Below are 115,343 nucleotides of genomic sequence, written 5' to 3' on the forward strand. Positions count from 1 at the left end.
TACTGTCAACGACGATGGCACAGTAACCTATACGCCGGATGCTAACTTCTACGGTGAAGATTCATTCACCTATACCGTTCGTGTAGAAGGTTCTACAGATGACGCGGGTGAGCCAGTACTTGGTGACGTTATTGGTGAAGGTACAGTTGCAGTGGCAGTAGCTGGTGTGCAAGATGCACCTGTTATTTCTATCTCTGCTCCTTCAAGCGTAGATGAAGGACAGTCTTACACTGTTACGGCTTCTGCAACAGATGCAGACGGTGATGATGTAACAATTACTGTAAACGGCCTTCAAACTACGTCGATTACTGACACTGCTCCAAGCCATGAACAGGCTTCTAGCATCACTGTAACGGTAACAGCCACAGACGGTATTGATACGGTAACTGAAACTGCGACTATCCAAGTAAATGATAAGAGCGGTGGTTCAATGGGTTGGATAGCTCTGCTATTAGCTCCAGCAATTTACCTACGTCGTCGTGCTAAACGTGCATAATTTGTATTAGATACAATAAATAAAAAGGCCGCATTAGCGGCCTTTTTTATTGCTTTATATCTTAAATACCTTTTTCAACACATATGCAGGCTAGTCTTCTTCTAAACTACTGGTAGCAGAGACTGAATCACTTAAACGTTTGTTTGGCTGGACACCAAGCTCTCTGAACTTCTCGACTTGCTTAACCATATTTCCACGGCCCATTGTTAATTTATTCATAGCTAGGTCAAAACTCCCCTGAGCATTGTCGAGCGATTTACCTATTTTTTCCATGTCACTAATGAAACCCACAAATTTGTCATAGAGCTTTGCAGCTTGGTCTGCAATATGTTGTGCGTTTTGATTTTGATACTCGTATTGCCAAATGTTATTTATCGTACGCAGTGCTACCAATAAGTTGGTAGGACTTACCAGCATAATATTATTGTTAAGCGCCATAGTCACAAGTTCAGGGTCTTCCTCTACGGCTAAAAGAAACGCGGCCTCTATCGGAACAAATAACAACACATAATCAAGGGTCTTAATTCCTTTTAAGGATTGATAGTCTTTAGCGCCTAACCCTTTAATATGCCCTTTTATCGATGTTACATGTTGCGATAGATAGCTGGCTTTTGCCTGTGGCTCATCGCAATTATAATATCGCTCGTAGGCTGAAAGACTCACTTTTGAATCTATAATAACATCCTTGTTATTGGGTAAATGAACAACAACATCGGGTTGAAAGCGCCTTCCCTCGTCAGACGTCGCTGCAACTTGTGTTTCAAATTCATGACCTTCTCGTAACCCTGATTCACTTAAAATGCGCTGTAAAACCACTTCTCCCCAATTTCCTTGTTTCTTATTGTCACCCTTGAGGGCATTGGTCAATGCTGCTGCCTCCTCAGTTATTTTCTGATTGAGGGCTTTTAGACCAAGTATTTCTGTTTTTAGAGATGCACGCTCTTGCCCTTCCCTAATATGTTGTTCAGAAATTTGGCGTTTAAAACCCTCAAGTTCTGTCTTAAATGGGGCTAACACAGACTCGATACTGGTTTTAGTTTGTTGTGAATAACGTTGTTGTTTGTCTTCAAAAATTTTATTGGCGAGGTTTTCGAATTGGGTTTGCAGTCTGTGCTCGGAGGCTGCCATAGTGGCAAGCTTATCCTCATGCGCTTCCATTAAAGCATTTATCCTATTTTGTTGAGCGTCATTTTGTGCCTGTGTTTTTGCCAGCAATACGCGTTCATTGCTCAGCATCTCCTTTAATTCATTATTAGACGCGCTTAATTCTTTAATTTGTTTATTTTGCTCTTCTAGAAAATGCAGCTTTGTCTTAAGCGAGTCATTCTCTAAATGTGCTGTATTGAGTGAAATTTGCACATCTTCAGCGCGTCTACGAAAAATGTGATGACGCCACGCAAGTACACCACACGTAATCAAAAGCAATGAAATGAGAATTAGTATAGAAAGCGGAAGAGGAAGTAGGTTCGATGTCATAGTGCGCACTCGGTACTGTTATTATATACAGCACTATAAACAAAATTTTAAAATAAAAACAGGTACGCGAGGTACCTGTTTTCAATTAAGTGTAATAATAGCTTTTGATTTGATTATTTAGACAGCGATGCGTCCAAATCTTCAATCTTTGCTTTCCAGATAGCCGGGCCGTTTTTATGGGCATTTGCACCGCTGCTATCGACAGCAACAGTAACTGGCATATCTTCAACTTCAAATTCGTAAATGGCTTCCATTCCCAAGTCTTCAAAAGCAACAACACGTGATTTTTTGATCGCTTTAGAAACAAGGTATGCTGCTCCACCCACTGCCATCAAATAAACGGCTTTGTGCTTTGCAATCGAGTCAACTGTTGCAGGACCACGCTCAGCTTTACCAATCATGCCGATAAGGCCAGTCTTTTCAAGCATCATGTCTGTGAACTTATCCATACGAGTTGCAGTTGTTGGACCAGCAGGACCCACCACTTCATCTCCAACAGCGTCTACCGGGCCCACGTAATATATAAAACGATTTGTTAAATCAACACCATCAGGTAAACCTTCGCCATTCTCCATCATGGTTTGAATACGTTTGTGGGCTGCGTCACGGCCTGTCAACATTTTGCCCGACAATAGAACAGTTTCGCCTACTTGCCACTCTTGAATATCTTCTTTTGTCACTTCATCAAGATTAACGCGACGCGTATTTTCACTTACTTCCCATGTAACTTCAGGCCAATCTTCAAGTTTAGGCGGTGTTAACTCAGCAGGGCCTGAACCGTCTAGATAGAAATGAGCATGACGCGTTGCCGCGCAATTTGGGATCATTGCAACAGGTTTTGAAGCGGCGTGTGTTGGTACAGATTTAATTTTAACATCAACAACCGTTGTTAAACCGCCTAATCCTTGAGCGCCTATGCCAAGTTTGTTTACGCGATCAAAAATCTCTAAGCGCAATTTCTCATCGGTAGTTTGAGGGCCGCGTTCAATAAGCTCCTGAATATCGACAGGATCCATCAGACTTTCTTTTGCCAATACAGCAGCTTTTTCTGCAGTACCACCAATACCTATGCCCAACATGCCTGGAGGACACCATCCTGCTCCCATTGTCGGTAATGTTTTTACAACCCAGTCCGCAATATCGTCACTTGGGTTAAGCATTACCATTTTAGATTTGTTTTCAGAGCCACCGCCCTTCGCGGCAATCATCACTTCAATTTTTTCGCCAGCCACCATATCGATGTGCACAACTGACGGCGTATTGTCTTTAGTATTAGTTCGAGCGCCAGCAGGGTCTGCTACAATAGAAGCGCGTAATGGGTTATCTGGGTTAGTGTAAGCTCGGCGAGTTCCCTCATCGACCATTTCTTGAACCGTCATATCGGTCTTGTCCCACGTAACTCCCATACCAACTTTAACAAAACAAGTTACGATACCTGTGTCTTGGCAAAGTGGCCTTTTTCCTTCGGCAGACATTCTTGAATTAATAAGAATTTGCGCCATTGCATCTTTAGCGGCTTGGCTCTGCTCTTTGTTGTAGGCCTCTTCAACAGCCTTCACATAATCAAGTGGGTGATAGTAAGAAATAAACTGTAGGGCATCTTCAATGCTGTCAATGAAGTCTTGTTGACGAATAACGGTCATGACATCCTCTTTTTATTTGGCTTTCGTGGTCTTAGCTAGCTAAAAAAGCGTATACTAGCGCATCTAACGACATCGCACCATGTAAAACACAAGGCATCTATGCAATTGTGAAAATAGCGTGGTGCTATGAACACACTCTCTCTTTCAACTAACCGAGGGCAGAAATTGAGGGTACTTAGTTCTATTAGCACGCCCTCATGCTTTAAATATTAGTAGAAGTACAGTAAAGCTTAGTTTATGCACCACGCTCTCCAACAAGTAACAGTTACCAAATTAACATCAAATGCGCTAATGTCGTTATGCTCGCCAGAAACGAAGCATTCAGACCTGTTTAATGCCCTCTTTGAAAATGTTGCAGACGCGCCATGGTCACTCCTTCTAGATACCTCTGGGTCAAAGCAAAGCGATGGTCGTTATAACATTATGGCCTATTCTCCGGCTCTTGTTATCGAAGCCCTTAACGGTAACGTTACGTTGCACAATACAGCAGAAGGCTCGACGTGCATCATACAAGAAGCACCGTTTGAAGCGGCCGAAAAGTATTTACACGAAAAGATAAAGGGGATTTCTCTTAATAGCGAAGTCGATGTAAGCCATCTACCTTTCATTGTAGGCATTGCGGGTATGGCTGGCTATGATACGGGGCGTTTTTACGAAGCATTACCATCTACCGCACAAAGCGATTACACAAGCCCTGACTTTTCTGTGGGCTTATATTTGTACTCTTTAGTTGAGGACACTCAAACGGGTGAGTTTTATTACTGTGCATGCGATGGTAGCACTTTCCCTTCGTTTACCAGTGAAAACAAAAACAGAAATAACGCATCACCCTTTTGTCTTACCTCCTCTTTTTCGTCTAATTTAACAAAGACGCAATACAAGCAGAGCCTCGATAAAATTAATCGCTACCTAACAGCGGGAGACTGCTATCAGGTAAATATGGCGCAGCGTTTTTCTGCCCATTTTGAGGGAAGTCTTTGGAAGGCCTATCAGGAATTGAGACTACAAAACTGTGCCCCTTTTTCTGCTTACTTCAATTCTTCAAAGGGAAGCATAGCGTCAATATCACCGGAGCGATTTCTTCGCGTAAAAGATGGGATAGTAGAAACGAAACCTATCAAAGGTACACGTCCTCGCTTTGATGACATTCATGAGGACAGACGTAGCGCAGAACATTTAATGAATGCCGAAAAAGACCGTGCCGAAAATCTAATGATTGTTGACCTGTTACGCAATGATATTTCCAAACACTGCAAACCTCACTCTGTGAATGTGCCAGCCTTGTTCGCTTTAGAAAGCTATCAGGCGGTTCACCATCTTGTGAGTACGGTTGTCGGTGAGCTCAATAATACAGATTCACCTTTGACACTGCTTAAATCAGCATTTCCAGGCGGTTCTATCACTGGTGCCCCAAAAATAAGAGCAATGGAAGTGATTGATGAACTAGAGCCCCACAGACGGCATATCTATTGCGGAAGTATTTTTTATATGGGTTTCAGAGAAGACATGGATTCCAGCATTTGCATCCGTACCTTATTGGGTGAAGATAAAACCCTTTATTGTTGGGCCGGAGGTGGTATTGTTTTAGACTCGGTCGCAGATGACGAATATCAAGAAACACTAGATAAAGTATCAAAGATAATTCCCGTTCTAGAACATTTTGGGAAGGCCTAACACACGAAATCGATAGCACGATCATGACAAGAAACGACTTCATAGCGCAATTCCACCATTTTAGGGTACCTCGTGTTGAACCTGACTATCCGCTTCGTAAAGCTGGTAGACCTGCCGCTGTGCTGATCCCCATTGTAGATTACGGAAATACGCTTAATGTGTTGTTAACAGAGCGTGCTTATCACTTAAAACATCACCCTGGGCAAATTAGCTTTCCCGGTGGTGGTGTGGAAGAGCAAGATGCGACTATGTTTGACGCGGCTACTCGTGAAGCACACGAAGAAATAGGATTACCCCCTGAAAATGTAGACGTGATCGGTATGCTTCCGCGCTACCGCACAATAAGCGGTTACGAAATATCGCCTGTAGTAGGCTTTGTTAACCCTAACTTTAATCCCATCATCGATAAAAACGAAGTTGAGAGTGCATTTGAAGTTCCTCTCGCCCATGTACTCGATAGAAAAAACCATCTTATTCATACCACGCATCGAAATAAGCAAGCATTTCCCATTTATTTTATCCCATGGAAAGACAAAATGATTTGGGGGGCCACAGCAGCATTGCTACGAAATCTTTCTCATCACATTCACCCTTAATTTGCTTCGTTTTTACCAAATAGCGTTAACGCAACATATTGCCTATAAATATTTGTTTACAGGTTATTAGCAAAACTAATTACGTTATTAGCATTTCTGTATTGTAGTTAATGTTTTGCAGATGCATGATCTGCACTATTAAAACGTTCTAATGATGACACAGTTATGATCAGTGTATTTGATATGTTCAGTGTGGGTATTGGCCCCTCAAGTTCACATACCGTAGGCCCAATGAAAGCTGGGGCAGAATTTGCGAGCGAACTCGCACAACAACCCTCAGTTTTTGAGAAAATCGATAGTGTTAAAGTAGAACTATTTGGTTCTTTAGGTCAAACAGGAATCGGTCATGGCACTGGAAAAGCTGTCATTCTAGGATTACTGGGCAAGCTTCCAGACACTGTGGATGTAGATAGCATCGATGCCATGCTAGAAGAGGTTCACAACACCGAGACACTTAGTCTCAACGGTACGAAAGCGGTTCGCTTTCCCAATAAAAATGCGATTATCTTTCACCGCCGGAAAACGCTACCTAAACATGCTAATGCACTAACCTTCTACGTTTACTGTAAAGATGAACTACTTGCACAGCAGACCTATTACAGCATCGGCGGTGGCTTCATTATCAAAGACGAAGACTTTGACGCGACAAAAGCACATGCTGCTAGCCTTCAGGCTTCTGTACCATTTCCATTTAAAACCGCCGAAGAGTTGCTGGCATTGTGTAAATCTAATGGCCTGAGTATCAGTTCTCTTATGCTACGCAATGAGTCTACATTCAGACCCAAACACGAAGTTAAACAAGAGCTTCACAGCATTTGGCTTGTAATGAAAGCCTGCATCCAGCGAGGAATAGAGAGCGAAGGCATTCTACCTGGTGGTTTGAAGGTAGTCAGGCGAGCTCCAGGTCTTTACCGAAGGCTTCAAACAGAACACACCAACGACCCCATGCAGACCATGGATTGGGTCAATTTATTCGCATTGGCCGTTAATGAAGAAAATGCCGCTGGCGGAAGAGTAGTCACTGCACCGACAAACGGTGCAGCTGGAATCATTCCCGCCGTCTTACAATATGTCGATAAATTCATACGCCCAGTGGATGAAGAGGTCGCCAGTCGCTTTCTTTTGACAGCAGGCGCTATCGGCATACTTTACAAGGAAAATGCCTCAATTTCTGGCGCAGAAGTGGGATGCCAAGGTGAAGTTGGTGTTGCATGTTCTATGGCAGCAGGTGCCCTTGCTGAGATAATGGGAGGTACTGCAGCGTCAGTAGAAAATGCAGCTGAAATAGGCATGGAACATAATTTAGGCTTAACCTGTGACCCTGTCGGTGGGCTGGTTCAAGTCCCATGTATCGAGCGAAATGCAATGGGCGCTATAAAGGCGATAAACGCTTCTCGACTAGCGCTTCGTGGTACCGGTGAACAAAAAGTGTCACTCGATAAAGTCATTAAGACAATGCGTGACACTGGCAATGACATGAAAACCAAGTACAAAGAGACGGCTCGCGGCGGCCTTGCTGTCAACATCATTGAATGCTAACCAAGCAGTTATCATACATCTCGAACTAAAAAAGGGGCCAAAGCCCCTTTTTTAGTTATCTACCAGTTTGCTGATTTACGAACCTATTTCACAGGCAGGCTCACACCCTTAAACATTTTTTCAACTTCATCATTGTTTTTAAGCATCATGGCCTTCTCAACTTTATCCTTAGTCAAGTGTGGCGCAAAACGTTCAATGAAGTCGTACATGTAACTGCGTAAAAATGACCCTTTTCTAAAGCCAATTTTGGTTGTGCTGTAGTCGAACAAATGACTGGCATCAATTTTAACCAAATCGTCATCGAGTTCTTCACTTACTGCCATAGACGCAATGACACCTATTCCAACACCTAATCGCACATAGGTTTTAATAACATCTGCATCGGTAGCAGTGAAGACAATCTTAGGCGTTAATCCAGCTCTTTCGAAAGCCTGGTCAAGTTCAGAGCGCCCAGTAAAGCCAAAGACGTAGGTAACTAACGGATACTTCGCAATATCACTTATATCAATAGTGCCCTTTTTAGAAAGTGGGTGGTCCTTATTGACGATGACACTTCTATTCCAATGGTAACAAGGCAACATTACTAAATCGTTGTATAGATGCAGTGCTTCTGTAGCAATCGCAAAGTCAGCTTCGCCTTTTGCCGCAAGATCACTAATTTGTGACGGCGTGCCTTGATGCATATGCAAAGAGACTTTTGGGTACTTTGTCATAAACCCTTGAATGACATCGGGTAGCGCGTAACGCGCTTGGGTATGAGTTGTGGCTATATTCAGTTTACCTTGGTCAGGTAAAGTGTGTTCTCGTGCGACGGCTTTAATGCTTTCAACTTTAGCAAGGATCTCTCTCGCGATGTTGATTACATCGTTTCCAGCGTCTGTTACGTGGGTAAGATGTTTGCCGCTACGCCCAAAAATCTGAACCCCAAGTTCGTCTTCAAGCATACGAACCTGTTTACTAATACCGGGCTGTGAGGTGTAAAGACTCTCAGCAGTTGCTGACACATTCAGATTATTATTGAGGACTTCTACGATATAACGTAGTTGCTGTAGTTTCATATTTTACACCATTTACCGCACTTGATTTTCACTATACTCTTACCGTTATAACCAAAACCACCTTTTATTACTAGTTGATATTACAAAACTTGCATAATAAAGTTGAAAAAACACACAGTCATACGAAATAGCACACGATAAATTCACATGTAGTGCAAATCATCTACAGTGTAAAAAGGTTAATCAGGAACGTACATCATTATTATGGGCAGCAAACATGTTACTTCATCAATAGACTTCTCTTCAGTACTTGCCGCCGCAGTTCATGACATGAAGAATTCACTTTTTCTCCTCATACAGTCAATTGAAGCATTAAGTCATGCCCTACCCGTTGAAAACGAAGACGCGCAAGAGCAAGTAGCCAACGTGCATTACGAAGCTTCACGGTTAAACACGAACTTAGTCCAAATTTTGTCTTTGTACCGAGCGGAACTCGAGAGTCTCCCTATCACCGTTGATGAATGCTTCTTATCAGATTTAGTGGAAGATGTTTTGGGGTCTAATACGCTGTATATAAAACAGAAACACATTTCTATCGATGTTGATATAGAGGATGAACTTAGCTGGTATCTTGACGAAGAGCTAATTTACCTTCTACTGAACGACGCTATTATTAATGCAATGCGCTATGGCACGTCGAAAATAAAGGTCTCTGCAAAAGCTTCTGTAAACCAACATTTAGTGATTAAAGTTGAAGACGATGGTCGTGGTTATCCAGACGATATGCTCAGTAAAAGTGACGAACATCTAGCCGATTTTGAGCTTAGTCAGGGCCGAACTGGATTAGGATTATTTTTCGCTAAACTCATAGCTAAAGCACATTCACAAGGCGAAGAAAAAGGTTCTATTAAGTTGAGTAACGGGGGAACATACGGTGGAAGTGTATTTGAAGTAAAAATACCGTAGTATTGACCGATAACAATAAATGAAGACAAAATAACGTTTTAGGCACATACTGCTTTGAACGTTATAATAAAAAGACAAAAAGAGACGGATTACCCGCATGTACGTGATTATCATTATTCTGATTGTTGTTTTGCTAATCGCAGCAATTTTCATTAATGCAATGCAACAGCACAGACAAAAACAAGAAGCGGAACGACGCACCGAGCTCGCCAAACAACGCACTATTGTTGATGAAACAGAGAATGTCATTGCAGCAAGTGTCAACATGCCTATTTCTTCTCGTATTACGGGCATTCTTCACAACCGTATACTCAACTCATTAAAAACAATGAACGAATTGGCGAGTACCGCTGAGTTGAAGCAGCGTATCAACAGTACTGAGCAAGCTGCTTCTGTTGCTTTATCTGACAACACGCCCGCAGCCAGTGATTTTTCACTACCAGACAACGACAAAGTTATTATTCAATACATTCAGGCTGTGAAAAAGCTTCGGGTTATTTTGCGGGCAGAACATAGCAAGGGCCAAATCGATTCAAAGGTCTTTCTCGAAGAAGACAAAAGTTTGGAACGCCTTCAGTTAAAAGTGAACGTAGAGACACTTGTTAAACGCGGGCGCGCAGCGCTTCAAACCAATATGCTGGGCTCTGCTCGCCAATATTTTGAAAAAGCAAAAGCCGCCCTTGAGAATCAGACGCCACAAGATGAATACTCAACCTCGCGCCTTGCTACTATCAAAGAATGGCTTTATGAAATTCAAAGTAATTTGAAAAGCGTTAACGAAAAAGACCGTGCCAAGAAGCAAGAAGAAGAGCGCGACGAACTCGATGAATTGTTTGCACCTAAGAAAAAGTGGTAATTATTCAATGATTTAATTAGGGGGCAAGTATTCTGCTATGTTTAATCAAAAAGATAATATTGCAGCTGCCTCCTTTGCGCTTTTAAGCTGCTTATCTTGTCAGGCATTTGCCAGTGCTTTAAACATTCCAATCTTAACCTCGTATCAGATCACGCTTTCTGTTAATACTGATGATAGCCATGTAAAAGACGTTGCAGCTAGTGAAACTATGGCCTGTAAAGAAGTCATTGTTTCTGCTCATCCCAATTACGCTCCTTTTCATTGGGAAGAAAATGGCGAAATTGTAGGTGCCTCAATCGCCATTACTGGTCAGATCCTTGATGAAATGGGTATCGCGTGGCGTACAGAATATGTAGGCCCATGGAAACGCGTGCTGCAACGCGCCTACTCGGGAAAAGTAGACCTCATACCGGCATTAAAGCGTACCGCCGAAAGAGAAGAGTTTATCAGTTTTACCAATACTTTTTTTACAGCAACCCTGTAGCTGTTTATCGTAAGAACGAAGCCGATGCTATCGCGTTAGATTCGCTTGATGCACTTGATGGTTTAATAGGTTCAGTGAACGCTGGTGACAACCATGGAAAGACAATCGATGCATTTTTATCCGTTCAAGACGTCGCCCAAATAAAAGGGATAGAGGCAAATTTTGAAATGTTGAAGATGGGGAGAACGGACTATTTTGTTATTGGAAAGCATACCGCTCAGTCTTTCCTTAACAGCAATGCTTTGACTGACGAATTCAAAATTGTTTTAGAGCTCAGTAACGCTGTGGTGCATCACGGATTTAGCAAACGCTCGCCCTGCGCGTATTTAATGTCTGAATTCGATAGCCGTATGGCACGAAAAGTTGATAACGGTGACGTACAGTTTGCCATTGAACAATACAAAAGTATTTGGTTAGAGCGTAAATTACTTGATGAGTAAGTTGACCGTGTTGCGCTTTGCACGAAGCTACTCACGATAGTACTTAATCAGTTCATGCCGTCTACCCTGGTGAAATAAAGTCTAGTTATTAACAGACTTCCTGTGACTTTCTATATTTTTTAACCGAAAGCTCCCATAGAGAACGCGCTGAGACCGATAGGCCTTTTCTCGCATTTCGAATTAAACCAATATTTTTCATCAGTGGGTCTTTCTCTATTTTGATAACCGAAAGACCAAGGCCAATCATTTGTGGTGCGCATATGCTCGGCATAACCGAGATACCTAATCCGTGCTGGATTAATTTTCCGAGTGTCGACAACTGACCCGTTTCAGCAACAATATTAGGCTCCCCATATTGTTCAAGCTTATTTTGTGTCCAGTTACGAACTGCGGAGCCTCTATTCATCATAACAAGTGGCTGCGCGATACAGCTGATCCAATGTGGTTCTTGATTGATGACGTTAGCCTGTACGTCGTTTGCTACGACAACAAACTGATCCCTAAACAAGCTTTCGAATATTAATCCATCTTTTCTATCAGGCTCAAAGGAAAACCCCAACTCGCAGCGTCCGCTAGTGACTTCATTGATAACCTGTTCCATGACTATATCGATTACGCGAATATTTATATTAGGTGCGCTTGTGTGAAATTCACTTAACAGTAGCGGTAACTGAGATTCAGCAAAGGAAGGCATAGCACAAACCGTTAGTTGGCCTTTCGCCATAGCAAACAAGTTCTGAGTATCAGAGAAGGTGTTATCCCAGTCACGTATTAACCTTATAGCGTTAGGTAACAAAAGCTCGCCTTCGGGTGTTAAATTGACGTTGCGTGTATTTCTCTCAAATAAACGCCCGCCTAAGTGCTGTTCCATCTTTTTGATAGAACTTGATAATGCTGGCTGTGTTAAGTGCAATTTTGCCGACGCTTCGGCGAACGTAGACGACGTCGCTACTTCAACAAATGCACGGAGTTGGCGATAAGAAATGTCCATATTTTAATAAATTTTATTTATTAATTGAAAGATTAATTCGATTTTACATAACTAGCAACAAAGTTAATACTTGTTATTAACATAATAAGTGGAGAGATGATTAATGGCAGGTTTCAATAAAGTTGTTGCTAGCTATGAAGAGGCAATGGCTGGACTCATTGACGGCATGACAGTGATCGCCGGAGGCTTTGGCTTATGCGGTATTCCAGAAGGACTTATTGCACAGATTAAGGCAATGGGTGTAAAGGATTTGACCGTAGTGTCAAACAACTGTGGCGTTGACGGATTCGGTCTAGGATTACTATTAGAAGACAAGCAGATATCAAAAATGGTGTCATCTTACGTGGGTGAAAATGCACTCTTCGAGCAACAGTTATTAAATGGTGAACTTGAAGTAGAGTTAACACCGCAAGGTACACTTGCTGAAAAAATGCGTGCTGGCGGTGCTTAAGCATCCCCGCTTTCTATACGGCTACGGGTTATGGTACGCCAGTGGGCGAAGGTAAAGAAGTAAAAGAATTCGAAGGCCGCCCCTACATTTTAGAACACGCCATCACAGGCGACTTTGCCATAGTAAAAGCGTGGAAAGCGGATACCTATGGAAACTGCGTGTATCGCCATACAGCACAAAACTTCAACCCGATGGCAGCGACAGCAGGCAAAATAACAATTGTTGAAGCCGAGGAAATCGTCGAACCTGGCGAACTTTCACCAAGTGAAATCCACACGCCTGGCATCTATGTCAACCGCGTAATCAAAGGTTCGTTTGAAAAGCGTATTGAGCGTCGTATTGTAAGCAAGGAGACCGTGTAATGTTAACAAGAGATCAAATTGCAATGCGCGTGGCGCAAGAATTTAAAGATGGAGACTATGTCAATTTGGGAATTGGCATTCCGACACTCGCGGCAAACTACGTGCCAGACGATATCAGCGTTATGCTTCAGTCAGAAAACGGACTCCTTGGGATGGGACGCTACCCTCGAGAAGATGAGGTGGACGCCGATATGATAAATGCTGGCAAGGAGACGGTCACAGCGATAACTGGCGCATCCATTTTTAACAGTGCAGAGAGTTTTGCAATGATCCGCGGTGGTCATGTTGATTTTACTGTACTCGGCGCGTTCGAGGTTGATGTGTCTGGTAACATCGCGTCATGGATGATTCCTGGTAAACTCGTCAAAGGCATGGGTGGCGCTATGGACTTGGTAGCTGGCGCAAAAAACATTATTGTCACCATGACACATACTGACAAACATGGTAATTCAAAGTTACTACCAGCATGCACTTTGCCGCTTACTGGCGTAAACTGTATTACGCGAATTATTACCGATCTTGCAGTATTGAGCGTAGAAGACGGTGCTTTTGTACTTCAGGAGCGCGCTCCCGGCGTCACTGTTGACGAAATCATAGAAAAAACGGCTGGCAAACTTATTGTCTCAGATAACGTGGTAGAAATGTCACTTTAAGTCTTTTTGAGGGCATCTTTATGCCCTCTCCTTTCATTATGTCTATCATTAAGGGATAATATGCCGATTCGATTTATAACGAGGCATCCCTTTGCAAGTTTCCGATTTACCTGTTCATCACAAGATCATTTCAAAGCTAGAAAACAAGAACATTTCGACGCTTACTGAAATTCAAGAACGCACTATGTTACCTGCTATCCAAGGTAAAGATATTATTGCGTCATCTAAAACGGGATCGGGTAAAACCTTTGCTTTTTTGGTACAAGCTATAAACCGCTTAATGTCACAAAAAGCATTAAGCCGACAAGACCCGAGAGCACTTATTTTGGCGCCAACGCGAGAACTTGCTAAGCAGGTATTTATTGAAGCCAAATCTATGTGTACTGGCTTGAACTTAACGTGTTCACTGGTTGTGGGTGGTGAAAACTACAATGACCAGGTCAAAGCGTTGCGTCGTAATCCGCATATTATTGTTGGAACAGCGGGTCGCGTTGCCGATCATCTGTTAGACAAAAGCGTTTATCTAAACGGTCTAGAGCTGTTAATTTTTGATGAAGCAGACCGTATGCTTGACCTAGGTTTCGCTGCACAGCTTAAAATGATTAACTACTATGCAGACCATAGAAAACGCCAAACCATGCTGTTCTCAGCTACCCTCGATAATATCGAACTAAAACACATGACTGGCCAGCTGACAAAGGGTGCAGTGCGCGTCGCTGTGGGTGATTCAACTGCGCAGCATGGCGATATTGAACAGCTTTGTTACTTTGCCGATAACGTAGACAATAAAGACGAGATACTGCAGTTTGAATTAGAACGCCGTTCATACAACCAAGCAATTGTATTTACCGCTACACGTGAAGATACTGACCGCATTGCAGCCTTATTAAACGAGGCTAAACTTGAGGCTATTGCCCTTCGGGGCGATTTACCGCAAAACCAACGCGCAGCTATCATGAGTAGCTTTACACGCGGTCAACACAGTATATTAGTCACGACCGACCTCGCCTCGCGCGGTTTGGATTTGTCAAAAGTAGGCTTAGTCGTTAATTTCGATTTACCTAAAAATGCTGATGAGTATATTCATCGTATTGGACGTACAGGGCGCGCAGGTCAAAAAGGCGAAGCCTTCTCAATGATAGGGCCACGCGATTGGAAAAGCTTTGAGTCGCTAAAAAATCATTTACAATACGCGTTAGAGTGTGCGGCACACCCCGAACTTCCCGCCACGTTTAAAGGCTTTGCTAGTTCTAAGAAAAAAGTGCGTAAGCAAACAGACAAAAATGGTAAGAAACACGTTGCAAGGCCTGTTAAGCCACAGAACAAAAAGCGTGTCGATACTATGGTGGGTAAAGATGTTGGCATGGTGCCAATCAAGCGTAAGCCTAGAAAGTCGCCAAGCGAAGAGAATGAAAGCGACAATGATGGCTAAAAAGGCCATAAACAAAAAAAGCGAGCTCAGGCTCGCTTTTTATTTGGCTTAACGGCGTGTGGTTAGTATTCCCACCAGCACTCCTGCCACCATTCAAGAAACTCTTCAAAGTCAATAAAGCCGTCGTCATTGCTATCGATAAGCTTAAAGCCTTCTTGTACATGACTAGCTTTGGTTTTAGGAGAAATTACCGTAAGAAGTTCAATAAACTCTGGTAAATCAATTTGACCATTTCCGTCGCGGTCAAAGAAACTGAAATCTTTTTTGATTTCTTCAATTTTAGATTCTGAAAGTTGAGTGCTCACTCGCATTCCTTATATCAACTACAATGAATACGAGTGTAACGCCCTTCTATCCTACTGTCTACGCCTGATTTTCTTTTGCTTGAAGCGCGCGTAAACGCTGTGCTTCTGCCTTTTCTTGACGCTTTTGTTCCATAGTCAAACGCGCTTCTGTACCAACGTGTTCCTGGTTGCGTTCTTTGGCAAGATTGACCTGCTTTTCCCTCTCGCGAAAGCGCGCAATTTGATCATCGGTGTGCGTGCCAAAACAATGTGGGCAGCTTACACCCGGTTCATATTTATCGCTTTGCTTATCTTCTTCGGTTATAGGCAAACGACAGGCATAACACTGCTCGTAATGACTTTTCTCCAAGTCGTGGTTCACCGCAACGCGGTTATCAAAGACAAAGCAATCACCTTCCCACATTGATTCTTCTTTTGGCACATCTTCTAAGTATTGAAGAATACCGCCTTCTAAATGATAAACCTCTTCAAAACCTTGCTCTTTTAGATAAGCAGTAGACTTTTCACAACGAATACCGCCAGTACAGAACATAGCCACTTTTTTATTTTTAGCGGGATCAAGTTCTTTTGCGACGTACTCAGGAAATTCTCGGAATGTTTCCGTCTTGGGGTCGACAGCGTTTTTGAAAGTCCCGATTTCGATTTCGTAACCATTGCGTGTGTCAATCACGGTTACGTCTGGGTCGCTAATCAACGCGTTCCATTCTTTTGGTTTAACATAAGTACCAACGGTTTTACGAGGGTCTATACCCTCAACACCCATAGTGACAATTTCTTTTTTAAGTTTTACTTTTGTACGATAAAACGGTTGCTCTTCATGCAACGATTCTTTGAAAGAAATAGGATTTATGCGTTCGTCACTGTTTAGGTAGGCAAGCAAGGCATCAATACCTTCGCGAGTTCCAGAAACCGTACCGTTGATGCCTTCATGGGCAAGTAAAAGCGTACCTTTAATACCGTTGGCTTCCATAGCCTCAAGTAATGGCTGGCGCATTTCTTTGAAGTTTTCAAGCGCAACGAATTTGTACATCGCGCATACAATAAATTTTGACATAGTTTTTAACCTTTGCTGATTGGAGCGTAAGACCAGTGCAAAAATGCGGCGCGCAATATAGCAAAAATCTTTAATTAAATCTATGAAGTGGAAAAATCTAGTGCGTTAACTGTTTTTACACGCAGCAGCACCCTGTCAGACAAACAACGTCTATAGAGCAAATTGGTTGTCAAATGATGAGCTTGCGGATAAGACGTCGTACATTAACGTATTATCTTCTTCTATTTCATTAGAATAGGATGTTGATATGCGCTTCTGTGCTCCCAAACTACAGTTGTTTACAACGTCATCTGATAAGCGCGAAGCATCATTAGTTTGCGTTAGGGGTTGAGGGTTCATCACTTGATACAAGCGAGCAGTAGCTAGATCGCTTGTCATCAATTTAGAAAGTGTCGCCATTTTATCCCAATCATTGTTAGATGCCTCTAGTGACGCCTTGGGATAATGATTGAGTGAAAGTAATTCAGCGTCTAGACTGTTCGTGGAACTTTCACTTTCATTGTTTTTTATACGTAAAGGCTCTGCAATAGCATGTTGATGCATGGCAAGGTATAACGAGAACAACGCGCCTTCAGATGTCGCTTTTGATAGAACACCGCTTGTTTCCCAAAAAATACTAGGATCAATAGTATTTGAGTTGTTTAGCGCTGACGCGTCAGAAGACATTAATTGCTGCCATTACGTGCTTTGATTTTCATACTCTTGTTTTCGGCAAGATAATGTTTTTCTTGAGCTTATTATTGCTCTCTTGTTCGTAATAGATAATCATAAAGCAATAGGCTGTGCCAGCTCATGGATTGGAAATGCAATTTAGTAATAAACAAGTATTGATTGTAGAAGACCAGCGCCCTTTTTTACTGCTACTAAAGGGTCTTATGCATTCAATGGGTGTTTCTGATGTGGTAACAAAGTCTTCTGCTGAACAGGCAGTATCGCTAAGTAAGAAACACAAATTTGATATCATTGTGTGTGATCTGCACTTGGGTGCAGACAACAAAAATGGTTATGAACTGATCGAAGAGTTACGCACACGTCAGCTTATAAATCCAACCGCAGTGTTTATTCTCATCAGCGCAGACAGTGCAAGACCTGTTGTTTTAGGCTCTATCGACAGACGACCAGACGATTTCCTTATAAAGCCGTTCTCTCAGGTTCAATTGAAATCTCGCATTGTCCGCGCATGGCAAAAGCGACAGTTCTTGAAAGACGCCTACCGCCTTATAGAGCAGCGTGAATACTCATCAGCAATCGAACACATAAATAGCTTGTTGGCGTCACCTTCTCACTATAAAGGTCACTGTGAACAACTACTGATTGAATTGTATTGGCAAGTAGATCAGCCCGATAAAGCGTTAGACGTATTAAAAGAATACATCAATGGCAAACCGGTGTTGTGGGCTCAGGTTGCACTCGGCAAAACCTATTTGGCGCTTAATGAGAATGAAAAAGCCATTTCAGTAGCGAAACGAATTATTAAGAAAAACCGATTTAATGCTGATGCTCATGACGTTATAGCGCAGGCAAACCAAGCGCTGAAACGAGGTGAAATCGCCATAGAGGCCATCAAAGAAGCCATTAAACTTTCACCATTCTCGCTAACACGACACTTCAATGCCTGCACTATCGCTAGAGAAAATAATGACCTCGTTTTAGCCGCTGCCTCTAGTCAAGCCATTTGGGATCTTTCAAAACGTACCGTAAATCAAAATAGTCTTCACTGGTGCGGTATTATTCGCTCATTATTAGACGTGGCTGAGTTTTCGGACGACAAAAAACAACGCAATAAGTATCAGCAAGAAGCACTATTAACTCTTCAACGAGGCAAGTTTGACGACCATTTGCAGCGAGTAGACAGAGAATTTGACGTAGAAATTTTTGGAAAAATAGTCAATGCAAGAGTAAGTGCTATTGATGGCAAATTGATTGATGCAAAAAAACACCTATCTGAATCGCAAAGCGCGCTAGAAAACAAATACCCAGAGTTACCTACTGCATTTATCCCTGACAGCATAAATGTTATGTACAAGCTAGGTGAATACGATGACGCATTAGAATTAGCGAAGATTCTTGAAAACAGGCAAAGCAAACTTGATGTAAATAGTACATTGATGCTGGCAGAACAAGCTAAAAAAGCCGAAGAGAATTTGGCCAACTATCAACAGTTCAATCGGGAAGGTATCTCACACTACCAAAAACAAGACTACGAGCGTGCGAAAGCCTCATTTGCGCTTGCTCAAGGGTATGCGCCTGTAAATACCGGTGTTTCGCTAAACTTATTACAGTGTCTTTTGCAAATAGCGAAAACGCAGGACACCGTTGAGATGAAGATAATAAATGAGTGTAAAAGGTTATTTAAACTCATCGATGATATGAACTTAAAGCCACCCTATCAGGAAAAATACATTAACTTAAGGGAGGAGCTGGCTAAATATATTGGGTTTTAGCCAACTGCTTCTCGATGCCTTGTTATATTCGCGCTATCACTTTTCACCCAGTAAAAATACCAAAGGAACTGACAATCGTTCTGCCCAAGCATTTTCAGAATGATTAGTACCAGGGAAGAACTTAACTAATGTATTATCACCACCATATTTTTCGCTGAGCACAACATCAACCTTTTCCTGTAACGGCGGATAGAGCGCGTCTAGCGTTTGGTCGCCGTAATCGAAATACAACTTTTGAGATGACAATTTTCCTAAGTTTTTCGCTAAATAATCCGTAAAATACGCAGGAATGGGATTATTCTTTGCCGTAAAGTCACCCGGCCAATGTGTCGACAAACACGCCGCACCTAAGCAAATACTTCTGGGTACTCTAAAAGACCGTACCAAGAAATAAGGCCACCCATGCTAGACCCCATTAAATATGACCTTTTACTATCTACGGAATACGTCGATTCAATATAAGGCCTTACCTCGTGAACAATGAACTTTAAATAATTATCTGAATTGACACTCCGTGCAAACAAGCCGTGCCCAGCGCCTCTTGACTGTTCATAGAGCGTTTCTTGAAGTGTCTTCGGTAAATTTTCAAAAGGTTTTTGTGGAAAGTATTCATTGTGACGATGTGCATCGCCATTGAAGATACCCACCACGATAAAAGGCGCTACCGCACCTTCATCTATCAATTTTTGCGCGGTTTCATCCACGTGCCATTCTTGACCGTTCCAGGTTTTCGATTCGTCGAAAAGCATCTGACCATCATGCATGTATACTACAGCGTAGTCATTATCTGCACTGTAACCATCTGGCAGCCAAATCTCGACGGTTCTATCTGGTACTAATTCTGATTTAAATTGCTCGACGCGCTCTAAACTTCCTACGCTGACTTCAGCAAACTCTGCTTGCACAAAAAAAGAAAAAACGCTAAACCAAAACCCAATAATTTCACTGTTAAACCCTTCTACTAATCTTTTACAGCAATGTAACCTGACTTAGTTTAGCAACGTAGTAATCTGCACATGAATACGTATGTAGCCGATAAGTTACTATGCGCTAGCGCTGAAACTTTTCGACAGTGTTAATCACCTCATCAAGTTCATCAACAAGACGGGCTTTTTGTTTGTCTGACAATGTCGTCATCACTTCGGCAAACATAGTTGCCATTACTTTAGTATTGTGTGCGCTAGCTTGCAGGTATGCGTCACTGCGGTATTGATCGGGGTTTTGCATGAGTTCAGTGAGGTCATTGGCAAAATTTGTATTTGTACTTCGTGTGACAAAAAGGCGTCTCGCGGCATTTTGAATATTTTTACGATACGTGAGCCATTCATCTGATGTAGAAATATACTGTTCTACATACGTTTTAAGTATTTCTTTTTGCGCTTTTGACAAATCACCAATTCTTTCTGATACGCTTTTTTCCAAGCGTTCCAATCTATCTTCTAGGCGTTCTTGCTGTGTTTTTTCTAACGTCTGTGCCCTTTCCTCTTCTTCCTCTTTATTGTCTTTTTCAAGCGCGGCGAACAGCTGAACTACTTGATCGTCACTGAGTTCTTTAGCCAAAACTGCTAACTGAGGGCTTATTTCATCTCGGACCCGCTCCCAGTGTGCACGTACTTCATCAACGTGACCAGATATCGTTTTGTAATCCATCTCATCGTTAATGACCTGTGACTTAATCTTAAGTAGATGCGCTTTGTACCGTGTCAGTTCACTGCGCTTATGCCAACTCAGCCAGTTATCTAAATAGGCGTCGAACTGATCTTCTTGTTTGTTGTTTAACTCGATATAGTCATCAAGATACCAATAAACCCACCAGTCTAAATTATCGTACGCGAACTTAGAGCTGCATGCTGACAACAGTGACATGAACAGTGCAACAACAATCAATCGCATAGTGCTTTCCTTAAAAATAGATGTAGTGATTTAAGTCAAATTACGTCTTATGAAACCTATTACTATATAGACACCTAAAGAAGGATAAGTGCACATAAGTTTGCGCTTTACCTTCATCAATCTATGGATTACGTTAGATTAGAAGCTTTAACTGCTTTTTAAGAAGGATTTAATTGTGTCAAAACGTGTCGCAATACTAACCTCTGGCGGGGATGCCCCCGGGATGAATGCCTGCCTTCGCGCTGCTATTATAAAATGCCAATGCGCAGGCCATGAACTCGTGGGATACAAACATGGATACAACGGACTGCTTGAACAAGATTTCATTCCGTTAAATTATGAAACAACACATAACCTCATTCAGCAAGGCGGTACCCTTCTTCATAGTGCACGTTGCAAAAGCTTTAAAACTGACGAAGGTGCATTGAGGGGTGCACACAACCTTCAAAAAGCCAAAATTGATACCTTGATAGTAATAGGCGGTGATGGCTCATTTAGAGGCGCTTCTCACCTTAGCCGTTTTTGGAATGGCCAAATCATTGGGATCCCAGGCACCATTGACAATGATATTGCCGGTACTGACGCAACCATTGGATACTATACCGCGATAGATACAGCAATGAGTTCTATAGATAAAGTTAGAGACACTGCTGATGCCTTTGAGCGTATATTTTTGGTAGAAGTTATGGGCCGCCACGCAGGATTTCTCGCGCTTAATGCTGCAATTTCGGCTGCTGCTGACTACGTTATTGTGCCCGAGTTTTTTACGTCTGAAGAAGCCGAATTAAACAAGATAGTTACGCAGATTAAAGCGCGAAGAGCACAGAAAGGTGCCGTTAGCTTTATTATTGTCGTCGCTGAAAATGTATGGCCTAACGGGCTGAACGGTCTTAGCGAGGCGCTAAAGAGTAAAGAAATTGATGATGTAAGACCCGTGACGTTGGGACATGTCCAACGCGGCGGTTCACCGGTAAGTCAAGACAGGCTGTTGGCAACCACGCTAGGTGAATTCGCGGTCAGTTTAGTAGGCACAGAAAATACCAATATCATGGTAGGTGAAGTGAATCAAAAACCGGTAATCGTTCCGTTGCACGAAACCTGGGAATGTACCAAGCCCCTTAACGAGGCTCAAATAAGCACAATGCGAGCGTTAATGAATGACAGATACACGCCGCCTTCATAACGAAGGCTACATTTTCATTGCTGCTTTTACTTTGTCGCGATGACTTCGACTTACCTTAAGTTCAGTGTCATTTTGCAGAATCAAATGATACTCGCCGCTGATATGGCTAACCAACTTTTTAACAAAGCGAATATTTGCGATTGCAGAGCGGTGAACCCGTACAAAAAACTGTGGATTGAGCTCTTGCTCCAACTCTTTCATCGTCTTTCTCATAATATGCATACCATCTAGTGCATGCACGCACATATAATCGCCAGCAGCGTCAATCCATTGAATATCTTGTACATTTACGCGAGTTACTTCTGAACCGTCTTTAATCGCCAAAACATCTGGATAAGGATTGGTTTCGACTGGCTCTCCATTGGCTAGCTTTCTTAAGATTTCTTCGCAATCATCACCAGTTAATTCAGCAACTAGACTCACCAACTTTTGAGACTGTTCATCTTGATGTTGCGTCGTGTAATAGTCCCTAACCTTTTCTAATGCCGCACTCAGGCGTTCGTCATCTGCTTAGCTTTAACAGATAATCAAGAGCATGGATATCAAATGCCTTTATAGCGTAACTGTCGTATGCCGTCACAAAGACAATCATCGGAATGGGCTGTTTAAGCTCGCGGAGTTTGTGAATTACTTGAAATCCGTTCAAGCCGGGCATTTGGATATCTAGAAAAACAAGATCTGGGCGATGTTGAGAGATACTACTTACCGCTTCCAGACCATTTTGACATTCTGCAAGAACCTGTACATCATCATGACGTTCTAGCCTAGCGCGCAAACCTCTGCGTGCCAACGGTTCATCATCAACTACAATGGTCTTTATTACTCGCTTTGTCATGCTATACGTCCTTAACTTCGTAGGGAATTCGAATTCTTACACGAACCCCAGACGGCTGATTATGTTCTATAGAAAATGCAAAATTTCGATGATATAGCGACTGCAAGCGTTCTCTTATGTTCGCCAGCCCCACACCATTTTCTCGGCTTAATTGGCCATCCTTAATATCTGCACCAGGTCCATTGTCAGCAACATCCATAAGTAAATCGTTACCAAAAGTTCTTGCTGTAATAGAAATGCGACCGCCATTTTCCATCTTGGAAATAGCATGCTTAATCGCGTTTTCAATGATGGGCTGCAAAATCATACTAGGCACTAGCGCACAATCACATTGCTCATCAATATCCCACACTACCTCGAGTCGGTCGTCAAAGCGCACTTTTTCAATTTCTAAGTATAGTCTAAGTGCCTTAATTTCCTGCCCCAGAGGTACGCGTTTAATGGGGTCGTTGTCTAATGAATAACGCAAAAAGTCACTCAAGCGAGATACCATGGCTTCTGCGGTATCATTCTCTTTAAGTAGAATTAGTGTCGATATAGCATTTAGCGTATTAAATAAGAAGTGTGGATTAAGCTGATAGCGCAACATTTTTATGTGTGCTTGATGCGCCATCGTGCTTGCTTTCAGTGCGTTCTGTTTTTCTTTTTGCAGCATTTGAAAGTTTTTAATGCCGAAATACACCCCACTCCAACAACCCACCATAATGAGCGAGTTTATGGTATTGGTAAAATACATGTACCATTCGTCAGGGCGGTAGCCATGTTTATAGATTTCCCAATAGTTAATGTTCTTTACAACTGCCCAAAGCAAGGCAATGAGATAACACGACACGATGACAATAATGATCATGTTTAGCGGCGACTGCTTTCTCGCCCAACGATATATGTACCGCAAAGGTATGGTTAGCAACCAACCCGCATAGGCGTTTAGCAGAATGATAAAGACCCAGATTGGCCTCACGTCGTGAAGAAACGACCCGATGTAGTAAATGATCGCGAAACCTGCCCAGCCAGCACTGTGCAAAGTCCAAAATAGGCGTTCATTACTTTCGATTACACGCTGAAAGCGACTCACATTATTACCAAATAGAAAACTGATAACTTCGATTATACGCAAGCAACGGCAAGTCCAAAGAGACTTGGTCGTGCAAGCTGTACGTCTTATCGCAGGTTATCTAACACCAGAGAAGTTAAGCATACTGTTTTGATTAAGAAATGCCTAATATCCTATATTTAAACGCTTTAGCCAATGCACCCACCACCACGCGGGACCAACCAATAGAAAGCGCAAGTCTTCAAAGAATGAGGGCTTTTTTCCTTCAATCTTATGTCCTATAAACTGCAGCACCCACATAACCACAAATAATGATAAGCAGAATTGCCACACCGAGATTTCAAACCATATTAGAAGTTTTACTCCCCCAAAACATGCAATCGTCAACAAGGTCATCGCCGCGCCGATAGGACCAGACAAAGAAAAGTAGTAATACAAGACCGGAATAGCAATGATATGCGCCCACGTAACAGAGAACTGAGCAATGAACTCAGGAACTGGGATACTCCACAACAAGCCAAGCGTTACAAAATAGATACTTGGTACTGCAATGGCGTGTATCATAACGTTGGTTTTGTTTTGATGGCTTTCGCCATATTGCATTAACAGCCTTTCGATGCTTCTCATAAACTCCCCCGCTTTCTGTCTTTTAGTATTATCGGTTTGGGTATGTTGATAGCTAGTTTGATATTTGTATTTAATTAGCTCAGAAGCGTGTGACGTGACAAAAGGCTACTTACCAATTTGTCATCGCAATCAAACGCCAAGCCATAGTAGACGATATCTTTTTCTAGCTTGTGGTTTTTAACCTTAGCTTGTAACGAAACGTCTTTACCATCTAATGCATAAACTAAATGGACTAACGAATCGTCAATCATTATTTCCCAGTTAGGCTTCACCTGTAGTGCCACTTTACAGCCCTTTGGCGAGATATCGACAATAATGCCTGACACATTTTCATCGTCAGGATAGACTTCAGCCTCTAGCGTTACCGAAATACCAAGCTGAACACGCTTTGCACTGCGCAACCCGATGCTCTCAATACGTCTTGGGAAACTTGTAATGAGTATTCCTGAGGGCTTTGATAGCAATTTGAGTACTTTTACTCGAAACGCAATCACTTGACCTGTATCGCCCTCAAGCACTGAACGCACGACCACCTCATTGCCGACGGTAAGTGCATCTCTTGTCGTAATCCATTTTGCAGAGTTGGGAATATGAAACATTAAGCATTCATCTATCAGCATCCCTACGTACTCCGTTTTCACGCGTTTAGGTGCAGCTGGCATGGCGATTTGTAAATCGACAATATCGCCCGGGTCTAAGGTCCTTAGTGAGGCCAAACCTTCTGAATTAATTAGGTTACTTTGAGTCAGTTCCGGCATTTATGGTTATTTTTCTGGGTTTTATGTTCTTAGACCAATGTAACCTGTTTTTATGCAAGAGACAAAAGCTTCCTCACTTGTGATGTCATACCATCACGTTTTAACTCATTTCTCTGACGGGTCATTGGCTGTATAGTAGCGTTATTAAAGTTATCAAAAGGTTATTCTATGGGTACTCAGACTTTGCAATATACGTTAACGCTATCTAACTGGCGTGCCAACGAGTTTTCAGTTTCCCTTTTCATACCGAAACACGATAAAAACGAGCTTTTATTGACGTTACCAAGTTGGATACCAGGTAGCTACATGGTTAGAGACTTTGCCAAAAGCATCATTACCTTAAGTGCCGTCTCTGACGGTGATAACTCAACGCTGCCAATTGAAAAAATAGACAAACAATCTTGGAAAGTAAAAACTTCAGGTAACCCATGTAGTGTGTCTTACACGGTGTACGCTAACGATCTTTCTATTCGTTCGGCATTTATAAACGACGAATATGCGTTTATTAATGGTACTAGCGCATTTCTGAGTGTCGAAGGAATGCGTGATGTCGGCTGTACGCTTGAGGTGCGTGTTCCAACAGATGACCCTCATCTGTCAGCCTGGCAGGCTTATACGTCAATGCCCAAAAGTACCGATACGTCACCACTGGACGATACGGTTTACCGCGTATTTCATAGCTGGCATTATGCTTGTGAATGCTACGGGGATATTATTGACCATCCTATTTATATCGGGTTAGCCGATACACATACCTTCGAAGTCGATGGCGTGACATTTACACTATTGTTCTCGGGCAACAATGATATTGATTATCAACGCATAGCAAACGACCTCATCCCCATCTGTCGACATCATCTGACGCTGTTTCCTTCACCACATCCCATTTCTGATTATTTGTTTATGACGCTTTTAGCGGATAATGGGTTTGGTGGACTTGAGCATAAGTACTCTACTGCACTGCTCTATCCAAGATACGACTTGCCTTTAATTGGAGACCCTGAAGATAAAAGCGATGGATACATCACATTTTTAAGCCTATGCAGTCACGAGTTTTTTCACACCTGGCACGTAAAGCGAATCAAGCCTGATGTCATGGTGGAACCGGATTTGAGCCAAGAAACCTATACCAATCAACTTTGGATATATGAAGGCTTTACCAGTTTTTACGACGATGTGGCACTTGCAAGAAGCGGTGTTATTGACGCTAAGAAATATCTCAACATTGTTTCACAAAATATCAGTCGTCTACTTCAGAATGCGGGTCGGTTTAAACAAAGCGCTGCGCAGAGTAGTTTCGATGCGTGGACAAAGTTCTACAAACAAGACGCCAGTGCGACGAACAACATTGTAAGTTACTACACGAAAGGCGGCATTATTGCTCTTGGCCTTGATTTATTGTTACGAAAGCAGAGTGACAACAAATTTAACCTCGATAGTCTTATGAAACTGCTGTGGACACAGTATGGCAAAGACGAATCTGGCACGCCAGACGATGTTGTTCAATACTTGTGCAAAACGCATTTTGATATTGATGTCTCACAATACCTTGATAGCGTAGTGTATGGAACAGACGACGTCGATTTGTCTTCACTTCTTTCAATGATGGGCGTGGAACTTAAGACGCGCCCTAGGGTAAACGCTGAGGATAAAGGCGGCGTGTCGTCCCACCGACCTATCAAGCATCAGTTAGGTGCTACAACCAAAGCTGCGTCACTTGGATTGACCGTTGTCCAAGTATTTGAAGGCCTTGCCGCTCAACAGGCTGGTGTGCTTATCAACGATCTTATTGTCGCTCTGGACGGTCACGTTGTTAACCCTGCCAAGCTACAGCGACTTTTAGACTGCTGCAAAAAAGAGAGCATAGCGCTCACATTGATAAGGGACGGTAGGCTACTGAATGTCACACTACCAATTCTGCCTGCACGTTGCGATATGGCATATTTTGACGTAGTAGATGATGCAGTGCTTACACAGTGGTTAGCATAAACAAAAAGCGGTGAACCCAATAAGGGACACCGCTTTTTATTCGATGACAGCAATCGATAGGAATTAGGCTACAGGTCGTTAGGTGAACCAGAAACGACCGTTTGCGGGTCTAATCTCACTTTGCCTAAATTAATGCGCCAATCTAGGTGGGGGCCTGTTGAACGACCAGTAGAACCAATGGTGCCAATTTGCTCGCCCTGCTTTACCATATCGCCCACGTTAACGGTCATAGTGTCCATATGCAGGAATGTAGAAAACACTTTCATACCATGATCAAGTATTAGGGTGTTTCCTGAGTAATACAAGTCATCGGCAAGCGTAACCACTCCATCAACAGGTGCATACACTGGTGTTCCCTTTGGCCCGGCAATGTCAACACCGAAGTGAGGCCATTTGGGTACACCGTTCAAAATACGCTGGCTACCGTATACGCCAGAAATTGGCCCTTTTGCAGGCCATTGAAAACGAGTAAATAACGCATCTAAATCAGAGTTTTTACTTCTCGCTTTTGCAACGTTAACGTTGTCCTGCTTGATACGAGCGGTTACCTCTGCGGGAGGGGTTACCATTTTTTGCTCTAATCCGTCTATGCGCTGGATATTATATTTACGCTTTTCAAGCGTTATCTCACGACGTAGTTCTTCGCCTGAGGGCAACACGGCTTTCAGAACGTGTGAGAGTTGAGCTTCACGCTCAAACCCTACAACAAACTTTCCAGACGCGTTCGTCATGACTTCTTCGTCATTAAGGTAAACCGTTGAACCAACCTAACACTTGGCCTCTGACCAACGCACCTTGAGTGAACTTTCCATTGAGGATCAACGATGCGTCATTACTGCCTTGCTCAACAGATTGCGCCATTGCTGGTGAGACAAGACCTACACAGCACCCCGTGACTAACAAAGTAATAGCGCTCGCCCTAACGATATTCTTTATTGTGTATTTACGCATGATTGCCTTTCTTCCCTTAAACAAAAAGAGCATTAGCCCTTGACGGTAGCGCCCTTTCCAACACCTTCATAGGCAATAACTTGGCAAATCCCCTCAGGTGTAAGCTTTTTCTGCTCTTGTAATAAATATTGAGCTAAACACTCTACCGTTGAATCAGTATCAATAACTTCGCAATCTGACTTGGGTATTAACAACTCGAAGTATCCTTGAGAAGACTCGTAGGCAAAACAGTAATAGTCGGATGGTGTTTCCACCGAACCTTGAAGCTTGCGATCAGCATAGCTAATTTCATCTTCGCGCGTAGCAATATAGATATCTTCCCAGCGCTTAGCCCAATAAGCTTGGCTATCAAGACACGATTTACCATCAAAAAGGATATCGATTCGAGAGCGGTGTCCATGTGCGATTCGTTGACAATTTCCGTCGTGTTTCTTTAATCCGTGAGTGTAGTGATAGAAAGGCGTATTAATCACCTCTTCACGTAGCCCCAACGTAATATTATCGACATTCTCTGGCAAGTGCGTTGCGAGCACCTCTTTTAGATAAACACCAACAGAATCCATATCAATCACATCAGAATATACAAATGCATAGGCTTCAGCTGGGCAGTGAAGCATAATGCTTCGCTTGTCGCTACACGTAAACCTTACCTCAACTTGATCATTCTGTTCATCATGAATAACTTCGGCGCCACTGTATTCAGCAGGCACCAACAGTTTATGGTCAACATACTCATCTATTAACCGTTTTAGGTTCTTTTTGACGTGACCAAAGTCTTGAACCATGCTCTCTTCGTTAAGCTCACCGTCCAACACCACATCGACAATCCAGCTTTCACCTACCATACCGCGCTTAGGGCATAGGTAAGAGAAATCCATCACTGTCAGATCATTAACAAATAATTGCATAACACCCTTGTATCGAGTTTATATTCTTTTACTAGTATACGTTTTTTATTAACTGCGCGCAGTTATTAGTCCATTGAAGATTGGCGATTTAGCTGATCTTTTAAATTGGGTGGAATTCCCCGAATAGTTAACGTGTCTGTAGAGGGGTCATAAAAAATACGATCCCCCATAAGTTTACGTTCAAAGCTAAGTGACACACCGCCACCCTGCCCTGTAAATTTCGCCAATTGTTTTAAAGCAGCAGGATCAGGCTGTATTTCTTTTTCCAACGGCACGTCTAAAGATTGTGTAAACGTTGAAAAGTTGTCCGATGTATCTTCATTACTAGGAAGTCGATTAGCTAATTCAGAAACCGATAGACTTTCACCAGCGTCTATTTTTTCCTTAAAGTAGCTTTTTACTTCTTCACGATGCTGATGCTGCTCCTGAGGGTCAAGAGATTCACTGGCAAGGTAAGCATCAACTGTCGAAATAAGCTGCTTATTTTGTTGCTTAACATCAACAAGCTCTTCGCAGCCGACAAACTGCATAAAGAAATCAGAAACCTTACGTCCCATTCTTCCTTTGATAAAACTTACATAGCGCTGTTGTTCAGGTTGAACTTCCCATTGGGTAAGATCAAAGCGCACCGCTAGTTGCATTTTCGCCAAGTCCAAATGCTCACGGGCAGACAAATCAAGAGAATTCGTGACTTCAACGTGCGAGCGGGTGTTAAGCAATGTGATCATTAAGTACTGCGTCGCTAAGTATTCATATTGGCAAAATATGAGAAAGCCTGTTTCTAGCGTTCCCGTATCAGCCAGCGTTTTAACTAGGCGCCTTGTCGCATTAACTGAAAATGCGTGAAAGGCATCTTCAACGTTATCACCTGCTGCTTTTTGGATATCCATGTACTGCTTAAGCTCAAGGGCGAACTCAGAAACGTCCTGCGTGGTTTCTTTTGTTGTTGTTTCCCCTTCATCATTCTCAACTTGCGCTGAGCGAGTTACTTCTGTAACGAAATGACCAACACCTTTTCCAGGTTTGGTATTGAAACTGTGGTTAATTTGGTGAGCCAAAAGTTCAATTTCAGGTGTAACTGCTAAACAGTTGTCTCGAGGAATAGCCTCTATTTTCTCTTCTTTGTTAACGATTAAACGATGAACAACGAAGTGATGAATCAGTGCACTCATAGATTACCGGGTGTCCTGTTGCTTAAAAAGTGTCAGAAATATCCAAAGATTTGCGGGATTTTAGAATGAATGATTGTACTCATTCAAACAACGATTATAATCATTTTACGAGTAAAACCATTCTTTTTATCAAAGAAATCATAAAAAAGAGGCGTAACAATGCCCCAACAAAGCCGTTATACCAATGACGAATTCGAAGCGCTAATGAATAAAGTCATTCTCACTTTAGAAGAAAGTGGTGCAAACCGCGATCTATCACTGATGGTACTAGGTAACGTCATCACGCATATTTTAAACACTCAGGTTAGCCCAGAAAGTCGCGAGGCAATGGCCTCTCAATTTGCAGACGTTTTGAAAAAAGCGTTAAAACAAACTAGGGGTGTCGCATGATACTTGCCGAGTCACCTCGCCGCCAGCGCGTGACAAAACTCGTTAATTGGGGCCACTGGTTTGCGCTAGCAAACATCATCATTGCTATCGTAATTGCGTCAATTTTCGTCTTCTCGTCGCCGATGCCCGGCACAGGTGTTGGCACCTTGTACTTACTTGCCAATTGGTTTGGCCATATTGGCTTTATGACCTTTTTTGGGTTCGTGATCTTTATATTGCCACTGTGTTATGTGGTAAGTAACCAACGGATTATTAAAGCAAGCGCTTCAGTTATTGCAGCAGTTGGATTGGCGCTTCTTGCTTTTGATGCCCTTTTATTTAACCGAACAGGTTTTCATATTAGTTTTCATGCTGCTGATTTGCTAAGAAGCGAAGCACAAGCACAAATAGCGATAGATAATTGGCAACAGTGGGCGTTTCTTTTTCTGCTTTTCGTGGTCTGGCTTGGTTTTCAGTTAGTGCTTGCAAATGCGATATGGAAACGCGTCGAGCGCTTTACTCGGTACAAAATAGGCATTCCAGTAACGACGTTTTTCGTGAGTTGTTTTGTTACCAGTCATGCTATCCATGTTTGGGCTGATGCCAAACTTTATCAGCCTATTATCAAGCAGGATAATATGTTTCCACTGTCTTATCCGGCTACCGCTAAAACCACAATGTCACGCTATGGTTTGTTAGACTTGGCTGCTTATGAAGAACGCAAGCAACTGCAGTTTAACCCTGATATTCACAATATCACTTATCCTGCTGAGCTAGGTTTATTGCTCAATCGAAACCAGCAAAAATTTGACGGTTATCGTGCAAACAGATGACAGCGAAGTAGGAGTATTTGCCGACGAGAGAATGGCGGTAATCAACGACTATTATTCAACAGCAAGTAGCATCGAAGGACTGATGACTACAACCCTGTTTGGCGTACCCGAAATCTACCAAAACGCTCTGTCTAAGAAGCGCCCCGTGCTCTTAGCGCTCCCGCTGGGATCAGGCATGCCCGTCTCTATTCATAGCGAAAGTGACCTGCCCCTTTCACAGTTGTCAGGCTATCAACAACCTTTGTCAAACCAACATCAGGGGTTACATATCGCATTTTTAAAAGGCGATGACATTGCAGAGTATGCCAAAGACGCAATGTCACGTGGTCATAATTTGATGGTAGCAACTGGTTTTGGGAGCGAGTTTGGTAAAGGTAAGTTGATCAGTAATTTACCACTTAAAGCACAGTTGGCGAGTACAGAAGACCTTGCGCCAACTATCCTCAATGCTTTGGGGTGCACTGCGCCAAGTACCTTCTACTCTACTGGGCAAAACTTACTCGCCCCAGCTCGCCCATGGTTGGTCAGCACATCAGGTGAGCGTATTGTTGTGTTCCATGAAAACAAGCGTACTGATGTTTTAAGTAACGGCAGTTACGAAATAAGCGATATTAAAACAGGTAAGCGTAGCAAAGACCCACTGAATGTGGATTTGCTATCCCAGGCGATTAAGCATCTTTCTCGGTTTTCCAAACAAAACTGATAAAAAAGGCGCCATTATGGCGCCTTTCTTCTTTTCAATGTTAGGTAATTGTTTTTATTCAGGTTTTCTTTGCCGAACAGCATTAAAATCCCAGTTACGCGTAACCTATAAAGCATCATTTTCAGAGATTAGTCTTAGGCTATCACTTCAGTTAGCGATGAAACCTGATTAACTTTGTGGCCAGTACTTAGTAACGATGACATTGATTGCGTGACCGACGCATTATTAATGAAAATGCTTTCACGCACTCCTGCAGCGTCTGCAGCAACGATATCGCGCCAACTGTCTCCAATCATAATACTTGCTTGCGTATCTATGTTAAGTTGTTTAGCTGCTAGGTAAAACATACCAGGTTTGGGTTTTCTGCAGTCACATTCAATTGCATACTGAGAAACCTTGCCCTCGATATGATGGGGGCAATGGTATACGGCTATATCATTTGTACCATGTTCCGCGAAGTCATCTTGCACGCGGCGCATAAGCGTAAAAAAATCCGCTTCGGTATATAAGCCCCGGGCAATACCACTTTGGTTGGTCACGATAACGGGCATGAAACCTTTATCTTGAAAGTGACGAACAAGGTCAAAAATACCGTCTATGTATTCAAAATCGGCATATCGGCCCACGTAACCGTGGTCTACGTTAATAACGCCGTCTCTGTCTAGAAAAAGTGCCTTATTCATTATACTTTACGCCAAACTTGTATGTAAAAATCCGCACTTACAGCATCAAGTGACGCCACTATCTCGTTAATTCGTCCTTCTGGTAACTTCCAATAAAAAGGGGTCATTTTTATCAATGCTAAGCGCTGCTCTAGTGTTGGTAGTGCAATGTCGAAAGAAAGCCTTTCACTGCCAGAACGAACAAAACCATCTCTGATGTCATCGCGCATTTCATGTTTTTTCGGATTATCGTAAACACGCGCTTTTACTTCAAAAAGATGCTCTTGCGCTGGGTCAACAGTGATTAGAACGCCCTGTGTTTTCAATACCCTGCGATACTCTTCGGTACTTCCTGGCGCAAACACTTGCATAACGACATCTTGCGTATTATCGGCTAATGGCAACTCATAGCTACTTGCCACAACAAACTGGCTCTTTTTATATGCCTTGGACGCAAGTTCTACAGCAATTTTTGATATGTCACTACCTGCCCCACTGCATGTTAATCCATTATCCTCTAAACCCGAAAGTATGGCATCAAGGTAACTCCCCTCGCCGCACCCTGCATCGTATACTTTTAGCGGTATATTACTTTTTTCATCGTTGTTTAGTGCGCTCAAAAGTAATTCGACCAATTTGTCCTTAAGCGGCTTATAGGCATTAAGTTGGTGAAATTCACGGCGCGCTTTTACCATGGCTTTATCATCACCAGGCGCTTTAGATTTTTTAAATTGAACAGGTAAAAGATTTACATAGCCTGACTTCGCTTTATCAAAGCTATGATTTTTTTCACATTTGATAGCATTAGATGCCAAAGATATTGTTGTTTTGCAAAGTGGGCATTGCCACATATAGGGGTTCGTCTTACTTTAACTAATATTTTGATGAGTTTATCAAAAAGAAAGCCCTTGCAACAGCAAGGGCCAACGTAATGTCGTATAGAATGAAATGATCGCGTTACAACGCGTTCAATGGGTGTGAGCCCGATGCCCACGGCGAACTGAAAAAGTGTTCTATCACATCGCTAGGTACGTCATTGACCGTCGCATACTTCCATTTTGGCTTCATGTCCTTATCTATCAGTAACGCGCGAACGCCTTCTTGAAATTCGCCACTTTCGCCGCAACGGCAGGACAAGTTAGCCTCCATCTTGAAACACTCTGATAGCGAAAGCGTGGCGCCACGTCGGCACTGCTCTACAACGAGATGCATTGTGATTGGCGACCCTTTTGCCAACGTCGACTGAGCGCGAGTAAGCCACTTATCCCCTTGCATGTCAGCATTTAAAATGGCATGTACCACATCCACCGCTGCTTCGCTTTGACACAAGCTATTTATTAACGAGAGGTTTTTCTCGACGTTTCCAACGATGTTTTCAGAAGGTTTATCAAGTTGACTGATCAACTTGCTCACGTCATCTGACGGTGAAGCAGTCTTTTCCCAAGCGTGATCTTGAAGTGCATGCAGTAATGCATCTTTTTGTGTACTTGAAACCATGTGGTCGGCGAGGCCTACGAAACATGCGTCACTAGCATTCATTTGGCCACCTGTTAAGCCTAAGAAAACGCCCGTTTTCCCTGGTAAACGAGGTAAAAAGTAACTACCACCCACATCAGGATACAAACCAATAGTAATTTCTGGCATAGCTAACTTGGACGTCTCAGTGACAATACGGTGGCTTGCACCGCATAACAAGCCCATGCCACCGCCCATCACGATACCACTACCCCATACCAACACTGGTTTAGTGTAGTTATGGATCGTATAGTCTAACGTGTATTCGGTTTTAAAGAAGTCCTCTAAAAAAGGAGGAATGCCGTTGTCGCTTTCTAGCATGGCGTTATACATTGACACAATATCGCCACCCGCACAGAAGGCTTTATCGCCCTCTGCATCTATTACTACGGCAACGATATCATCTCTGCTTTGCCAACACATTAATGCGTCCAGCATGATAGTTGCCATTTCAAGATCAAGCGCGTTAAGTGCCTTTGGCTTATTCAGCGTAAGTCGTCCAATTAAGCGCTCACCGCTGCTCGTCGCTAGCTCATCAACAATGACTACATTTGCCATATCCTTCATCGTCACTCCTTTTTTACAGCACGCTGCACTCGTCTGCGAGTATCCGACGACCAATAATAACGCGCATAATTTCGTTAGTACCTTCTAGAATTTGATGTACACGTACATCTCTGAAATGACGCTCTAACGGGTACTCTTTTATATATCCATAACCACCATGAAGTTGTAGGGCGTCATTACAAACATTAAAGCCCACATCAGTAGCAAATCTTTTCGCCATCGCACAATAAGTGGTTTTGTCAGCGTCGTTATTGTCCAGTTTGCATGCAGCCATTCGAACCATTTGTCGAGCCGCAACTAATTCAGTGGCCATGTCGGCAAGTTTGAACTGCAACGCTTGAAAACCAAGCAATGGGCTTACCAAATTGCTCACGCTCCGTCATGTAATCTCGTGCCGTATTGAGCGCTTGTTGCGCCGTGCCAACTGAACAGGTTGCAATATTGATTCGGCCGCCGTCAAGCCCTTGCATTGCCATTTTGAAACCTTGGCCTTCGTCACCTAGTCGCCAACTTTCTTCTATCTGAACATTATCAAACGTAATCATACGTGTGGGCTGTGCATTCCAGCCCATCTTTTCTTCGGCCTTGCCATATTCAATGCCTTTTAGGTCAGCAGGTACTGCAAAAGCGGAAACACCGCTTGGACCTTCACCGCCAGTTCTCGCCATTACTACAAGAACATCGGTACTTCCTGCGCCTGAGATAAAAACTTTTGCACCATTTAACACATACCCTGCGTCGTTTTTGGTGGCTTTGGTTTTAAGGGATGCAGCATCAGACCCTGCGCCTGGCTCAGTAAGACAGTAAGACGCAAGTTTGTCGCCAGTAACAAGTTGGTCGCACCACATGGATTTAACGGCTTCACTTCCCCACGTCGCTATCATCCACGTTGCCATGTTGTGAATAGTCAACATCGCCGTCGTCGTGGTACACCCCATCGAAAGCTGCTCAAAAATGATTGATGAATCGAGGCGTGATAGTCCTAATCCGCCCGCTTCTTCAGGCGCGTAGAGCCCGCAAAAGCCCAGTTCACCCGCTTTTTTAATGGCTTCAACTGGAAAGTGATGTTCTCTATCCCACATTGCAGCATTGGGCGCCAGTTCTTGTTGGGCAAATTGCCTTGCTGTTTCTTCAAATGCAAGTTGGTCGTCGGTTAACTCAAAGTTCATAAAGCTTACCTATGGTGTATTTCAACAAAAATTTACAAATACATTACCGAATACTTACCCCTTACGTAAACGTAAAGTGCAAAAATTGTTAAGAAAAGACACGTCACGACGTAAATAATTTGTGACGAAATTCTTAGAAAGCTCGTTTTTTACGGCCTATAAGTACAAAAAAATATCACATACTCATACTGTTACATAAAACGTATCGTTTATTTTGTTCAGTTATCAAATTCTATAGTGCAACGACTATATTCGCCTGATAAGCTAATTTGAGTGAAAAAGTAAGGTTAACTATCTGTGGAATTTAGGATCGCCATCGTTGAAGATAATTCGACAGCACGCACGGCACTGCGTGGGCACCTTATGTCTATTGCTAATCTAGCGGTAAGTAGCTTTGCATCTGGCTACGAATTAAAAGGGGCACTAAAAAAGCAACATTTTGAACTTTTAGTCATGGATTATCACCTTGGCCAAGGGAAAAATGGTGTCGAATGGATTCAATCGCTTAGAGAGTCAGGTTATATACGCCCAAGTACTGGTATAATTTTTCTCACATCAGACGGGATCCCACAAACCATTGGCAGAATTATGGATATACAGCCAGACGTTCTGTTGATAAAGCCCTACACTATTGCGTCACTATCTCGCCAAATAAACCAGTATCTGCACTATAGAGACTACGTTAAAAACGTATTACATGCGCTAGACAATAAAGAGGTCGGGCGCGCTATCAGTATTATTCAAGCTAAAATCAAAGAAGGCGTGCCTGCGCGTTTAGTTGCCGATATTAGGCGACTCTATGCCAAATTACTGTTTGAAAGTGGCGATCCCCTTCGAGCGCTTAATATATACGAGGACGTACTTGCGCATTCTGACAAAGTTCTGTGGGCGCAATGGGGTAAGATAAAATGCCAATATGCAGCTGGTCACTGGCCTCACTGCCAATCGCAGCTTAGTGAGATGGTTAATTCAAGTTTGGCCAGAGACAAAGCATTTGAATGGCTAGCGTCGTTATCTTTCGAACAAAATGCGTTCGACGACGCAGAGAAGTACTTAGACCAAATTAAATTCAGTGAACTAAGCTTGCCTGCGGCTAAGCTAAAGAGCCTGACGTTTCAAAAACAAGATAAAGTTATTGATGCCATTGATCTTCTTCAAAAGAAGCGTGCCATGCATCGAAGTGCCAAGGACAGATTCAATGATTTCACTTTCGAACTGGCTGAGTTTTATCTCATGCTTGCAGAGGCATCACCGGAAACCAATCGAACTGAAAGCCTAGCTCAAGCCAGAAAGCTCGTTGGCATTGCGGGACGAAGCCAAGGTGATCACCAAGTGCTTCAGAAGCGTGACTACCTGCTTGCCTATTCCGCAGTTTTAGATAATGACCTAGACAAAGCTACGCATTTTCTCGAGCCTGAATACATAGATAACTACCACCGTACCGAACCTTCGACGTTAGTTATAGCGGCCAAAGTTCACCATGGACTGGGGGATGAGCGAAAAGCAGGTGAACTTCTTTTAATGGCAAAAGAAAAAAATGCGGAGCTTCAAACAATCTCTGAACAAGTAACCAATGAGTCTCTTATTTTTACAGGCGGAAAAACCCTGGGTTTAAATCAAGAGCAAGCTATAGCGATAAATGACACCTAAGCACACAGCTATTTGTAGACGGTCACTACAGTGCGGCAATGAAGCATTTTTACGATGCGTTCCATCTTTCACCCGAAACTGCCGCGTTCGGACTCAACTTGCTGCAGAGCATGATTGAATCCGATACTGGCGTGTACAGAAAGTACGATGTTAACCAACTATTTGATGTATTGAGAAGTGAGTCATTAACGCCGCCGAATAAAGCGCGCCTAGACCAACTTTCAGAACAAGTTCAAGCGCACAGCTAAGTGTGCGCCAATGCTTATTTTAATCTTGTAAGCAAACTTGATGTATCCCAGCGACCGCCACCTAATTTCTGTACGTCAGCATAGTACTGATCGACAAGAGCGGTTAGCGCTAATGTAGAGCCATTTTTTCGTGCCTCGTTCAGAGCAATGTTTAAGTCTTTTCGCATCCAATCAACAGCAAACCCAAAATCGAAACTGTTATCTAACATTGTGCTCGCTCGATTTTCCATTTGCCACGATTGCGCCGCCCCTTTACTGATTACGTCAACAACCGCATTACAGTCCAGCCCTGCTTTTTGGCCAAAGTGCAGGGCTTCTGCTAGCCCCTGTACCACCCCTGCTATGCAAATCTGGTTCATCATCTTGGCCAATTGGCCACTGCCGCACTTTCCAAGTAATTGGCTGTGTCGTGCATAGATGTCTAGTACCGGCTGCGCTCGCTCAAAAATTTTTTCTTCACCACCAACCATAATAGTCAGTTGCCCGTTTTCAGCGCCAGCTTGTCCACCTGATACAGGCGCATCCAAAAAGCTGACTTGTTTGGCTTTGCACAGTTGCTCTAACTCGCGAGCAATATCAGCAGATGCCGTTGTGTGGTCGACTAAAATAGCCCCTGCTTTCATTTTGCTTAACGCGCGCGTTGCAATCTCGCGTACATCGTTGTCATCACCAACGCACATAAGCACGATGTCAGCGTTAGCACTAGCCTCTTCAGGTGAACTTACTGCGTTGCCTTTATATTGCGCTAGCCATTTGTTCGCTTTTTCAGCAGTTCTGTTGTAAACCGTAACTTGCATACCTGCGTTAGCGAGATGCCCTGCCATTGGGTATCCCATTACACCCAACCCGAGAAAACTTACTTTTAAATCCGTCATTGAAAATATACTCTTGTATTGGTAATACAGCATGGTGATATGACACCCACATGGTTGGAATGTAACATAAACCGCGCGCTAAAAACTCTACATAGCCTGTAATAATAAATCTAATGTATATTGGCGTAGGTGTTATTAATAATAACGTTAATCGCACACGCCGTTATACGTGAATAAAATGAATACAAAGGAAACTAACGTGAGCATATACGAGCATGCTATTACGCTAAATACTGGTGAAGAAATCACTCTAGAACAATATAAAGGCAACGTACTATTAATCGTAAACACAGCCAGTAAATGTGGTTTTACTCCGCAGTATGATGGACTAGAGGCGCTTTATAAGAGTTACAAAGATAAAGGGTTGGCGATAATAGGCTTTCCGTGTGATCAGTTTGGCCATCAAGAGCCAGGCAATGATGACGATATTGCCCAATTCTGTGCAATGAATTTTGGCGTGACCTTCCCTTTATCAACAAAAATAGATGTAAATGGTCCTAACACACTACCACTTTATGACGAATTAAAGAATAAAGCACCGGGCTTACTTGGCAGCAAGCGAATCAAATGGAACTTCACGAAATTTCTAGTTGATACAAGTGGAAACGTCGTAAAACGTTATGCACCAACAGCAAAGCCTGGCGATATTGAAAAAGATATTATCGCACTACTCTAAAATGTACCGTCGCTTTTGGTGGTCAATTCGTTCATACATGTAAGTTCAGACCATGGACGAAGCACGAAGGTCCTCAACTATCAGTTGCAACAAAACATAGCGTTAGATGCAATTAACTTCGCAAAGGAAACACCGATATGTTAAGTGAACAAGACAATGAGCGCTGTATCCGTATTGCCTTCTTCAGTACCAGAGAATACGAAAGAAAGGTCTTTTGTGAGACGTTTGATGCCCTAGGTGACCAAAACGCTATGTTTTCTGTCACCTATTTCGATCATGCGTTGAATGAAGATACTGCGCACCTGTGTGATAACATCGACGCCGTTGTTGTCTTTGTTAACGATGATGTTAACGCGGCGACGATTAAAACACTTGAGAATTGTGGCGTGACGCATATAGCATTGCGGTGTGCAGGCTTTAATAACGTAGACATTAATGCTGCTAAGCAATGTCAAATAAGCGTGAGTCGAGTACCTGCTTACAGTCCAGAAACCGTAGCTGAGCACACACTTGCGTTGATTTTAACGTTAAATCGTAAGACCCATAAAGCATACAACCGAGTACGCGAAGGCAATTTTGCCTTAAATGGACTAATGGGATTTACCTTACATAAAAAAACGGTGGGTGTTGTTGGTACTGGCAAGATTGGAAAAGCAGTAGTAAGAATTCTGTTAGGGTTTGGCTGTAATGTGCTGTGCTTTGACCCGACTCAAGATGACGATGTGAATGCATGGGGCGCAACGTATGTAGAGTTATCTACGCTACTGAATAAAAGCGACATTGTCTCTCTTCATTGCCCACTAAACGATTCCAGTTACCACCTTATCAATCAAGAATCTCTAGATAAAATGCCTGATGGCGTCATGCTGATAAACACGTCGAGGGGTGGCCTTATTGACAACAATGCGATTATCAAAGGGCTAAAATCAAAGAAAATTGGTTACTTGGGCCTAGATGTGTACGAAAGAGAGTCCGAATTATTTTTTTCTGATCGTTCTGAAGAAATTATACAAGACGATATCTTTCTGCGCCTTACCACATTCCCAAATGTGCTTATCACTGGCCATCAAGGCTTCTTCACTGAAGAAGCGCTTAATGAAATAGCCCAAGTTACGGTAAGTAATATTCTTCGAAACGAGAATCTAGTAAACCCATGACGTAGGATTATGTGCGAAATATCCTTGAAACCTGGCGCTACTTTTCAAGTAAAAGATGGAAATATTTCCCCAGCCACATATAGGGCTCTTGCCTGCAGTATTGACGTTCCAAACTTAAAAGTTCGTCATATTTGCTGCTCTGGTGGCTTATGTCTCGCATATAATCATGAAAACAGCGTATCCCGGCTTTGTCACGCACGTTAAAGCCAAGTGACTTACAAAAAGCCTCAACTTTGCTTGCACTCAGCGGCTGTTTAGGGTTTAAACGGACTTGTTTCTTTGCTTTCATTCCCTTCGCAATGTACTCAAAGTTTCCATAAATAGCGTTGGCAAACAAGTTGGCGTCTTGGTTAAAAAAACTCAGGCTTAATTTTGCGCCTTTTTGCATTCCCTGATAAAGAAATGCGATTGCATCAAAGGGTGAGTCTAACCACTCTAGAACCGCATGGCACACGACTAAGTCATACTCTTTCAAGTCTGAGATTTCTTGCAGATACTGTTGCCGCAGTATGACGTTTTCAAAAGCCTCAACATTGGTTTTGGCCTGCAGAAGTACGTCTTTTGATGCATCAGTTAACACCACGCTATGACCAAGAGAAGCCAGATGGGCGCTCATTACGCCAGTGCCCCCTCCTATCTCGATAACATGCATTGGTGTTTCTATATATGGCGCTAAGGCATCACATAATAACGTATGACGAATGCGACCTTTTGTTGTGCCATAGATATTTTTTGAAAAGGTTTCAGCAATACCATCAAAAATACGATCGTTATTCATTGAAATATTAAGCTTATGCGGGATTGTCTATGTCGATAAAGTCGACGGTAATTTCAAATTGTTCAGCAAGGTGTTCACCCAAAGACTTTATGCCGTAGCGTTCGGTGGCGTGGTGGCCTGCTGCAAAGAAAACGATCCCCATTTCTCTAGCGGTATGAACCGTTTGCTCAGAAACTTCACCTGTAATGAATGCATCGACACCTAGCTCAGCAGCCTGCTCTATAAAGCTTTGGCCACCACCTGTGCACCAAGCAACGGTTTTGATGGGTTTATCTAACGGCCCTTCGGTTAGTACGGGTCTACCTAGCAGTGTCGTCAACTTGGCGTTTAGCACATTGGGAAGCATGCTACTAGACATTTTACCATGCATAACAACACCAACAGGTTTAACTGAATGAACTGCTGAAATATCTTCGATCCCCAATAAATTTCCTAGTTGGCGATTATTTCCGAACTCGGGGTGAACATCTAGCGGAAGATGATAAGCAAACAAGTTAACGTTATTCGTCAATAGTGTAGTTAGTCGTTGTTTTTTCATGCCTACTACAGCTTGAGCTTCACCCTTCCAAAAATAGCCGTGATGTACAATGATTGCATCTGCATTAGCTTCTATAGCGCTATCGAGCAATGCTTGAGATGCAGTAACACCCGTTACAATTTTGTTGATATGTTCGCCACCTTCTACCTGCATGCCATTAGGGCAATAATCATTAATCTCGCCCACTCGTAGTAATCCATCAAGATATGTTTTTAATTCTAAATTAGTAGCGGACACAAATCCTCCGGTCGAAAGTTAGACAAACTGGTCAAAAAACGTTATAAAAACACGCGAACGTTGACCATTATACCTTGTATTTAATGACACGTGTGTAGCAGTCTTTTTGAAATTCTGTCTACCTAGCTTATCAAGTAGGGTTCAACGCGTAATCAAGGTTTACGCTTTAGCGTACTCTGTTGTACCACGTCAAACGTTCGTCAATTAATTTTAAAAAAAGAGCAAAATAAGCATGGCAAACCTAGACAAAGACCAAGTTATCGCTGATTTCACTCAGGCCTATACACAAGCAAACGGTAAGGCGCCAGCCATTGAAGCAAAAAGTGGTTGGTATAGTGTTGATGGTGGCAAAAATGTTCGTCTGGCACAATTACAGGAAATGACGGAAGCAATTAAAGGCGACGCTAAACCATTAAAAAAAGCCGCCGACAAAGCGCCAACAGCTAAAACTAAAACCGCAAAGGCAACGAAAACGGCTAAAAAGTCAGAATTTTCTGTAAAAGCGTACTACGCAGAGCAACTTAAAAATAAGGCGCCTGGAGCAACATTGCCGAGATAATTCTGGCAGGCACTGCTTTATCAAAAAAAGCACACGTTACGTGTGCCTTTTTGTTATACCGAACTGTTACTCACATCCGATCCTGCAAAACCTTGTGCAACAAACGGCACAAGATGTCGCATGACTTCTTCAATATCAACATGCTTATGAAAATCAGACTCCGCTATTTCCGTAAGCGCTTGACTTGATGCCATCGAGAAAACGAAGCTTCCCATAGCAAAGTGCATGCGCCAAAACAGCTCTTCTTCTGACAACTTCGGTAAGCACTGTCTAATAGCGCTCACTAATGCGCGAATACAGTCTCCGTAGTCATTCATAATAAACCGTCTTAAATGACCTTGAGTTTCGTTGTAGCCTCGTCCCAAAAGCTTAACGAACGTCGCCGTGCCATTATCGGATAAGGTATTCAGCGACAACATGGGGGGAATAAGTGTGTAAAGCAGCTTCTCGATGCCAGCAGCGCCTTGGCCAAGTGTCGTAACCTCAAGACAATTTTGAACATTGGGCATAAGGCGATCGAAATAACGCTTAAATACTGCCTGAATGAGGTTTTTCTTACTGCCAAAATGGTAATTAATTGAGGCTAAATTCACGTCCGCCCTAGCAGTAATTTCGCGCATTGAAGTTTGTGTAAAACCTTGGTGCGAAAATAGAAACTCAGCCGCATCTAGAATGTCAGTCTTGGTATGCCTTGCCATATTCTTCTTATTATCGATGTTGAGATTTATAAAGACGTGCAGAAAGATTCTGCACGTCTTTGATTAAAACCAGTGTCGCGCTTTGCTCCATGACTTCATAAAGGCTTTCTCTACTACATTGGCAGCAGACATACCCAGTTTTTCGGCAACATTTTTCTTCACAGAGTATTTAACACTGAATATCTCTCGTGCAGGGTGATGAGACAATATGTAGTCGTCAGATGTTGATAAATCATCAATTAGACCCAAAGACTTCGCTTTAACCCCTGGCCAATATTCACCAGTCGCAACCTTGTCTATATCCATCGCTGGGCGTTGACTGTGTACAAAGTCTTTAAAGAGCACATGAATTTCTTCGATTTCCTCTTTGAACTTTGCTCGGCCTTCATCATTATTCTCACCAAACACCGTAAGTGTGCGTTTAAATTCACCCGCGGTATGTTGTTCAAATTCAATATCGTTCTTTTTTAATAACTTATTGAAATTAGGCAGCTGTGCGAGAACACCGATACTGCCTATGTATGCAAACTGTGAAGCAATCAGCTTATCGGCCACGCAGGCCATCATATATCCCCCACTTGCCGCAACTTTATCAACGGCAATCGTAAGACTTAAGCCTTTATCTTTTATACGCTGTAGCTGTGACGCGGCTAATCCATAGCCATGCACTACACCGCCACCGCTTTCTAAACGCACGAGAACTTCATCATCTTTCTCAGCCACACATAAAATTGCCGTTATTTCTTCACGTAAATGCTCTACTTCATAAGCATCCATAGAGCCTTTGAAGTCAATAACAAACAATCGAGAGCGGTTCTCGTCTTCTTGCTTTTCTTTTGATTTTGCTTTTTCTTCTTTCTTTTGTGCTTTCGCTAACTTTTTAAGTGCATCCTTACTTAACAGCACTTCTTTAGCATATTGCGTAACATCTTTCAGCTGGTCTGAAATTGAGGTTATTTCAAGATGCCCTTTGCCAGGCTTCTGCTTACTCGCAACGCCAACAATTGTCGAAACAATTACTATAAATGCTAAAACTATGGTTACCGCTTTAGCCACGAACAAACCGTATTCGTACAAAAACTCCAAACTTCACTCCTAGAAAATACGGGCTATTAAATAATGAGCCACTTGCGTAAATATGACCAAGCAGATTTTCTTATCTGCTTGGCCACTAATTTATTCACGCTATGATACCAGCCTGTTACTGCTGTGACGATAGGGTTACTTGCTCTATCGTATTGTCAGTGATTTCTTGCTCTGTGAAGAAAATCTCTCGCAGTGTTGGCTGCTCAGAGTACAAGCGGGTTTGATCTAAGAAATGCTCACTGTCAAACTTGCGAGATTGTGAATAGGTTAGTATCCCCCTTCCCTCTGGGCCTTGATCAGTAAAGTTAATCACCATTGCCCAGCTTGTACCATAGTTAATATGATACCCTTGGCCTTCAGCGCTGAGTATTGTGCTACTGTCTACAGGTGAATAAAGGTGACGTGGCAGTAAGGTCTCGTCGCGGCTTCTAATAGTATCAAAGACATTGAAACCACCCTCAACGTTGTGAGCACCACCCCAAGGTAACTTCTCTCCAGATGGCGTGCCATCTGGCATGCTACGCTCCACAAATTGAACATCACCAAACGCTGCGTCAAATGCAATTCCCGTTTGCTCAATGATTTGAACTGCGCGCGCCAGTTGCTCAAGGGTAGTATCATTTTGCATTAGACCTGACGGCGTTGTTACCGGTGATTCCAGTGAAAACGGAACTTCCCATTGTGGGTTTCGTGCAAACTGAAATGCAAACTCTCTAAACACATGTGCACCCGTGCTTGCGATATTCATTGTGCCGTCCCAGTCAGATAGCGCGTCGCACGCTGCAGCAACTGATACGTCAACGCCGCCTACAGAAACAGGCGTATCTCCCTGAGCCGTGCAAGTTTGTAACAAATCATCTAGAACATCTTCTGCAAGATAGCTTCGGTTGTTCAGCAATAATGTTTCAACTTCCTCTGCGCTGAACGTTCCATCACTCCCCGCTTCCGTTTCGATGAACTTTTGCCCCATTCGAGAACGCAAGGTCTGTTGATAATCGACATTACCGTAGAGTGGATTATCAACTCTAATTGGAGAAGACAGGTTAGTTAGCCAGTAGCTGTCATTAGAATTTTGAACAGAATCCGTTCCTTCGTATTTTGGCGCCTCCTCGTAAGGTACGGGACCATCAAAATCAAATTGCGAAATGTTGCCGGGCAGCACAGTGAAACCGGCTGTGGCCTTAGTTTGAATAAGCAAAGGGTTAGTAGTTAACTGCTCTATCGCTGTCTCTGTCAAGTTCGGCACGGTAGAGTCATCAATGTAGAACACCTCACCGTCGGCTGAAGCAGCCATAGTGTTATTGAAAATAACACCATCATAGTCTTTAAAGGCTTGCTTAAATTCATCCATTGAGCCTGCCATATTCATCGCTAGCCAGTGGTCGACAATATCTAAATTCGGCAAGTTTGCATCTTTTATGGCAAAAGCGTTTGTTCCGTCCCAACCGAAATTGCCAGGCACTTCAATCATTGGACCATAGTTGGTGTAATAGGCCGTTTTATTAAGCTTTATCGTTTGGCCTGGTGCAACCGCCACATCAATTTGAAGCGGCTTTTCAAACATTGTTCTACGATTTCCATCAACAAGATGTGTTAGACCCGATTCATCGCGCTCGTCAAGGGTGAGTTGATAGACAACAAAGTGTTCAGCGGTTGAAAACGTATGCGTCCAAGCGACGTTTTCGTTAAACCCTATGTTTACCGCACCGGGTAAGCCCACTAGCGAACTTCCTGTTACATTCATAAAGCCTGGAACTTTAGCGTGAAAATTCCAAAATCTCAGGTTTCCAGTATGGGGAAAATGAGGATTTCCTAAGACCATACCCTTGCCGTTTGTAGTCTTATCGCTTCCTAAGCCCCAACCGTTAGACCCCATTTCCTGCGGGTTTCGTTCAGGCAAGGTTACATCAGGCGTAAACTTTAACGAAGCTGCTACTGAATCTGGTACTGACTCTGCCACCGTGGGCAAGTAACTTTCTCCTTCAGGTGCAGCTAGAAACATTGGGGCTAAAAAGTTTGAGGCCCCTGGTAACAGGGCTACACCAAGCGAATATGTTAACAAGTCTACGCTGTCTATTTCTGTCACCCAAGGCTGTCCAGCGCACGTTGGGTCCTGCTCTGCAACAGGTGTTTCGTTAAGATAACGGTTGTATCCTGCTGTATAGCCTTGGAACATTGCCCGCGAATTCACAGACATACTAGCAAGGTTAGATTCTGCGATTTCTCTAATACCTAGCGTCAAATATCCAAAATCATTAATGACATGTGCTGAATCACCGCTTCCCGGAACAAGATCTGGACCGAAGTATTTCGCTCTCTCTGAATTGTATTTTACTATCTGATCTGCCAACACACACATGTTGTCTCGAGCAAAGGCAAAACCAACGCCATAAGCCATACTTTCTAAATTATCACCTGTAACATGAGGTACGCCATACGTCGTCCATTTGATATCAGCAGTGAGTTCGCCATCAGTATCAAAAGCAGGAATTGGCGCAGGCGGTGGTGTCACTACCGTCGGGGGTGGCGGCTCAACAGGTGTGACGTTACTAAAGTCATTATCGTTACCACCACATGCGGTAAGAAGTGTCGTTACTGAAAGTGCTACAACCGTGGGAATCGGTGTAAAAATTCTATTTTTTCTCATCAAAAACAATCCCTAAAAGATGAATAATTATCAGCCGTCCCTACTTGTGAATACTGCTTACCATGAGACAAAACACATCGTTTAGGCACAATCAGATCCGACCAATTTACATTACATTAACACCCCTAGATATTCAAACAACATTCTAATTTTAAAAACAAAAAAGCTAAGCTTAAAAGCTAAGCTTATATTAGTGTTTTTTAACTATTGCTTAGTTAGCAACTACTGATTCGTCCGAAATTGGAAGAACCAACGCGTCAGAGGCCAAGTAGCCTGCAACTTGACGCTGCATCTCAGTGGTAACCGCAGCACTTGCCGCTGGGCTTAAACTTGATGCGTGCGCACCACTATTAAACAATACCAATCCGCTGATAGGATCTGCGCCTGGACCTTGTGTTGTGGTTACTTGTTCAAGACCAATAGTCTGAGCAAGCGGCAGTTGGCCAGCGAGCGGTAGCGCTGTGCTTACCGGAATTACTTGGTCAGGAAGATTCTCTTCACTACCATCACCCACAACCGTCAACATATGCACAGGTGTGTTTTCGCCTAATGTTGTTGCGTAATTAGTTGGGTCACCAGCATCCATTACCGTTTGCGCTGCAAACGCAAACTCTGCGAATACAGCGTTAACTGCTGCTGCTTGCTCAGCAGTTAAATTAGCTTCGAATGTTGCTACCGCAGCTGCAAGCTCTGCTTCGCTGACGTCTGTTGTACCATAAAGCTGATTAAGCAGTCCCACAAAATCCTCTGATGCTTGAGACAGCAGTAGCCCTTTAATCAGCGGACCAAATGCTGGTGACTCAAGTAAGAATTGTGCTACACCGCCTCCAGGAGACTCTAGTGAAGCTTGTTTTATTGCAAACATGCCGTCTAGTGCGGCAAGATCGCCACCCATCGACGTGTTGGCAACAGAAGCAAAGTTACCGCCTGTGATAGCACCAAGTGACACACCCATAATAGAAACACGGCTTGTGTCAAACTTCACTGACTGACCTGCTGTAGTATCAACAACAGCATTTAATCCTAAACGCAAACCAAGTAAATCTGAAACACTTTGACGTAAGTTGTCACGTGCTGTTGGTAAGCTCGCTAAATTCATGTAATGCGTTGCGCTTACTGTTGTCGCGTTTAACTCATCAACACCGTCACCGTTTAAATCGAAACCACGACTACCGTGAATGGGTTGGTCAATAGCAACAGAAGCAATACCTGCTAACGAAAGCGTTCCCGTAATAGCCAGCATATCTTCTTTTTGGCTTGTAATACCATGAGCAAGAATTACCACAGGCCATCCAGCTTCAGGCATCGTAATAGGGAAACCAAGCGCTCCCGCTACCGCCGGATTAGGTACAGTGACCTGAACATCAAGTGTCTCATTACCCATGTTGCCACCAGTAGGCTGAGGAAATGGGTTAAACTTAGTAATGTTTCTTGCACTATCTAGCATCTCGCCATTTACGCGAACATCAGCTAAACCCAAGCCTGAGCACAATTGTGCATTAGGCCCTGGTGTCGCAGCCGCAAGTGCTTCTTGAGGCGCACCAGCTAAGACAATGCCGCTATCACAAGCTGCTTGCCAAAACGTGTTTACCGGTGCTAACGGATTTTCTGCACTAGGCACACCTGAGAAATAAGGTAGCGAAATATTACCTTCAAAACGCTGCGCTGCGCAGAATGGACCCGCTTGAGCCAAAATTCCCGTAGAAACGGCCACAGCAAAATCGTTTAACGCACCCCATTGACCCGCTAGCTGGCCAGTCACCGTACCCGTAAGGCCAGCACATGTTTGAAGTGCACTAAAATCTGTTGCATCAATAAGTGGAACAAGCGGTGCCGCCTCTGGTGGCAACCCTTGCTTTCCTAATGCAACCGCCCCTGCTACGACTTCTGCACTAACCAGACCTAGTGCTTCCATTGCAGTTGGTGCGACATCTACATCGCGCACAACAATGGCAGGTAATGCTTGACCCGCTGTTGGGTCGCCCGCTGCAGCACGCATCGCAAATTCACTCACCATGACCTTTTTGATTGTGTCGAGCGAGTTTGGTACCGATTGCGTCGTAAAAGCTGAAACGTACGTAATATCTTCACGTGCATAGCCCGCACCAAGAAGCGGGTTGACTAAAGAATTAACAAGCTCTTGAAGAGATAGCTGTGCATCGCTAGAAAGTGGGTTTGTATTAATGTCCTGGCGCGCTGAATCCCACGTTGTCGAACCCTGTACTGATTTGCCAGAAGAGTCCTTTAGCGCGGTCGTCATTACTAACATGTGCCCTTTTGCTTAGGCTTTAGCGGCTTAAGCGGTACTACGGTGATGGTGTTGCTATCAGCTAAGCTTAATACGTAGTCAACACCGTAGGTTAACTGGTCACCCAATTTACAACCTGCCGATGGCGTTGTTATTTGCGCGCAATCAGGGTCGCTTTGGTCAAGGCCAAGCGTCGCTTCAAATAACAGCACACCTGCTGATAGCGAAGATGCATCAAGTGAGGTGCCAGCTGGCGTCTCTACGTCAATAACGAATGGATGCTGCGTGGACCAACCATCAAGCACGTTAAGTGCATTTTGAGGGTCACCGAAATCTGTTGGATCTGCTACAGGAATATTAAGCGTATAATCGAAGAAACCGTCGTCGCCCGGAAGCATAAGAAGGTCGTTAGGAACGTTTAGGTTACCAGCGGCTGGATCAAAAACGATACGTGAAAATGGCGTTTGGACTTCTGTTTCGGCCTCGATATCAGAAAGGGTTTCATCAGAGCCACCACAGCCTGCTAGACCCAGGGCAAGGGCCACACTGGAACTTAATACGAGTTTTCTCATCTCTACTCCCTACAAGCATTTTTGTTATTCTTTGTCTAAAACTGAGCCTTTGTATTTTGACTCTATCTATGTCGTTCCTGCGAGCATAGAAAAATGCTTTAAACATGTTAGACCAGTTGTATCTTCCTCAATCTTATTGACTTTGTTGCAACTTTGCAAAGTTTTGTTAACCAGTTTGGTTAACTTTTTTTACGTTTCACGAGAATTTTCATTGAATGTTTTACTTGTGACTCAGTCTGAGTATGATCTCGGGTAATACAAATCGTAAAAGATAGTTAATTAATTCAGTCTATTCGAAGGATAATAATGAACGATTATAGTGCACCGCAAGATTTACTTCAGGATAAAATTATACTGATCACAGGTGCGGGTGACGGTATTGGCCGACAGGCAGCACTCACCTATGCAGCTCATGGCGCCACATGCATATTGCTGGGTCGCACAGTGTCGAAATTAGAAGCTGTGTACGATGAAATATGTGCCAATAAAGGCCCAGAACCGAGCGATTGTCCCTCTCGACATAAAAGGTGCTACACCAAGCCATTATCAGCAAATGTCCCAAACTATCATTGATCAATTTGGCCGATTAGACGGTGTGTTGCATAACGCTTCAATTCTAGGCCACCTAAGCGCCTTCAAAGATATAGACGCACAGGAATGGCAAGATGTTATGCAAATAAATTTAAACGGTATGGTATTTATGACGCAAGCGCTCATCCCTGCCCTTGAAAAAGCGGATTCAGCTTCCGTTGTGTTCACAACATCAAGCGTAGGAAGAAAAGGACGCGCGTTTTGGGGAGCTTATGCTGTTTCTAAATTTGCCACAGAGGGCGTCATGCAAACGTTGGCCGATGAATACCAAAACAAGTCGGTACGTTTTAACTGTATAAACCCAGGTGGCACCCGAACCCATATGCGTGCTCAGGCATTTCCTGCAGAAAACCCTGATACACTGAAAACACCAAAAGACATTATTCCTTTGTATTTGTATCTAATGGGCAAAGACAGCGCCACCGTTAATGGCCAATCACTAGATTGCCAACCAAAGTAATTAACGCTCAAAAAAAGCCGCTACAAAGCGGCTTTTTTGTTTTTACTATTTACCAGGCTACTCGCCTACTTTGGCCCACGTGTCCCTTAACCCTACTGTACGGTTGAACACAGGCTTCATATCGGTGCTGTCGTTGTCTACGCAAAAATACCCCGTTCGCTCAAACTGCCAAGCGCCAGCCGAAGGTACATTCTGAGCAAGTCCACTCTCAACCCAGCCTTGTTTGACTTCAAGCGAATCTGGATTGATTGCATCAGTAAAGTTCTCTTCAGCTGCTGGGTTAGGCACGTTAAACAAACGATCGTACAAACGGAACTCTGCAGATTGTGCAGTTGCAGCATCAACCCAATGAATAACGCCTTTCACTTTGCGCCCATCAGCAGGATCCTTTCCTAGAGTCTCAGCATCATATGTACAGTAAACTGTGGTGACATTACCGTCCGCGTCTTTTTCTACACGATTGGCTTTTACCACATACGCATTGCGGAGACGCACTTCTTTGTCCAGCACTAAGCGCTTAAACTTCTTATTAGCTGATTCACGGAAGTCTTCCGCCTCAATGTAAATTTCACGACTAAAACCGATGTTACGCGTACCCATACTTTCATCATTTGGATGATTTGGCGCGATAAGGGTTTCTTGCTTACCTTCTTCGTAGTTTTCAATCACCAATTTGATTGGGTCTAGAACGGCCATGGCACGCGGAGCATTAACATTTAAGTCGTCACGAATACAGGCCTCTAACATCGACATTTCAACTATGTTGTCCATTTTTGTAACGCCGATACGCTTACAAAATTCAACAATAGAGCCTGGTGTATAGCCGCGACGACGCAAACCCGCGATAGTCGGCATACGCGGGTCATCCCACCCACTCACGTGATGCTCGTCAACCAGTTGGATAAGGCGGCGTTTACTCAGTACCGTGTACTCAAGATTAAGACGCGAAAACTCATATTGACGAGGTGTACAATCAATACTGATATTTTCGATAACCCAATCGTATAGACGACGATTATCCTGGAATTCCAGTGTACACAACGAATGCGTTATACCTTCAATCGCATCTGAAATACAGTGCGTGAAGTCGTACATTGGGTAAACACACCATTTGTCACCAGTTTGATGATGATGGGCATGCTTAACGCGGTAAATTACTGGGTCACGCATACACATAAATGGCGACGTCATATCAATTTTTGCACGCAGGCTACACTCGCCTTCTTTATAATCGCCCGCAGTCATCTTGGCAAATTCGCGCTTGTTCGTCTCAATATCAGTATCGCGATAAGGACTATTCTGACCAGGCGCTTTTAATGTTCCGCGCATCTCTCGCATAACGTCTTGCGAAGAAAAATCGACGTATGCTAGGCCCTTGTCTATAAGTTCGTTAGCATAGGCATGAAGTTGATCGAAATAATTAGACGAATAGCGAGCCTCACCGTCCCAATTAAATCCTAACCATTCAACGTCTTCTTTTATCGAGTTAACAAAGGTAATGTCTTCCTTTGCGGGGTTCGTATCGTCAAAACGTAGATTGCAGGTCCCTGTATAATCCTGTGCAATACCAAAATTTAAGCAGATTGATTTTGCATGACCTATATGTAAAAAACCGTTTGGCTCAGGCGGAAAGCGCGTCTTGATGGCGTCGTGTAACCCGCTGGCCAGGTCTTTATCAATAATTTGACGGATAAAATTGGTCGGACGGTGTTCAGTCTCGGCCATTCGCATGTTCCCCTTATGCACTAATAAATCAAAAGAAATTTTCGGCAGTATAACACTGTCACAAATGAATCAACCATGTTTTATTCGCTAAAGCCTGACAACTGGTTGAATATAGAGCATTCGACATTACAAATAAGTCAGATACACCTCAAATGCCTACTACGCGATACCAAAATACAGGTAACCGCCAATTTTTGTGTTAATCTAAATTTCGCGACAACACTGTCGTAGTAGCAAAATATGGTGTTTATGAAAGAAAAAGCAACCTCATTTGATATCGCGCATTTAGCTGGCGTTTCTCAATCTACGGTATCCAGGGCGTTGAATAACAGCCCACTTGTAAACCAAGAAACTCGAGACCGCGTACAGCGCATAGCACGCGAACTCAATTATAAAGTAGACAAGAACGCGAGTAACTTGAGGAAACAGAAAAGCAGTACCATTGCACTGCTATTGTTTGAAGATCCAACCTCAGATGATTCGATGATCAACCCTTTCTTCTTGGCAATGTTAGGAAGTATTACTCGTGCTTGTGCACACGCCAACTACGATTTGTTAGTCTCATTTCAAAATTTAGACGATGATTGGCACGCCGAATATGAAGATTCTAATAAGGCAGACGGCATAATATTATTGGGTTATGGGGATTATACTGACTATCAAAACAAGGTCGCGCAACTAGAGTCACAAGGAACACACTTTGTCCGTTGGGGAGCACCAGATGCAGCACACCCTGGCGTGAGTATTGGTTGTGATAACTATCAAGGCGGACAACGGATCACCGAACACCTCATAGCGCTTGGTAAGAAGACGTTCGCATTTATTGGTGACAACGGTGACCACGCACCAGAGTTCAAGGCAAGGTTTGAAGGCTACTATAAAACCTTAACCGATAATAATTTTCACCAAGATAGTCTACAACGTGATGCCAATTCTACTGAGGACGCGGGCGCCTTAGCGGTAAAATCACTATTAGAAAGCGACACCCTTCCTCAAGCGATAGTTTGCGCATCGGACTTGATTGCAATGGGCGTTGTTAGAGCATTGCGACAAGCAGATATATCAGTACCTGACGAAGTAGCCGTTGTCGGCTATGACAATATAGCTGTATCAGCCTACACAACACCTGCGTTGACGACGGTTCAGCAAAACACAAAACTCGCTTAGTGAATTACTCGTCACAACCTTACTTAAAGCTATCAATAATGAAGAAGTCCAGGATTACTTAATGCCAGCAGACGTTATCATTAGACAATCATGTGGTAGTGAAAAGAGAACATAGCAAGCTTAACAATGGGGTCAGGCACCTCTTTGTCTAAGAGTTGGCTAACTACGAAGTAAACATAGGCTTAAGACAAAAAAAGCGCTTCGTCTAACAACGAAGCGCTTTTATTTTTAAGGCTAGAAATTGAAGAATCGCTTTACTGTCTTGCTAACTGAAACGACACTTGCTCAATTAGCTCACTATTTATCATTTGATCATTTAACAGCCACACTTGAACACCATTTTCAGGCACCTTGGTCTTTAATGCTTCACCCTCGGCTAGCGATAGCGTCTTGCCAGTGATTTGCTCAACCCAAGTTCCACTTTGCATATAATCTGAAACTAAAAAGTCTGCTGGCTGCTCTCCCTTGTTTAACAACACCAATGCAACTTGCGTCTGCCCTTCTGCTTTTAAAACGCGATAGAATGCAGCCTGATGACCTTCCATCTTTATGTTCACTTGTACGCCGCGCTGAAGGGCTGGTGTTTGTTTGCGTACATTTGCAATTGTAGTCAAAGCCTTAGCAATAGCATGGTTTTTCGCCTTATCTAAGACTTCCTGTCCGACATAGTTTCTATTGCCAGCATGCTCAGCAGTGCCACGCATGTAGCCAACTTCTGACCCCATGTATACCACGGGTATACCTCTTACTGTAAATAACCAGTTATGAGCATTTATAAAACCGCTGTCGGTGGCATTCATACGTGCCATGTCGTGGTTATCATAGAACGTGGTTAGTTCGTATACATTTTCATAAGGACCATGCGTCAAATGAAGCACCTTCTCTAGATTAGCAAAGTCTGTCTCTGAAGGTTTTTCAAATACCGACACCATTGCTTTTTGCATTGGGAAATCAAGTACGCTGACACCGCCATTTTTCTTTAATGTGTGTTGCGCTATGTTGTTTGCTTCATAGTCGAAACTTTCACCAAACATGAAAAAGTCAGGATTGTCTTTTCGTATTCGATCCGCTGCCTCGCGCCAAAAAGCATGTGGTACATGACGAATTGTATCTATTCTAAATGCATCGGCGCCTTGGGAAATCCAATACAAATAGCTGTTTATTAGATAATCCCTTACCGCTGGATTTTCATCATCTAGGTTAGATAACTTAACTAAATCGGGATAATCATGAAAAAACGCATGTAGCGGATTATTTTTTGGGTCTAACGCCTCGGGCGCTAGATTTTGATGATCTGCTACTAACTTACCCTGCGCATCATAAAGTTCACCATAGCCGGGTAAATCTTTCTCCATCGTAAAACTTGGGCTTCCATGATTAGCGACAATGTCAAAGACTGACTTAAGGCCATGCTTTTCACGCATTTGTGTTGTGTAATCCTTAACACTAAGGTCTTCGCTTACTAAATGCTCATCGGCTTTATAATAGTTTGTAGCCCAATAGCCGTGATACCCGGTTTTACCGCCATCTTTAAACGCGCCACCATAGGTAATAGGCTCATCCCCATTGAACGCATAATCTGGATTGTCCACAACTGGCGTCATCCAAACCGCTGTAAACCCTAGGTTAGATATATACTCTGCATTATTTAGAATGCCTTTTAGATCCCCTCCCATATAACCTACATAGGCTTTCTTTCCATCGGGGCCTTCTAGTGGAAGCTGCCATGTTGGGTAATCTCCACCTTGCGCCTCGTGGTTATTGCTAGGGTCGCCATCGACAAAACGATCGGTAACTACAAAATAAACCGCTTCGCTAGCAAAAGGCGTCGTCGTTCCGACAATCTGGTTTGCCTTAAACTCTTCGTTGTGGTCTTTGCTATGAAGATTCTCTTGGTTGGTAGCGCTGCACCCCACCGCTAAAATACTCGCCAATGACAATGCTATCGAGGTTGGTTTAAAGAACACTATATTATTCTCCTTTTGCTTCTTGAAGCACTTGTGTATCGGCTTCCTTTACAAAGAATACGGCAACGGCACCAATAAGCATTGAAACGCCAGCAACAACAATGATGTACTTCGCATCATTATCAAAGACACTACTGAGTATCCACCCTGCCGTGAGACCCGACACAATCTGGGGTGCTGCTACGGTAAAATTGAATATCCCCATATAAACACCCGTTTTGTTAGCAGGAAGCGCTCCGGCAAGCATCGCATAAGGCATAGCTAAAATTGCAGCCCACGCGATACCCACACCAATCATAGGAATAAGCAGTTTTACAGCACCGACGGGTACAGTAACTTGCGTAATCAAAAGGTTCACTTCAACCATCGTCAGGTCTTGGAACATCAAGAAACTCACGTAGCTAATTCCGCCTAATGCAAGTGCACCTGCGTAGACGGTTTTTCTACCAAACTTATCTGCTAATCGAGCCAAGAAAACAGAAAAGATAGCGGCAAAAACTGAATAGGCCGCAAATAAAATACCTACCCAATCACCAGCAGCACCTTTCGCCATAGTGATAGTCTCTGGAACGACTGGCGCTGCTGCAATAAACGCAGGGTCAAACCATTGTTTATCTACATTCCAAATGTGCTGGGTAATAGCAGGTGTGGTGTACACCCACATGATAAACAGTGCAAACCAAGAAAAGAATTGTACAACGGCAAGTTGCTTCATCGTTTTTGGCATATCAACAACCAAAGTAAAGAACTCGCGTAAACGCTGCCCTAAAGGCGCTTTTTCTTTGGTCATCTGGGCCACGTCTTCTTCACTGAGGCCTTTGTAGCGCGTGTAGTCTTCAGGCGAATATTCTTTGGTACGAATTACAGTCCAAATCACTGTACCAAGTAGTACTGTTGCACCGATATAAAACGCCCACATGACCGAAGGAGCAACTTCACCCATTTGAGCTGTGTTCTCAAGTCCAATAACGTTCGTTAGTAAAAACGGTAGAATTGAACCGATAACAGCGCCGATATTGATCAAAAGTGACTGAATTGAATATCCCACGTTTCGTTGTGAAGGGGGAACCATATCCGACACTAGCGACCTAAAGGGCTGAAAACAAACGTTAAACGATGCATCCATTAACGCAACCATCAATGCGCCCATTAACATGGGAGCCAAAAACGCAACAAATATAGGAGCATTAGGAAGCAATATCATGCCAACTACCGCAGCAATTGCCCCAGCCAAAATAAACGGTCGGCGTCTACCGAGCCTGTTCCAAGTTCTGTCCGACGCTGAACCTACAATAGGTTGAACAATAAGGCCCATAATGGGCGCAACGAGCCAAAATAATGACAGTGAATGAAGGTCTGCACCTAAATCCGACAGAATTCTGCTGACATTGGCGTTTTGCAGTGCAAAACCAAATTGAACACCCAAAAAGCCAAAGCTGACATTCCATATTTGCCAAAAAGACAGGCGAGGTTGTGTTGTTTGCATAGTTTGCTCTATTTATTGTTGTGTTGAAAACGTGCTATTTACTGCACTATAAAAACAGTTGCCGACATAGGTGCAAGTGTCAAAGTATCTGACGTATTGAACTTAGCACCATCATTTAATCGCGTTACTGACGAGTATCCACTCAAAATTTCATCGTATTGACCAAGCGTAAGTGAGGTTTCTTGTTTGTTTAAAACCACCATTAGCGCATTCTTTTTGTTGTTATTGTCTAATCTAAAGTATGTGTATACGCCATCTTTCGGCGCATAATGCTTCAATTCACCCTCAAACAGATGTGGGTGTGTTTTGCGCAGCGACAGCAATTGCTTAGTTCTCTGTTGTGCAAAACGCTCGTCCGGCGTCAAACCTTTGCCATAAAAAGCATTCTTTGCACCATCGTCTTTCCATCCACCAGGGAAGTCAGTCCGGATAATCCCATGATCCGTCGTCCCCTCGTTTTGCATTAAAATCTCTGTACCGTAGAACACTTGTGGAATGCCGCGTGTTGTCAAAAACAACGTCATCGCCATATTCCATTTTTCAATGTCGTGGCCAACCTGAGTAAAAATACGACTCATATCATGGTTGTCAGGAAAAATAACAAGGTTATTTGGGTCAGCATACAAGAAGTCAGTCGCCAGTGTTTCATAAATGCTTATGAAACCAGAATTCCAGCTTTCGTCTGCGTCTAACGCTTTAACGACAGCTGCCTGCAAAGGAAAATCCATTACTGAAGGCAATGCGCTAACATAGTCGTCGTGCTTATGACTGCCTCTCTGCCAGTAAGCGGTAATAGCAGGATTCACCGACCACTCTTCACCAACAATATTTAAGTGTGGGTATTCCTGCATGATGCGTTGTGTCCATTGACTCAAGAAATCCTTGTCAGGGTAAGAATATGTGTCAACGCGAATACCGCTTAAATTTGCATACTCAACCCACCAAATCGCGTTTTGAATAAGATAATTCGCTAAATGAGGATTGCGCTGGTTAAGATCTGGCATTGTCGGCACAAACCATCCGTCGCTGAACCCTATTTTATCGCTTTCTACTGCATGGGGGTCGTGCAATGCCTCTCGCTTGTGTGTAGTGCCTACAAATTTTCCGTTATTGTTTATCCAATCATCAGACGGTGTATCTTTCATCCAAAGATGATTGCTTCCGATGTGGTTCAACACCATATCCATAATAAGACCAATACCAGCATTGTTTGCTCTGCGACTTAGCGTTACATAGTCTTGATTAGTACCGAAGCGAGGGTCAATGGCATAGTAGTCTGTTGTTGAATAGCCGTGGTAACTGTAGCTATCCATCGCATTTTCAAGCAATGGCATCGTCCAAATTTGGGTAAACCCTAAATTTGAGATGTATCCTAAGTTATCTATAATTCCCTGTATGTCACCACCATGGCGGCCGCCTTTCTTTGAGCGGTCAACTTTATCAACGTAACCTTCAATATTGTCATTAGACGAATCACCATTGGCGAAGCGGTCTGGGGCAATAAGATATATAGCGTCTTTAGGTCCAAAGCCTTGGCGCTTTGCAGCGTCTTTTTGCCTTGCTAGAAGCGAGTAAGCTTTTTCACGCACGCTTCCATCTTCATCGGTAAACTGAAGTACAATTTCACCTGCTTTTGACGATGACACATCAAGTGTTACAAACAGGTAGTTACGGCTATCTAGTGCCTCGCTTTGAACAATAGTGGCATCACCCTTAACCACAGATACCGAATCATTAGCAATATCCTCAGCATATATCATCAATTCAACATGCGGCGCTTCCATTCCTGACCACCAGTTAGGAGGAGAAACAGTAAGTTCATTTGCAGAAACGGATAAAGAAAACGCCAAAGTAGGCGCAATAAGTGATGAAGAAAGACCTCGTTTAAACGACAACGAAGCGAAATTGACTGAAGAGAATTTACCCGAGCTCACAGAAACCTCATGTTAAAAATACGTTAAGTATATGATGGTAACGTGATACTACCCGTCTTCTGACATTAGACCAATGCAATGCATACGTATTCACGCAGCATAACAGAGGCTTCCGTCAATAAATGATTTTTATTTAGCCGTTTTCTAAAAACAAAAAAGCTAGGTTTGAACCTAGCTTTTTTATGGTTAAGCGACAAGAACGTTTTAGAACGCGAATACTTGTGTTTCTAAACCATCCAGTGTTAATGAAGCGGAATAATGTGCGCCGCTTTTTATAATTGACACCGTATCATGATCTAATAAAGCCGGTAGCTCTAATGCCTCGGTGTCTTTGCTAAACAGTGTTGTTGGCAAGGTAAGTACCACATCAGAAATAGGCTCTTCGCTAAAATTCGAAATCACAATAAAACCTTGCCCGTCTTTTACACGCGCAAATGCAAATTGCTGCTCAGAATACGCCGAGTCTTTTGTGTTCAAATTTAGTGAATGCAAATCCACATAGTCGCCATGTACGGCAGCATTGTTTGCTGCAATGCCCATGACATTTTCATAAAACGCACGAAGAGAAAGTTCACTTTTCGATGATTGTCCGCCATCGAATTTGCCTTCATTCATAAAGCGTTGATGGGCCGGAACACCTACATAATCAAAAATAGAAGTTCGCGTAGGGTCTCCAAACCCCGTTTCCTCACTGCCGTCTTCTCCTACATCTTGGCCAAAATAAAGCAATGTGGGTGAGGCACTTATCAAGGCACTTACCGCGAGTGCAGGCTTTCCTTTATTAGCGTCGCTTAAGCAAAGTCAGGGCTCGCAATGCGTTGCTCGTCGTGATTCTCGAGAAAGTGGAGCATATGCGGTGCAATATCCTTCACCTGTTGATGTACATTGACAAGATCGCTCACCTTCCCTTTACCTTGCATGATGGCCTTCAACGTGTCGTAGAACCCGACCTTGTCATATAGATAATCCATCTTACCTTTATGGATATAGTCCCTGTATTTATCTGGCTGATAGACTTCTGCAAGCAAGAACGCATCTTCATTTTTCGACTTAATGCTACTATTGAGGAATGACCAGAATTCTACTGGTACCATTTCTGCCATATCGTAACGAAAGCCATCAACGCCCTTATCTAACCAATAATGCGCAATATCTCTAAATTTGTACCACGAATCAGGAAGGTCTTGATCTTCCCAAAACGCAGAGTGCTCTTGATAGCTTTTACTCTCAAAACCTGCAGGTAAAGTAGGAAAATCGTAGCTGCCATCTGGTCTTACGCCATAGTTCACTTTTACGGTCTCATACCAGTCATTAATGTCTGGCTGTGGCGCCCTTGCTCCGTTTCCAGTCCACTTTGCTGGAAACTCTTCAAACTCGCCATCAGCTTTAGGATGCGCCTCGCCGCCAAGCACGCTGTAGGCATCTGATGTCGGAACTTTAAATGGCTGGCCAACAACATAATAGAAATTGTTGTCTTTTGCGTATGTCACAGAAACATCATCGTTCTCACCAAAATCAGAGACGCCCTGAGGAGCTGACAATGAACGGTAATCTCGCGCGACGTGATTTGGCACAATATCGATAATTACTTTCATGCCCGCTGCATGTGTCCGAGCGATAAGGGCTTCAAACTCTTCGAGTCGTTTTGCTGGGTCTGTGGCGAGATCAGGGTTAACGTTGTAATAATCTTTTACTGCGTAAGGAGACCCTGCTCTACCTTTTATTACGTCTGGGTCATCCAGTGAAATGCCGTAATCAGTGTAATCAGTTACCAGCGCGTGATGTGGTACGCCCGTGTACCAAACATGCGTTGTTCCTAGCGCTTTAATGCTGGCAAGGGCATCAGGTGTAAAATCATTAAACTTCCCAACTCCATTTTCCTCAAGTGTTCCCCACGGTTTATTCGTCGTATTTGTGTTACCAAACAGTCTGGTAAAAACCTGATAAACAACCGGCTTGCCAAGGCGTTCTTCACTAGCAGTTTTGATTGTTGTGCTGCGCGTGTCATCTTGCGCAATTTTAGATTGAGTGTTTGTTGTGTTCACTTTTGGAGGCTCGCTACATGCCATTACTGAAAAAGTCAGCATAGCGAGTGTAAGCGGTTTTATGCGAAATACGTGATTAAGAGAAAGCATTAGTTTATCTTGATTGTTAGCAATTCGTTAATAGTACGCATTAACCCAAGAGTTAAAAACATGCATACGTATTCAAACAAACATTTCTTTTTTCATATCAAACCCTTTCAATTAAATGAGAATTGTTTGCATTATCAAAAATCTCTCACGCTTCCCTCTATTTCGAAATTTTCGTCTTAATTTGTAACACAATGTTACGATTGTTTCTTTTTTGACTAATTCCACTAAATAAAATCTAAAAGTTTGGTAACAAACGAGTATGGAATGTTGATTGTAAAGACTTTGTATGTATAAATTGGCACTCGGGTGTCTGTACCCGACGACATAACAAATATATAAAACAATTAAGGAAGATCCAGGGAGACTTTCGATGTTTAAAAACAACAAATTGGCCTTTTCGGTCAAGGCTGCTTGTGCTTTTGGTTCCGTACTAGCACTTTCAGCTGGCAACTTTGCACTCGCACAGGACTCGGCACAAGACCAAGCCAAAGCAGAGGAAGCGGTTGAAAAGATTTCAGTAACCGGTTCTCGTATCGCTCGTGCAGAGCTTTCTACTCCAGCACCAATCGTTTCTATCGGTGCAGAGCAACTCGCTCGTTTCGACACACCTGACCTAGGTAGTATTCTTGCTGAGCTACCAGCTATCGGTGCAGGTTCAACACTAATCGGTAACAACAACAGCAACGCCAACGCGGGTCTAAGTTCACCTGATTTAAGAAACCTTGGTATTAACCGTACGCTAACGCTAGTTAACGGCAAGCGTCACGTAGCAGGTGCTCCAGGCTCTTCAGCGGTTGATACAGGTACAATTCCAGTGTCTCTAATCGAGAACGTTGAAGTTGTAACTGGTGGCGCGTCAGCGATCTACGGTTCAGACGCAATCGCGGGTGTAATCAACATCGTACTACGCGATGACTATGAAGGCATGGAATTCAACGCTCAAGGTAGTACTGACACTAACGGTATTGGCGCTGAAAGCTTCCGTTACAACTTCCTAGCAGGTGCTAACACTGCAGACGGTCGCGGTAACGTTACCTTCTTCATTGAAAACCAGCGTATTTCAGAAGTACTTGAGCCTGAGCTTCAACAAGCGCAAGCATTTGGTACTGTAATTAACCCAGAAGATACAGCAGAAGACGACGGTATTCCGGATCGTCTAACGCGTCCTTTCGTTGGTTCTGAGATGATCAACGGTTACACTGTACTAAACCCATTCGGTGGCGGTCCTCGTATTACGTTCTTACCAGATGGTACACCAGTTGACCAAGTAAGCCGTGACCTAACAAACAGCTTCGCGTTTGGTAACTTCGACCAGCGTTACGACAGTGTTTTCTTCGGTGAAGATTTCCGTAACTTCACGCCGAAACAAGACCGTATTACTATCGCATCTAGCTTCAAGTATGACCTAAACGATAACGTTCGTGCATACGGTGAGCTTAAGTATGTAGACACTGATATCGAGCAACAGTTCCAACCATCTTTCCGTTTCGGTAACATCAGCATTAATGTTGCAGATAATGCGTTCTTAGATGAAGCAACACGTCAACGTTTGCTTGACGGTGGTCAAACAACTGTAAGCGCAGCGCGTTTCTTTACTGATATTGGTAACCGCTCTGCATCTAACGACCGTTCACTATTCCGTGCAGTTGCTGGTTTCGACGGCTTCTTCGATATTGGCGATACGTCGTTTGACTATGATCTTTCATATAACTATGGTCAAACTGATAACACACGTCGTACATTGAACGACTTAATTCCTAGCAACTTCGTTGCAGCAGTTGACTCTGTTATCGACCCAACTACTGGCCAAGCAGCATGTCGTAGCCAAGTTCCTTCAGCACAGGGCGAAGGTTATAGCGATCCTGCGTTAGTGAACGGTGGTGACTGTGTGGCTTTCAACCCGTTTGGTTTTGGTCAAGCTTCACAAGCAGCACAAGATTTTGTATCGGGTAACGTAGAACGTACTGATATCATTTCACAAGAAGTATTCTTGGCAACTGTAAGTTTCGACACTTCATCATTCTTTGAACTACCAGGCGGTGCTATCGGCGTTGCAATGGGTTACGAGAACAGAACTGAAACGTCTGAAACGCGTACTGATGAATTCACTAAAGCTGGTTTCTTCCTAGGCGCAGCAACGCCAGACGAAGAAGGTGGTTTTGATGTTGACGAATTCTTCGTAGAAGTACGTCTTCCAATTCTAGCGGATATGGAGTTTGCTAAAGAGCTATCTGTTGACGCTGCATTCCGTACTGCGGATTATTCACACGCTGGTTCAGCTGACGCATGGCAAGTTGGCCTACTTTACGCACCAATCGAAGATGTTCGTATTCGTGCGCAGATGGGTGAAGCGGTTCGTGCTCCAAACGTAAGCGAAGCATTCAGCCCGCAATCACCAGGTTTTGCTAACATCAACGACCCGTGTGATGCAGACAACATTAACGAAGATCCAGATCGCGCGGCTAACTGTGCGGCACTTGGTATTCCTGAAGGCTTCCAAGCTAACGATAACGTAAGTATCGACATCATCTCAGGTGGTAACCCTAACCTTATCTCTGAGACGGCGAAGAGCTTAACTTATGGTATCGTTTATACGCCAAGCTTCCTTGAAGACTTCTCACTAACTGTTGACTACTATGATATCGAAGTTGAAGACGCTATTACCTTCATCCAACCTCAAGATATCCTAGATCTTTGTGTTGACGGTGCAGCAGGTCTTGATGACGCGTTCTGTAGCCAAATCACACGTGACCCAACAACGAATGACGTTGACCTAGTTACCTCTGGTTTTGCTAACGCAGGTGCTCGTACTTCACGCGGTATCGATTGGCAGATCCGTTACCTAGCAGACGTTGCTGACCTAGGTCTAGACCTTCCAGGTGAAGTTCGTTTCAACATCTTCGGTACACGTAACCTAGAGCTTAACTTGTTCGCGTTCCAAAACCGTCCAAACGAAGCTAACTTCGAAGCTGGCGAGATTGGCGATGCGCGCGACCAGTTCAGCACAAGCGTTGACTACAACGTAGGTGACTGGAACTTCAACTGGTCTAGCCGTTTCATTGAAAGATCTGCTCGTTTCGACGTAACACCAGAAGCATTCGGTGGTGCGGGTTCTGAGGAAGATTTCGACATCGCTTACGCAGGTTCAATCTGGACGCATGACTTAGGTGTGCGTTACAACTTGAACGATGACACGACTCTTTTCGTGAACATGCGTAACGTGTTCGATAAAGTTCCACCAGCATGGACTTTCAACCCACTATATGACCTAGTTGGTCGTCGTGTTACCGCAAGCGTACGCGTAAACTTCTAATTTAATCCCCTTGCCTTTTCATCTCGGTGTTAAGGCAAGATCTTAAATAGAAACAAAAAAGCCCCTTTATTGGGGCTTTTTTATGTTTGAATTATAGTAAGTTAGCGGAATTTACTAAACGTTAAAACCTTGTGTCAGCCAAGGTAACCTATCGCCTATGCTGCATTAGCAACTTTTCGTGAAATCTTTGAAGGAATTATGCACGCTGCATCTATTGATTGAAGGGTATCAGACAATCTTGCATCAATGTCGCTTTGAAATCGTCTCAGTGGTTTAGACAGTTCTCGAAGCATGGTATCGCGAGAAAGACGATAAGGCTTACGAATGCCGTTGTGCTCGATTTCTCGACCAACAGAGCGAAAGTTAATGCCGAATGTTCTCATCTTTCGCGCTAACTTAGGCTCCATTAATACATAAGCATGATTAATGTCGAGGTGAACACATACACTGGTGACCATTAAATACAATGCGGTTGATAAATAAGGGAAATGCTCTAACGCTGCTGCCCCCTCTCCATTGCTCGCATTGTTAAAGGATGTTCGAATTTTGGTTCGCATTTGACGAAGACGGAAATCCTTGGGAATAGCTAATCTAGAGATTTCACATACTGACGTAGGATGAAGATTTGAGGGAAGTAGACTGCTATTTTCAATTGCATCACCACAAATTTTCTCAAGCGGCAGTGAAAGCCCTCTTTCTGTGGGAAGTACAAGGCGAATTGTGCCCGCGCACTCGCCAGTTGGTAGATGCCGAATAAAACACGTAACAGCGCGCTCGTCGTATTGATCTATCTCGACTGCGTTTTCGTTTTCACGCTCAAACTTCATTTCTTCACAATACACTTTATGACGAGTCTTGTAGCTGATATCACGTTCTTCATTTGTACCAGCAACAACGAGTTCATATCGGCTAAAGAAGAATCGCGTAATAGCATCTTCATTATCGTGAGGCTTATTCAACATTTCTGGTAACTTGTTAGGAAGATGCTTAAGTCTTCTTGTTACTGCATCGTTAAGCGCACGCCCCGCTTTTACTGCTCTTTGTTTCAATGTAAGTTCCCCTAATATGTTTTGTAATAGGCGTTTGGGTAACTTCCTAGTTCTAGTAACACCCTAGCTTGACTTAATTTTCGTTCTGTTATTATTATCACGGCTATCTCTTATAAGAGCGTCGCCCTGCGGGTAATCAGACTTACAAAGCCTGTCATACAACAACACATTGGCTGTTGCTGCCAAATTCATACATGAGTATGTTGGTACGTAGACTACATGGTCACACCACGCGAGTACTTCTTCACTTATGCTGCCATCTTCGGGCCCTAATATATAAAATGCATTATCAGGGTGAGAAAATGCGGGCAATGGTGTGGCGCCTTCTACCAACTCGATAGCGACTACTGATGCTCCTTTCGGCACGACCTCTTTTAAATCCTCTACACCAACGGTTGGAATAGATTTATGGAAAGCTTTGGTGTCAGCATTAAAATCTTTCGCAAATCTATACCGTTGGCCCGTATAAAACACGCTAGCAACACCATAACAACCCGCAGCGCGCAATATTGACGCTACATTTACAGGATTTTTAGGGTTGACCAGACCAATAGAGATTTTTTGATTTACTGCGTGCACGTGACAAGTATGAATAGTTATTATTATATTGTTGATAGTGCCACGTTCTTTTACAGCGATCTACCGCTAGATCGCCCTTTTTTATAATGTTTTTGCAATTTTAGATAATTAGTCTATTTCAAAAGGGTTATTTTCTTTGTATCCCTATTTATACCTAAAAGACACGCTAGCCATCATCGTCTGCAACCTGAATTTATGCTCAGAAGACTTCAGCGTTTATATATTTATCTGTTTACGATTTTTGCACTTCTTTGCAAAGAGTATTTTCAGAGAGTTTTGCAAAGAAGATGCCAACACATGGCGTTTTGGATTGTAGGTTCAGGCAACACTACCCTGGCTATAAAAGTTTAGTAGGTAGAGATGCCCACCTCATCAGAAAAATCACCTATCATCAATAACCTATAAAAAGCACACCGATTGGAATTTGCTATCGTTCCAATAAGCTTTCTTTAGCTAAGATAAATCAAGTATATGCATTCGTTGCATAAATGCGGCATTTACATATGCATTGGAATAGCTAGATTCACAACGAGTCTCTAATGTGTATCAATATGCTCACACATGGCGCAAAACCTCTCAAAATGCAAAGTGGCTGTTCATAAATCAAGCTTGAATTTACGCAGCATGAAAAGCGATGCTTTAGGTGTTGCATAAGTAATACACAAAAAAGCCAGGTTAAAACCTGGCTTTATTAAATGGAATGCGTGGTTGTTTACCGTTTACTGACAGTAAGTACCGGAGCGTTTCCGTCTGGGCCAATGACAGTAAATCGATAAAGCCCCGCTTCTGGAACATCTAATAGTAGGTTATTGTTACTACCACCAAGTACTTTGCCCTCATCTACAGTAACAGTGTTAGATGCAGCGTCATTGGGGTTACCTAAGTTTACAGTAGCCCAATCTTCTGAAGCGACTTTAAACTCGACGCTGCCAGCGCTAAGTTCTAGTTCTGTAACATAGACACCTTCACCTTGATAGCTAAACACGTCAACCGCGCCCCAACCATTCATTGCGCCTCTCACAAATACATCTGTATCTCCCCAATACGCTTCTTTAAAGACACCGATAGTAGGTGAATTCAAATCACTAACATCAAAAACGAAGACGTAACGGTCAGATTCCTCTACGGTTAACACAAGGTTATCATTGGTTCTTGCCAAACCAAGTGTTTGACCAGGTGAAATGTTGCGATCGAAATCGTCACCAGAGACCGCACCAAAATTCACGGTATTCCAGTCACTTGATGCAACTTTAAATTCGTATGTGCCTGGTGATAGGTCTCGTGCAAAGGTATACACCCTAGCACCTTGATAGACAAACTCGTCGTCAGTTCCCCACCCGTTCATTGCGCCGCGTAAAAACACTGATGTACCAACGTAAGGCTCTTCATTCTCAACCGTAATAACTGGTGCTTCACTATCTGTGGCATCTACCGTAAACAAATATGTAGCCGTCAACTCTGGTTTAAACGAAAGATTGCTATTGGTGCGGGCAAGTACTTTACTCTCGCCTTGAGTTACCACACCATCATCTCCGTCTGCTGCTCCAAAGTTAATGGTATCCCAGTTTGAAGAGGCAAATTTGAATCCATAGACTGTATTGGCTTCTAGTTGAACCGCTACGGTGTATATTCCATCACCCTGATATGTGAAAGCATCGTCTGTGGACCAGCCGTTCATATCACCTCTTAAATAGGCAATGGTATCACCGTAAGGCACCACGTCAGGCGCTCCCGATGTAGCAAAAGCAGAGAGTCCATATCCTTGTCCACCTGATTGAGGCTTAACAAAAACAGCTATGGTCAATGCAGGGACAGTAAACGAACCGTTACCCTCATCATTCTCAGTAAAATAAGCGCCTCTTACAGCTTCATCTACAGAGTTCATTTGAACTGTATGAAGCATAAACCCAGTCGCAGTGTTGACAGAAATGGTTTTCTCTTCATAACCTATGTTAACCAGCACCATAATTGCATCATGCATCGCATCAAGGTCAGGCCGCGGTGCATCGCCTTCTGCTGCAAGGCCGTCATCAATACTCATTGCTATGAGCCCACGCTGTTGGTTTGACCCTATATTGTGAAAACCGATGCGGTCTATGATTTGCTCGCTTGACGTTAGCCTAAATAGTGGGCTTGACATACGTATACGCAAAAGCTCGCTAAATACATCTGACGCAAACATAATATCAGACATTGACGCTGCCCTTTGAGGGTCATAAATGAACTCCCCCATTTCAGCCCAACGTCCTTCATTGTCTTGCGCAATGGGAAGGCCAACATTCCAGTTATTGGTTTCATAGGTGAAATCTACGTAATTGAACCAGTCACCTGAATCATAGGTGTTTCTGTCCATTGATTTTGAGCGCAGCATATCGCCGCCCATTTGTAAAAATGGAATGCCTTGCGAAACAATATTAATGCCCATAGCGACATTTTGTGCTCTTACACGTTCTTGAAGACTTATATTATCGGGAAGGACGTAGTTAAGTTGGTCCCATAGTGTTTCATTGTCATGTTTTGAAACGTAGTTAATGATGTCGGCAGGATCTTCAGCATACCCCCTAAGTTACTTGTCGCGCCTGCGCTGCCTGCTGACGTTTCAAGCACGTAGTCTTTTAGTGTACCTATCATACCCATTTTGACTTTGTCTTGGTCACTTAATAGGGCATCAGAATCGGGCTGGAAAATGTTTCCTTGACGAATGGCTTCTCGAATACGGTCGTTGAACGTACCGATTTCTGTACCCGCCATATTCAACTGACTTGCTTGCTCATAACCTCGATCTATTTTTGTCCAACCTTCTCCATAGAAGTAGTTGTCCTCGTCAATGGCTTGCACTGCATTACGCAGGCGCACCATGGTGTCTTTAGTAGCTTGACTCATAATGTCGAATCTAAAGGCGTCATATTTGTAATGTTCAGTCCATATCAACAATGAATCCTTCATGAACTTTTCCATCATGACGTTTCTTGGCTCTGTATCATCACAGCAGGTTTCTCTGACAATTGCACCTGTATCAACTTCATATCGATGGTAGTAGCCAGGTACAACCTTATCTAGGACTGACTTAGTAAATACACCTGATGCGTTGGTATGGTTATAGACGACGTCAAGCGCTACACGTAAGCCCATTTCGTGAAGCGCTTGAATCATTGCTCTCATTTCTACAATACGTTCAACACCTTCAGCACTCGAAGCATAACTACCCTCAGGGGCATTGAAGTGGTGAGGATCATAGCCCCAGTTGAACGTATCCACATTGCGCAAATCATTGGTAAGTTGTTGCGCTTTTCCTGCTTGCGCTAAAGGATCGTAAGAACGGTATACATCAATCAATACACTGTTTTCGTCTTCTTCATTACATACCCCTGCGCTGTCGTTTAGGCGACATAGCGCTCCCACGGTATCGTAAAGGTCAATAGTATTGTTTGAGTCTTCGTCGATAGTAGCGATGTCGTTAGCTGGCAATACATGAAAATAGTTCAGACCAGCATCTACTAGCTTCTTCAGATGCTCTACAGGCGCTGTGCCTTCCTCAGTAAACGCTAAGTATTTACCTCGATTTTCTTCACTCGTTGACATATCAAGCACGCTAAAGTCTCGAATGTGCCCTTCGTAAATTACCGCATCTTCAGGGTTAGAAATAGTTGGAATATTGTGAGTGTCCCACCCCTCTGGTTTTAGGTCGTCGTCAGATAGATTTACAAAACGAGAAAAGCGTCCATTCGTACTCAACGAGACCGAATACGGGTCCGTAACTAAAAGCGTTTCAATGTTGCCCGTTACCGGATGATAGACCGTAATTTCAAAACGATAGAGTTGGCGGTCTAGCGTCATATCTCCTGTATGTTGCCAAACACCTGAATGTCTATCAAACACCATCTCCAAGCGCTGTTGCAGCGTCTTATTTGCGCCATAAATCAAAAGGTCTACGTTTGTGGCCGTTGGTGCCCATACTGAAGAGATAATGCCATCATCACTGTATACAACACCTAATTGGGCTTCGTCAGCGTCGTTTTCACCTTCGGTGTATATCGCATCAATCGCATTAGCAAGCTGTAAGCCTGTTGCAGCAACAAGTGTACCGTCAGCATCGTAACCGCCTACCACTGCTTGGGTTGTTAATACAGTCCTCGCATCCTCAAGAGTCCAATCCCCCTCCCACGCTTGCATAGCACTTAAATGAGGAGCGCGAACGACCTGTTCATCAGATAATTCGGTCGACTGAAGTAAAACACTGGTGCCGTTGATTCCATTCTCAAGCGTGCTTTCAAGGTCAGCTTGTGCTGAGTAATGCAATTTAACCTCAGATACTGCTTCAGGTACGTCCCACAAAATAGTATTCGAATCTAACCAGTGAGCGCCAAAGCCCTCTATATCAATAGGCTGTGGGCCAAGTGAGAGTATTGGAAATTCAAAAACAGTTGGCTCACCCGACAGCGTAAAATTCATCCTAGTGAAAGTTTCGTCATCTTGCACGAGAGACCCTTTGAAGTCTCCGCCACCCATCTCTTTACCAGCGTCATCAGTTCCTTTGTGAATAATGAAATTATGACAGCTTCCATAACCCTCTTTGAGGTCTAATATCCAATAGGCGCCGTAGTTTGGATCGATTCCAGAGTGAATTCTTCCATTGGCCCAATCTGTATTGGCGTCTGCATATGCGTCACAGTTATCATCATTCCAAGTATGTAAACGCCATCCTTCATAAACTGTATCGTTGGGACTATTATCGGCATCAACAGATGCGCGATTGTAATACAACACGGCTTGATTAGCTGCAGGTGTAAAGATAGGTGCGGGTAATGAAGGATCTGCTCCTACAACGCAAGCATCATTAGTTGCATTAGGCACCGTTGGCGCGTCGCACTGTATTGGTGGCGGTGGCTCACATGCAGTGCCAGAAGCATTCGGTACATTTGGCACGTCGCATGTTAACAATTCGTTGGTGCCTGACTCTACGCCTGAGCCCCCGCACCCATTTAATAGCATTGCGCTTGCTACTACGGTAGCAGCTTGCAATAATTTAACTTTACTAGACATAAAGCTCTCCTTGGAACGATCGCAGCTATCCGCATTCGTTTTATTATTTTGATTTTTTAGGGTGATGTTCTTCATAGTTGGTATGTCATCCCTAAGAAGTACTGTGTACCGAAATACTGGATAGTGCTAGGTCTGCTCTTGTGACGAGAAATAGCTCTTTGTTGGCTCATCCGTCAGGTTGTTTACCTGAAACAGAACGCTCCAGTTGTCATCAATTTCATAAGAAGCTTGATAATCAATCACTAACTCTGAGTCAAAATTGACTACCTGATCGTTTACTGCAACTTGCTGAGAGACGAACGCATCGCGGTATCGGCTTGAAATACGTGTCTCAAATCCTTCGTATTCCCAAAACACCGTAAACGTAGCAACGTTTTCAGACAGACCAGGTAAATTGGCGGCAAACACACCTTCGCCCAATGTTCTTTGAATTTCGCTTTCCGTATAAGAATAACTTGCACTCACACCTAGGCCCGACAACATACCGGGTAGCATGTTGTAAATCTGTGTGTAAGCCACTTCAATACCGCGTATGTAGCCACCTTCGGCATTGTTAACAGCTGTACTGTAGCTACCATTTTCTGTAGGCACAGTAACGAAAATAGGGTCGCCATTTGCATCTCGTGCTAACTCTGCCTCTTGCCCACTAAACTCAGGGGTAAGGAAAACCGGAACTTGAACGGAATCTGGTGTAACGATGCCGTTAGCTGCAAAGTCATAGGGATCTATTTCAATGTCTTCAACAAATGACTCAATATCTTTGTAAAACCCTGCAACCACCAATGCCCCTTCTGATTCAGAGAAATAATACTCCCAAGAAACATCATATTGCGTCGCATAGAACGGCTCTAAATAAGGGCTATTCCTCGCACTACCGTTTACTCTTGCAGTAGGTGTCGATAACGTTATCTCACCAGAGTCTCTATCTTGAAATGCTGTTACAACTTCAACGTTGGTTGATGCATTTGCAGCAAACCGGTTTATAGGCGCTCTTCCCATTACTTTCGCCGCAGCAACACGCAGTTGGGTATCGTCAGTTAACTTGAAGTTGAGGTTAATAGAAGGCAATACATCATTGTATTCATGCGTGATTATTGTTGGGCGGTAAAAGTTATTAATAAGGCCAACTTCATCGGCGATATTTTGTGCGCCAGCAACTGGGTCACTCAATTCAACCGTTACACCTGTTTCAGGGTCGCTAATAAGCTGAGTTGCTCTTTGAAGGGTTGTTGAACTTTGTTTACTTTTCACATAGCGAACACCAATGTTGCCCGTTATTGGTAAGGTACCAATCTCTGTATTGATGTTAGCCATCAGATAGGCTGAGTTGACCGTTTCGAAAACATCTCCACTTTCTTGCAAAGTCCATGCGGTGGCAGGCCCCGTGCCTGGTCCATTGATAACACCCGCTGCACCAGGGCCCCATGTTTGAGCCGGTATTGGTCTCCCATTGGGGAACCAAGCGTCAAGTGCCCTGTTAAGGTCTATCGATAAATAGCTCGGAAAGTATCCAAAATCGCCTGACCAGTCGACTTGTTCAACCATTTCAGGCGTTAAGCGCAAAGGAGGCTGACTTACTGAAAATGCGCTGTCATTACCATATTCAAATACGGAACGATCATTGTTGTATTCGCGATCTGAATAACGGTAGCCAAACTCAAAACCAGACACTATCGGGGTATCGATGTAGTATTGAAAATCTACGCGATAGGCATCGAGTTCGTCTTTGTTTTCAAAAGGATAAATGCCGTATTTGCTCACCATTACACGGTCGATATCGGTAAACGCACCAAGTTGATTAAACCCTAGATCAGGTAAATCAAGTCCATTTAACAAGTAGGAAATTTGAACATTCTCATCGAATACTGGACTAGCTGCGTTTGCATCATCACCCACCAATGACCATAAGAGACCATTTCTAAAATTGCTCTTTGCACTTGAACGAGAAACATCAAGCTGAACGGCGAAATCAGGCGTAACTTCCCAGTTAGCATTTACACCAAGGTTGGTAACATCATCGAAATCTTGGTTGTCGTCATTCACCAATTCAACACGTGTAAAACTATTGTCTGTGCGAGAAAATGTGCCCCCGATGACGCTGTTGTTCACAATGACGGGGTTTGTTATCCCCGCATTAATTCCACCCAATTTAACGCGAAATCCACGAGCGAAGGCCTCAGAGTCAAATTTCGAAATAAAGGCATCAGCTTTTAACGTAAACGTTTCTATTGGCGCCCATTCAAGAGCAGCAACATAGCCATCACGAGTTTCCTCGCCCCCTTTGTGCTGCATCTCGAAACCCTCAGAGATGAACTCACACTCGGGGCATGATTCTGGACCTTCAGTGTCACCAACCACACCATCGACATCCACAAGACCATTGTAGGCAAGGCCGATAAACTGAGTTGATACACTTGGCTGGAATAGCCTCGCATAACCTAGTGACACACCTAATGTGTCATCTAAAAACTTACCTTGGTAAGAGAAACTAATACGATGACCATATTCTTTGGCATCACTAATCTCAGAGGCGCGATCATTGTACATGCCGCGGACATTGGCACTAAATTTATGTTGCTCTTCGATAGCAAGTGGCGATGCTGTTTTTAGCTCTACAGTACCCGCTATTCCCCCTTCTATCAGTGACGCTTTAGGACTTTTATATACTGCTGCCTCACTTATCAGTTCCGACGGGTATTGATCGAATTCTATCGCCCGACTGCCGCTTGTTGATACTTGTTCTCTCCCGTTGAGCGTTGAGAAAACAAAGTCACCTGACAACCCCCGTATATTGATTTGCGCTGCTTGCCCACCTGTCCTGACTGCCGAAATACCAGGCAAACGCGTTAATGCGTCAGCCATAGACACATCAGGCAAACCGCCCAGGTCATCTGCCGATATCTGCTCAGAAACTGTGTCTGAAAATCGCTTCTGGTTAAGAGACTGGATAAGGCTAGTACTAAAACCACGTACTTCAATCCGCTCCAATTCTTCTTGTTGTATACGTTCAACTTCAATTTCGTCTTCAGTAACTTCAGGTGATGTCTGTGCATATAGCGGCATGGCTGATATTGCCATGCCGCTGCTTATCAACGCTGCCATTACTGAGTTGGGTGTGAATGCTTTCATTTATGTCCCATTCCTTGTTTATTATCGACATTTTTAGGAATACCACACCCAAAAACGCCACTTTTGATTCACGTTAAATAGTAATGTCTTGTACAAAAAGAGAGCAATCCATTGCATACGTATTCATTAACACAATGAAACATATTCTTAACAAAAATGGATAAATGGCAATAAACAGAGTGAGTTACAAATTCATAAACCACGTAAGACAAATTTGAAACGTTAACAGAATGGACTATTTGCAGATAATGGGTAGAACTCTATGCAAATAGATGCATAGAGTTAATATATTATACAATACAGAGTTGTATGTGTTGGTTTCTGTTGGTCGAATTCGCTAAAACAACACGTATTGATGCTGGAAAATCACACTCGCCAACCACGTTGCATTTTTCATGTGATGGTTGGGAGTGTTGTGATATCAGAAAATATGGCGAGGGCTATCCTACACCTAAAATTCATGGCTATTGGTATTGTTTTAACACTGCCTGATGGGCTGGGAAATTTAAGGCGCACCCATCGATAAACTGCGACACGTTTTGCTCTTTGTATAGATCTCCCTGCCCTGGTTGGTTGGCGGCTAATGCTGGAAATGCACCATATCCTGCTAATAAACAGTGCCACGACACCGAATCCCAATGCATGCCTATGTCTTGCTTTGCAATTTCTTGAGCGACATCTTCACGGCTAAACCAGCTATTTAACACTCCCATCAACGACGAAGATAGCTTTGTATTATTTCTATTGTCTCGCCAATACTGACTATCGTCTCGCGTGTTTAGTTTATAGTGTGCAACGATGTAATCGCGCACCCGGTCGAAACGCTCTTTTGCAAACGCGTTATAATTGTTTTGCTCTTTATTTGAGAAACTGCCTTTTTCATAAAGGTTTGAGAACTGTTCAATACAAATTTGAACGAGGTGTAGCGCCGTTGCTTCTAAGGGTTCAATAAATCCCTGAGACAATCCCAACGCTAAACAATTCCTGTGCCAGTGCTTTTCAACTTGGCCAACCTTCATTTTAAGGTGTCTAGCTTCTACATCGTCGCTTAGACCTAGAAACGCGCGGAGCTCTGTTTCTGCAGCATCAGGCGAAAGGTGTGACGAACTAAACACGTAGCCGTTACCAGTGCGGCTTTGAAGTGGTATTGTCCAACACCACCCATTCGACAGCGCAGTAGACTGAGTCTCCACTGAAATAACATCTTGCACAGAAGTTGGCAGCACAACCGCAGCATCGTTAAACAAGTTATCGCTATACGAGTTAAACTGGATGCCTAAAGCATCTTGAAGCAGCTTTGAGGAAAACCCAGTACAGTCTATGAAAAAGTCGGCCTCTATTTTATCTACGCTATCTGTAACGAGATAATGAATGTCGCCATTGGGATGTAACGCAACGTTGGAGATATTTGCACTGATGTGTTCTACCCCTCTAGATACCGCAACATCGCGCAAATACCCACCTAAAAGGGCACTATCAAAGTGATAGCCATATTCCATTCTAAATGGAAAGTTTTCTGGTGTTACTGGCGCTTTGTTAAGCTTCGCCAACGCGCCATTTATCAGAAAGTCCTCTCCCAATACATGCGTATCTAACCCTAGTCTACGAGTACGGCAGTTCACCTCGAAGGCACGCTGCGTAAAGGTATCAGTTTGCGAAATAAACGGGTGTCGATAGCTCTTAATACCAGATGCTGGGCTCCAATCATTAAACTGTATACTGACTTTATATGTCGCATTGCATTTTGGCATCCAGTCGCTTTCACGAAGGCCAATCTCATTGAAAAACCGTTTGAGCGTTGGTGTAGAGCCCTCACCTACCCCAATAATACCGATATCTGGTGATTCCACGAGTGTGACTTCAACCTTGTCCTTAGGCCACTTATGAGCAAAATAATTAGCCGCCATCCAGCCCGCTGTGCCGCCCCCGGCAATGACGATGCGTTTAACGTTATTCATTTGCTTATTAACTTCCACAGTATTGCTTTAAGAAGTCATCATGACTGGAAATTTTACCTATGGGCTCATCTTTTATTCGCTTAATGTTTTGCATTAACTCCATTATTTTCTGCTCTGAGAGTGATTTTGCAAGAGGATGGTAGTCTTGTTGGTTAACGCCTTGGCCCATTAATACTTGAAGCCACGAGCTTTCTAAAAAGAGGTCATTTTGCTCTCTAAATAAATTTCCAGACGCTTTGAACAATTCAATTTTATGCGTAAGGCTCTCTGGCACTTCCATCTCTCTTACGTCTTTCCAAAAATGAGAGTCGTTACGTTCGTTAACGTGATAGTGCAAAATGATAAAGTCTCTAATTTGCTCAAACTCAAGTTGAGATTGTTTGTTATATTCATCAACTTGCTTTTGCTTTATGCCGTCGTGTGGGAAGAGATGAATCAACCTTACAACCGCCGATTGAATAAGATGAATACTGGTCGACTCTAACGGCTCTAGGAAACCACTAGAGAGGCCTACGGCAATTACGTTCTTGTTCCACTGTTTACGACGGCGTCCGGTTCTGAACTTTATGAAATTCGGGTCGGCCAGCGGTTTTGTATCTAGATTTGATGAAAGTAATTCGAGTGCTTGGTCATCCGAATAATAATTACTGCTATAAACCAAGCCATTACCGTTTCTATGCTGAAGCGGTATTCTCCATTGCCAACCAGCTGAATGCGCTATCGAGCGAGTATAAGGTAAGGTTTTTTCGAATCGTTCTGAAGGCATAGCAACGGCGCGATCACAAGGCAGCCAATGAGACCAATCCTCGTAACCAGTATTCAAAGTCTGTTGTGTAAGTAGCCCTTTAAACCCAGAACAATCTATAAAGAGGTCGCCGTTAATCACTTGACCATTTTTAAGCGTTACGCTTTGAATAAACCCGTCATCTGAGTGTTGCTGAACACTGGTAATAATACCCTCAGTCCTAACCACTCCCATCTCTTCACATTTTCGACGTAAAAAGCGCGCATAAAGCGATGCGTCGAAATGATATGCATAGGGCATTTCGATAATTGGGTCTGGTGACTTTATATGAGCAAATTTACCTGCTTCACACGCTAGATAGTTGAGATCGTAATCCCATATAGACCCCTTGAGGCCAAGTTCCTGTGCGCGCTTGAAGTAATGATGAAAATGGCAGAACGCATAACTTTTACCAGGTGCACCAAATGTATGAAAATAGCTTTCGCCCTTCACGCGCCAGTTTTCAAACTTTATCGCCAACTTCATGGTGGCGTTTGTCTCTCGCAAAAACTCTTTTTCGTCTAAGCCAAGAACATTATTTAACGTGATTATTGGTGGAATAGTGGCTTCACCTACGCCTACAGTTCCTATATCTTCTGACTCAATAAGATTTACATCAACGCCGTCACCAATAAGACGCTTAATCACTGCGGCCGAAATCCACCCTGCGGTTCCACCGCCCACAATTACTACGTTTTTCACTGCTTTATTCATCATATGCTTGTCATCACCATATAAGCATAGCGCTATTTTTGTCTTGTATTGTTGATAACATGCCACGTGGCGCTGTACAACAAAAAAGCCCCATTACCTTACGCTAATTGGGGCTTCTAATTACTATTTAATGTTTCTACTTCTTAACACAACTTAATGCACCGCCCAGTAAATTAGGCGGTGTCAGTTTAGCTTAGAATGTGTAGTTGAAACCTAGCAGGAAGTTACGACCGTATGTCTCATACTGAGTAATTTGACGACCATCACCTGGGTTAGCCTGAACTGTAGGTTCATCTGTCAGGTTTTGACCCTGAAGGGTAACACGAAGACCTTTAAGTGCTTCAATGCCAGATTCATCAAAGTCATAACCAATCTGCGCGTCAACTTGCTTAACACCCAAATCTTGGATTTGAGCTAGTGAAAGACTGATAGCACGCGTTTCTGTAGCGAATGCATCACGTTTAGTACCTGAAATACGGAACTCAAAGCCATTGCTTTCATAGAAAGCAGTCAGTGAGTAAGTCTCTTCAGACAAACCAGGTACAGCATCACCGTTATCTAGCTGACCATCAAGGAATGTTGCACTTGCAAATACACCGAAGCCTTCTAGCGACTCGTGAATCATATCAAATGGTAAACTACCTTGAAGTTCCCAACCACGAACGAAACCTTCAAGACCGTCTTCACGGAAGCTTACTACACCGTTAAACGTTGTAAGCGGTACGATGTCGTTGGCATCTAGTACACCATCACCATTGATGTCAGTCTGCCCAGAAGTCTGGTGGAAACCTTCGATGTAGGAATCGCTAAAGTCACCTACTGTTTGTCCCGCTACGTGCCAGTTGGTTAGGTCCTTATAGAAGAAGCTAACAGCGAAGTAGCCAGAATCTGCAAAGTAGTTTTCATAAGCTATGTCAAACTGGTTTGCTTCAAGAGGTTTAAGACGCGCATTACCCGAGCTCGCTGACCAAGGGCCATTTGCAATATCGCTAGAGATAATTTGCTGGTCGTTGAACGTAAAGCTTACCGTATTGTTCGGACGCATATCATCCATACGCGGACGGCTAATTACTTTACCTAATGCAGTACGAATAAACTGATTTTCGGCAATTTCAAAGCTTAAGTTTAGTGTTGGAAGTACGTCAGTATATGAATCACCATCAGTGATTGGCGTTACTGCGGTAAAACCAGTAGGTCCAGTTGTTGTATTGAAACCAGAGCCAGTTTGGTCAACATTTACAACTTGTAGGCCAAGGTTACCAAATACTAAAACATCACCAATTTCGGTCTCGATATCTAACTTAGCATAAGCAGTCAGGATATCTTCTTCGATAGTGTAAGAGTCACCAAAACGACCGTTTTCAAATAGCTCTGCAGGCGTCTCAATATAGTAGCCACTTTGATATAAGCCAAGGCCATCGTAAGCAATTACACCGTCAATACCTATAAAGCTTAAATCAGCTGTACCAATTGGATTTGGCACTAGTTCTTGATCAGGCCAAGTAGGTGCAGTTAGGTAAGCACCATTGTTGTCCTTAGTTTTTTCACGCTCTTGATAGTTAACCCCAGCAGTTAGTTTAGTGAAGATACCCCACTCAACAAAACCTTCTAGATCTAGACGAATAGCATCTAGTGACTCATCAAAAATTGGTTCGTTAACGAAACCGTCTTGCGCCGTATCAGGACCAAAACCTTCTACACCTTGGAAGCGCTCAACAGGGCCAAGTGAACCACCCCATGCTTGTGGACCTGCTAGGAAAATCGCATTAGGGTCGCCAAGATCAACAGAACCTAACGTTGGGTGGTCGCTATAAACAGCACCAGTAGACGTCATTGTCCATGCGCGTGGAGTAAGCGGACGGCCATCAATACCAGCACGGCCTACACCCGAATAGCTCTCGATATCCGTAATAGTCTTATCAACTTCGCCTGTTGATATGTCTAATTTTGCTGTCCAATTGTCGTTGATAATATACTCAACATTCAAACCAAACGTAGTAAGCTCTGCTTTTTGTTGACGTGAGTCATTGCGGATTACAGATAAGAATCCGTCATAGTAACCAGAGGTTACAAGACCATCTTCTACACCAGTAATGGTGTACGCACCTGTACCCCACTCTGCACCACCTTCTTCAACACCACGTCGTACATCATTCTCTTCGAAGTCAATGTAGAGCGCGTCGAATTGTAGTTTAAGCTTATCTGAAGGGGCGTACTCGATAACACTAAGCAATTGATGTACGCTCAAGCATAGCTGAACGCGTGAACGAGTCGTGACCACCTAGAATTACTGTACCTTCAGGAACTTCAACGCCTTCTGCAGCATTAGCTGGGTTTGCATTTGCATAGCCCCAACCACGGAAATGTTGAGCCTGACGAGGAGATTCCATGTCAGCGATTGCTAGAGCAACACCTAGTTTGTCATCTGCAAACTGATCAACATAGTTAAACGACAAACGATGACCGTGATTGTCGAAATCAGGGTTTCCAGAATCTTCTTGGTTTTTCTCATAAGAGCCGTTGAATGCAACGGTTTTCTGTGCACTTAGCGGACTAACTGTTTGAATATCAACAGTACCACCAATACCTTGGGTCATAAGACCTGCTTCTGGTGTTTTGTATACAAGAATGTTTGAAACAATTTCTGTTGGATAAAGGTCGAATTCAACGCCTCGGTTATCACCCATACCTAATAGTTCGCGTCCATTAAGGGTAGTACCTACGTAGTTTTCGTTGAAACCACGAACTGAAAGACCACTTGTACGGCCGTTACGGCGTTCACCAGCAAGGCCAGGAAGACGTGCGATTGACTCTGCAATACTTGTATCTGGAAGTTTACCAATGTCTTCAGCAGAAAGTGCTTCTACAATTGAAGTGCTATCCATTTTAATTGCTTGAGCACGTTGCAAGCTTCCACGAATACCACTTACCTGAATGACTTCTAGGTTTTCTTCATCAACTGCTTCAGTATTCGCTTCTTGCGCAAATGCAGGTGCAGATGCCATTGCTACACCGCCTGAAATTAGCGCAGCTTTGATTAGGTTGGGTTTAAATTGTTTCATAAAACGGGTGTCCCATACGGTTATAGTTGTTGTCTTTTTGTTGTTCTTATGACAATTAAATGACAATACATCTCGTCGGGATAATGCTATAGAGGACCGCGGTTTTGCACAATTGCCTGCATACGTATTCAATAAAAATTATGCAACACCCTATTAACATCATATTTTTTTCATTTTATGTAATTTAACAACAAAAAGGCGTGAAAATAAGGTTTGCAGCGGCATACGTTGTAATTTTGTTACACTCAATTCTTGTGGATTGTTAAATAGTAGGCAAAAAAAAACCGCTCATAGGAGCGGTTTTTTAACATCTTGCTTGCTAGCGCTTATTACCAATAGGTAGTTTCGCGTAGTGCTTTACCGATGTCAGCTAGTGAACGTACAGTCTTAACGCCTGCGTCTTCTAGTGCTTTAAATTTCTCATCAGCAGTACCTTTACCGCCTGCGATGATTGCACCAGCGTGACCCATACGCTTACCTGGAGGAGCCGTTACACCCGCGATGTAAGAAACAACCTGCTTAGTTACGTTCGCTTTGATGAACGCAGCCGCTTCTTCTTCTGCAGTGCCGCCGATCTCACCGATCATAACGATAGCTTCTGTTTGCGGGTCGTCTTGGAACATCTGAAGGATGTCGATGAAGTTTGAACCAGGAATTGGGTCGCCACCGATACCAACACAAGTAGACTGGCCGAAACCTTCGTCAGTAGTTTGCTTAACCGCTTCGTACGTAAGCGTACCAGAGCGAGAAACGATACCTACTTTACCAGGTTTGTGAATGTGACCAGGCATGATACCAATTTTACACTCTCCAGGAGTGATAACACCTGGGCAGTTTGGACCAATCATGCGAACGCCTTTTGCTTCTACGTATTCTTTAACGTAAAGCATATCAAGCGTTGGGATTCCTTCAGTGATACATACGATTAGCTCGATACCCGCATCTGCCGCTTCAACAATTGAATCTTTACAGAAAGGTGCTGGTACGTAGATAACTGTTGCAGTTGCGCCAGTTGCTTCTACAGCCTCACGTACAGTATTGAATACTGGAAGACCTAGGTGCTCAGTACCGCCTTTGCCTGGTGTAACACCACCAACCATTTGCGTACCGTAAGCAATTGCTTGTTCAGAGTGGAATGTACCCTGACCGCCAGTGAAACCCTGACAAATTACTTTAGTATCTTTATTAATTAATACAGACATTATTTGCCCTCCGCTGCAGCAACAACTTTCTGTGCTGCATCAGTTAGCGATTCAGCAGCGATGATATCAAGACCAGAGTTCGCTAGAACGTCACGGCCAAGCTCTGCATTGGTACCTTCTAGACGTACAACTACTGGTACTTCTACGCCTACTTCTTTAACCGCACCGATAATACCTTCTGCAATCATGTCACAGCGTACGATACCACCGAAGATGTTAACCAATACCGCTTTAACATTGTCATCAGAAAGGATGATTTTAAATGCTTCAGCTACACGCTCTTTAGTCGCGCCGCCACCAACATCTAGGAAGTTAGCAGGCTTACCGCCGTGTAGGTTTACGATGTCCATAGTACCCATTGCTAGGCCTGCACCGTTAACCATACAACCTACGTTACCGTCTAGTGCAACATAGTTAAGCTCCCACTGAGCCGCGTGTGCTTCACGGGCGTCTTCTTGTGAAGGATCTTGCATATCTTTCAGCTTAGGCTGACGATATAGTGCGTTACCATCGATACCTACTTTTGCGTCAAGGCAGTGTAGGTTACCGTCAGTTTTGATTACTAGCGGGTTAATTTCGATAAGCGCAACGTCAAGCTCTTCAAACATCTTAGCTAGGCCAAGGAAGATTTGAGTAAATTGCTTGATTTGAACGCCAGAAAGACCAAGAGCAAACGCCATTTCGCGTGCCTGGTAAGGCTGAGGACCTACAATTGGGTCGATTTCAGCTTTAAGAATTTTTTCTGGAGTCTCTTCTGCAACAGTTTCAATCTCAACGCCACCTTCAGTAGATGCCATGAATACAACGCGACGGGTTGTACGGTCAACTACTGCACCAAGGTAAAGCTCGTTAGCGATATCTGTGCAAGATTCAACAAGGATTTTGCTCACAGGCTGACCGTTTTCGTCAGTCTGGAAAGTCACCAAATTTTTGCCAAGCCAGTTTTCAGCGAAAGCGCGAATGTCGTCTTTGTTTTTAACTAGCTTTACACCGCCAGCTTTACCGCGACCACCCGCGTGTACCTGACACTTAACTACCCACTCTTCTCCGCCAATTCGGTCAGCGGCTTCTACAGCACCTTGAGCAGTGTCTGCTGCGTATCCTTCAGAAACAGGCAAACCGTATTCTTTGAATAGCTGCTTACCTTGGTATTCATGCAAATTCATGGTGTTTCTATCCGATTTTTAGTAAGACAAAAGCCGCATATGCGACTTGATTATTTAGACTGATATTATAGGGTAAATATCAGCGTTGCGTTAGGCGCTAAGCAAGATAACACAAGCCAAGCGCCCAACCACAATTAAGTGAGACGAAAGTCTTATACGTCTAGTAGTAGACGTGTTGGATCTTCAAGCATCTCTTTAACTGTTACCAAGAACCCAACTGATTCTTTACCATCGATAATACGGTGGTCATAAGAAAGCGCTAGGTACATCATTGGTAGAATTTCTACTTTGCCATTAACTGCCATAGGGCGATCTTGGATTTTGTGCATGCCCAAAATTGCGCTTTGCGGCGGGTTAATGATTGGTGTAGACATTAGTGAACCAAACACACCACCGTTGGTGATTGTAAAGTTACCACCTTGTAGTTCAGCCAGTGACAGTTTACCGTCACGACCTTTAAGTGCTAGTTCCTTAATTCCTTTTTCAACACCTGCCATGCCAAGCGTGTCAGTATCTTTAAGTACTGGCGTTACAAGGCCACGTGGTGTAGAAACGGCAATCGATACGTCGAAGTAATTGTGATAAACAATGTCATCACCGTCAATTGACGCGTTAACTTCTGGGAAGCGCTTAAGTGCTTCAGTAACTGCTTTAACGTAGAACGACATAAAGCCTAAACGAATGCCGTGACGTTTTTCGAAGCTCTCTTGATACTGTTTACGAAGGTCCATGATTGGCTTCATGTTAACTTCATTAAACGTAGTTAGCATGGCCGTAGAGTTCTTCGCTTCAAGAAGACGATTCGCAATAGTCTTACGAAGACGTGTCATTGGAACGCGCTTCTCAGTGCGATTACCCGTTGGCAAGTCTGCCACTGGTGCTTCAGCTGCTGCAGGCGCTGCCTTAGCTGAGCTGTCGCCGCCTTTAAGATATTTTTCTACGTCTTCTTTAGTGATACGGCCATTTTTACCTGTACCTTTCACTTTCGCCGCATCTACGCCTTTTTCAGCAAGTAGACGGCGAACTGAAGGACTTAGTGCATCGCTGCTGTCGTCGCTATCGTCAGCTTCAGCAGATGCAGTTGGCGCTGCTGCGCCGCTCGCTGCGCCTTCAACGAACTTTGCAATTACTTCTTCAGCAGTAACCGTTGCACCTTCTTCTGCAATGATTTCGCTTAGTGAACCATCAGCTGGCGCTACAACTTCAAGAACAACTTTGTCGGTCTCGATATCTACCAAGTTTTGGTCGCGTGATACTGCTTCGCCTACCGCAACGTGCCATGTAGCAATAGTAGCATCAGCAACTGACTCTGGAAGAACAGGTACTTTTACGTCAGAAGCTTTACCAGAAGCCGCAGGTGCAGTAGCCTTTGATTCTTCTTTTGGCTCATCTGATTTAGACGTAGCAGGAGCAGCGGCGCTGCCCTCTTCTAACTTAGCAATGACTTGCTCGCCTAAAACTGTCGCACCCTCATCATTTAGGATTTCACCCATTGTACCGTCCGCTGGCGCCACAACTTCTAAAACCACTTTATCAGTTTCGATATCAACCAGGTTCTGGTCTCGTTTAACTGCGTCATAAGCTTTAACGTGCCAGGTTGCAATGGTGGCATCGGCAACTGACTCAGGTAGAACCGGAACTTTTATCTCAATTGTCATTACTGTTCCTTATTTAATTGTGAGTGCGTCTTCAACCAGCGCTTTTTGTTGCTGGTTGTGAACGGAAACATAACCTACTGCAGGCGACGAGGATGCATCACGGCCCGCATATGTTAATTTTGCACCATCTGGAATTGCTTGCCAGAAGTGGTGTTGGCTACAGTACCAAGCGCCTTGGTTTTGAGGCTCTTCCTGGCACCAAACCCAATCTTTAACGTGGCTGTATTGTGCCACAACTTTAGCGCATTCTTCTTGTGGGAATGGATAAAGTTGCTCTAAACGAATGATTGCAACGTCTGTTTGCTCATTTTTACGGCGCTGATCCAACAAATCGTAGTAAACCTTGCCTGAACACATCACCACGCGCTTAACGTTCTTCGGATCAATATCGTCAATTTCACCGATAACATTGTGGAATTTACCTTCCGCTAATTCTTCCATTGAAGATACAGCAAGCGGATGACGTAACAATGACTTAGGTGACATAACAATAAGAGGTTTACGCATTGGACGCACAACTTGGCGACGAAGCATGTTGTAAACCTGTGCAGGTGTAGAAGGTACACACACTTGCCAGTTGTGGTCAGCACACATTTGAAGGAAACGCTCAAGACGTGCAGAGCTATGCTCTGGACCTTGACCTTCATAACCGTGTGGAAGTAAAACGGTAAGACCACACAGACGGCCCCACTTTGCTTCACCTGAGCTTAAAAATTGGTCGAATACTACTTGGGCACCGTTTGCGAAGTCACCAAACTGAGCTTCCCAAATAGTTAGGCACGTTGGCTCTGCCGTTGCGAAACCGTATTCAAACGCCATAACCGCTTCTTCTGAAAGCACAGAGTCGTAAATTTCAATTTCACCCTGCCCGTCGCGAATGTGCTGAAGCGGCATATAAGTAGAAGCATCTTTTTGGTTATGCAAAACAGCGTGACGGTGGAAGAAGGTACCACGGCCAGAGTCTTGACCTGTAATACGAATATCTTCATAGGCGTCAACAATAGTGGCATAGGCTAAGTTTTCTGCCATACCCCAATCGAGCAGCTTCTCTCCAGCAACCATCGCTTTACGGTCTTGGTAAAGCTTGTTAACGCGCGATTGAAGCTTGTGCTCTTCTGGAATGGTCGTAATAGACTCGCCTAGCGCTTTAAGTTTTTCAACTGACAGCGAACCATCATATGGCGTATCCCAATCGTGACCAAGATACGGAGACCAGTCTACACTGTGCTCAGTCATTGGACGCCACTCTTCCACAACGCATGCCCCATGATCGAGAGCAGCACGATATTCTTCAATATAACGGTCAGCATCACGCTGTTCTATGACGCCTTCCGCGATAAGCTGGTCTGCATAGATAGCGCGAGGTACTGGGTGTTTTTTAATTTTTTGATACATCAACGGCTGAGTTGCATTTGGCTCATCAGCTTCGTTGTGGCCATGACGGCGGTAACACACTAAATCGATTACCACATCTTTCTTGAACTTATTGCGATATTCAAGCGCAAGCTGAGTTACGAATGCAACTGCTTCTGGGTCGTCTGAGTTAACATGGAAAATAGGTGCCTGCACCATTTTCGCAATGTCAGTACAGTATTGCGTTGAGCGCGTATCTTCTGTCTTCGACGTTGTAAAACCAACTTGGTTGTTAACCACAATACGTACGGTACCACCCACAGCAAAGCCGCGAGTTTGTGACATATTGAAGGTTTCTTGTACCACGCCTTGACCAGCGATTGCCGAGTCACCGTGAATGGTGATTGGCAACACGGTATTAGTGTCGTTATTGCGTCGTGCTAGACGCGCGCGAACTGATCCCATCACCACTGGGTTGACTATTTCAAGGTGAGAAGGGTTAAACGCTAGCGCTAAGTGAACGTTGCCGCCTGGCGTCGCGAAATCTGACGAGAAGCCTGCATGGTATTTCACGTCACCCGCGCCTAGCGAGTCGTCGTGCTTACCGGAGAACTCATCAAATAACACTGATGGGTTTTTACCAAGAACGTTAACTAGCACGTTCAAACGGCCGCGGTGAGCCATACCGATAACTACTTCTTTCGTACCCGCGGTACCGGCTTTGGTAATCAAACCCTTAAGCATTGGAATTAGCGCGTCACCACCTTCTAGTGAGAAACGCTTTGCACCCGGGAACTTAGAACCCAAGTACTTTTCCATGCCATCAGCAGCAGTCAATCCTTTCAAGATGCTAAGTTTCTCATCTCGTGCAATTTCAGGTTTTGCCTGTACTGATTCTATTTTTTGTTGTAACCAACGCTTTTGGTCAGTGTCGGTGATGTGCATGTACTCAGCACCGATAGAACCGCAATAAGTGCGATTAAGCGACTTAAACAACTCACCTAAAGACATAGAGTCTTTACCGATGGCATAAGAACCAACGTTAAATACTGAATCAAAATCTTGTTCAGAAAGATTATGGTGAGAAAGCTCAATATCGCGAACGCGTTCTTGCTTCCATAACCCTAGCGGGTCAAGGTTAGCGTTCTGATGACCGCGAAAACGAAAAGCATTGATTAACTGGAGAACTTTAACTTGCCTGTCATCTGAGACATTTGCTGAAGGCACAGATGGACTAGACATACGGGCAGTAGGCCCTAACGCAGCAAGTTGCCTAAATTGATTTTTAATTGCTGTATGATTGGTTTCTAACTCTACGCCATCGACTTTGGGGAGGTTATCGAAGATTTGTCGCCAAGTTTCAGAGACACTTTGAGGGTCTTCTAAATATGCTTCATACAACTCTTCAACATAGGCAGCGTTGGCACCTGCCATGTGCGAGGAATCCCACCACGCTTTCATCACGCTTTCTTGCATTTAATTTGCCTTGCTACGTTTTATAAAATCTAGTTAACAATCAAGATGTATTATAAGGTTATTCTCAGCATAACCAAGTGTTATAACTGCGAATATATAAAAAAATAGCCATCCTATTGGGATGGCTATTTAGAGTATCGCTATCTGTAACTAGAAGAAGTTATCAGAATATAGTACTAAACAGCCCGTTGTAAAAGCATTGACTTAATTTGGCCAATCGCTTTTGTTGGGTTCAAGCCCTTAGGACAAACACTTACACAGTTCATGATACCGTGACAGCGGAATACGCTGAACGCATCATCAAGGTCGTTAAGACGCTCTTCTGTCGCAGTGTCACGGCTATCGATTAGGAAGCGATAGGCGTGAAGTAGACCCGCAGGACCAATGAACTTGTCCGGGTTCCACCAGAACGACGGACATGATGTAGAACAACACGCACACAGAATACACTCGTACAGACCGTCTAGCTTCGCGCGCTCTTCAGGAGACTGGAGGTGCTCGCGTGCTGGCGGCTGTTTGCTGTCGTTGATTAAGAATGGCTTAATCTTCTCGTACTGTGTATAGAACTGTGTCATATCTACTACAAGGTCACGCACTACTGGCAAACCTGGAAGTGGACGTACAACAATTTTACCCTTACCTAGCGCTGACAGCGGAGTGATACATGCTAGGCCGTTTTTACCATTCATGTTCACACCGTCTGAACCACACACACCTTCACGGCACGAACGACGGAAAGAAAGCGTCGGATCCTGCTCTTTAAGTGCTAGTAGGGCGTCGAGTACCATCATGTCTTGACCTTCCTCTAATTCTAGAGTGTAGTCCTGCATGCGAGGCTTCGCGTCTACTTCGGGGTTGTAACGATAAATCGAAAAAGTTAATTGCATGATCGTTGCCTCTCTTAATATGAACGCACTTTAGGTGGGAATGCTTCCCTAAGCTTAGGCGCCATATTTACTTCACGTTTAAGCATTTTATCAGTGTTCGGATCGTAGATGCTGTGGCATAACCAGTTCTCATCGTCACGATCTGGGAAGTCGAAGCGGCTGTGTGCGCCACGGCTTTCCGTTCTGAAGTTCGCTGCTACTGCTGTGCTGTACGCGGTTTCCATAAGGTTATCTAGCTCTAGACACTCAATACGCTGGGTATTGAAGTCTGCGCTCTTGTCGTCAAGACGTGCATGGCTAAGTCGCTCGCGAATTTCGCCAAGTTCCTTAAGACCATCCGCCATGGCTTCACCTTCACGGAATACTGAGAAGTTAAGCTGCATGCATTTCTGCAAGTCTTTCTTAATTTGTACTGGGTCTTCGCCCTTACCTTTCTCTGAATTTTCCCAACGATTGAAACGCGTCATTGAAGCTTCAAGATCAGACTCTGATGCGTCACGTGTTGGTGCCATTTCAGACAATGTCTTACCAAGGTGTAAACCAGTCGCACGACCGAATACAACAAGGTCAAGTAGTGAGTTACCGCCAAGACGGTTCGCACCGTGTACCGATACACACGCAATCTCACCACAAGCGAATAGACCGTTAACAACCTTGTCATTACCGTTCTCATCAACAGTTAGACATTGGCCGTCAACATTTGTAGGAATACCACCCATCATATAGTGACAAGTAGGAATTACTGGAATTGGCTCTTTCACTGGGTCAACGTGTGCAAATGTACGTGAAAGCTCAAGGATGCCCGGAAGACGCGATTCAAGTACGTCTTTACCAAGGTGGTCAAGCTTAAGCTTAATATGAGTACCCCATGGGCCTTCACAACCACGTCCTTCACGGATTTCTGTCATCATTGAACGTGCAACAACGTCACGACCTGCTAGGTCTTTCGCGTTAGGTGCATAGCGCTCCATGAAACGCTCGCCGTCTTTATTTAGAAGGTAACCACCTTCACCACGACAACCCTCTGTTACCAAGGTACCTGCGTAAGCAATACCCGTTGGGTGAAACTGCCACATTTCCATATCTTGAACCGCAACGCCCGCACGTAGCGCCATACCAACACCATCACCAGTGTTAATGTGTGCGTTTGTTGTTGACGCGTAAATACGACCCGCACCACCTGTTGCTAAAACAACAGCACGTGATTTGAAGTAAACTACCTCGCCAGTCTCGATGTCGATTGCAGTACAACCTACAACGTCACCATCTTGGTTTTTCACTAGGTCTAGCGCATACCATTCAGAAAACACTTTCGTTTTGTTCTTTACGTTTTGCTGGTAAAGAAGGTGTAGCAGTGCGTGACCTGTACGGTCAGCAGCTGCTGCCGTACGAGCGCCCTGCTCGCCGCCAAAGTTTTTCGATTGGCCGCCGAAAGGACGTTGATAAATTTTACCGTTTTCGAAGCGAGAGAAAGGAAGACCCATGTTTTCCATTTCAATGATCGCCTCAGGACCGGTTTTACACATATATTCGATAGCGTCTTGGTCACCGATATAATCAGAACCCTTTACGGTATCGTACATGTGCCATTCCCAGTTATCTTCGTGTGAATTACCTAGCGCAACGGTAATGCCACCCTGTGCAGACACAGTGTGAGAACGGGTTGGAAATACTTTAGACAGTAGTGCACATGATTTTCCAGATTCTGAAATCTGAAGTGCAGCGCGCATACCTGCACCACCAGCACCAATTACTACTGCATCAAACTCGTGAACGGGTAAACTCATCTTACACTCCCCACAATACGAATAGGCCAACAGCAACGTAGCCGAACGCGATGATATTTAAAATATATTGTAGTACTGCACGTAAACCAGACGCTTTTACGTAGTCTGTTAGTACCTGCCATAGGCCGATACGTACGTGGATCATCACTGCTACAAGTGCTGCCAATGTGAAAACTTTCATAGCTAGGCCAGAGAACAACCCTCGCCATTCAATAAACGTTATGTTATCGGTGGTGATAAAGAACCACGCCATGAAAACCGAGTACGCGAAAATAATTGCTGCGGTAGCGCGTAGTGAAACGTAATCTTGAACGCCATCGCGCTTTATGCTTGCTTGGTTGGTTACCATAATGCAACTCCCAATACTACGGTCAGTACAACCCAAAGTGCGATTACTGCTTTTGCACTTGTGTTGCCCGACTCTAATTCTTCCCAGTGACCTAAATCCATAACAACGTGTCTTAGGCCGCCTAGAATGTGATATGTCAGCGCTGAAGCTGTGCCAATTGCGACAAATTTTCCAAGGAAACCGTCCATGATTGCTTGAACGTTCGCGAAACCTTCAGGTGAATGAACAGAAACTGCCCATGCCCAAATAACAAAAAGTAGCGCGAAGAACATAGCAACACCGGTTACACGGTGGAGAATTGACGAAATAGCAGAAGGCGGAAATTTAATAGTATTGAGTTCTAAATTTACTGGTCTTTGCTTTTTCACAATGTATGCCTGTTTAATCCGTAGGGGATAATGAATTTCTTACCTTTATTATGTCCTGGGTAAGTGAATTCGATTCTTAACCTGTTAATTGCCTCATCCATTGAGTTGTTAACAATTTGTGAATTATTCTTTAATGCTTATAACAGAATAATTATTCCATATTCAAAGCACCGCTGAGTATATCCAGCGTAGTATATAATTACAATTTTTTGTGCCGTAGTAAGACTTTAGTCTCAGAATTCACATTTTGTAATTACTTTCCCTAAAAAGAGATCAAAATTGCCTACAACTTACGTATTCGACTGTGTAAACAGTGGTGTGAAGTTTACCAGCACGTACTAACAATAACTACGCGTATGCATCAGAAATTAACGACTTTTAATCTGTATGGGTAATTATTCCACATCAAAAGGTTACTTTTTAAACTGAGGTGCTAATATATTTATCGATCGGTGGTTTACCTTTGTTAAAAAGCCATTGATAATTGCACCGTATCGGGCGAAGTGAATTCCAAACGCGTTAAGAAATCGTTATCCGATTGCTAATTATTTTTTTGAGCAATTCGGAATATTTATTGTGCATATATGCAATTAAATTGACTTGTTAGTGCATAATAAAGTACAAATACGCCCACTTTTCCCAACGAAGCGGATATTTTCATCCGTTTTCGCTGCAAACAGAACCATTCTGAGGAGAGCATTATATGGCAGATCAGAAAGCCATTCTTAAAGCTGACGGTAAGGAAATCGAGCTTCCTATCTTGTCTGGCACCGAAGGACAAGATGTAATTGACGTTCGTACGCTTGGTCAACACGGCTATTTCACGTACGACCCAGGTTTTATGGCGACTGGATCTTGCGAGTCAGCGATCACGTATATCGATGGAGCACAAGGTGTGTTATTGCACCGTGGGTTTCCTATCGAAGAACTTGCTCGCGACGCAGACTACCTAGAAGTGTGTCACATGCTTCTTCACGGCGACGCTCCATCAAAAGAGCAATACGCTGAGTTTAAAGACACTATTACTCGTCACACCATGGTACATGAGCAAATTAACATGTTCTTCCATGGCTTCCGCAACGACGCACACCCTATGGCGATGCTTTGCGGAACTGTTGGCGCGATGTCTTCGTTCTATCACAGTGATTTAGATGTTTCGAATGAAGAACAACGTATTCGCAGCGCACACCGCCTAATTGCGAAAATGCCTACGCTTGTGGCTATGTGCTACAAGTACAATATTGGTCAACCGTTCGTTTACCCGCGTAACGATTTGAGCTATGCAGCTAACTTCCTGAATATGATGTTCTCTGTACCTGCAGAAGAGTACCAAATCAGCCCGGCTGTTGAGCGCGCTATGGACCGTATCTTTACGCTTCACGCCGACCACGAGCAAAATGCATCAACGTCTACAGTACGTCTAGCAGGCTCTTCAGGTGCTAACCCTTATGCGTGTATCGCAGCAGGTGTAGCATCACTTTGGGGCCCAGCACACGGTGGTGCAAACGAAGCATGTCTAAATATGCTTGAAGAAATCGGCACAGTTGACCGTATTCCTGAGTTTATTGCACGCGCTAAAGATAAGAGCGACCCATTCCGTCTTATGGGCTTCGGTCACCGCGTTTACAAAAACCACGATCCACGTGCTACCGTAATGCGCGAAAGCTGCCATGAAGTGCTTAGCGAACTAAACGTTAAAGATCCACTTCTTGAAGTTGCAATGGAACTTGAAAAAATCGCGTTAAGCGACCCGTACTTTGCAGAGAAGAAGCTGTTCCCGAACGTTGACTTCTACTCTGGTATCGTACTTAAAGCAATTGGTATTCCTACCAACATGTTTACGTGTATCTTCGCCCTGTCTCGTACAGTAGGCTGGATTTCACACTGGCATGAAATGATGAGCGATCCTAAACAAAAAATTGGTCGTCCTCGTCAACTTTACACTGGTCACAACCAGCGTAAGTACAGCCCAATCAAGTAATACTGAACTTAGTATTACTATCGACAGTAAAAATAGCGCCTTGCAGGCGCTATTTTTGTTTAAGGAGTATCAATGCCCTATTCAGCCGTTTTATTAGGATTAGCTGGTTTAATTCCTTTTATTGCCATGCCAATAGCACTTCAATTTAATCTATTATCGACAACACAGAGCGCGTCATACTTTATTCAGTATTCAGCGGTATTGCTTTCATTTTTTGGTGGCGTACACTGGTGGGACGCTGTGAGCAATCAGCGGTATGGTAAACAAATGTATATCGCCATGTTACCAACCATTATAGGTTGGGTGTGTTTGGTATTCTCTTACGACATTAAGGCACTTGGCCTTCTATCTGTGTCATACGTAGCCATACTTGTGTACGACAAGTTCACGTTGGTGCTGCCAAAAGAACAAATTGTCAGCTACATCAGCCTGCGAATGGCACTGACTACTGTAGTTGTTGTTACTCACGCTTGGATGATATGGCTTTTATCAGGCAACTAATAGTTACGCATAACCAAATGTAAACTTTGTTAACCTTCGTTAAGAGTACTTAATATAAACGGGTGAAACAAAAACGGGCCAATTGGCCCGCTTTTTATTTATGGTGTTACCTTGAGCCCTAAATTATGCTCTTATCAATGCAAGCAATTCTTCTGTCTTTTGTTTCATCAGTGGGATATCTCCCTTCGATTCAACATTAAGACGAATAACGGGTTCAGTGTTTGACTTACGAAGGTTAAACCTCCATGTGCCAAACTCTAATCCAAGTCCATCGGTTTCATCAACCACCTCTGCAAAGGGCTTATACTTTTCAGTTACCCGCTTCAACGCCGCATCGGCGTCTTCTAGTAAACTATTTATCTCACCTGAAGAAGGAAAGGCCTCTATGCGCGCCTTTACCATATCAGCAAGTGGCTGCTTTTTAACGCATAACAACTCGGCGATAAGTAGCCACGGGATCATACCTGAATCGCAATAGGCGAAGTCTCGGAAATAATGATGTGCACTCATTTCGCCGCCGTAAACCGCATCTTCTTTACGCATACGCTCCTTGATAAACGCATGTCCTGTTTTTGACTTAATCGGCGTACCGCCAGCGTTTTCCACAATTGCTTCAGTATTCCAGTACACGCGAGGGTCGTAGATAATTTTACTGTCGCGGCTCTTTTCAATAAATGCTTCAGCGAGAAGACCTACAATGTAATACCCTTCAATAAATTGACCATCTGCATCAAACAAGAAACAACGGTCGAAATCACCATCCCATGCTATACCAAAATCAGCGCCTGACGATTTTACGGCCTCTGCTGTATCTGCACGATTCTCAGGCAATAACGGATTAGGAATACCATTTGGAAATGTACCGTCAGCGTTGTGATGCACTTTGATAAATTCAATTGCCACGCCTTTATCTTTCAAGCCTTGCTCAATAGCATCTAATGCCGGACCTGCCGCGCCGTTACCAGCATTTACGACGACTTTAAGCGGAGCGCTATTCTTGAAATTATCCAAATTAACATAAGACAACATGTGCGACACATAATCGTCCATGCATGTTGTAGGCTGATATTTTTTGGTTTCGTTCAACTTTGCAATGTCAACGTGCGCTTTACCATTAAAAAATGCTTCAGCATCAATCACGCAACCATCAGTGTAAAAACCTAGTCGCTCGCTCACGTCTTTCTCGTCTAATGACTCAGCAGCGTCTTTGATTGCATTTAGGCCAGTATCACCGCTAATGGGAACAGAATCGGCCTTAACGAGTTTCATTCCATTGTAGTCGATTGGATTGTGGCTAGCGGTAACTTCAATGCCACCGTCAACACCTAAGTGTTTAGTCGCAAAATATATTTCCTCTGTGCCTGCCATACCGATGTCGAGTACATCAGCACCAGCATCGATTAGCCCTGCGCTCAAGGCAAGCTTCAATGGCGTGGACGTTAATCTAACATCGCTGCCAACAACGACAGTTTTAGCCGAAAGCGTTTTGGCGTACGCGAAACCTATGCGATAGGCCACTTCTTCAGTGAGTTGGGTATTGAGTTTGCCTCGGATGTCATAAGCTTTAAAGCACGTAATTGCAGTTGCCATTAGGTTCCTTGTTCCCTAAATAAATACATAAACAGTCGATTAAACGTCGTGTTTCGACACTTTGCTTCTATTAAATCACTTGGCTGTAGTAATTACTAATGCAAATTTAGTTCAGGTATTTGTGATACAGAATACTATTGCGACGCTGATGGGCATGATAATGCTTTTTTAAGTAACAAAGTTGCGCAGAGAAGCCACTATTCAAAAGTACTCTTTCTGACGCACTATTATTATCCATCACCTCGGCAATCAGTCTTTTTATCTTCATGCTTTTTGCTTCAAAACAGAGGTGCGAGACGCACAGAGACGCTACGCCCCTTCCCGTTGCGTGCATAGCTACCCTATAGCCAATCTCAGCCTTTTGCTTGATGATATTCTTAAGATTAGCCCTAGCAATAATCTGGTGACCATCAAACAACAATAAACTATGCGCGCGGCCACGTTGAGCATGATGATCTAGTTCGGTTATGTGAGAAGCTAAGCCTTCAAGAGAATAAAACGCATCCTCTCTAGGCGCGATATACTGTTCAAAGTAATGCTTGTTGTCCTCTTCGAATTCTAACAGAGGGATGACATAATTTAGGTTTACACGCTCAAAATGCATAATTGAAGACACCAGTTGTGTAATGCTCGTTAGATTATCACGACTGATTATCTCTACACTATAAGCGTGTTAGAGCAAGCGAGCCTTAATACAGCCTAGTTCGCTTTAATTTTGTAACTTTCATTGGTCAAATAGATAGACTAGGCACTTGCTAGACTTCCATTTTGATAATCGTTAAACGCCTGCATAATTTCTGCCTGAGTATTCATAACAAAGGGACCGTATTGCACGACAGGCTCGTTAATTGGCTTACCTGACACCATAATGAACTTAGTTTCGCTCTCTGTGGCTAGGTGTACTTTATCTCCCTTTTGCGTCAATACGCCTAGCTCCCCCTCAGTCAAAGCATGTGTTTCGTTACTCTCTAGTAGTGTGACGTCACCCTGATATACATAAATAAATGCACTATCCGTTGCAGATATAGGCAAGCTGACTTCTCCTGCAGCTAACGAGACATCAACAAAAGTAGGCGCGACTGCGGTTGTTTTAACTGGACCTGTAGCACCAGCCACAACGCCCGCCAATACTTTCACCATTGCGTCGCCTACGGCAACGCTTGGCACACTGCTTGGGGAGATATCTTGATAATTAGGATCAGACATTTTCTCTGAAGCAGGTAAATTAACCCAAAGCTGAAAGCCCTTCAGTAAGCCTTCTTGTTGCTCTGGCATTTCTTCATGAATAATGCCCTTGCCTGCGTTCATCCACTGTATACCGCCCGCTTCAATAACACCTTCGTTACCTACAGAGTCTTTATGCCTCATTCTACCTAGCGAGCATATATGTCACGGTCTGAAAACCTCTGTGCGGATGTGATGGAAACCCAGCTATGTACTCGCCTGGTTTGTCTGACCCAAAAAAGTCCAACATTAAGAAAGGGTCTAGCCTAGGCATAGTAGGCTGACCAATAATTCTTGTTAATGAGACCCCCGCCCCATCACTGGTTTTAATGCCCTTAATTCGCTTTAGAAGCGACCTGCTGTTGCTTGTATTGCTCATAGGTATGCCTCTAATACTGTCTATCTCTACCATGAGGCGAAAATAAATCTTGTTTAGGCCCAAGCGGAACTACCTGCGTTGGGTTAATCATAGTGTGACTGTAATAATAGTGTCGTTTTATATGATCAAAGTTAACAGTCTCAGCAATACCCTCTATCTGATATAGCTCTTTCATGTATCCAAATATATTTGGGTAGTCTGCAATTTGCTTGAGATTACACTTGAAATGGCCATGATAAACAGGGTCAAAGCGAATTAACGTGGTAAATAAGCGCCAGTCAGCCTCGGTAATGACATCGCCCACTAAGAAACGTTGACGGCTTAATCTCTCTTCTAAAACATCTAATGCATTAAACAGCGCAATAACCGCTTCTTCATAAGCGTCTTGTGTTGTAGCAAAACCTGATTTATATACACCATTGTTAACGTTGTGATAAACCATGTCATTAATGGTATCAATTTCTTGCCTTAGCGCCTCAGGATAGTAATCGTCACTATTTCCCGTGAGTGAATTGAATCTATTGTTAAATATGCGAATAATTTCAGCAGATTCATTGTTAACAATGGTTTCTGTCTTTTTATCCCACAGGATGGGTACAGTTACACGCGTTGTGATGTCCGACTTGGCTTTTGTATAGAGTTGATGAGCAAAGTCAAATCCATAGAGTGCATCACCTGTTGCTCCAGGATAGGTATCGAATTCCCACCCTTTATCGAGCATATCAGGAGAAACCACTGAGATGTCTATGTGCTTTTCTAGACCTTTTAATTTTCTAAAAATAAGCGCTCGGTGAGCCCACGGGCACGCTAACGAAACATATAAGTGATATCGACCATACTCTGGTGTAAATTCAGCGCCTTCCTCGCTTGAGATGTCAGATCTAAATTGAGAAGCTTGTCGCTGAAACTTCCCCCACTTTTACTCGTGTCGTACCACTTATCCTGCCATTTTCCGTCGACTAGTAAGCCCATGTCCTACGCTCCTCTCATTTCATCACTAAGTTGTGATTATTAAAGCATGTATCTAATAGAACGTATGTTGCTTAAATACGGATTTATTATTCTAAAAAAACTGTAAATAAAAGCGTTTAGTTGAGTTTTAGCTGTTTAGGCCATTTCCTTAATTATGGCTCTTGCTATAGGCATGGCACTGGTTGCGGCCGGAGATGGCGCATTGCCAACGTGAAGCACGCGTTCTGTTTTAACAAATTTAAAATCATGTAAGAGTTTTCCACTATCGGAGACAGCTTGTGCACGAATTCCAGGCTTAGAGTAGTCGCTAAAGTGCTCAACACAAACCGCTGGGCAGTAGCGCTTTACCAACTCAGCGTAATACCTTTTACTAAACGATGACGTTAATTCTGAAGCAACGCTACTTTTGTATTGCCACAATAGCTTGTACAACCCACCGTAGCTAAGCGTTCGGTAAATTTCTGATAGAGCCGGAAAGTTTGAATAGGCCTCGCGGCCTAAAGCCAAAGCTGCGTTTGGGCCGACAGTCGTGTAACCCCCTATCATTTTGGTTAGATGGACACCAAGGAAAGGCATAGCAGGATCTGGGACTGGATAAATCAGGCGCTTGCTTACATTGTTAAATTGCTCACTTAGGCGATGGTAGACGCCTTTAAAGGGCATAATTTTAAAGTCTGGTGTCAATCCCTGTGATCGAATAAGTGTGTCAGCGTAAGCACCTGCGCAGCAAATAAGTTGGTCACAATGAATATCGATTTCTTCTTGACCATCGTTGCTTCCTGTCGAATTTTGCAACACGGCAATAGACACTTCGTTGTGTTTTTCTTCTATGCTTTTGACAACGCAATTAAAGAGCATATCGACACGCTTCGTGTCATGAGCAAGGTTGATAAAACTTCGGCAAATTTGTGAATAATCGGTAATCCCGGTCATTTTTACCCAAATCGCTTCCTTGCCGACTATGTTAGGCTCCATGGATGATAACCTTTCACCACTAACCTTTGTGGGCTGTAACCCGTTTTCTTTACAATTTTGATAAAGCGTTTCTAATCGCTCTAGTTCATTGTCATTAGTAGCAACGATGAGCTTTCCACACTGCTCAAACGGAAGGTTGTAGGTTTTACACCAAGAAAGTGTATCGTGAAGGCCTTCAATACAGTATTGCGATTTCAGGGAATGTGGTGGGTAGTAAACTCCTGCATGAATTACCCCAGAGTTTCGTCCAGTCTGATGTAGCGCGCTTTGAGACTCTTTCTCTATTAACAATACCGTTTTCTGTGGGTAAGTTTCGACGTATTGATGAAGTGTTGCGGCGCCGATGATGCCAGCACCAACAATGACAGCATCATAATGTTTAGACATACAGTTCCCTCTATACAAAATAGGCTTAAGAGGCTATCAATTTTCTTAGTTTCGCTGTTCTACGCATTAGGAGGACTAAACTGCTATCCAACCTAGCCATTACCTTACTGTAGATGCAGTAAAAGCGACACCAGTAAGACTTGCATTATTGAAAATTTTTGCGATCATGCGCGGCGAAAATACACATTTAGACTTTGTACCATAAGGTCTCTCATAAACCATGAAAAGAGTCGAGAAAAGATAAGATGTCAGAAGATCCCCGTCTAGGTGGCATCGTACGTTTGTACGGTGAAGAACAAACCAACAATTTAGCGAACAGTCACGTTGCGATTGCTGGAATCGGTGGTGTAGGCAGTTGGACAGCAGAAGCGCTTGCTCGCTCTGGTGTTGGAACCATTACGCTAATCGACTTAGACGATGTCTGCATTACAAACACCAATCGACAAATTCACGCACTTGCTGACACCATAGGTGAAGCAAAAGTTGAGGCCATTGCAAAGCGTATCGCTTTGATTAACCCTAATTGCAAGGTGCACTGCATAGAAGACTTTGTGACGCCCGACAACGTCTCAGAGCTTTTTACCGATGCACATAATTGTGTTGTCGACGCTACAGATAGCATACGCGCAAAAGCGGCCATGATAGCGCACTGTAAACGCAATAAAATACCTATTGTGACGGTAGGAGGCGCTGGAGGCCAAATTGATCCCACGCAGGTAACCCGTGGTGATTTAGCGAAAACGACGCAAGATCCATTAGCCGCTAAATTACGAAGCGAGCTTAGGCGCAATTATAATTTTAGTAAAAACCCGAAACGCCGTTTTGGTGTTGAGTGCATTTATTCTACAGAACAATTGCGTTATCCACAGCCCGATGGTTCAGTCTGTTACAACAAATCTGCGATGGAAGGCGGCACGCGTCTTGATTGCGCAGGAGGGTTCGGCGCCGTGGTTACGGTTACTGCTACATTTGGCATGTTTGCTGCCGCTAGCGTAATAAATCGAATAACTGGACAAAAATAGACATTAGCCGATAACTTTCGCACAATAAGATAACAAATTGTAATGGCATCACTTTTACAGTGCGCTTTACGCATTACAGCCAACGGTGAAAAGGAAAATAACATGACACCTGAAGAGCTTAACAAACTCATGTCTGATTGTGCTAATGATGCAGCAGTGGCTGCGTCGACTGAGTTTAATATTGAGCTAGACAACTCGCCGTCTAGTATACGCCTTGTTGATGACATCTTGCTGAGTTTTATCGACAAATATCACGACCAGGCCCTTGAGGATGAAGCGGTATTTACTATTTGTAATGTCTTCGGCGCATACGTTGGTGAAGTACTAAAAGCACAAATTGGTGGTGACTGGGTCTACGACCAATCTAACCCTGATGCACCTTCGGTATTTTTAAAAATTGGTGAGAATACGTATGCATTTGCAGGAATTTGCTATGAACGACTGGTCAACGATAGTCAAATTAGCGTTTTCGCCTACTACGAACAAGCATTAAATAATCACAAATTTCTGCAACACTAGCCTGTCTTTAAGGCGCGTTAACCTTTGCAGTCATCCCTCGATAGCAAAGGTCAGCGCGCTTTAGTCAATTGCGTTTTTTTCTTGTGTCATCGTCCTGTGGATGAGGGTTAGCCCAATCTACAATCATCCACTTTAAATGTCGACTTCTCGATATGGCATAAAGTGCAACACCATAAAAAAGAAGTTTAATGCCAGTTACGTATTCAAACCCCCATTGATGGTGCATGGCGTAATAGATTTGAACCGCCAGTAAGGACAACACACCTAACTGAGTTGCAGGTATTACGATAAAGCGCCATGCTGTGACATCCCGTTTCCACAATCTCTCTCTTTGACTCACCAAAAGCAAACCTACTAACACAGGCAAACTCGCGGCAAGGCCTAGCCCAAGGCTTTCCTTTTGAGGATAGAAAAATTGTAGCAACGCTTCGGTTTGCGAGCGCGAAGCCAACGAAAAAATGAATGCGAGCCAATCAATGCATAACAAAATTAGTATAGTGTACAGCCATTTAGGCGGCAGTATTCGACCGGATTCATCGTAATATTTAAGGGGAAGCTTTAGCATGCTTTTTAGTATTTATCGTCGATTGCTTACCGTTAGTATAATGGGGCTACTATTATCATTTTAAAGGTGCAAGAAATACGTTTACGTTTGCGCCCACATCTCATAAATTAGTCGCTGTAAAGTACTGCGAAAACCATCCAGTTGCTGTATAATCCGCGGCCATTTTAAGCACAGTCATTTACCGGGTGATATTTTAGATGACAGTAGAAACGTTCAATCCAAATAAAATAGCCAATAAAACCACGACTCTTGAGACGCCAGTAAAGGTGCTGAGTGAAGGAAAGCAATCCACCGCAAGTACCGGTAATAGAATTGGCTTCGTGAGCTTAGGCTGTCCAAAGAACTTGGTGGATTCTGAGCGAATTCTTACGCAGCTTCGCACCGAAGGCTATGACGTGGTGCCAACGTACAATGATGCTGACCTTGTGATTGTTAATACCTGTGGCTTTATTGATGCGGCCGTTGAAGAGTCACTAGACACCATCGGCGAAGCGCTTAAGGAAAACGGAAAGGTAATCGTAACGGGTTGTCTGGGGGTCAAAGAAGACGAAATACGTGAGCTGCACCCCAACGTATTGGCTATTACTGGCCCTCATGCCTATGAAACTGTCGTTGAACAAGTGCATGATCATCTACCAAAGCCCAGCCACAACCCTTTCGAAGACCTGATCCCCGATCATGGTGTAAAGCTGACACCAAGGCATTACGCTTATTTGAAGATTTCTGAAGGCTGTAATCACCGCTGCACTTTCTGCATCATCCCATCAATGCGAGGCGATTTAGTTAGTCGACCCGTTGGCAATGTTTTAGACGAAGCTAAACGTTTAAAAGAAGCTTAGCGTTAAAGAATTACTCGTCATTTCCCAAGATACCAGCGCTTATGGTGTTGACGTAAAGCACAGAACGGGCTTTTGGGATGGCATGCCTGTTAAAACACACATGCAACAACTGTGTGAAAAGATGGGTGAAATGGGAATTTGGGTTCGCTTGCATTACGTTTATCCTTACCCACATGTGGATGACCTTATTCCATTGATGAATGAAGGTAAAATTCTTCCTTATTTAGATATTCCTTTTCAACACGCTAGTAAACGAATTTTGCGCTTAATGAAGCGCCCTGGCTCGTCAGAACGCGTACTTGAACGTGTTAAAAAGTGGCGTGAACAGTGTCCATCTCTGATTATTCGCTCTACGTTTATCGTTGGTTTCCCTGGTGAAACTGAAGAGGAATTCGAAGAACTATTAGACTTTTTGCGTGAAGCACAATTAGACCGTGTTGGCGCATTTGCCTATTCACCGGTAGAAGGTGCTAGAGCTAATGACTTACCAGACCCAGTACCTGAAGATGTAAAGCAAGCACGTCTTGCACGCTTTATGGAAGTTCAAGGTGAAATTAGTGCTGCTCGATTAAAAGCGCGAATTGGCAATGAGTATCAAGTGGTCATTGACAGTGTAGACGCGGAAGGTGCAGTGGGCAGAACGTATGCAGACGCGCCAGAGGTTGATGGCGTTGTGCATCTAAATGGTGTCCACGACGTTAAGCCTGGTGACCGAGTATGGGCTGAAGTAATACACGCAAATGAACACGATGTTTGGGCTGTACTATCGGAAGATCAGGACGAAGAGTAATCCCAGTAAAAAAGCCCAAATAGCTATTTTAGTGCAACCAAACGCAAAGAGGCGCATATTATTTTTAATAGCGCCTCTTTTTACTACCTATCTCAATTAATTACCACGGCAGCACATCACCGTTTGAATGAATAAAGCGACCGCAGTTAGAAAGGTTAAGCTCATCAATTCTTGCAAGTAATTTTTGTGCGCTAGTGTCTGCATCAATGTCCCCGGCACCATTTACCATTTCAGTTTGCACAAAACCTGGATGAAAAACGCCAACGGCAATGCCCTTCGGCTTTAAATCATTGGCCATAGACACCCCAGCCGCATTTAAAGCAGCTTTTGACATTCTATAACCATAGTATCCACCTGAGCTATTATCCTCCATTGAGCCCATTCGGCTAGAGATAAGTGCAATTTTACTGCCGCTGGTCATTCGAGGTAAAAGTGCTTGCGTTACTAGCAACGCACCAAGCGCGTTTACCCTAAATTGATAGTCAATTGTATTCGGATCCCAATCATTAAGACTTTCTCGCCCTAATACGCCAGCGTTATTTATTAATAAATCAATATCAACATCCATAAGAGGAGCAAGTTTTTCTGGTAGAGAATCAGGCTGTGATACATCAACACCGTTTATAATCGTCACGCCTGTATTATTCAGCTCGTCACAACTGTTTCTGCACGTTGTGAATACGTTTGCTCCTCGAGCTTTGTACTGTTTGGTTAATGCCAGTCCAATGCCACGATTTCCACCTGTTATAACTACATTCATAACGCTCCCCTTGTCGAAATCAATTTGATAATTAATTTATAGTGTTTAACAATCGCTCTAGATCTTCCGGTGTATCAATCCCAATTGGCGGCGGTGCTATCGCAACGTCACAGTGGATCTTGTCGCCATACCAAATAGCTCTTAGTTGCTCCAATGATTCAATTTGCTCTAGGGTGCTTGGAACGTAATCTACATATTGTTGAACATACTGTGCGCGATACGCATAGATCCCGATATGCCTCTTATACAGTTTGGTGTCTGCAGACGTGGGGTTAGTCATCATGCGCTCTCTTTCAAACGGTATTGGTGAACGCGAAAAGTAGATAGACTCTTTTGCGTTATTTACCAATACTTTCACAATGTTAGGATTGAAAACATCCTCAGCAGTATTTATCGGGGTTGATAGCGTGGCCATTTGGCATTGTGTCGCTTGTGCAAGATTTTGAGCTACTTGAGTAATGTTTTCTGCTGGTATGAAAGGCTCATCACCTTGTACGTTTACTACTATACTTTCAGGCGGAATACGCTTCTTTTGTATCACCTCGGCAATGCGTTCTGTGCCAGACTGGTGATCTGAAGAAGTCATACAAACGTCTGCAAAACCTTCCACGACATTTTGAATGCGGCTATCATCAGTCGCGACTATAACTCTGGTTGCACCAGCTTCATTAGCGCGCTCAACGACGTGTTGAATCATCGGCTTACCCTCTATCATCGCAAGAGGTTTTCCGGGGAAACGGCTTGAACCAAAACGTGCTGGTATCACTACAATAAATGACATGTGTATACCTATCTCGTTGCGTCTACTTCATCGAGTGACAAGGTGGTCGCTTTGCTTTCAATAAGAACAGGTATACCTTCCTTAATGTCATATGCTAAGCGGTCAAAACGGCAGATTAATTGACTGTTGTCATCGCTTAGAACCAGTTTACCTTTGCACACTGGGCAGGCAAGAACTTCTAAAAGCTTTTTATCAAAGGCCATGCTTATTATTCCTTAATTTCTTTGTTTAACCTTAATCCCGCATTAAGCAGTTTAGAGTCAATTAATTGATAAAAATCAGCTGAGATTTGAGCTGTTACTGGTAAATACCAACAATCATGATGTGCAAACGCCTTAACTTTTACTGCGTCCTTTTCTGTCATGATCACGGTCCCTGAAACGATATCTTGCTGCGAAAATGCATGATGATCAGGCAAGGCTTTCGTTTCCGCCAATTGTAATCCCATGGCTCTTAATTGCGTAAAAAAACGCTGCGGTGAGCCTATCTTAGGCTAAAGCACTGCATTGAACAGACTGCAACGACGCCAAAGACGTGGTCTCCTCACCATTTGCCACGTTAACAAATTCACCTGCTGAAAGTGACATCAAAAACTGTGGCGCCACACTTTGGTCAAAATCCGGTATCGACGAACCATTATGAATTACGGCATCAACATTACCTAAGCGCCATATCCCTTCTCGCAACGGGCCCATTGGCAGAAGATAGCCACTCCCAATACGCCTGTCGTCCATTACTACAAGTTCAATATCGCGACTTAGTGCATAGTGCTGTAACCCATCATCACAGATAATTAAGTCGCAGCCACAATGCGATTCTAGATATTTGGCACCGCGCGCGCGAACAGGGTCAATGACCACAGTGCATCCGCTCCGTCCCGCTAGTAGACGAGGCTCATCTCCAACCTCTGCTGGATTGTCATCAACATTAACAATGCGCGGGTAAACTGGTGATTGCGCACCGTAGCCGCGGCTTAATATGCCAACGGTAACGCCACGCTTTTTATAGTATTCTGCTAGGGCTAAAACAACGGGCGTTTTGCCGTTTCCACCTACCGATATATTGCCCACCACAACTACCTAAGCACATCAGGGCGATATGACTTTTTTAATCCCACCTTAAACAGTAAACGCCTGAAGCCAGATAAGAAGAAAAACAGCAGTGCAAAAGGCGATAGCAACCAAACTAGAGGATGGCCGTTGTACCACTTTTGCTGAAATGTTTGAGGTTGCTTAACCGTCACTTGGCCTCACCAAATTGAAGAGAATGAAGCTGAGCGTAGTGACCGCCTTTATCCAGTAACTCACTGTGTCTGCCCTGCTCGATAATTCGGCCTTGTTCAACCACCATTATACAATCCGCATTTTCAATCGTAGATAGTCGGTGTGCGACCACAATGCTTGTACAGCGCTTCTGCAATGTTTCTAGAGCATCTTGAATAAGTCGCTCTGATTCGGTGTCCAATGCCGATGTTGCTTCATCTAGAATCAAGATAGGCGCATCGGCTAATATGGCTCTGGCAATAGCAATACGTTGTCGTTGACCGCCAGAAAGCATTAAGCCATTTTCACCGATTACCGTGTCTAAACCGTCTGGAAGATTTGTCAGAAATTCTTCGACATGAGCCATTTTAGCCGCTTCTTCAATTTGCTTTCTAGAAACATTCTGGGTAGCACCGTAAGCGATATTGTTGGCAATGCTGTCGTTAAATAGGGTTACGTTTTGAGATACCACAGCGAATTGCGCACGCAATGACTTCAAATCAATGCTATTGAGCGGTGCGTCATCGAGGCGTATCTCCCCGGTTTGTGGTACATAAAACCTAGTAAGTAATGAAGATATCGTAGACTTACCGCTACCAGAGCGACCCACGAGGGCTATAGATTGCCCAGGATTGGCGCTGAAACTCACGTTACTAAGTGCAGGGTTTTGTTTACCCGGATACGAAAACGTCACGTTATCGAATTCTAGTTTTCCTTTCGCTCTCTTAAGTACAACATTACCATTGTCGTCTTCGTCGCGTTCATCAAGTATTTCAAAAATACTTGCGCAGGCCGCCATACCTTTCTGAAATTGGTTGTTGATGGTCGTTAACTGCTTAAGAGGCTTTAGCAGCATTACCATGCAAAATACAACGTTTATAAAAACATAGGCGGTCAGTTCTTCTAACATTCCCGGAGTGCTAGCTATGAATAACACAACCGCGAGGGCAATCGAGGCAATCACCTGAATTGAGGAGACGCTCAAAATAGACGTAACATTTAATTTCATCGTCTGCTGACGATTGTGGTTATTCTTTTGTTTGAATCGGGCTTGCTCGATTTCCTGCCCCCAAACATAATGACCACTTTGTGCCCCTTCACTGCTTGTTCAACAGACGATGTTAAATTACCCATCGACTGTTGAATATTTTTGCTAACTACACGAAAACGCTTACTCACGAATGAGACAATAATGGCAACTAGCGGGCCAATCAGTAAAAAAATCAAGGAAAGCTGCCATGAGTAATAGAACATTACACATAGCAATCCCACTACTAACGCACCTTCTCGAACTAAAGTTAGCAATGCTTTACCCGATGCATTGGCAACTTGTTCAGTGTCATACGTGACTTTACTGATCAATCCACCCACAGCGTGGTTATCGTGAAAAGCAACGGGCAAATGTATGTACTTGTCGAAGAGTTGCTGACGCATACGCATTACCACTTGAGCGCCAATCCAACTTAGCGTGTAACTACCAAGAAAATTGAAAAAGCCGCGCAACAAAAACAGCGGAACAATTGCATACGCCGCAAGACGTAAATACGCGTGGTCATTTTTGCCAAGTGATTCGTCGATCATGGGTTGCAGTTGAGCAAACACAAAAGTATCGACGGCGGAGTAACCTATCATTCCGATAATGGCAAAAACAAAGGGCATTTTGTACGCTTTTAAATACTCGAAAAAGCGCCTAATTTGTATGTCCGAATTGTCGGCTTGCTGCATGAATTTTTTATACCTATTTAATCTTATGCCAGACAGTCTCGTGTCTGTTCACTGTTACTTTTAGACAATCACTGATTTTCAGTGAATGAAGCAATGCGCACGAAAAGTCCAATACGCCATAGTGTACTCGTAAATAAACTAATTCACTAATCTAGAGACCTAATTGCTCATAGTTTCAACACGTTTAACAAATGTTGGGACAGAACCCACTTTTTAAAGGTGACGTGGAGAATACGCCTAAGATATACCAACGCTTCGCCATGTGAGCACGTTGCGTCTCAATTTTGAATGACCAATGGCTGATGTTTGTTGTTTCATGATTCTCCGTAAGGTCGCTTTGCTCAAACGACACACGAATGTATCCCGTAACGCTTGTTAAATATTGTTTTACCTTTCTTGCGCTATATCTTTCTACAACTTGCTTTGCCGGGAAGCCCCACCGATTCTCAAAACCTTGTGTATAGATGACGGCTTGTGGTGCTACCGCCTTTATAAATGCGCCTGTCGATGATGTGGCGCTGCCGTGATGAGGTGCAACTAAGACATCAGCCTTTAATTCTCTCAACTGTGCAGTATTGATATGCTCTGTTACAAGTGCGTATTCAGAAGCGCGTTCGATGTCCCCGGCTATCAGCACACTTTGATGACCATCACTTATGTGCAGTACGCAAGACTGCGCGTTTGAATCTTCCTTGTTTCCTTCCCTAGGCCACAACACTGTTATAGATAATTGTTGCCACATTATGATTTTGCCGCGTTCACACCCTGAAATCGGTGAATAGAAAACAGCGTTAGTGGCTAGCGGTGACTGTCTAACAGCCTCAAGTCCCCCGGCGTGGTCTATATCACTGTGCGTGTGAAAAACATGATCAATTGCTTGTATACCGTTGGCGCGCAATAAAGGTAATAAATGCGCTTCAGCCGTTTTTGCATAACCATTGTACCTTACTCCAGAATCGACAACGATTGCACGGTTCCCTTTGGTAAATGCTATTGCGCTGGCTTGCCCAGCGTCGAACACGTGCATTTGCCAATGCTTGTCGTTGTAAGGAAGCTGTATCAAAAACAAGGGGATAGCAAACAATATCACAAGAAATTTTTTACACTGAAAGTGCGGTAAAAAGCACAGTATCGCTATTCCTAAAATGCACCAAGACTGTGGCGTATTTATCGATATCTCAAAAATGGCAAAATGTTGCTCAGACAAATAATCAAGAAAGGCTAGTAACCATGTCAACACCACGTCAGCAATACTAAACACGACCGAAAGCCATGGCGTTATAAGCAGGGTCATTAAAGATAACAATGTAACGGGTAATATAAGAGTAACAATGGGTACGGCAATAATATTAGCGATCACACTGACAACGCTTGCACTGCCAAACCAAAGTAACGAGACAGGCACCAACAATACACTTAAATACCATTGGGTTTGAAACGCAGCGGCGTACCATGGTTTTTGTGAAAAGCGAAGTGAACGATGTAAATACCAAATAATGAACACCGCAATAACGCTCAGATAAAAACTTGCGCCAAGAGTACCCAATGGAAACAACACTATTAAGGCAAACAACATAATTAGACCTAGCATGAAGGGGTCGTGCAGTTCCATAGCCCAAAGAGAAAAGGCAAGCAATACATAATAATACAAACGCTCTAACTACAGGAAGTGCCATACCGCTAATGGCGGCATAGCAAAAAGCGAATCCCGTAACACTGAGCAAGACACCACTTCGAATTGGAGCAATATTAACGACACGGATAACGTTAGTTAATACTGTGCTGGCGTTAATAAGCAAAGTGCCGTGCTTAACAGCGCCCCATTTTGTTGTAGCGTGTTGTGTTGCCCTTGAACGGCCAACAAACGCGATATAAACCCACCTAGTCACCAGCACTAAGCTGTTAATTATGCAAAGCAATGATGCTGCAACTATGCCTAAGTGCATGCCGGAGATACTAAACAAGTGCCCTGTGCCCGTTCGCTGAAGCAACCGCCAGTCTTCAAATTTTAGCTCACTGCGTACACCGAGAAGCAGCGCCAGCCACCACTGACGGTTAACTAAATCAAGCGAAGCAATATGCTTTACTAATAGGCTGCGCAGAGACATTGAGGACTGGATTGAGTTCGCATCAACCCTTTTAATATATCCTGTGGCATGTATCCCCTGATTTACCAGCAGCTTTTGTTGGTTAAAGCCCAAGGGGTTTGCTACGCCATATGCTGGTTTAAGCTTGACGCGTGCTGAAAATACATCACCATCCTGTAAACACTCATTAAATGTGTCATGCGTTTTTATTTGGCCTCTCTTCGCAGTGTTGTGAGAAAGGCGCGCTTTGAATGCACTTTGAAGCCAATGAACTTGTGAACTGTTTAAAACGTCTTTTGCGGGGCGCTGGTTAAACTTATTAATTTGTACAACATAATAATACATGCGTTCATATTGAACTTTGGCTTGCTTGCCTAAACGGTCAGAGGTAGCGCAGCCACCACTCAAGACGCGTGCTTGTATTGTGACATCTTGTTGAATTTTGTCGTTAGGCAGTTGCCAAGCGTAGTGTAAATGCCCTACACTCGCCAGCCATAGCGTCCCGGTCATCAATCCGTGGAGTATGACGACGGATTGCGATAGTTTGCGTTCTGATTTCTGTCGGTGTTCTTTAAGTAGTGTAATTAACATTATTACACTAAAAATGATCACGATAGATAGGATGACTGCTATGCTCTCTTTACTTGGTAGTTGAGGCCAAAACACAGCGCTCATTGCGCTGAAGCAAAAACAACACAACCAAATTGTGATACGATTATTCATAGTGTTGTAACGCAACCCTTTTTATTGAGCTTTAAACGAGCTTGTTGCGAATGCTTTGTTATTTTTTATTGTCGATATGCATTGAGATTTATGCCTAAGAAATTTATTCGCCGTTTTTTGCCTGACCACCAAAGTATCAAGCAAAACAAAGCCTTAAGAATATTTGGTAACCTACTACATGAACCTAACTTATGGCATTTAAATCGTCGTTCAGCGGCAGGCGCGTTTGGTATAGGGCTATTCTTTGCGTTTTGGCCCGTGCCGTTTCAAATGTGGCTATCTGCAGGCCTCGCAATACCTTTTAGAGTCAACTTGCCATTGTCAGTCGCAACAGTGTGGGTTACTAACCCATTCACTATTCCTCCCATATTTTATGGTGCCTACAAGGTTGGTACTACTGTACTAGGGACCAAACCTGAGCATTTTGAGTTTCAATTTAGTTGGCAATGGGTTGTTGAAAGCCTAAACACGATAGGCCCAGCATTTTTGGTAGGATGTGGTATTTGCTCAGTATTCTTTGGGCTGCTTGGTTACTTTTCATTAAATTGGGTTTGGCGTTTTCAAGTTAAAAAAGCATGGGAACGCAGAAGACAGTTGCGAATGAAAGACGCAAGCTAATAGAAAACGCGCACTATTAAATATTCAAATAATACGCGCCAATCACAAGAGTGGGCAAAGTGGGCCTAGTCCCCCTCATATTGCGAAAGAAACGAAACTAACGCCGCTTCGTCCCACACTTCAACATCAAGTTCTTGTGCTTTTGTTAATTTTGAACCCGCTTTTTCACCTGCTACGAGAAAGTCGGTGTTTTTGCTAACCGACCCTGCAACTTTGGCTCCTAACAGTTGCAACCTTGCTTTGGCATCGGCTCGTCCCATCTCACTTAACGTACCCGTAATTACACAAGTTTTGCCATCAAGAGGTAAGTTATCTGTGTCAGGCTTTTCGATAGCAGGCCAGTTGATACCTTCTCTTAGCAAGGCATCGATAACGTCAGTGTTATGGCTTTCGTTGAAAAAGTTGAAGATATGAGCAGCAACAACCTCGCCCACGTCCTGTACCTCTACGAGCGCCTCAAGTGATGCGCTTCGAATTGCATCGAGAGTTTCAAAATGCGCCGCTAAATTTGCTGCGGTTGCTTCACCGACTTCTCTAATACCTAGTGCATAAAGAAACTTAGCCAATGTTGTTGTCTTTGACGACTCTAACGCACTGAGCAATTTACTGGCAGACTTTTCTGCCATTCGCTCAAGTCCAACTAGATTCCCTAACGACAAGGTGAAAAAATCAGCAGGACTATGCACTAAATCAGCATCGACCAGCTGGTCTACTAGTTTGTCGCCCAAGCCATCTACATCAAATGCCTTGCGAGACGCAAAGTGTTTCAGTGCCTGTTTGCGTTGTGCGGGGCAGATTAATCCACCTGTGCAGCGTGCTACAGCTTCATCCTCCAACTTCTCAACCCGAGAATCACATACCGGGCAGTTTGCAGGAAAGCTAATCTCCGACTCGTTGCCAGCGCGTTTGGCTTCTACTACTGATACAACCTGCGGTATAACATCTCCCGCGCGGCGGATTACGACTGTATCGCCTATCTTAACGCCAAGGCGATTAATCTCATCTTGATTATGCAACGTGGCATTAGAAACCGTTACACCACCTACAAAGACGGGCTCAAGCCGAGCTACCGGTGTAATAGCCCCCGTGCGACCTACTTGAAACTCCACATCAGTTAGAACAGTAATTTCTTCTTGTGCGGGAAACTTCTGAGCAATAGCCCAGCGTGGTGCTCTGGCCACAAAGCCTAAACGGTTCTGTAAAGCTATATCATTGACTTTAAACACCACGCCATCAATATCATAGGGCAGTTCATCGCGAACCGCTAAAATACGATTGTAGTAATCAAGGCACCCTTCTCCGCCCTGCGCTACATCTATCTCTGGACAGAGCGGTAAGCCCCACTCTCCAAGTTGCGCGAGGCGCTCACTGTGAGTTTGCGGCAGTGAAAAACTATCTAGTTGCACAACGCCTAATGAATAGGCATAAAACATTAACGGTCGTTTGGCAGTCACTTTTGAATCAAGCTGGCGAAGGCTGCCCGCCGCGGCATTTCTTGGATTGGCAAAGACTTTCCCGCCGCTTTCGCGTTGTGCGTCATTCAATTTTTCGAATCCATCACGAGGCATAAACACCTCGCCTCTAACTTCAACGCGCTGAGGAAAGCTCCCCGCTCGCAAAGTAAGCGGAACATTTAAGATTGTTCTAACGTTGGCCGTGATATTCTCACCCACTTGCCCATCGCCACGCGTTGCAGCTCGCACTAACTCACCGTTTTCGTACAAGATACTGACCGCTAACCCGTCAAGTTTGGGTTCACAACTAAACGCCATGGTAGCATCGTTTTTCAATCGATCTTTTAGTCGCTTTTCAAAGGCAAGCAACGACGCATCGTCAAATGCGTTATCCAGTGACAGCATTGGCACTTCATGGGTTACTTGCTCAAAAGCAGAGAGTGCTTCCCCCTACTTTTTGGCTAGGAGAATTTGGGCTTAGCAATTCAGGATATTGTGCCTCAAGCGCAATCAGTGCTTGCATATCGCGATCATAAACCGCGTCAGGTACAGATGGGTCGTCTAACACGTAGTACTGATAGTTGTACTCATTAATCGTATTGCGCAGTTGCGCTATCTCTTTGGTTGCTTGTTCTATGTTTTCAGACATGGAGTCTCTTTCACGCCATAAGGTTATTTAAAGAAGAGAGCAATACAATGCGTTATTTTGCCAATTACAGTTTACGCAATAGGTTTCGCATTGACTAAACTAAAAAAGGACCTGACAACGCCAAGTCCTTATCAATGATAGTTTTTTGCGTTTAGTTTAATTACGCGCAATGATTCGCTTACGTTCAAATTCGCGGATCTTCTCAACATATTGTTGAAGACCCTGTTTTGTCAATACGCTTCTGCGGCCGTCTAGCACTTGTGCATTAAATTCGTCAGCCAACTTACGCGCCGCATTGTGCATCATATTGAACACTTGGTGGGGATCACCTTCTATCGGCAATATCATAAACAGTGAAACGCCCTGTGTTTCAAAATTTTCAAGATTATCGATATCAAACACGCCTGGCTTGAACATATTGGCTAAACTAAATAAAACAGGCCCTTTGCCATTTGAGTTTACGTGGCGATGAAATATGTCTTGGTCGCCGAACTTAAAACCAAGCGTGAGTAGCATAGGCAAAAGCGCAGCGCCAGCGATAGGTGCGTCCTCTGGCGCGCGAACATTTAGCACTAAAACCTCGGGCTCAACTTGTTCACGCCCCTTTTCTACTGCATGTCCATCATCGTTAGCACTAAAGCCTGGATCGTTATCGTTTTCATCAAAATCGATACGCATCTGGTCATCGCCAAAATTTGGCTCTTCTCGTTTTCGAGTAGTTTGTTTAGCGCGCTTGGTTCGAGAAAAACGCTTCTGCGGCTCATTGGACTCTCGCGCATCCAATTCTACACGCTCGGGTTGCTCAGGCGCATCTAAGCTAAAGTCTGCCACTTCTTGTTGGTGAGCATTGTTACTTTCAACAGCTTCAGAGACCGTGCCTTGCGACGGCGAATCGTGTTCAGCATTACTTTCCTCTGCCCCCTCTTTTAACAAGAACCCTGGGGGTTCCGGAAAGTCGGCAACGTTATTACGTGTGTCCTGAGCACTATCCTGGCTTCCTCTCATAGAAGCCGCCATATGTGGTTTAGGGTTACTTACCACAGAACCGTACAGTTTGGGCTGTGGCTTAGGTGCTTCTTCTATCGCCTTACTGACATCATCGGTCGACGCAATATTTTTATCTACATCATCGCCGTCTAGCGCTTCAGTACGCTGGTCACTTTCATCTTCTATACCTTGAGATGCATCATCTGAGTCTGTGACATCGTGTGACGTGTCAGGGACGTCGCTGGCAGCAACGTTAACTTGTTCAGGATCTGAGTGATCAGTGCGGCTAACAACCCGCACCTCGCCAAGTCCAAGTTCATCAAACCCTTGAGCATCAGACTCATTGTCTGTGTCATCGTCAGAGATGTCTTCTTGCCATTGCCTAGGTTCTAATCGTGTCTTTTGCTCTGGCTTACTGTTCTTGCGAATCTTCCAAATACCGTGGGCAAGAACGCCTATGATAAAAACGGTACCGCCGAGGAGTAAAAATAGACGTAATTCATCTTCCATTTAATTTCTTTCGCCCTTTGTTATGCTTCTGCGAAGGCCACAGCTTCGTCCACGTCTACCGCTACCATGCGCGAAACACCTGGCTCCGCCATAGTAACACCTGTAAGGTGACTTGCCATTTCCATCGCTATTTTATTGTGGGTGATATAGATAAACTGCACAGTTTGTGACATCTCTGACACCAAATTACAAAAACGTCCAACGTTTGCATCATCCAACGGTGCATCCACCTCATCCAACAAACAAAATGGTGCTGGATTCAATCGAAAAATTGCAAACACCAATGATAAAGCGGTTAACGCTTTTTCTCCACCGCTTAAGAGATGAATCGTGCTATTTTTCTTACCAGGCGGCCTCGCCATTATGGTGACACCTGTTTCGAGCAAGTCATCATCTGTTAAAGCAAGATACGCTGAACCGCCGCCAAATACTTTAGGGAACAGATTTTTTAAGTCTTCGTTTACTTGCTCAAACGTACTAGAGAAGCGCGTTCTTGTTTCCTTATCAATTTTCCTTATTGCAGACTGCAGCGTATCGAGCGCTTGCGTTAAATCGCTGTGTTGCGTATCCAAATGTGTCTTACGTACAGACTGTGTTTCAAATTCTTCTACTGCCGCAAGGTTGACGGCGCCGAGGCGTTGTAAACCTAATTGTGTTTTCTCTAGATTTTCTTGCCATTGAACT

The 115,343-nt window shown here is 43.6% G+C and carries 78 protein-coding genes and 17 pseudogenes (2 of these 95 running past the window's edge); 30 read left to right on the forward strand and 65 right to left on the reverse strand.

Annotated features, from left to right (window positions below; translation table 11 throughout):
• Positions 1-496, forward strand: the 3' portion of a protein-coding gene (locus tag V6N89_RS10950; protein WP_338517575.1) for an Ig-like domain-containing protein. It extends 401 nt beyond the left edge of the window; the window shows 496 of its 897 coding nt (coding positions 402-897); its start codon lies beyond the left edge, outside the window; it ends in the stop codon at positions 494-496.
• Between the two features lie 90 nt (positions 497-586).
• Here V6N89_RS10950 and rmuC read toward each other — a convergent pair whose 3' ends face one another.
• Positions 587-1,972, reverse strand: coding sequence for a DNA recombination protein RmuC (gene rmuC / locus V6N89_RS10955; RefSeq protein WP_338517576.1), 1,386 nt, complete (start codon positions 1,970-1,972; stop codon positions 587-589).
• A gap of 113 nt (positions 1,973-2,085) precedes the next feature.
• A complete protein-coding gene (locus V6N89_RS10960) occupies positions 2,086-3,615 on the reverse strand; it encodes a fumarate hydratase (RefSeq protein ID WP_338517577.1) in 1,530 nt (509 codons plus the stop codon).
• A gap of 237 nt (positions 3,616-3,852) precedes the next feature.
• Here V6N89_RS10960 and pabB point away from each other — a divergent pair, with 237 nt between their 5' ends.
• The 3 genes from pabB to V6N89_RS10975 all read left to right on the forward strand — a co-directional run bounded on the left by pabB (position 3,853) and on the right by V6N89_RS10975 (position 7,424).
• The gene (gene pabB / locus V6N89_RS10965; RefSeq protein WP_338517578.1) at positions 3,853-5,289 is read left to right on the forward strand and encodes an aminodeoxychorismate synthase component I; all 1,437 of its coding nucleotides are present in this window, start codon (positions 3,853-3,855) and stop codon (positions 5,287-5,289) included.
• A gap of 23 nt (positions 5,290-5,312) precedes the next feature.
• The gene (locus V6N89_RS10970) at positions 5,313-5,885 is read left to right on the forward strand and encodes a CoA pyrophosphatase (RefSeq protein WP_338517579.1); all 573 of its coding nucleotides are present in this window, start codon (positions 5,313-5,315) and stop codon (positions 5,883-5,885) included.
• A gap of 165 nt (positions 5,886-6,050) precedes the next feature.
• Positions 6,051-7,424: an L-serine ammonia-lyase gene (locus V6N89_RS10975; RefSeq protein ID WP_346992690.1), complete on the forward strand. Its 1,374-nt coding sequence runs from the start codon at positions 6,051-6,053 to the stop codon at positions 7,422-7,424.
• Between the two features lie 83 nt (positions 7,425-7,507).
• Here V6N89_RS10975 and cysB read toward each other — a convergent pair whose 3' ends face one another.
• Positions 7,508-8,482 (reverse strand): HTH-type transcriptional regulator CysB, encoded by a 975-nt coding sequence (cysB, locus tag V6N89_RS10980; protein ID WP_338517580.1) that lies wholly within the window; start codon positions 8,480-8,482, stop codon positions 7,508-7,510.
• Between the two features lie 201 nt (positions 8,483-8,683).
• Here cysB and V6N89_RS10985 point away from each other — a divergent pair, with 201 nt between their 5' ends.
• The 3 genes from V6N89_RS10985 (at position 8,684) to V6N89_RS21760 (ending at position 10,728) form a co-directional block, all read left to right on the forward strand.
• Positions 8,684-9,388: a sensor histidine kinase gene (locus V6N89_RS10985; protein ID WP_338520255.1), complete on the forward strand. Its 705-nt coding sequence runs from the start codon at positions 8,684-8,686 to the stop codon at positions 9,386-9,388.
• A gap of 97 nt (positions 9,389-9,485) precedes the next feature.
• Positions 9,486-10,244 carry a hypothetical protein gene (locus V6N89_RS10990; RefSeq protein ID WP_338517581.1) on the forward strand — a complete coding sequence of 253 codons (759 nt, stop codon included), beginning with the start codon at positions 9,486-9,488 and terminating at the stop codon, positions 10,242-10,244.
• Positions 10,245-10,281: 37 nt separating this feature from the next.
• Positions 10,282-10,728 (forward strand): transporter substrate-binding domain-containing protein, encoded by a 447-nt coding sequence (locus tag V6N89_RS21760; RefSeq protein ID WP_431189726.1) that lies wholly within the window; start codon positions 10,282-10,284, stop codon positions 10,726-10,728.
• 528 nt (positions 10,729-11,256) lie between these two features.
• Here V6N89_RS21760 and V6N89_RS11000 read toward each other — a convergent pair.
• On the reverse strand, positions 11,257-12,159 hold the full coding sequence (locus V6N89_RS11000; RefSeq protein ID WP_338517583.1) for a LysR family transcriptional regulator: 903 nt from the start codon (positions 12,157-12,159) through the stop codon (positions 11,257-11,259).
• Positions 12,160-12,262: 103 nt separating this feature from the next.
• Between V6N89_RS11000 and V6N89_RS11005 the strand changes: the two are divergent.
• From V6N89_RS11005 to V6N89_RS11015, 3 genes and pseudogenes are all read left to right on the forward strand, one after another.
• Positions 12,263-12,972 (forward strand): annotated as a pseudogene (locus V6N89_RS11005) (CoA transferase subunit A).
• The gene (locus V6N89_RS11010) at positions 12,972-13,625 is read left to right on the forward strand and encodes a CoA transferase subunit B (protein ID WP_338517584.1); all 654 of its coding nucleotides are present in this window, start codon (positions 12,972-12,974) and stop codon (positions 13,623-13,625) included. Before V6N89_RS11005 ends, V6N89_RS11010 begins: the two are co-directional and overlap by 1 nt.
• Before the next feature lie 91 nt (positions 13,626-13,716).
• Positions 13,717-15,057: a DEAD/DEAH box helicase gene (locus tag V6N89_RS11015; protein WP_346992692.1), complete on the forward strand. Its 1,341-nt coding sequence runs from the start codon at positions 13,717-13,719 to the stop codon at positions 15,055-15,057.
• 62 nt (positions 15,058-15,119) lie between these two features.
• Here the strand turns inward: V6N89_RS11015 and V6N89_RS11020 are convergent, their stop codons facing one another.
• The 3 genes from V6N89_RS11020 to V6N89_RS11030 form a co-directional block, all read right to left on the reverse strand.
• On the reverse strand, positions 15,120-15,362 hold the full coding sequence (locus tag V6N89_RS11020) for an EF-hand domain-containing protein (RefSeq protein WP_338517585.1): 243 nt from the start codon (positions 15,360-15,362) through the stop codon (positions 15,120-15,122).
• 58 nt (positions 15,363-15,420) lie between these two features.
• Positions 15,421-16,416, reverse strand: a complete 996-nt coding sequence (locus tag V6N89_RS11025; protein ID WP_338517586.1) for a rhodanese-related sulfurtransferase — start codon at positions 16,414-16,416, stop codon at positions 15,421-15,423.
• 150 nt (positions 16,417-16,566) lie between these two features.
• Positions 16,567-17,082, reverse strand: a complete 516-nt coding sequence (locus V6N89_RS11030; RefSeq protein ID WP_338517587.1) for a VC2046/SO_2500 family protein — start codon at positions 17,080-17,082, stop codon at positions 16,567-16,569.
• A 137-nt stretch (positions 17,083-17,219) separates the two neighbouring features.
• Between V6N89_RS11030 and V6N89_RS11035 the strand changes: the two genes are divergently transcribed.
• Entirely contained in the window at positions 17,220-18,860 is a 1,641-nt protein-coding gene (locus tag V6N89_RS11035; RefSeq protein WP_346992693.1) for a response regulator, read from the forward strand.
• Positions 18,861-18,896: 36 nt separating this feature from the next.
• Here the strand turns inward: V6N89_RS11035 and V6N89_RS11040 are convergent, their stop codons facing one another.
• From V6N89_RS11040 to V6N89_RS11050, 3 genes are all read right to left on the reverse strand, one after another.
• Positions 18,897-19,196, reverse strand: a complete 300-nt coding sequence (locus tag V6N89_RS11040; protein ID WP_338517589.1) for a hypothetical protein — start codon at positions 19,194-19,196, stop codon at positions 18,897-18,899.
• Positions 19,197-19,207: 11 nt separating this feature from the next.
• Positions 19,208-19,765, reverse strand: a complete 558-nt coding sequence (locus tag V6N89_RS11045) for an alpha/beta hydrolase (RefSeq protein WP_346992694.1) — start codon at positions 19,763-19,765, stop codon at positions 19,208-19,210.
• 145 nt (positions 19,766-19,910) lie between these two features.
• Positions 19,911-20,753 (reverse strand): DUF6279 family lipoprotein, encoded by an 843-nt coding sequence (locus V6N89_RS11050; protein ID WP_338517591.1) that lies wholly within the window; start codon positions 20,751-20,753, stop codon positions 19,911-19,913.
• 175 nt (positions 20,754-20,928) lie between these two features.
• Between V6N89_RS11050 and V6N89_RS11055 the strand changes: the two genes are divergently transcribed.
• Positions 20,929-21,936 carry an ATP-dependent 6-phosphofructokinase gene (locus V6N89_RS11055; RefSeq protein WP_346992695.1) on the forward strand — a complete coding sequence of 336 codons (1,008 nt, stop codon included), beginning with the start codon at positions 20,929-20,931 and terminating at the stop codon, positions 21,934-21,936.
• A 6-nt stretch (positions 21,937-21,942) separates the two neighbouring features.
• Here the strand turns inward: V6N89_RS11055 and V6N89_RS11060 are convergent.
• The 4 genes and pseudogenes from V6N89_RS11060 to V6N89_RS11075 form a co-directional block, all read right to left on the reverse strand.
• Positions 21,943-22,771, reverse strand: a pseudogene (locus V6N89_RS11060) (LytR/AlgR family response regulator transcription factor).
• A 1-nt stretch (position 22,772) separates the two neighbouring features.
• Complete coding sequence (locus V6N89_RS11065) at positions 22,773-23,846, reverse strand: sensor histidine kinase (protein WP_338520257.1); 1,074 nt, start codon at positions 23,844-23,846, stop codon at positions 22,773-22,775.
• A 144-nt stretch (positions 23,847-23,990) separates the two neighbouring features.
• Positions 23,991-24,452 (reverse strand): DUF962 domain-containing protein, encoded by a 462-nt coding sequence (locus V6N89_RS11070; protein ID WP_338517592.1) that lies wholly within the window; start codon positions 24,450-24,452, stop codon positions 23,991-23,993.
• 74 nt (positions 24,453-24,526) lie between these two features.
• Positions 24,527-25,210: a PilZ domain-containing protein gene (locus tag V6N89_RS11075; RefSeq protein ID WP_338517593.1), complete on the reverse strand. Its 684-nt coding sequence runs from the start codon at positions 25,208-25,210 to the stop codon at positions 24,527-24,529.
• 168 nt (positions 25,211-25,378) lie between these two features.
• On the opposite strand from V6N89_RS11075, the gene V6N89_RS11080 reads away from it, so the two are divergent.
• Positions 25,379-27,199 carry a M61 family metallopeptidase gene (locus V6N89_RS11080; protein ID WP_338517594.1) on the forward strand — a complete coding sequence of 607 codons (1,821 nt, stop codon included), beginning with the start codon at positions 25,379-25,381 and terminating at the stop codon, positions 27,197-27,199.
• A gap of 68 nt (positions 27,200-27,267) precedes the next feature.
• On the opposite strand, the pseudogene V6N89_RS11085 reads toward V6N89_RS11080, so the two are convergent.
• The 3 genes and pseudogenes from V6N89_RS11085 to yejK form a co-directional block, all read right to left on the reverse strand.
• Positions 27,268-28,060: pseudogene (locus tag V6N89_RS11085) on the reverse strand (M23 family metallopeptidase).
• A gap of 122 nt (positions 28,061-28,182) precedes the next feature.
• Positions 28,183-29,058 (reverse strand): 6-carboxytetrahydropterin synthase, encoded by an 876-nt coding sequence (locus V6N89_RS11095; protein ID WP_338517597.1) that lies wholly within the window; start codon positions 29,056-29,058, stop codon positions 28,183-28,185.
• 65 nt (positions 29,059-29,123) lie between these two features.
• On the reverse strand, positions 29,124-30,230 hold the full coding sequence (gene yejK / locus V6N89_RS11100; protein WP_338517598.1) for a nucleoid-associated protein YejK: 1,107 nt from the start codon (positions 30,228-30,230) through the stop codon (positions 29,124-29,126).
• 159 nt (positions 30,231-30,389) lie between these two features.
• Between yejK and V6N89_RS11105 the strand changes: the two genes are divergently transcribed.
• From V6N89_RS11105 to V6N89_RS11115, 3 genes are read left to right on the forward strand one after another with little or no spacing between them, the layout of a single operon-like run.
• Positions 30,390-30,620, forward strand: coding sequence for a DUF1414 domain-containing protein (locus V6N89_RS11105; protein ID WP_346992697.1), 231 nt, complete (start codon positions 30,390-30,392; stop codon positions 30,618-30,620).
• The gene (locus V6N89_RS11110; protein WP_338517600.1) at positions 30,617-31,432 is read left to right on the forward strand and encodes a DUF3413 domain-containing protein; all 816 of its coding nucleotides are present in this window, start codon (positions 30,617-30,619) and stop codon (positions 31,430-31,432) included. The genes V6N89_RS11105 and V6N89_RS11110 overlap by 4 nt, the downstream gene beginning before the upstream one ends.
• Positions 31,419-32,135 carry a hypothetical protein gene (locus V6N89_RS11115; protein ID WP_338517601.1) on the forward strand — a complete coding sequence of 239 codons (717 nt, stop codon included), beginning with the start codon at positions 31,419-31,421 and terminating at the stop codon, positions 32,133-32,135. The genes V6N89_RS11110 and V6N89_RS11115 overlap by 14 nt, the downstream gene beginning before the upstream one ends.
• Positions 32,136-32,269: 134 nt before the next feature.
• On the opposite strand, the gene V6N89_RS11120 is transcribed toward V6N89_RS11115, so the two are convergent.
• The 4 genes and pseudogenes from V6N89_RS11120 to V6N89_RS11135 all read right to left on the reverse strand — a co-directional run bounded on the left by V6N89_RS11120 (position 32,270) and on the right by V6N89_RS11135 (position 36,048).
• Complete coding sequence (locus V6N89_RS11120) at positions 32,270-32,818, reverse strand: D-glycero-alpha-D-manno-heptose-1,7-bisphosphate 7-phosphatase (RefSeq protein WP_338517602.1); 549 nt, start codon at positions 32,816-32,818, stop codon at positions 32,270-32,272.
• Positions 32,818-33,612, reverse strand: a complete 795-nt coding sequence (locus tag V6N89_RS11125; protein ID WP_346992698.1) for a putative RNA methyltransferase — start codon at positions 33,610-33,612, stop codon at positions 32,818-32,820. Before V6N89_RS11125 ends, V6N89_RS11120 begins: the two co-directional genes overlap by 1 nt.
• 142 nt (positions 33,613-33,754) lie before the next feature.
• Positions 33,755-34,879 carry an enoyl-CoA hydratase/isomerase family protein gene (locus tag V6N89_RS11130; protein WP_338517604.1) on the reverse strand — a complete coding sequence of 375 codons (1,125 nt, stop codon included), beginning with the start codon at positions 34,877-34,879 and terminating at the stop codon, positions 33,755-33,757.
• 13 nt (positions 34,880-34,892) lie between these two features.
• Positions 34,893-36,048, reverse strand: a pseudogene (locus V6N89_RS11135) (acyl-CoA dehydrogenase family protein).
• A gap of 297 nt (positions 36,049-36,345) precedes the next feature.
• Here V6N89_RS11135 and V6N89_RS11140 point away from each other — a divergent pair.
• Both V6N89_RS11140 and V6N89_RS11145 read left to right on the forward strand, forming a co-directional pair.
• On the forward strand, positions 36,346-37,698 hold the full coding sequence (locus tag V6N89_RS11140; protein ID WP_338517605.1) for a response regulator: 1,353 nt from the start codon (positions 36,346-36,348) through the stop codon (positions 37,696-37,698).
• 38 nt (positions 37,699-37,736) lie between these two features.
• The gene (locus V6N89_RS11145; protein WP_338517606.1) at positions 37,737-37,946 is read left to right on the forward strand and encodes a hypothetical protein; all 210 of its coding nucleotides are present in this window, start codon (positions 37,737-37,739) and stop codon (positions 37,944-37,946) included.
• 14 nt (positions 37,947-37,960) lie between these two features.
• On the opposite strand, the gene V6N89_RS11150 is transcribed toward V6N89_RS11145, so the two are convergent.
• On the reverse strand, positions 37,961-38,821 hold the full coding sequence (locus tag V6N89_RS11150) for an NAD(P)-dependent oxidoreductase (RefSeq protein WP_346992699.1): 861 nt from the start codon (positions 38,819-38,821) through the stop codon (positions 37,961-37,963).
• Between the two features lie 199 nt (positions 38,822-39,020).
• On the opposite strand from V6N89_RS11150, the gene V6N89_RS11155 reads away from it, so the two are divergent.
• Positions 39,021-39,497, forward strand: coding sequence for a glutathione peroxidase (locus V6N89_RS11155; protein ID WP_338517608.1), 477 nt, complete (start codon positions 39,021-39,023; stop codon positions 39,495-39,497).
• 137 nt (positions 39,498-39,634) lie between these two features.
• A complete protein-coding gene (locus tag V6N89_RS11160; protein WP_338517609.1) occupies positions 39,635-40,654 on the forward strand; it encodes a 2-hydroxyacid dehydrogenase in 1,020 nt (339 codons plus the stop codon).
• Between the two features lie 37 nt (positions 40,655-40,691).
• Here V6N89_RS11160 and V6N89_RS11165 read toward each other — a convergent pair whose 3' ends face one another.
• Positions 40,692-41,432, reverse strand: coding sequence for a methyltransferase domain-containing protein (locus V6N89_RS11165; protein WP_338517610.1), 741 nt, complete (start codon positions 41,430-41,432; stop codon positions 40,692-40,694).
• A gap of 13 nt (positions 41,433-41,445) precedes the next feature.
• Positions 41,446-42,207 (reverse strand): Nif3-like dinuclear metal center hexameric protein, encoded by a 762-nt coding sequence (locus V6N89_RS11170; RefSeq protein WP_338517611.1) that lies wholly within the window; start codon positions 42,205-42,207, stop codon positions 41,446-41,448.
• Between the two features lie 232 nt (positions 42,208-42,439).
• Between V6N89_RS11170 and V6N89_RS11175 the strand changes: the two genes are divergently transcribed.
• Complete coding sequence (locus tag V6N89_RS11175) at positions 42,440-42,766, forward strand: hypothetical protein (RefSeq protein WP_338517612.1); 327 nt, start codon at positions 42,440-42,442, stop codon at positions 42,764-42,766.
• A 53-nt stretch (positions 42,767-42,819) separates the two neighbouring features.
• On the opposite strand, the gene V6N89_RS11180 is transcribed toward V6N89_RS11175, so the two are convergent.
• From V6N89_RS11180 to V6N89_RS11195, 4 genes and pseudogenes are all read right to left on the reverse strand, one after another.
• Positions 42,820-43,464: a TetR/AcrR family transcriptional regulator gene (locus V6N89_RS11180; RefSeq protein ID WP_338517613.1), complete on the reverse strand. Its 645-nt coding sequence runs from the start codon at positions 43,462-43,464 to the stop codon at positions 42,820-42,822.
• A gap of 63 nt (positions 43,465-43,527) precedes the next feature.
• Entirely contained in the window at positions 43,528-44,550 is a 1,023-nt protein-coding gene (sohB, locus tag V6N89_RS11185) for a protease SohB (protein WP_346992700.1), read from the reverse strand.
• A gap of 115 nt (positions 44,551-44,665) precedes the next feature.
• Entirely contained in the window at positions 44,666-47,197 is a 2,532-nt protein-coding gene (locus tag V6N89_RS11190) for an acylase (protein ID WP_346992701.1), read from the reverse strand.
• Positions 47,198-47,408: 211 nt separating this feature from the next.
• Positions 47,409-50,017 (reverse strand): annotated as a pseudogene (locus tag V6N89_RS11195) (VolA/Pla-1 family phospholipase).
• 306 nt (positions 50,018-50,323) lie between these two features.
• On the opposite strand from V6N89_RS11195, the pseudogene V6N89_RS11200 reads away from it, so the two are divergent.
• Positions 50,324-51,068, forward strand: a pseudogene (locus V6N89_RS11200) (YciK family oxidoreductase).
• A gap of 57 nt (positions 51,069-51,125) precedes the next feature.
• Here the strand turns inward: V6N89_RS11200 and glnS are convergent.
• Entirely contained in the window at positions 51,126-52,793 is a 1,668-nt protein-coding gene (glnS, locus tag V6N89_RS11205) for a glutamine--tRNA ligase (protein ID WP_338517615.1), read from the reverse strand.
• Between the two features lie 249 nt (positions 52,794-53,042).
• Between glnS and V6N89_RS11210 the strand changes: the two are divergent.
• Positions 53,043-54,075: pseudogene (locus V6N89_RS11210) on the forward strand (LacI family DNA-binding transcriptional regulator).
• A gap of 139 nt (positions 54,076-54,214) precedes the next feature.
• On the opposite strand, the gene V6N89_RS11215 reads toward V6N89_RS11210, so the two are convergent.
• The 4 genes and pseudogenes from V6N89_RS11215 to V6N89_RS11230 form a co-directional block, all read right to left on the reverse strand.
• Positions 54,215-55,930: an alpha-amylase family glycosyl hydrolase gene (locus tag V6N89_RS11215; RefSeq protein WP_431189797.1), complete on the reverse strand. Its 1,716-nt coding sequence runs from the start codon at positions 55,928-55,930 to the stop codon at positions 54,215-54,217.
• Position 55,931: 1 nt separating this feature from the next.
• Positions 55,932-57,413, reverse strand: a complete 1,482-nt coding sequence (locus V6N89_RS11220) for an MFS transporter (RefSeq protein ID WP_338517617.1) — start codon at positions 57,411-57,413, stop codon at positions 55,932-55,934.
• Positions 57,414-57,451: 38 nt separating this feature from the next.
• Positions 57,452-59,197, reverse strand: a complete 1,746-nt coding sequence (locus V6N89_RS11225) for an alpha-amylase family glycosyl hydrolase (protein WP_346993800.1) — start codon at positions 59,195-59,197, stop codon at positions 57,452-57,454.
• A gap of 354 nt (positions 59,198-59,551) precedes the next feature.
• Positions 59,552-61,482 (reverse strand): annotated as a pseudogene (locus V6N89_RS11230) (alpha-amylase family protein).
• A 370-nt stretch (positions 61,483-61,852) separates the two neighbouring features.
• Between V6N89_RS11230 and V6N89_RS11235 the strand changes: the two are divergent.
• Complete coding sequence (locus V6N89_RS11235; protein WP_346992702.1) at positions 61,853-64,795, forward strand: TonB-dependent receptor domain-containing protein; 2,943 nt, start codon at positions 61,853-61,855, stop codon at positions 64,793-64,795.
• A 155-nt stretch (positions 64,796-64,950) separates the two neighbouring features.
• On the opposite strand, the gene V6N89_RS11240 is transcribed toward V6N89_RS11235, so the two are convergent.
• From V6N89_RS11240 to sdhC, 15 genes and pseudogenes are all read right to left on the reverse strand, one after another.
• Complete coding sequence (locus V6N89_RS11240) at positions 64,951-65,844, reverse strand: PEP-CTERM/exosortase system-associated acyltransferase (protein WP_338517619.1); 894 nt, start codon at positions 65,842-65,844, stop codon at positions 64,951-64,953.
• Positions 65,845-65,907: 63 nt separating this feature from the next.
• Entirely contained in the window at positions 65,908-66,423 is a 516-nt protein-coding gene (locus tag V6N89_RS11245; protein ID WP_338517620.1) for an RNA methyltransferase, read from the reverse strand.
• A 712-nt stretch (positions 66,424-67,135) separates the two neighbouring features.
• Positions 67,136-71,466, reverse strand: a pseudogene (locus tag V6N89_RS11250) (alpha-1,6-glucosidase domain-containing protein).
• Between the two features lie 71 nt (positions 71,467-71,537).
• A pseudogene (locus tag V6N89_RS11255) lies at positions 71,538-74,595 on the reverse strand (TonB-dependent receptor).
• A 464-nt stretch (positions 74,596-75,059) separates the two neighbouring features.
• Positions 75,060-76,553 carry a tryptophan halogenase family protein gene (locus tag V6N89_RS11260; RefSeq protein ID WP_338520260.1) on the reverse strand — a complete coding sequence of 498 codons (1,494 nt, stop codon included), beginning with the start codon at positions 76,551-76,553 and terminating at the stop codon, positions 75,060-75,062.
• Between the two features lie 7 nt (positions 76,554-76,560).
• Entirely contained in the window at positions 76,561-78,051 is a 1,491-nt protein-coding gene (locus V6N89_RS11265) for a tryptophan halogenase family protein (protein WP_338520261.1), read from the reverse strand.
• A 193-nt stretch (positions 78,052-78,244) separates the two neighbouring features.
• A pseudogene (locus tag V6N89_RS11270) lies at positions 78,245-81,113 on the reverse strand (TonB-dependent receptor).
• Positions 81,114-81,442: 329 nt separating this feature from the next.
• Positions 81,443-82,315, reverse strand: a complete 873-nt coding sequence (gene sucD, locus V6N89_RS11275; RefSeq protein WP_346992703.1) for a succinate--CoA ligase subunit alpha — start codon at positions 82,313-82,315, stop codon at positions 81,443-81,445.
• Positions 82,315-83,481 carry an ADP-forming succinate--CoA ligase subunit beta gene (gene sucC / locus V6N89_RS11280; RefSeq protein WP_025255208.1) on the reverse strand — a complete coding sequence of 389 codons (1,167 nt, stop codon included), beginning with the start codon at positions 83,479-83,481 and terminating at the stop codon, positions 82,315-82,317. The genes sucD and sucC overlap by 1 nt, the downstream gene beginning before the upstream one ends.
• A gap of 152 nt (positions 83,482-83,633) precedes the next feature.
• Positions 83,634-85,139, reverse strand: a complete 1,506-nt coding sequence (odhB, locus tag V6N89_RS11285) for a 2-oxoglutarate dehydrogenase complex dihydrolipoyllysine-residue succinyltransferase (RefSeq protein WP_346992704.1) — start codon at positions 85,137-85,139, stop codon at positions 83,634-83,636.
• Between the two features lie 9 nt (positions 85,140-85,148).
• Positions 85,149-87,968 (reverse strand): 2-oxoglutarate dehydrogenase E1 component, encoded by a 2,820-nt coding sequence (gene sucA / locus V6N89_RS11290; protein WP_346992705.1) that lies wholly within the window; start codon positions 87,966-87,968, stop codon positions 85,149-85,151.
• A 176-nt stretch (positions 87,969-88,144) separates the two neighbouring features.
• Positions 88,145-88,855 (reverse strand): succinate dehydrogenase iron-sulfur subunit, encoded by a 711-nt coding sequence (locus tag V6N89_RS11295; RefSeq protein ID WP_338517622.1) that lies wholly within the window; start codon positions 88,853-88,855, stop codon positions 88,145-88,147.
• Between the two features lie 14 nt (positions 88,856-88,869).
• Entirely contained in the window at positions 88,870-90,642 is a 1,773-nt protein-coding gene (sdhA, locus tag V6N89_RS11300; RefSeq protein ID WP_346992706.1) for a succinate dehydrogenase flavoprotein subunit, read from the reverse strand.
• Position 90,643: 1 nt separating this feature from the next.
• The gene (gene sdhD, locus V6N89_RS11305) at positions 90,644-90,991 is read right to left on the reverse strand and encodes a succinate dehydrogenase, hydrophobic membrane anchor protein (RefSeq protein ID WP_338517623.1); all 348 of its coding nucleotides are present in this window, start codon (positions 90,989-90,991) and stop codon (positions 90,644-90,646) included.
• Positions 90,985-91,359, reverse strand: a complete 375-nt coding sequence (sdhC, locus tag V6N89_RS11310) for a succinate dehydrogenase, cytochrome b556 subunit (RefSeq protein WP_071814724.1) — start codon at positions 91,357-91,359, stop codon at positions 90,985-90,987. Before sdhC ends, sdhD begins: the two co-directional genes overlap by 7 nt.
• A 703-nt stretch (positions 91,360-92,062) precedes the next feature.
• On the opposite strand from sdhC, the gene V6N89_RS11315 reads away from it, so the two are divergent.
• Together V6N89_RS11315 and V6N89_RS11320 are read left to right on the forward strand one after the other, a co-directional pair.
• Positions 92,063-93,340 carry a citrate synthase gene (locus V6N89_RS11315; protein ID WP_346992707.1) on the forward strand — a complete coding sequence of 426 codons (1,278 nt, stop codon included), beginning with the start codon at positions 92,063-92,065 and terminating at the stop codon, positions 93,338-93,340.
• 72 nt (positions 93,341-93,412) lie between these two features.
• Positions 93,413-93,841 carry a DUF3429 domain-containing protein gene (locus V6N89_RS11320; protein ID WP_338517625.1) on the forward strand — a complete coding sequence of 143 codons (429 nt, stop codon included), beginning with the start codon at positions 93,413-93,415 and terminating at the stop codon, positions 93,839-93,841.
• A 123-nt stretch (positions 93,842-93,964) separates the two neighbouring features.
• Here the strand turns inward: V6N89_RS11320 and V6N89_RS11325 are convergent, their stop codons facing one another.
• The 5 genes and pseudogenes from V6N89_RS11325 to lhgO form a co-directional block, all read right to left on the reverse strand.
• Positions 93,965-95,431, reverse strand: coding sequence for a phosphomannomutase CpsG (locus tag V6N89_RS11325; RefSeq protein WP_338517626.1), 1,467 nt, complete (start codon positions 95,429-95,431; stop codon positions 93,965-93,967).
• Between the two features lie 106 nt (positions 95,432-95,537).
• On the reverse strand, positions 95,538-96,035 hold the full coding sequence (locus V6N89_RS11330) for a GNAT family N-acetyltransferase (RefSeq protein WP_338517627.1): 498 nt from the start codon (positions 96,033-96,035) through the stop codon (positions 95,538-95,540).
• Positions 96,036-96,175: 140 nt separating this feature from the next.
• A pseudogene (locus V6N89_RS11335) lies at positions 96,176-97,034 on the reverse strand (pirin family protein).
• 10 nt (positions 97,035-97,044) lie between these two features.
• Positions 97,045-98,006 (reverse strand): annotated as a pseudogene (locus V6N89_RS11340) (glutathione S-transferase family protein).
• 135 nt (positions 98,007-98,141) lie between these two features.
• A complete protein-coding gene (gene lhgO, locus V6N89_RS11345; protein ID WP_346992708.1) occupies positions 98,142-99,368 on the reverse strand; it encodes an L-2-hydroxyglutarate oxidase in 1,227 nt (408 codons plus the stop codon).
• 245 nt (positions 99,369-99,613) lie between these two features.
• Here lhgO and tcdA point away from each other — a divergent pair, with 245 nt between their 5' ends.
• Positions 99,614-100,390 carry a tRNA cyclic N6-threonylcarbamoyladenosine(37) synthase TcdA gene (gene tcdA / locus V6N89_RS11350; protein ID WP_338517630.1) on the forward strand — a complete coding sequence of 259 codons (777 nt, stop codon included), beginning with the start codon at positions 99,614-99,616 and terminating at the stop codon, positions 100,388-100,390.
• A 102-nt stretch (positions 100,391-100,492) separates the two neighbouring features.
• Positions 100,493-100,909, forward strand: a complete 417-nt coding sequence (locus V6N89_RS11355; RefSeq protein WP_338517631.1) for a hypothetical protein — start codon at positions 100,493-100,495, stop codon at positions 100,907-100,909.
• A gap of 64 nt (positions 100,910-100,973) precedes the next feature.
• Here the strand turns inward: V6N89_RS11355 and V6N89_RS11360 are convergent, their stop codons facing one another.
• Positions 100,974-101,474 carry a DUF2919 family protein gene (locus V6N89_RS11360; protein WP_338517632.1) on the reverse strand — a complete coding sequence of 167 codons (501 nt, stop codon included), beginning with the start codon at positions 101,472-101,474 and terminating at the stop codon, positions 100,974-100,976.
• Between the two features lie 197 nt (positions 101,475-101,671).
• On the opposite strand from V6N89_RS11360, the pseudogene rimO reads away from it, so the two are divergent.
• A pseudogene (rimO, locus tag V6N89_RS11365) lies at positions 101,672-103,103 on the forward strand (30S ribosomal protein S12 methylthiotransferase RimO).
• Positions 103,104-103,203: 100 nt separating this feature from the next.
• Here the strand turns inward: rimO and V6N89_RS11370 are convergent.
• From V6N89_RS11370 to V6N89_RS11405, 8 genes and pseudogenes are all read right to left on the reverse strand, one after another.
• Positions 103,204-103,863 (reverse strand): SDR family oxidoreductase, encoded by a 660-nt coding sequence (locus V6N89_RS11370; RefSeq protein ID WP_346992709.1) that lies wholly within the window; start codon positions 103,861-103,863, stop codon positions 103,204-103,206.
• A gap of 31 nt (positions 103,864-103,894) precedes the next feature.
• Positions 103,895-104,644 (reverse strand): 3-deoxy-manno-octulosonate cytidylyltransferase, encoded by a 750-nt coding sequence (gene kdsB, locus V6N89_RS11375; RefSeq protein ID WP_338517633.1) that lies wholly within the window; start codon positions 104,642-104,644, stop codon positions 103,895-103,897.
• Between the two features lie 8 nt (positions 104,645-104,652).
• Positions 104,653-104,847, reverse strand: coding sequence for a Trm112 family protein (locus V6N89_RS11380; protein WP_338517634.1), 195 nt, complete (start codon positions 104,845-104,847; stop codon positions 104,653-104,655).
• A gap of 5 nt (positions 104,848-104,852) precedes the next feature.
• The gene (locus V6N89_RS11385) at positions 104,853-105,092 is read right to left on the reverse strand and encodes a tetraacyldisaccharide 4'-kinase (protein WP_346992710.1); all 240 of its coding nucleotides are present in this window, start codon (positions 105,090-105,092) and stop codon (positions 104,853-104,855) included.
• A gap of 40 nt (positions 105,093-105,132) precedes the next feature.
• Complete coding sequence (lpxK, locus tag V6N89_RS11390) at positions 105,133-105,714, reverse strand: tetraacyldisaccharide 4'-kinase (protein WP_346992711.1); 582 nt, start codon at positions 105,712-105,714, stop codon at positions 105,133-105,135.
• A gap of 169 nt (positions 105,715-105,883) precedes the next feature.
• Positions 105,884-107,631 (reverse strand): annotated as a pseudogene (msbA, locus tag V6N89_RS11395) (lipid A export permease/ATP-binding protein MsbA).
• Between the two features lie 184 nt (positions 107,632-107,815).
• On the reverse strand, positions 107,816-109,243 hold the full coding sequence (locus V6N89_RS11400) for a DNA internalization-related competence protein ComEC/Rec2 (protein WP_346992712.1): 1,428 nt from the start codon (positions 109,241-109,243) through the stop codon (positions 107,816-107,818).
• Positions 109,244-109,277: 34 nt separating this feature from the next.
• Positions 109,278-110,441: pseudogene (locus tag V6N89_RS11405) on the reverse strand (ComEC/Rec2 family competence protein); the annotation flags it as partial.
• A gap of 90 nt (positions 110,442-110,531) precedes the next feature.
• Between V6N89_RS11405 and V6N89_RS11410 the strand changes: the two are divergent.
• Positions 110,532-111,059, forward strand: coding sequence for a DUF2062 domain-containing protein (locus V6N89_RS11410; protein ID WP_338517639.1), 528 nt, complete (start codon positions 110,532-110,534; stop codon positions 111,057-111,059).
• 65 nt (positions 111,060-111,124) lie between these two features.
• Here the strand turns inward: V6N89_RS11410 and ligA are convergent.
• The 3 genes and pseudogenes from ligA to smc all read right to left on the reverse strand — a co-directional run.
• Positions 111,125-113,162, reverse strand: a pseudogene (gene ligA / locus V6N89_RS11415) (NAD-dependent DNA ligase LigA).
• Positions 113,163-113,318: 156 nt separating this feature from the next.
• Positions 113,319-114,659, reverse strand: coding sequence for a cell division protein ZipA (gene zipA / locus V6N89_RS11420; RefSeq protein ID WP_338517640.1), 1,341 nt, complete (start codon positions 114,657-114,659; stop codon positions 113,319-113,321).
• A 20-nt stretch (positions 114,660-114,679) separates the two neighbouring features.
• Positions 114,680-115,343, reverse strand: partial view of a chromosome segregation protein SMC gene (smc, locus tag V6N89_RS11425; protein ID WP_346992713.1) — the final stretch only. It continues 2,837 nt past the right edge of the window; 664 of the gene's 3,501 nt are visible here — the last part of the coding sequence; the start codon falls outside the window, past its right edge; its stop codon occupies positions 114,680-114,682.

Source organism: Alteromonas gracilis (genome assembly GCF_036870955.2).
GTDB lineage: Bacteria > Pseudomonadota > Gammaproteobacteria > Enterobacterales > Alteromonadaceae > Alteromonas > Alteromonas gracilis_A.

Excerpts from the sequence above, each read along its gene's own strand:
- V6N89_RS11130 (WP_338517604.1), bottom strand. The coding sequence starts at position 34,879 with ATGAAGGATATGGCAAATGTAGTCATTGTTGATGAGCTAGCGACGAGC.
- odhB (WP_346992704.1), bottom strand. The coding sequence starts at position 85,139 with ATGACAATTGAGATAAAAGTTCCGGTTCTACCTGAGTCAGTTGCCGAT.
- V6N89_RS11355 (WP_338517631.1), top strand. The coding sequence starts at position 100,493 with ATGACACCTGAAGAGCTTAACAAACTCATGTCTGATTGTGCTAATGAT.
- V6N89_RS11175 (WP_338517612.1), top strand. The coding sequence starts at position 42,440 with ATGGCAAACCTAGACAAAGACCAAGTTATCGCTGATTTCACTCAGGCC.
- pabB (WP_338517578.1), top strand. The coding sequence starts at position 3,853 with ATGCACCACGCTCTCCAACAAGTAACAGTTACCAAATTAACATCAAAT.
- V6N89_RS11010 (WP_338517584.1), top strand. The coding sequence starts at position 12,972 with ATGTTAACAAGAGATCAAATTGCAATGCGCGTGGCGCAAGAATTTAAA.
- V6N89_RS11145 (WP_338517606.1), top strand. The coding sequence starts at position 37,737 with ATGAAGCATTTTTACGATGCGTTCCATCTTTCACCCGAAACTGCCGCG.
- V6N89_RS11180 (WP_338517613.1), bottom strand. The coding sequence starts at position 43,464 with ATGGCAAGGCATACCAAGACTGACATTCTAGATGCGGCTGAGTTTCTA.
- sdhD (WP_338517623.1), bottom strand. The coding sequence starts at position 90,991 with ATGGTAACCAACCAAGCAAGCATAAAGCGCGATGGCGTTCAAGATTAC.
- tcdA (WP_338517630.1), top strand. The coding sequence starts at position 99,614 with ATGTCAGAAGATCCCCGTCTAGGTGGCATCGTACGTTTGTACGGTGAA.
- V6N89_RS10960 (WP_338517577.1), bottom strand. The coding sequence starts at position 3,615 with ATGACCGTTATTCGTCAACAAGACTTCATTGACAGCATTGAAGATGCC.
- V6N89_RS11030 (WP_338517587.1), bottom strand. The coding sequence starts at position 17,082 with ATGTCTTCTGACGCGTCAGCGCTAAACAACTCAAATACTATTGATCCT.
- V6N89_RS11000 (WP_338517583.1), bottom strand. The coding sequence starts at position 12,159 with ATGGACATTTCTTATCGCCAACTCCGTGCATTTGTTGAAGTAGCGACG.
- sucA (WP_346992705.1), bottom strand. The coding sequence starts at position 87,968 with ATGCAAGAAAGCGTGATGAAAGCGTGGTGGGATTCCTCGCACATGGCA.
- V6N89_RS11220 (WP_338517617.1), bottom strand. The coding sequence starts at position 57,413 with ATGCAAACAACACAACCTCGCCTGTCTTTTTGGCAAATATGGAATGTC.
- V6N89_RS11190 (WP_346992701.1), bottom strand. The coding sequence starts at position 47,197 with ATGAGAAAAAATAGAATTTTTACACCGATTCCCACGGTTGTAGCACTT.
- V6N89_RS11235 (WP_346992702.1), top strand. The coding sequence starts at position 61,853 with ATGTTTAAAAACAACAAATTGGCCTTTTCGGTCAAGGCTGCTTGTGCT.
- V6N89_RS11315 (WP_346992707.1), top strand. The coding sequence starts at position 92,063 with ATGGCAGATCAGAAAGCCATTCTTAAAGCTGACGGTAAGGAAATCGAG.
- V6N89_RS11360 (WP_338517632.1), bottom strand. The coding sequence starts at position 101,474 with ATGCTAAAGCTTCCCCTTAAATATTACGATGAATCCGGTCGAATACTG.
- V6N89_RS11110 (WP_338517600.1), top strand. The coding sequence starts at position 30,617 with ATGATACTTGCCGAGTCACCTCGCCGCCAGCGCGTGACAAAACTCGTT.
- V6N89_RS11120 (WP_338517602.1), bottom strand. The coding sequence starts at position 32,818 with ATGAATAAGGCACTTTTTCTAGACAGAGACGGCGTTATTAACGTAGAC.
- V6N89_RS11225 (WP_346993800.1), bottom strand. The coding sequence starts at position 59,197 with ATGGAAGCGCCGCATGTTGAATTGATGATATATGCTGAGGATATTGCT.
- sdhA (WP_346992706.1), bottom strand. The coding sequence starts at position 90,642 with ATGAGTTTACCCGTTCACGAGTTTGATGCAGTAGTAATTGGTGCTGGT.
- V6N89_RS11080 (WP_338517594.1), top strand. The coding sequence starts at position 25,379 with ATGGGTACTCAGACTTTGCAATATACGTTAACGCTATCTAACTGGCGT.
- cysB (WP_338517580.1), bottom strand. The coding sequence starts at position 8,482 with ATGAAACTACAGCAACTACGTTATATCGTAGAAGTCCTCAATAATAAT.
- V6N89_RS11035 (WP_346992693.1), top strand. The coding sequence starts at position 17,220 with ATGCAATTTAGTAATAAACAAGTATTGATTGTAGAAGACCAGCGCCCT.
- V6N89_RS11380 (WP_338517634.1), bottom strand. The coding sequence starts at position 104,847 with ATGGCCTTTGATAAAAAGCTTTTAGAAGTTCTTGCCTGCCCAGTGTGC.
- V6N89_RS11295 (WP_338517622.1), bottom strand. The coding sequence starts at position 88,855 with ATGCAATTAACTTTTTCGATTTATCGTTACAACCCCGAAGTAGACGCG.
- V6N89_RS21760 (WP_431189726.1), top strand. The coding sequence starts at position 10,282 with ATGTTTAATCAAAAAGATAATATTGCAGCTGCCTCCTTTGCGCTTTTA.
- sucC (WP_025255208.1), bottom strand. The coding sequence starts at position 83,481 with ATGAATTTGCATGAATACCAAGGTAAGCAGCTATTCAAAGAATACGGT.
- V6N89_RS11105 (WP_346992697.1), top strand. The coding sequence starts at position 30,390 with ATGCCCCAACAAAGCCGTTATACCAATGACGAATTCGAAGCGCTAATG.
- V6N89_RS11410 (WP_338517639.1), top strand. The coding sequence starts at position 110,532 with ATGCCTAAGAAATTTATTCGCCGTTTTTTGCCTGACCACCAAAGTATC.
- V6N89_RS10970 (WP_338517579.1), top strand. The coding sequence starts at position 5,313 with ATGACAAGAAACGACTTCATAGCGCAATTCCACCATTTTAGGGTACCT.
- V6N89_RS11095 (WP_338517597.1), bottom strand. The coding sequence starts at position 29,058 with ATGCAATTATTTGTTAATGATCTGACAGTGATGGATTTCTCTTACCTA.
- V6N89_RS11165 (WP_338517610.1), bottom strand. The coding sequence starts at position 41,432 with ATGAATAACGATCGTATTTTTGATGGTATTGCTGAAACCTTTTCAAAA.
- V6N89_RS11025 (WP_338517586.1), bottom strand. The coding sequence starts at position 16,416 with ATGTCAAAATTTATTGTATGCGCGATGTACAAATTCGTTGCGCTTGAA.
- yejK (WP_338517598.1), bottom strand. The coding sequence starts at position 30,230 with ATGAGTGCACTGATTCATCACTTCGTTGTTCATCGTTTAATCGTTAAC.
- V6N89_RS11050 (WP_338517591.1), bottom strand. The coding sequence starts at position 20,753 with ATGCGATTGATTGTTGTTGCACTGTTCATGTCACTGTTGTCAGCATGC.
- glnS (WP_338517615.1), bottom strand. The coding sequence starts at position 52,793 with ATGGCCGAGACTGAACACCGTCCGACCAATTTTATCCGTCAAATTATT.
- V6N89_RS11325 (WP_338517626.1), bottom strand. The coding sequence starts at position 95,431 with ATGGCAACTGCAATTACGTGCTTTAAAGCTTATGACATCCGAGGCAAA.
- rmuC (WP_338517576.1), bottom strand. The coding sequence starts at position 1,972 with ATGACATCGAACCTACTTCCTCTTCCGCTTTCTATACTAATTCTCATT.
- V6N89_RS11320 (WP_338517625.1), top strand. The coding sequence starts at position 93,413 with ATGCCCTATTCAGCCGTTTTATTAGGATTAGCTGGTTTAATTCCTTTT.
- V6N89_RS11075 (WP_338517593.1), bottom strand. The coding sequence starts at position 25,210 with ATGCCGGAACTGACTCAAAGTAACCTAATTAATTCAGAAGGTTTGGCC.
- V6N89_RS11070 (WP_338517592.1), bottom strand. The coding sequence starts at position 24,452 with ATGAGAAGCATCGAAAGGCTGTTAATGCAATATGGCGAAAGCCATCAA.
- kdsB (WP_338517633.1), bottom strand. The coding sequence starts at position 104,644 with ATGTCATTTATTGTAGTGATACCAGCACGTTTTGGTTCAAGCCGTTTC.
- V6N89_RS11160 (WP_338517609.1), top strand. The coding sequence starts at position 39,635 with ATGTTAAGTGAACAAGACAATGAGCGCTGTATCCGTATTGCCTTCTTC.
- sucD (WP_346992703.1), bottom strand. The coding sequence starts at position 82,315 with ATGTCTGTATTAATTAATAAAGATACTAAAGTAATTTGTCAGGGTTTC.
- V6N89_RS10975 (WP_346992690.1), top strand. The coding sequence starts at position 6,051 with ATGATCAGTGTATTTGATATGTTCAGTGTGGGTATTGGCCCCTCAAGT.
- V6N89_RS11265 (WP_338520261.1), bottom strand. The coding sequence starts at position 78,051 with ATGAATAAAGCAGTGAAAAACGTAGTAATTGTGGGCGGTGGAACCGCA.
- zipA (WP_338517640.1), bottom strand. The coding sequence starts at position 114,659 with ATGGAAGATGAATTACGTCTATTTTTACTCCTCGGCGGTACCGTTTTT.
- V6N89_RS11260 (WP_338520260.1), bottom strand. The coding sequence starts at position 76,553 with ATGAATAACGTTAAACGCATCGTCATTGCCGGGGGCGGCACAGCGGGC.
- V6N89_RS11150 (WP_346992699.1), bottom strand. The coding sequence starts at position 38,821 with ATGACGGATTTAAAAGTAAGTTTTCTCGGGTTGGGTGTAATGGGATAC.
- V6N89_RS11385 (WP_346992710.1), bottom strand. The coding sequence starts at position 105,092 with ATGGGATTACAATTGGCGGAAACGAAAGCCTTGCCTGATCATCATGCA.
- V6N89_RS11400 (WP_346992712.1), bottom strand. The coding sequence starts at position 109,243 with ATGGAACTGCACGACCCCTTCATGCTAGGTCTAATTATGTTGTTTGCC.
- lhgO (WP_346992708.1), bottom strand. The coding sequence starts at position 99,368 with ATGTCTAAACATTATGATGCTGTCATTGTTGGTGCTGGCATCATCGGC.
- V6N89_RS11330 (WP_338517627.1), bottom strand. The coding sequence starts at position 96,035 with ATGCATTTTGAGCGTGTAAACCTAAATTATGTCATCCCTCTGTTAGAA.
- V6N89_RS11370 (WP_346992709.1), bottom strand. The coding sequence starts at position 103,863 with ATGAATGTAGTTATAACAGGTGGAAATCGTGGCATTGGACTGGCATTA.
- V6N89_RS10990 (WP_338517581.1), top strand. The coding sequence starts at position 9,486 with ATGTACGTGATTATCATTATTCTGATTGTTGTTTTGCTAATCGCAGCA.